Annotated in this window: 113 protein-coding genes, 1 tRNA gene, 1 rRNA gene and 3 riboswitches (1 of these 118 cut by a window edge); of the genes, 59 read left to right on the top strand and 56 right to left on the bottom strand. The window is 63.4% G+C overall.

Features of this window, described 5'->3' with window-relative positions; translation table 11 throughout:
• The 3 genes from rrf to FDP28_RS17350 form a co-directional block, all read left to right on the top strand.
• Positions 1–76 (top strand): 5S ribosomal RNA (gene rrf, locus FDP28_RS21025); the annotation flags it as partial.
• 124 nt (positions 77–200) lie between these two features.
• Positions 201–692, top strand: a complete 492-nt coding sequence (locus FDP28_RS17355; protein ID WP_144662850.1) for an SRPBCC domain-containing protein — start codon at positions 201–203, stop codon at positions 690–692.
• The gene (locus FDP28_RS17350) at positions 685–1,206 is read left to right on the top strand and encodes a GNAT family N-acetyltransferase (RefSeq protein WP_260842517.1); all 522 of its coding nucleotides are present in this window, start codon (positions 685–687) and stop codon (positions 1,204–1,206) included. Before FDP28_RS17355 ends, FDP28_RS17350 begins: the two co-directional genes overlap by 8 nt.
• Positions 1,207–1,233: 27 nt before the next feature.
• On the opposite strand, the gene FDP28_RS17345 is transcribed toward FDP28_RS17350, so the two are convergent.
• Positions 1,234–2,256: a LacI family DNA-binding transcriptional regulator gene (locus FDP28_RS17345; RefSeq protein WP_144662849.1), complete on the bottom strand. Its 1,023-nt coding sequence runs from the start codon at positions 2,254–2,256 to the stop codon at positions 1,234–1,236.
• A 19-nt stretch (positions 2,257–2,275) separates the two neighbouring features.
• Positions 2,276–4,003 carry a glycoside hydrolase family 13 protein gene (locus FDP28_RS17340; RefSeq protein ID WP_186313676.1) on the bottom strand — a complete coding sequence of 576 codons (1,728 nt, stop codon included), beginning with the start codon at positions 4,001–4,003 and terminating at the stop codon, positions 2,276–2,278.
• A 234-nt stretch (positions 4,004–4,237) separates the two neighbouring features.
• Between FDP28_RS17340 and FDP28_RS17335 the strand changes: the two genes are divergently transcribed.
• From FDP28_RS17335 to FDP28_RS17315, 5 genes are all read left to right on the top strand, one after another.
• On the top strand, positions 4,238–5,698 hold the full coding sequence (locus tag FDP28_RS17335) for an FAD-binding oxidoreductase (RefSeq protein WP_260842516.1): 1,461 nt from the start codon (positions 4,238–4,240) through the stop codon (positions 5,696–5,698).
• An 86-nt stretch (positions 5,699–5,784) separates the two neighbouring features.
• A complete protein-coding gene (locus tag FDP28_RS17330; protein WP_144662848.1) occupies positions 5,785–6,366 on the top strand; it encodes an RNA polymerase sigma factor in 582 nt (193 codons plus the stop codon).
• Positions 6,363–7,187, top strand: coding sequence for a peptidase M56 family protein (locus FDP28_RS17325; RefSeq protein ID WP_144662847.1), 825 nt, complete (start codon positions 6,363–6,365; stop codon positions 7,185–7,187). The genes FDP28_RS17330 and FDP28_RS17325 overlap by 4 nt, the downstream gene beginning before the upstream one ends.
• A 163-nt stretch (positions 7,188–7,350) precedes the next feature.
• Positions 7,351–8,697, top strand: a complete 1,347-nt coding sequence (locus FDP28_RS17320) for an MFS transporter (protein ID WP_260842515.1) — start codon at positions 7,351–7,353, stop codon at positions 8,695–8,697.
• Positions 8,663–9,148: a pyridoxamine 5'-phosphate oxidase family protein gene (locus FDP28_RS17315; RefSeq protein WP_144662846.1), complete on the top strand. Its 486-nt coding sequence runs from the start codon at positions 8,663–8,665 to the stop codon at positions 9,146–9,148. The genes FDP28_RS17320 and FDP28_RS17315 overlap by 35 nt, the downstream gene beginning before the upstream one ends.
• Before the next feature lie 84 nt (positions 9,149–9,232).
• On the opposite strand, the gene FDP28_RS17310 is transcribed toward FDP28_RS17315, so the two are convergent.
• The 6 genes from FDP28_RS17310 to FDP28_RS17285 form a co-directional block, all read right to left on the bottom strand.
• Positions 9,233–10,477, bottom strand: a complete 1,245-nt coding sequence (locus FDP28_RS17310; protein WP_144662845.1) for an amidohydrolase family protein — start codon at positions 10,475–10,477, stop codon at positions 9,233–9,235.
• Between the two features lie 37 nt (positions 10,478–10,514).
• Positions 10,515–11,537 carry an ABC transporter ATP-binding protein gene (locus tag FDP28_RS17305; protein WP_144662844.1) on the bottom strand — a complete coding sequence of 341 codons (1,023 nt, stop codon included), beginning with the start codon at positions 11,535–11,537 and terminating at the stop codon, positions 10,515–10,517.
• Between the two features lie 7 nt (positions 11,538–11,544).
• Positions 11,545–12,591 carry an ABC transporter ATP-binding protein gene (locus FDP28_RS17300; protein ID WP_144662843.1) on the bottom strand — a complete coding sequence of 349 codons (1,047 nt, stop codon included), beginning with the start codon at positions 12,589–12,591 and terminating at the stop codon, positions 11,545–11,547.
• Positions 12,588–13,589 (bottom strand): ABC transporter permease, encoded by a 1,002-nt coding sequence (locus FDP28_RS17295; protein WP_144662842.1) that lies wholly within the window; start codon positions 13,587–13,589, stop codon positions 12,588–12,590. The genes FDP28_RS17300 and FDP28_RS17295 overlap by 4 nt, the downstream gene beginning before the upstream one ends.
• Before the next feature lie 73 nt (positions 13,590–13,662).
• Positions 13,663–15,387 (bottom strand): ABC transporter substrate-binding protein, encoded by a 1,725-nt coding sequence (locus FDP28_RS17290; RefSeq protein WP_186313673.1) that lies wholly within the window; start codon positions 15,385–15,387, stop codon positions 13,663–13,665.
• 35 nt (positions 15,388–15,422) lie between these two features.
• Complete coding sequence (locus FDP28_RS17285; protein ID WP_260842514.1) at positions 15,423–16,487, bottom strand: ABC transporter permease; 1,065 nt, start codon at positions 16,485–16,487, stop codon at positions 15,423–15,425.
• A 143-nt stretch (positions 16,488–16,630) separates the two neighbouring features.
• Between FDP28_RS17285 and FDP28_RS17280 the strand changes: the two genes are divergently transcribed.
• Positions 16,631–18,097, top strand: coding sequence for a chlorohydrolase family protein (locus FDP28_RS17280; protein ID WP_144662841.1), 1,467 nt, complete (start codon positions 16,631–16,633; stop codon positions 18,095–18,097).
• 52 nt (positions 18,098–18,149) lie between these two features.
• A complete protein-coding gene (locus tag FDP28_RS17275) occupies positions 18,150–18,833 on the top strand; it encodes a GntR family transcriptional regulator (protein ID WP_260842513.1) in 684 nt (227 codons plus the stop codon).
• On the opposite strand, the gene FDP28_RS17270 is transcribed toward FDP28_RS17275, so the two are convergent.
• The 5 genes from FDP28_RS17270 to FDP28_RS17250 all read right to left on the bottom strand — a co-directional run bounded on the left by FDP28_RS17270 (position 18,834) and on the right by FDP28_RS17250 (position 25,502).
• Positions 18,834–20,252, bottom strand: a complete 1,419-nt coding sequence (locus FDP28_RS17270) for a DUF4032 domain-containing protein (protein WP_144662839.1) — start codon at positions 20,250–20,252, stop codon at positions 18,834–18,836.
• Positions 20,249–21,838: a beta-N-acetylhexosaminidase gene (locus FDP28_RS17265; RefSeq protein WP_144662838.1), complete on the bottom strand. Its 1,590-nt coding sequence runs from the start codon at positions 21,836–21,838 to the stop codon at positions 20,249–20,251. The genes FDP28_RS17270 and FDP28_RS17265 overlap by 4 nt, the downstream gene beginning before the upstream one ends.
• Positions 21,839–21,926: 88 nt before the next feature.
• Positions 21,927–23,009, bottom strand: a complete 1,083-nt coding sequence (locus FDP28_RS17260; protein ID WP_144662837.1) for an ABC transporter ATP-binding protein — start codon at positions 23,007–23,009, stop codon at positions 21,927–21,929.
• Positions 23,010–23,215: 206 nt separating this feature from the next.
• The gene (gene otsB, locus FDP28_RS17255) at positions 23,216–24,013 is read right to left on the bottom strand and encodes a trehalose-phosphatase (protein WP_144662836.1); all 798 of its coding nucleotides are present in this window, start codon (positions 24,011–24,013) and stop codon (positions 23,216–23,218) included.
• A complete protein-coding gene (locus FDP28_RS17250) occupies positions 24,003–25,502 on the bottom strand; it encodes an alpha,alpha-trehalose-phosphate synthase (UDP-forming) (protein WP_144662835.1) in 1,500 nt (499 codons plus the stop codon). Before FDP28_RS17250 ends, otsB begins: the two co-directional genes overlap by 11 nt.
• Positions 25,503–25,678: 176 nt before the next feature.
• Here FDP28_RS17250 and FDP28_RS17245 point away from each other — a divergent pair, with 176 nt between their 5' ends.
• Both FDP28_RS17245 and FDP28_RS17240 read left to right on the top strand, forming a co-directional pair.
• Positions 25,679–26,557, top strand: coding sequence for a DsbA family protein (locus FDP28_RS17245; RefSeq protein WP_144662834.1), 879 nt, complete (start codon positions 25,679–25,681; stop codon positions 26,555–26,557).
• Between the two features lie 162 nt (positions 26,558–26,719).
• A tRNA-Thr gene (locus FDP28_RS17240) sits at positions 26,720–26,796 on the top strand.
• Positions 26,797–26,892: 96 nt separating this feature from the next.
• Here FDP28_RS17240 and FDP28_RS17235 read toward each other — a convergent pair.
• From FDP28_RS17235 to FDP28_RS17220, 4 genes are all read right to left on the bottom strand, one after another.
• Positions 26,893–27,315 (bottom strand): PIN domain-containing protein, encoded by a 423-nt coding sequence (locus FDP28_RS17235; RefSeq protein ID WP_144662833.1) that lies wholly within the window; start codon positions 27,313–27,315, stop codon positions 26,893–26,895.
• A 7-nt stretch (positions 27,316–27,322) separates the two neighbouring features.
• Complete coding sequence (locus FDP28_RS17230) at positions 27,323–27,784, bottom strand: helix-turn-helix domain-containing protein (RefSeq protein WP_144662832.1); 462 nt, start codon at positions 27,782–27,784, stop codon at positions 27,323–27,325.
• Positions 27,785–27,864: 80 nt separating this feature from the next.
• Complete coding sequence (locus tag FDP28_RS17225; protein WP_144662831.1) at positions 27,865–28,359, bottom strand: DUF2306 domain-containing protein; 495 nt, start codon at positions 28,357–28,359, stop codon at positions 27,865–27,867.
• A 4-nt stretch (positions 28,360–28,363) separates the two neighbouring features.
• Positions 28,364–29,080 (bottom strand): hypothetical protein, encoded by a 717-nt coding sequence (locus FDP28_RS17220; RefSeq protein ID WP_260842512.1) that lies wholly within the window; start codon positions 29,078–29,080, stop codon positions 28,364–28,366.
• A 106-nt stretch (positions 29,081–29,186) separates the two neighbouring features.
• Between FDP28_RS17220 and FDP28_RS17215 the strand changes: the two genes are divergently transcribed.
• Both FDP28_RS17215 and FDP28_RS17210 read left to right on the top strand, forming a co-directional pair.
• A complete protein-coding gene (locus FDP28_RS17215; protein ID WP_144662830.1) occupies positions 29,187–29,390 on the top strand; it encodes a helix-turn-helix domain-containing protein in 204 nt (67 codons plus the stop codon).
• Between the two features lie 25 nt (positions 29,391–29,415).
• Positions 29,416–29,874: a Clp protease N-terminal domain-containing protein gene (locus FDP28_RS17210; RefSeq protein WP_144662829.1), complete on the top strand. Its 459-nt coding sequence runs from the start codon at positions 29,416–29,418 to the stop codon at positions 29,872–29,874.
• A 5-nt stretch (positions 29,875–29,879) separates the two neighbouring features.
• On the opposite strand, the gene FDP28_RS17205 is transcribed toward FDP28_RS17210, so the two are convergent.
• The 7 genes from FDP28_RS17205 to FDP28_RS17175 all read right to left on the bottom strand — a co-directional run bounded on the left by FDP28_RS17205 (position 29,880) and on the right by FDP28_RS17175 (position 37,352).
• Positions 29,880–30,284 carry a response regulator transcription factor gene (locus tag FDP28_RS17205; RefSeq protein WP_144662828.1) on the bottom strand — a complete coding sequence of 135 codons (405 nt, stop codon included), beginning with the start codon at positions 30,282–30,284 and terminating at the stop codon, positions 29,880–29,882.
• A gap of 303 nt (positions 30,285–30,587) precedes the next feature.
• Positions 30,588–31,481: a glucose 1-dehydrogenase gene (locus tag FDP28_RS17200; protein ID WP_144662827.1), complete on the bottom strand. Its 894-nt coding sequence runs from the start codon at positions 31,479–31,481 to the stop codon at positions 30,588–30,590.
• Between the two features lie 104 nt (positions 31,482–31,585).
• Positions 31,586–32,659 (bottom strand): LacI family DNA-binding transcriptional regulator, encoded by a 1,074-nt coding sequence (locus tag FDP28_RS17195; RefSeq protein ID WP_144662825.1) that lies wholly within the window; start codon positions 32,657–32,659, stop codon positions 31,586–31,588.
• Positions 32,660–32,697: 38 nt separating this feature from the next.
• Complete coding sequence (locus FDP28_RS17190; RefSeq protein ID WP_144662823.1) at positions 32,698–33,606, bottom strand: carbohydrate ABC transporter permease; 909 nt, start codon at positions 33,604–33,606, stop codon at positions 32,698–32,700.
• Positions 33,603–34,484 carry a carbohydrate ABC transporter permease gene (locus FDP28_RS17185; protein WP_144662821.1) on the bottom strand — a complete coding sequence of 294 codons (882 nt, stop codon included), beginning with the start codon at positions 34,482–34,484 and terminating at the stop codon, positions 33,603–33,605. The genes FDP28_RS17190 and FDP28_RS17185 overlap by 4 nt, the downstream gene beginning before the upstream one ends.
• Positions 34,485–34,532: 48 nt before the next feature.
• Complete coding sequence (locus tag FDP28_RS17180; protein ID WP_144662819.1) at positions 34,533–35,870, bottom strand: ABC transporter substrate-binding protein; 1,338 nt, start codon at positions 35,868–35,870, stop codon at positions 34,533–34,535.
• Between the two features lie 45 nt (positions 35,871–35,915).
• Positions 35,916–37,352 carry a glycoside hydrolase family protein gene (locus FDP28_RS17175; RefSeq protein ID WP_144662817.1) on the bottom strand — a complete coding sequence of 479 codons (1,437 nt, stop codon included), beginning with the start codon at positions 37,350–37,352 and terminating at the stop codon, positions 35,916–35,918.
• 327 nt (positions 37,353–37,679) lie between these two features.
• On the opposite strand from FDP28_RS17175, the gene FDP28_RS17170 reads away from it, so the two are divergent.
• Positions 37,680–39,239, top strand: coding sequence for a glycoside hydrolase family 32 protein (locus tag FDP28_RS17170; RefSeq protein ID WP_144662815.1), 1,560 nt, complete (start codon positions 37,680–37,682; stop codon positions 39,237–39,239).
• Positions 39,240–39,256: 17 nt separating this feature from the next.
• Here FDP28_RS17170 and FDP28_RS17165 read toward each other — a convergent pair whose 3' ends face one another.
• Positions 39,257–39,724, bottom strand: a complete 468-nt coding sequence (locus FDP28_RS17165; protein ID WP_144662813.1) for a hypothetical protein — start codon at positions 39,722–39,724, stop codon at positions 39,257–39,259.
• A gap of 202 nt (positions 39,725–39,926) precedes the next feature.
• Positions 39,927–40,535 (bottom strand): TasA family protein, encoded by a 609-nt coding sequence (locus FDP28_RS17160; protein ID WP_144662811.1) that lies wholly within the window; start codon positions 40,533–40,535, stop codon positions 39,927–39,929.
• 270 nt (positions 40,536–40,805) lie between these two features.
• On the opposite strand from FDP28_RS17160, the gene FDP28_RS17155 reads away from it, so the two are divergent.
• Positions 40,806–42,500, top strand: a complete 1,695-nt coding sequence (locus tag FDP28_RS17155; RefSeq protein ID WP_144662809.1) for a RecQ family ATP-dependent DNA helicase — start codon at positions 40,806–40,808, stop codon at positions 42,498–42,500.
• Here the strand turns inward: FDP28_RS17155 and FDP28_RS17150 are convergent.
• Genes FDP28_RS17150 through FDP28_RS17140 form a run of 3 tightly spaced genes read right to left on the bottom strand, consistent with a single transcriptional unit; the run spans position 42,497 to position 44,684 of the window.
• On the bottom strand, positions 42,497–42,997 hold the full coding sequence (locus tag FDP28_RS17150; RefSeq protein WP_144662807.1) for a hypothetical protein: 501 nt from the start codon (positions 42,995–42,997) through the stop codon (positions 42,497–42,499). The two genes, FDP28_RS17155 and FDP28_RS17150, sit on opposite strands and share 4 nt — an antisense overlap.
• Before the next feature lie 21 nt (positions 42,998–43,018).
• The gene (locus FDP28_RS17145; RefSeq protein WP_144662805.1) at positions 43,019–43,930 is read right to left on the bottom strand and encodes an NAD(P)H-hydrate dehydratase; all 912 of its coding nucleotides are present in this window, start codon (positions 43,928–43,930) and stop codon (positions 43,019–43,021) included.
• Positions 43,908–44,684 (bottom strand): histidine phosphatase family protein, encoded by a 777-nt coding sequence (locus tag FDP28_RS17140; protein WP_186313671.1) that lies wholly within the window; start codon positions 44,682–44,684, stop codon positions 43,908–43,910. The genes FDP28_RS17145 and FDP28_RS17140 overlap by 23 nt, the downstream gene beginning before the upstream one ends.
• 135 nt (positions 44,685–44,819) lie before the next feature.
• Here FDP28_RS17140 and FDP28_RS17135 point away from each other — a divergent pair, with 135 nt between their 5' ends.
• Positions 44,820–46,115 carry an NAD(P)/FAD-dependent oxidoreductase gene (locus tag FDP28_RS17135; protein WP_144662803.1) on the top strand — a complete coding sequence of 432 codons (1,296 nt, stop codon included), beginning with the start codon at positions 44,820–44,822 and terminating at the stop codon, positions 46,113–46,115.
• Here FDP28_RS17135 and FDP28_RS17130 read toward each other — a convergent pair.
• Positions 46,101–46,385, bottom strand: a complete 285-nt coding sequence (locus FDP28_RS17130; protein WP_144662801.1) for a DUF3040 domain-containing protein — start codon at positions 46,383–46,385, stop codon at positions 46,101–46,103. The two genes, FDP28_RS17135 and FDP28_RS17130, sit on opposite strands and share 15 nt — an antisense overlap.
• Positions 46,386–46,526: 141 nt before the next feature.
• On the opposite strand from FDP28_RS17130, the gene FDP28_RS17125 reads away from it, so the two are divergent.
• Positions 46,527–46,988, top strand: a complete 462-nt coding sequence (locus FDP28_RS17125) for a GatB/YqeY domain-containing protein (RefSeq protein WP_144662799.1) — start codon at positions 46,527–46,529, stop codon at positions 46,986–46,988.
• A gap of 148 nt (positions 46,989–47,136) precedes the next feature.
• Here FDP28_RS17125 and FDP28_RS17120 read toward each other — a convergent pair whose 3' ends face one another.
• The 7 genes from FDP28_RS17120 to FDP28_RS17090 form a co-directional block, all read right to left on the bottom strand.
• A complete protein-coding gene (locus FDP28_RS17120; protein ID WP_144662797.1) occupies positions 47,137–47,598 on the bottom strand; it encodes a peptidoglycan-binding domain-containing protein in 462 nt (153 codons plus the stop codon).
• A gap of 92 nt (positions 47,599–47,690) precedes the next feature.
• Complete coding sequence (locus tag FDP28_RS17115; RefSeq protein WP_144662795.1) at positions 47,691–48,422, bottom strand: DUF72 domain-containing protein; 732 nt, start codon at positions 48,420–48,422, stop codon at positions 47,691–47,693.
• Between the two features lie 30 nt (positions 48,423–48,452).
• Complete coding sequence (locus tag FDP28_RS17110) at positions 48,453–48,683, bottom strand: hypothetical protein (protein ID WP_144662793.1); 231 nt, start codon at positions 48,681–48,683, stop codon at positions 48,453–48,455.
• A gap of 102 nt (positions 48,684–48,785) precedes the next feature.
• Entirely contained in the window at positions 48,786–49,292 is a 507-nt protein-coding gene (locus FDP28_RS17105; RefSeq protein WP_260842511.1) for a type II toxin-antitoxin system HipA family toxin, read from the bottom strand.
• Positions 49,180–49,716 (bottom strand): HipA N-terminal domain-containing protein, encoded by a 537-nt coding sequence (locus FDP28_RS20995; protein WP_397321063.1) that lies wholly within the window; start codon positions 49,714–49,716, stop codon positions 49,180–49,182. The genes FDP28_RS17105 and FDP28_RS20995 overlap by 113 nt, the downstream gene beginning before the upstream one ends.
• A gap of 41 nt (positions 49,717–49,757) precedes the next feature.
• The gene (locus FDP28_RS17095; protein ID WP_144662787.1) at positions 49,758–50,060 is read right to left on the bottom strand and encodes a helix-turn-helix domain-containing protein; all 303 of its coding nucleotides are present in this window, start codon (positions 50,058–50,060) and stop codon (positions 49,758–49,760) included.
• Between the two features lie 94 nt (positions 50,061–50,154).
• Entirely contained in the window at positions 50,155–50,613 is a 459-nt protein-coding gene (locus FDP28_RS17090; protein ID WP_144662785.1) for a MarR family winged helix-turn-helix transcriptional regulator, read from the bottom strand.
• A 139-nt stretch (positions 50,614–50,752) separates the two neighbouring features.
• Here FDP28_RS17090 and FDP28_RS17085 point away from each other — a divergent pair, with 139 nt between their 5' ends.
• The 11 genes from FDP28_RS17085 (at position 50,753) to FDP28_RS17035 (ending at position 60,816) form a co-directional block, all read left to right on the top strand.
• Positions 50,753–51,691, top strand: a complete 939-nt coding sequence (locus FDP28_RS17085) for an SDR family NAD(P)-dependent oxidoreductase (RefSeq protein ID WP_144662783.1) — start codon at positions 50,753–50,755, stop codon at positions 51,689–51,691.
• A gap of 2 nt (positions 51,692–51,693) precedes the next feature.
• On the top strand, positions 51,694–52,584 hold the full coding sequence (locus FDP28_RS17080; protein ID WP_144662781.1) for an amidohydrolase family protein: 891 nt from the start codon (positions 51,694–51,696) through the stop codon (positions 52,582–52,584).
• Between the two features lies 1 nt (position 52,585).
• On the top strand, positions 52,586–53,815 hold the full coding sequence (locus FDP28_RS17075) for an acyl-CoA dehydrogenase family protein (protein WP_144662779.1): 1,230 nt from the start codon (positions 52,586–52,588) through the stop codon (positions 53,813–53,815).
• A gap of 36 nt (positions 53,816–53,851) precedes the next feature.
• Positions 53,852–54,307 (top strand): MaoC family dehydratase, encoded by a 456-nt coding sequence (locus FDP28_RS17070; RefSeq protein ID WP_039239911.1) that lies wholly within the window; start codon positions 53,852–53,854, stop codon positions 54,305–54,307.
• A gap of 90 nt (positions 54,308–54,397) precedes the next feature.
• Positions 54,398–55,723 (top strand): MFS transporter, encoded by a 1,326-nt coding sequence (locus FDP28_RS17065; protein ID WP_144662777.1) that lies wholly within the window; start codon positions 54,398–54,400, stop codon positions 55,721–55,723.
• Between the two features lie 9 nt (positions 55,724–55,732).
• Positions 55,733–57,283, top strand: a complete 1,551-nt coding sequence (gene menE / locus FDP28_RS17060) for an o-succinylbenzoate--CoA ligase (protein WP_144662775.1) — start codon at positions 55,733–55,735, stop codon at positions 57,281–57,283.
• Positions 57,284–57,532: 249 nt separating this feature from the next.
• Positions 57,533–58,024: a DUF805 domain-containing protein gene (locus FDP28_RS17055; protein ID WP_144662773.1), complete on the top strand. Its 492-nt coding sequence runs from the start codon at positions 57,533–57,535 to the stop codon at positions 58,022–58,024.
• Positions 58,025–58,148: 124 nt separating this feature from the next.
• Positions 58,149–59,348, top strand: coding sequence for an L-2-hydroxyglutarate oxidase (gene lhgO / locus FDP28_RS17050; RefSeq protein ID WP_144662771.1), 1,200 nt, complete (start codon positions 58,149–58,151; stop codon positions 59,346–59,348).
• Between the two features lie 70 nt (positions 59,349–59,418).
• Entirely contained in the window at positions 59,419–59,625 is a 207-nt protein-coding gene (locus FDP28_RS17045; protein ID WP_144662769.1) for a hypothetical protein, read from the top strand.
• Between the two features lie 126 nt (positions 59,626–59,751).
• Positions 59,752–60,054 carry a DUF4193 domain-containing protein gene (locus FDP28_RS17040; protein WP_144662767.1) on the top strand — a complete coding sequence of 101 codons (303 nt, stop codon included), beginning with the start codon at positions 59,752–59,754 and terminating at the stop codon, positions 60,052–60,054.
• Positions 60,055–60,270: 216 nt separating this feature from the next.
• Positions 60,271–60,816 carry an AMIN-like domain-containing (lipo)protein gene (locus FDP28_RS17035; protein WP_144662765.1) on the top strand — a complete coding sequence of 182 codons (546 nt, stop codon included), beginning with the start codon at positions 60,271–60,273 and terminating at the stop codon, positions 60,814–60,816.
• A gap of 107 nt (positions 60,817–60,923) precedes the next feature.
• On the opposite strand, the gene FDP28_RS17030 is transcribed toward FDP28_RS17035, so the two are convergent.
• The 4 genes from FDP28_RS17030 to map all read right to left on the bottom strand — a co-directional run bounded on the left by FDP28_RS17030 (position 60,924) and on the right by map (position 65,510).
• Complete coding sequence (locus FDP28_RS17030; protein WP_144662763.1) at positions 60,924–62,474, bottom strand: APC family permease; 1,551 nt, start codon at positions 62,472–62,474, stop codon at positions 60,924–60,926.
• A 12-nt stretch (positions 62,475–62,486) separates the two neighbouring features.
• Positions 62,487–63,512, bottom strand: a complete 1,026-nt coding sequence (locus FDP28_RS17025; protein WP_144662761.1) for an agmatine deiminase family protein — start codon at positions 63,510–63,512, stop codon at positions 62,487–62,489.
• Positions 63,509–64,537: a nitrilase-related carbon-nitrogen hydrolase gene (locus FDP28_RS17020; RefSeq protein ID WP_144662759.1), complete on the bottom strand. Its 1,029-nt coding sequence runs from the start codon at positions 64,535–64,537 to the stop codon at positions 63,509–63,511. The genes FDP28_RS17025 and FDP28_RS17020 overlap by 4 nt, the downstream gene beginning before the upstream one ends.
• Positions 64,538–64,730: 193 nt before the next feature.
• Positions 64,731–65,510: a type I methionyl aminopeptidase gene (gene map / locus FDP28_RS17015; RefSeq protein ID WP_144662757.1), complete on the bottom strand. Its 780-nt coding sequence runs from the start codon at positions 65,508–65,510 to the stop codon at positions 64,731–64,733.
• Positions 65,511–65,578: 68 nt separating this feature from the next.
• On the opposite strand from map, the gene FDP28_RS17010 reads away from it, so the two are divergent.
• Complete coding sequence (locus tag FDP28_RS17010; protein ID WP_144662755.1) at positions 65,579–65,881, top strand: helix-turn-helix domain-containing protein; 303 nt, start codon at positions 65,579–65,581, stop codon at positions 65,879–65,881.
• Here the strand turns inward: FDP28_RS17010 and FDP28_RS17005 are convergent.
• A complete protein-coding gene (locus FDP28_RS17005; RefSeq protein ID WP_144662752.1) occupies positions 65,878–66,471 on the bottom strand; it encodes a helix-turn-helix domain-containing protein in 594 nt (197 codons plus the stop codon). The two genes, FDP28_RS17010 and FDP28_RS17005, sit on opposite strands and share 4 nt — an antisense overlap.
• 101 nt (positions 66,472–66,572) lie before the next feature.
• Here FDP28_RS17005 and FDP28_RS17000 point away from each other — a divergent pair, with 101 nt between their 5' ends.
• Together FDP28_RS17000 and FDP28_RS16995 are read left to right on the top strand one after the other, a co-directional pair.
• On the top strand, positions 66,573–67,574 hold the full coding sequence (locus FDP28_RS17000; RefSeq protein WP_144662750.1) for an NAD(P)/FAD-dependent oxidoreductase: 1,002 nt from the start codon (positions 66,573–66,575) through the stop codon (positions 67,572–67,574).
• A 41-nt stretch (positions 67,575–67,615) separates the two neighbouring features.
• On the top strand, positions 67,616–67,828 hold the full coding sequence (locus tag FDP28_RS16995) for a hypothetical protein (protein WP_144662748.1): 213 nt from the start codon (positions 67,616–67,618) through the stop codon (positions 67,826–67,828).
• 81 nt (positions 67,829–67,909) lie between these two features.
• Here the strand turns inward: FDP28_RS16995 and FDP28_RS16990 are convergent, their stop codons facing one another.
• Positions 67,910–69,154, bottom strand: coding sequence for an amidohydrolase (locus tag FDP28_RS16990; protein ID WP_144662746.1), 1,245 nt, complete (start codon positions 69,152–69,154; stop codon positions 67,910–67,912).
• A 119-nt stretch (positions 69,155–69,273) separates the two neighbouring features.
• Here FDP28_RS16990 and FDP28_RS16985 point away from each other — a divergent pair, with 119 nt between their 5' ends.
• Positions 69,274–69,933, top strand: a complete 660-nt coding sequence (locus tag FDP28_RS16985; RefSeq protein ID WP_144662744.1) for a cyclodeaminase/cyclohydrolase family protein — start codon at positions 69,274–69,276, stop codon at positions 69,931–69,933.
• A gap of 3 nt (positions 69,934–69,936) precedes the next feature.
• On the opposite strand, the gene FDP28_RS16980 is transcribed toward FDP28_RS16985, so the two are convergent.
• Positions 69,937–71,487 carry an MFS transporter gene (locus FDP28_RS16980; RefSeq protein ID WP_144662742.1) on the bottom strand — a complete coding sequence of 517 codons (1,551 nt, stop codon included), beginning with the start codon at positions 71,485–71,487 and terminating at the stop codon, positions 69,937–69,939.
• Between the two features lie 72 nt (positions 71,488–71,559).
• Here FDP28_RS16980 and FDP28_RS16975 point away from each other — a divergent pair, with 72 nt between their 5' ends.
• The 10 genes from FDP28_RS16975 (at position 71,560) to FDP28_RS16930 (ending at position 84,135) form a co-directional block, all read left to right on the top strand.
• Positions 71,560–72,099: a TetR/AcrR family transcriptional regulator gene (locus FDP28_RS16975; RefSeq protein WP_144662740.1), complete on the top strand. Its 540-nt coding sequence runs from the start codon at positions 71,560–71,562 to the stop codon at positions 72,097–72,099.
• A gap of 94 nt (positions 72,100–72,193) precedes the next feature.
• Positions 72,194–72,291, top strand: a riboswitch (glycine riboswitch).
• Between the two features lie 169 nt (positions 72,292–72,460).
• Positions 72,461–75,307 (top strand): aminomethyl-transferring glycine dehydrogenase, encoded by a 2,847-nt coding sequence (gene gcvP, locus FDP28_RS16970; protein ID WP_144662738.1) that lies wholly within the window; start codon positions 72,461–72,463, stop codon positions 75,305–75,307.
• Positions 75,308–75,316: 9 nt separating this feature from the next.
• Complete coding sequence (gene gcvT, locus FDP28_RS16965) at positions 75,317–76,450, top strand: glycine cleavage system aminomethyltransferase GcvT (protein ID WP_144662736.1); 1,134 nt, start codon at positions 75,317–75,319, stop codon at positions 76,448–76,450.
• Between the two features lie 33 nt (positions 76,451–76,483).
• On the top strand, positions 76,484–76,870 hold the full coding sequence (gcvH, locus tag FDP28_RS16960; RefSeq protein WP_144662734.1) for a glycine cleavage system protein GcvH: 387 nt from the start codon (positions 76,484–76,486) through the stop codon (positions 76,868–76,870).
• Between the two features lie 198 nt (positions 76,871–77,068).
• Positions 77,069–78,481 (top strand): L-serine ammonia-lyase, encoded by a 1,413-nt coding sequence (locus FDP28_RS16955; RefSeq protein ID WP_144662732.1) that lies wholly within the window; start codon positions 77,069–77,071, stop codon positions 78,479–78,481.
• Positions 78,482–78,519: 38 nt separating this feature from the next.
• Positions 78,520–79,341, top strand: coding sequence for a DNA/RNA non-specific endonuclease (locus FDP28_RS16950; RefSeq protein WP_144662730.1), 822 nt, complete (start codon positions 78,520–78,522; stop codon positions 79,339–79,341).
• A 48-nt stretch (positions 79,342–79,389) separates the two neighbouring features.
• Complete coding sequence (locus FDP28_RS16945; protein ID WP_186313668.1) at positions 79,390–79,941, top strand: NUDIX hydrolase; 552 nt, start codon at positions 79,390–79,392, stop codon at positions 79,939–79,941.
• Positions 79,942–80,102: 161 nt separating this feature from the next.
• Positions 80,103–81,191 carry a lipid II:glycine glycyltransferase FemX gene (locus FDP28_RS16940; RefSeq protein ID WP_144662854.1) on the top strand — a complete coding sequence of 363 codons (1,089 nt, stop codon included), beginning with the start codon at positions 80,103–80,105 and terminating at the stop codon, positions 81,189–81,191.
• Between the two features lie 111 nt (positions 81,192–81,302).
• Entirely contained in the window at positions 81,303–82,619 is a 1,317-nt protein-coding gene (locus FDP28_RS16935; RefSeq protein ID WP_144662853.1) for a peptidoglycan bridge formation glycyltransferase FemA/FemB family protein, read from the top strand.
• A 28-nt stretch (positions 82,620–82,647) separates the two neighbouring features.
• Entirely contained in the window at positions 82,648–84,135 is a 1,488-nt protein-coding gene (locus FDP28_RS16930; protein ID WP_144662726.1) for a threonine/serine exporter family protein, read from the top strand.
• Positions 84,136–84,151: 16 nt separating this feature from the next.
• On the opposite strand, the gene FDP28_RS16925 is transcribed toward FDP28_RS16930, so the two are convergent.
• Positions 84,152–84,991 (bottom strand): siderophore-interacting protein, encoded by an 840-nt coding sequence (locus tag FDP28_RS16925; RefSeq protein ID WP_144662724.1) that lies wholly within the window; start codon positions 84,989–84,991, stop codon positions 84,152–84,154.
• 165 nt (positions 84,992–85,156) lie between these two features.
• Positions 85,157–85,924 carry a uracil-DNA glycosylase gene (locus FDP28_RS16920; RefSeq protein ID WP_144662722.1) on the bottom strand — a complete coding sequence of 256 codons (768 nt, stop codon included), beginning with the start codon at positions 85,922–85,924 and terminating at the stop codon, positions 85,157–85,159.
• A 109-nt stretch (positions 85,925–86,033) separates the two neighbouring features.
• Here FDP28_RS16920 and FDP28_RS16915 point away from each other — a divergent pair, with 109 nt between their 5' ends.
• The 5 genes from FDP28_RS16915 to FDP28_RS16895 all read left to right on the top strand — a co-directional run bounded on the left by FDP28_RS16915 (position 86,034) and on the right by FDP28_RS16895 (position 90,605).
• Positions 86,034–86,369, top strand: coding sequence for a DUF3263 domain-containing protein (locus tag FDP28_RS16915; RefSeq protein ID WP_144662710.1), 336 nt, complete (start codon positions 86,034–86,036; stop codon positions 86,367–86,369).
• Between the two features lie 49 nt (positions 86,370–86,418).
• Positions 86,419–87,033: a LytR C-terminal domain-containing protein gene (locus FDP28_RS16910; protein WP_144662709.1), complete on the top strand. Its 615-nt coding sequence runs from the start codon at positions 86,419–86,421 to the stop codon at positions 87,031–87,033.
• A gap of 168 nt (positions 87,034–87,201) precedes the next feature.
• Complete coding sequence (locus FDP28_RS16905) at positions 87,202–87,405, top strand: cold-shock protein (protein ID WP_144662708.1); 204 nt, start codon at positions 87,202–87,204, stop codon at positions 87,403–87,405.
• Between the two features lie 322 nt (positions 87,406–87,727).
• Positions 87,728–89,353: a chaperonin GroEL gene (gene groL, locus FDP28_RS16900; protein WP_144662707.1), complete on the top strand. Its 1,626-nt coding sequence runs from the start codon at positions 87,728–87,730 to the stop codon at positions 89,351–89,353.
• Positions 89,354–89,570: 217 nt separating this feature from the next.
• Positions 89,571–90,605 (top strand): ribonuclease HI family protein, encoded by a 1,035-nt coding sequence (locus tag FDP28_RS16895; protein ID WP_144662706.1) that lies wholly within the window; start codon positions 89,571–89,573, stop codon positions 90,603–90,605.
• A gap of 95 nt (positions 90,606–90,700) precedes the next feature.
• On the opposite strand, the gene FDP28_RS16890 is transcribed toward FDP28_RS16895, so the two are convergent.
• The 4 genes from FDP28_RS16890 to FDP28_RS16875 all read right to left on the bottom strand — a co-directional run bounded on the left by FDP28_RS16890 (position 90,701) and on the right by FDP28_RS16875 (position 94,041).
• Positions 90,701–90,991, bottom strand: a complete 291-nt coding sequence (locus FDP28_RS16890) for a WXG100 family type VII secretion target (protein ID WP_144662705.1) — start codon at positions 90,989–90,991, stop codon at positions 90,701–90,703.
• Between the two features lie 156 nt (positions 90,992–91,147).
• Positions 91,148–92,611 (bottom strand): sensor histidine kinase, encoded by a 1,464-nt coding sequence (locus FDP28_RS16885; RefSeq protein ID WP_144662704.1) that lies wholly within the window; start codon positions 92,609–92,611, stop codon positions 91,148–91,150.
• Positions 92,612–92,613: 2 nt separating this feature from the next.
• Positions 92,614–93,324, bottom strand: coding sequence for a response regulator transcription factor (locus FDP28_RS16880; protein ID WP_144662703.1), 711 nt, complete (start codon positions 93,322–93,324; stop codon positions 92,614–92,616).
• Positions 93,325–93,408: 84 nt separating this feature from the next.
• Positions 93,409–94,041 (bottom strand): LysE/ArgO family amino acid transporter, encoded by a 633-nt coding sequence (locus FDP28_RS16875; RefSeq protein ID WP_144662702.1) that lies wholly within the window; start codon positions 94,039–94,041, stop codon positions 93,409–93,411.
• Between the two features lie 68 nt (positions 94,042–94,109).
• Between FDP28_RS16875 and FDP28_RS16870 the strand changes: the two genes are divergently transcribed.
• Both FDP28_RS16870 and FDP28_RS16865 read left to right on the top strand, forming a co-directional pair.
• Complete coding sequence (locus FDP28_RS16870) at positions 94,110–95,033, top strand: LysR family transcriptional regulator ArgP (RefSeq protein ID WP_144662701.1); 924 nt, start codon at positions 94,110–94,112, stop codon at positions 95,031–95,033.
• 68 nt (positions 95,034–95,101) lie between these two features.
• Positions 95,102–95,323, top strand: coding sequence for a hypothetical protein (locus FDP28_RS16865; protein WP_144662700.1), 222 nt, complete (start codon positions 95,102–95,104; stop codon positions 95,321–95,323).
• Positions 95,324–95,331: 8 nt separating this feature from the next.
• Here the strand turns inward: FDP28_RS16865 and FDP28_RS16860 are convergent, their stop codons facing one another.
• The 5 genes from FDP28_RS16860 to FDP28_RS16840 all read right to left on the bottom strand — a co-directional run bounded on the left by FDP28_RS16860 (position 95,332) and on the right by FDP28_RS16840 (position 102,539).
• On the bottom strand, positions 95,332–97,386 hold the full coding sequence (locus tag FDP28_RS16860) for a multicopper oxidase family protein (protein ID WP_144662699.1): 2,055 nt from the start codon (positions 97,384–97,386) through the stop codon (positions 95,332–95,334).
• Positions 97,387–97,398: 12 nt separating this feature from the next.
• Positions 97,399–97,866, bottom strand: a complete 468-nt coding sequence (locus FDP28_RS16855) for a hypothetical protein (RefSeq protein WP_144662698.1) — start codon at positions 97,864–97,866, stop codon at positions 97,399–97,401.
• Positions 97,867–98,070: 204 nt separating this feature from the next.
• A complete protein-coding gene (locus FDP28_RS16850; protein ID WP_144662697.1) occupies positions 98,071–99,729 on the bottom strand; it encodes a DNA repair helicase XPB in 1,659 nt (552 codons plus the stop codon).
• A gap of 75 nt (positions 99,730–99,804) precedes the next feature.
• Complete coding sequence (locus FDP28_RS16845) at positions 99,805–102,270, bottom strand: helicase-associated domain-containing protein (RefSeq protein ID WP_144662696.1); 2,466 nt, start codon at positions 102,268–102,270, stop codon at positions 99,805–99,807.
• A 53-nt stretch (positions 102,271–102,323) separates the two neighbouring features.
• Complete coding sequence (locus tag FDP28_RS16840) at positions 102,324–102,539, bottom strand: hypothetical protein (RefSeq protein WP_144662695.1); 216 nt, start codon at positions 102,537–102,539, stop codon at positions 102,324–102,326.
• 224 nt (positions 102,540–102,763) lie between these two features.
• On the opposite strand from FDP28_RS16840, the gene FDP28_RS16835 reads away from it, so the two are divergent.
• On the top strand, positions 102,764–103,147 hold the full coding sequence (locus FDP28_RS16835) for a cold-shock protein (RefSeq protein ID WP_090820714.1): 384 nt from the start codon (positions 102,764–102,766) through the stop codon (positions 103,145–103,147).
• Between the two features lie 7 nt (positions 103,148–103,154).
• Positions 103,155–103,778 carry a DUF3027 domain-containing protein gene (locus FDP28_RS16830; RefSeq protein WP_144662694.1) on the top strand — a complete coding sequence of 208 codons (624 nt, stop codon included), beginning with the start codon at positions 103,155–103,157 and terminating at the stop codon, positions 103,776–103,778.
• A gap of 140 nt (positions 103,779–103,918) precedes the next feature.
• Here FDP28_RS16830 and serC read toward each other — a convergent pair whose 3' ends face one another.
• Positions 103,919–105,049 (bottom strand): phosphoserine transaminase, encoded by a 1,131-nt coding sequence (gene serC, locus FDP28_RS16825; RefSeq protein ID WP_144662693.1) that lies wholly within the window; start codon positions 105,047–105,049, stop codon positions 103,919–103,921.
• A gap of 314 nt (positions 105,050–105,363) precedes the next feature.
• On the opposite strand from serC, the gene FDP28_RS16820 reads away from it, so the two are divergent.
• From FDP28_RS16820 to FDP28_RS16790, 7 genes are all read left to right on the top strand, one after another.
• Positions 105,364–106,059, top strand: coding sequence for a metal-dependent transcriptional regulator (locus tag FDP28_RS16820; RefSeq protein ID WP_144662692.1), 696 nt, complete (start codon positions 105,364–105,366; stop codon positions 106,057–106,059).
• A gap of 221 nt (positions 106,060–106,280) precedes the next feature.
• A riboswitch (cyclic di-AMP (ydaO/yuaA leader) is annotated at positions 106,281–106,494 on the top strand.
• A 4-nt stretch (positions 106,495–106,498) separates the two neighbouring features.
• Positions 106,499–107,335: a M23 family metallopeptidase gene (locus FDP28_RS16815; protein WP_144662691.1), complete on the top strand. Its 837-nt coding sequence runs from the start codon at positions 106,499–106,501 to the stop codon at positions 107,333–107,335.
• Between the two features lie 145 nt (positions 107,336–107,480).
• Positions 107,481–107,642: riboswitch (cyclic di-AMP (ydaO/yuaA leader) on the top strand.
• 4 nt (positions 107,643–107,646) lie between these two features.
• Entirely contained in the window at positions 107,647–108,378 is a 732-nt protein-coding gene (locus tag FDP28_RS16810; RefSeq protein ID WP_260842510.1) for a C40 family peptidase, read from the top strand.
• A 93-nt stretch (positions 108,379–108,471) separates the two neighbouring features.
• Entirely contained in the window at positions 108,472–109,236 is a 765-nt protein-coding gene (locus tag FDP28_RS16805; protein WP_144662689.1) for an NlpC/P60 family protein, read from the top strand.
• Between the two features lie 217 nt (positions 109,237–109,453).
• Positions 109,454–109,954, top strand: a complete 501-nt coding sequence (locus FDP28_RS16800) for an HNH endonuclease (protein WP_144662688.1) — start codon at positions 109,454–109,456, stop codon at positions 109,952–109,954.
• A 42-nt stretch (positions 109,955–109,996) separates the two neighbouring features.
• Positions 109,997–110,890 (top strand): NTP transferase domain-containing protein, encoded by an 894-nt coding sequence (locus FDP28_RS16795; RefSeq protein ID WP_144662687.1) that lies wholly within the window; start codon positions 109,997–109,999, stop codon positions 110,888–110,890.
• Positions 110,887–111,693, top strand: partial view of a molybdopterin molybdotransferase MoeA gene (locus tag FDP28_RS16790; protein WP_144662686.1) — the 5' portion only. It continues 537 nt past the right edge of the window; only the first 807 of its 1,344 coding nucleotides appear in the window; the start codon lies at positions 110,887–110,889; its stop codon lies beyond the right edge, outside the window. Before FDP28_RS16795 ends, FDP28_RS16790 begins: the two co-directional genes overlap by 4 nt.

Raw genomic sequence — 111,693 nt, 5'->3', positions numbered from 1 at the left:
GAACCCGGAAGCTAAGACCCACAGCGCCGATGGTACTGCACCCGGGAGGGTGTGGGAGAGTAGGACACCGCCGGACACACATTCAGAAAGGCCCCAACCACGACGGTTGGGGCCTTTCGACTTTAACAACCACACACACCATGCAATAAGGGCAGCCTCCGCCACCCCCGGCGCCTCCAGCCCCGGTAGAGTGGGTGGTCATGGAAAATCTCTTCAGCCACCCTGAACAAGAGCCCCAGGCCTCCCGCACAGGCGAGGACCTTGAGCCGCTCATCGTCAGTGTCGTAGTCCCCACGACAGTCCCCCATGCCTTCCAGGGATTTACGGATCATCCCCATCTGTGGTGGCCGCTGGAAGAGGAGAGTGTTTACGGCGCTGGCTCCCACGTGGAGTTTGAGGAGAACCTCATCCTGGAGACGGCCGAGGACGGCCGTACATCAGTGTGGGGCACCATTGATGACTGGCAGCCGCCGTTGTCCTTCCATGCCAGCTGGTACCCCGCCGGCACGCCCTTGTGGTCCACCGAGATCCGGGTGGTCTTCAGTGCAGTGGAGGGCGGCACGGAAGTCCGCCTGATCCATGACGGCTGGGAGGGTGCAGAAGATCCTGCAGCTTCGAGGGCATCCTACGTCGAAGGCTGGCCCCGGGTTCTGGAGCGCTACGCAAGGTTCATGGGCGGAGCAGTTGCCTAGGGTTCGCAGGCTCAACGCAGGGGACTGGCAACTCCTGAAGAAGGTTCGTTTGGAGATGCTCGCGGATACGCCCATGGCCTACATCGAGAGCATTGACGCTGCACGGCGCCAGACGGACAGCCAGTGGCAGGAACGCGCCGTCGCCATGTCCGGTGACGCGAGCATCACCCTGGTGGCCGACGACGGTGAGGATGGCTCCAGGTTCTGTGCCCTCATGCGGGTAGCCGTGAAGCATCCCCAGGATCCGAGCCGGCCGCTGCAGGCAGTGCTTATCAGTGTGTACGTAGCGCCCGAATATCGTGGACTTGGATTGGCCGATGAACTCCTGCAGCAGGCGAGCGAGGCAGCGGCGAACGAGCTCGGCGCACATTTCCTTGAACTGGGTGTCCACGAGGACAACCCGCGTGCCCAGGCTTTCTACCGCCGCCACGGTTTCGTGATGAACGGCGCCAGCCGCCCCTACCCGCAGGACACCACCAAACTGGAACTCTTCATGGAGCGCCCGCTGCCATAGAGGCCCCGTGGGCGCGTTACCTGCGCCCTAAGTGACAACAGCTTTCGGCACGGCTGTGCTGTTCCGAATCACCAACGTGGTGGGGTGTTCAGCATCGGCAGGCTCGAGGACCAGGCCGTTGTTGATCGCTCCCAGAAGCGTCCGGACGGCCAGCGCCCCCTGGCCTTTGGCGTCCTGGTCGATCGTGGTCAGGCCCAGGACGGCTCCAAGGTCGTGTCCGTCGATGCCCATGACGGAGAGGTCCTCAGGAATGCGTAGTCCGAAATCGCGGGCTGCCAGGATGGTGCCGATAGCCATTTCATCGGAGGCCGCGAAGACGGCGGTGGGCCGGTCACGTGCACTCCCGAGCAGTTGCCGCGCCGCGGCGTACGCACCTTCGATGGTGAAGTCAGCCGTAACGATCCATTCGGGCCTGACCTTGCAGCCGGCGTCGTTCATTGCCTTTTCGAAACCGCTGCGGCGGGTTCCGGGCAGCTGGAAGTCTTGGTCGTAGGCTTCGTTTCCCGTGATGTGCGCGATCTTGCTGTGCCCAAGCCCCAACAGATGGTTGGTGGCCTGCATTGCTATGCCGGCGTCATTGATCCGGATGGTCGAAGCTCCCGGAAGTGGACCGCCAATGCCCACGATGGGCCGGTGCATGGCGTGGAGTTGCCGGGTCTCGCTTTCGCTGAGTTCCAGGGACACGGCGATCACAGCGTCGACGCGTTTGCGCAGCAGGAAATCGCTGAAGACGCTGTGGCGGCGTGCAGGGTTTTCGCCGATGTTGTACAGGGTGAGGTCGTAGCCGGCTTCGAGGAGCGCTGCCGAAGCACCCTCGACCACCGCTGAATAGAACCAGCGGTGGACCGAGGGAACCACCAGGCCCACGTTGTGCGTACGGCCGGAGGCCAGGCTGGAGGCATGGTAGGACAACACAAAACCGAGCTCGGCAGCCGCGGCGCGTGCGCGCTCCCGGCTGGCGGGGGAGACGTGCCCTTTGCCGCTCAAGGCCCGCGACACCGTGGCGACGGAAAGCCCTGCGTGCTCGGCTACGTCCTTGATGCCGGTCATGCTGCTCCTTGGAGGGAAATTAGCTGGCTGAAAGCCAGATTGTCTCCCCCGAGCCTAGTGGATGCGTGGCTTCGGCCGCGGAGCTGCGCAGGATGACCTCGCCCGCTGGCAACGGAAGGGATTCCGCCCCGACGTTCATGACAACCAGGGTGTTTCCATTCAGGTACGCGAGGGTGGATTCCGTGCAGTAGTCCTCCACCCAGGCGAGCGACCCTGCGCCCAGCCGCAGCCGCGCCCGTTCGGCAAGCAGCGCGCGGTACAGGTTAAGGTGCGACGCCGGATCGGACTCCTGCTGGTCTCTCGCCAACGTGGGCCAAGACTCGGGTTGTGGCAGCCAGGGATCCAGGCCGTGCCCAAATCCCGCGTGGGGTTCAGCAGAACGCCAAGGCAGCGGAACGCGGCAGCCGTCGCGCCCGATCCTGGCCCCACCGGTGCGGGCGAACGTGGGGTCCTGGCGCATGCTTGCCGGGATGCTCGTGGAGTCGGGAAGGCCAAGCTCCTCGCCTTGGTAGAGGTAGGCACCGCCCGGCAGGCCGAGCATGAACGCGGTCGCCGCGGCAGCCCGCCGTCGTCCGAGTTCTTCGTTGGGTTGGACGTCGTCCGGGCCGATGCCGTCGCCGTCACGGGGGCCCGGGCCGTCGTAGCCGAAGCGCGAGACGTGGCGGACGACGTCGTGGTTGGACAGGACCCAGGTGCTCGGGGCGCCCACTGCGTCCAGGGAGATCAACGAGTCGGTGATGATGTGGCGCAGGCGGTTGAGGTCCAGGCCGGCGTGCAGGTAGGGGAAGTTGAAAGCCTGGTGCATTTCGTCAGGGCGGACCCATTGGGCCAGGCGGGGGAGCGGATCCACGTTGGCCTCGGCGCACAGGATGCGGTCCGGGCCGTACTCCTCCAGGATGGAACGCCAGCGACGGTAGATGTCGTGCAGGGCTGGCTGGCCAAACATGGGAGCGTCCTGCCCCGGGAAGCCTTCTGAACTGTTGCCGTCGGCCCGTCCGCCCCAGTTCGGCAGGCCGGGAGCCTTGACCAGTGCATGGGCTACGTCCACCCGGAAGCCGGAAATTCCACGGTCCAACCAGAAGCGGAGCACGCGTTCGAACTCGGCGTGGACCGCAGGGTTGTCCCAGTTGAAGTCCGGCTGCGAGGAATCGAAGAGGTGGAGGTACCACTGTCCTGCCTGGCCGTCCGGCTCGATGACCCGGGTCCAGGCCGGTCCACCGAAGTGCGACTGCCAGTTGTTGGGTGGTTCGTTGCCGTCCGGTCCAAGTCCGTCCCGGAAAATGAAGACCTCCCGCTCGGGGCTGTGAGGTCCCGCTGCCAAAGCGGCCTGGAAAGCGACGTGCTGGTCCGAGCAGTGGTTGGGGACGATGTCGGCAATCACCCGGAGATTGAGCCTGTTGGCTTCGGCAATCAGGGCATCGAAGTCTGTCAGCGTTCCGAACAGGGGATCGACGTCGCAATAGTCGCTGACGTCGTACCCGGCGTCACGCTGGGGCGAGCGGTAGAACGGAGACAACCAGACGGCGTCGACTCCCAGGCCTGCCAGCTGCGCGAGCTCGGCGGTGATGCCCGCGAGGTCGCCGATGCCATCGCCATTGAGATCCCGGAAGGACCGCGGATAGATCTGGTAAATCACTGCGGAACGCCACCAACCGTGGGCCGTGGAGGCATCGTGGATGGGGGTGATTTGCGTAAACGCTGCAGGGGGCTCGACGGCGGAATCCTGGAGCAAGGAATCAACGGACATGGAGTCATCGTAGAAGAGGATCACCAAAATTGTAAACGCTTCCAGTGCTAAGGCTGCTGTTATTACAAGCTTTTGACTATGCACGCCGCATTGCGTGCAGCGTGACAGTCGGACTGGTGGAAACGTTTGCAGATGCGGCCCTGAAAGCATCCGCGATGCTCTGGCTAGACTGGCCTGACGACTGCGAAGACTGCCGGTTTGGCGTGTCCGCGTTGCTCATGTGGAGGGAATGTCTTGTCGGACGAAACGGCCATCGCCGGAACATCAGCAGAAAGCATCAGAAGCCGCACCATGGGTGAGGCAAACGCCGGGGCGCGCACTGAACGTGGGGCCTTCCTGGACGGGCTCGCCAGCGGCCTCGAGGCCAGGCAGGTAGCCCGGGACGAAGAAACCCTGACGGTCTACTCGGTCGATCAAGGGCCAATGGTGGAGCGGCACCTGCCGCTCGCCGTTGTGTGGGCCGAATCGGTGACGGACGTGCAGCACGTGGTTCGAAGCTGTGCCGCGCACCAGGTGCCGATCGTCGCCCGCGGGGCCGGAACCGGTGTGTCCGGAGGGGCCCACGCCACCGAAGGCTGCATCGTCCTGAGCCTGGAGCGGATGAACCGCATTCTGGACCTTAACCCCGATGACGAGACCGCCGTCGTCGAACCCGGCGTCATCAACGCCGACCTGAACGCCGCCGCCGCCGAATACGGCCTGATGTATGCCCCCGACCCGGCAAGTTACAAAATGTCCACCATTGGCGGCAACGTCGCCACCAACGCCGGAGGGCTCCGCTGCGCCAAATACGGGGTGACACGCGACTCGGTGTTGGCCTTGGACGTTGTCATGGCCGATGGGTCACTGATGCACACCGGCCACCAGACCTTCAAAGGCGTGGCCGGCTACGACCTCACGGCGCTGCTGGTGGGCTCGGAAGGAACCCTCGGCATCGTGGTGGGGGTGACCGTCCGGCTGAAGTACCTGCCGCGGGAGGTCCACACCATCGCGGCGTTCTACCAGGACTTCTGGAGTGCCGCCGCGGGCGTCCTGGCCGTGGGGAAGGCGCGCGTGCAGCCAGCCATCATGGAATTGCTCGACAACGGAACACTGGTCCAGCTTGATGAACTCCACGGAGGGGATCTGCAAAAGCGTGGCAAGTCGTTGCTCCTGATCCAAACCGACGGTTTCGGTGCGGCTGCAGAGGCCGACGTCGTCCGGCAGGTTCTCGCCGCAGGCGGCGCCACAGTGACCACGGAAGCCAGCGCCGAGGCCGAAATGCTGGTGGAACTGCGCCGCAACAGCCGCGGCGTGGAGGTGGACGATGAGTTCAGGGTGGGCGAGGACATCGCCGTGCCGCGGTCACGCCTTGTGGACTTCGTAGCCTCGCTCGAGGCAATGGCCAAGCGCTTCGAGGTCAACCTCAAAGTGGTGGCCCACGCCGGCGACGGTAACCTGCACCCAACGTTCTGGATGGACCGGGTCGATCCCGCAACAGACGCCGATGCCTTGGTGCGACTCAATGCTGCCCTGGACGAATCGATCCGTGTGGGCCTGGAGATGGGTGGCACCATCACCGGTGAGCATGGGGTAGGTCAGTACAAGCTGCGGTGGCTCGGGCTGGAGCAGCCTGAACCGGTGCGCGAGCTGCAGCGCAGGATCAAAGAGCTGTTTGATCCGCAGGGAATCCTGAATCCGGGGAAGGCCATCTAGCGTCAGACGCTGCGCGGGAGCCGGGACAGGTTTCAGAACTTTCCGAAGGTGTGAAACCTTTTGCCGGCTCCCGGACAATACAGGGCATGGGGAACAATGAGGCCGGGGATTTTCGGCTGTGGCAGGAAAGCCTGAGGGGCGACGGTGCCTCCTTCGGACTGCTGTTCGATCGGCACCGGGACCGGATCTTCCGCCACGCTTATCGGCTGGCTGCAGACCGGACCGAAGCCGAAGACATCATGTCCACGGCATTTCTTGAACTGTGGCGGTGCAGGGCCAAAGTTCGGCTGGTCGAGGGATCGGTGCTTCCGTGGCTGCTGGTAACAACCACGAATATCGCCCGGAACAGCAAGAGGGCCATGTTCCGTTACAGGAAATTGCTCGACTCCCTGCCGAGATCCGAAGCGGCGAGTACGGCCTCGGATGAGTTCGTGCTCCAAAAGGAGATGGACCAGGACGCTGCGCGGGCACTGGGCACGCTCAACAATCTTGACCTGCACCTCGTGAGCCTGGTCATCTTCGAGGATTACACCATCGCCGAGGCCGCGAAAGTGTTGGACCTGACGCCCGCGGCCGCCAAAACCCGGATGCACCGTGCGCGTCAAAGGATGAAAGCGGCATGGGGCACGTTTCAGTCAGCACCTGCATTGGAAGGCGACCGATCATGAGCCAGTTACAGCCGGATGAATTGTTGAGTAGGGCCCTGCGCTCAGAGCTGGTCGCACGGGTTCACAAGGCCTCCCCGTCCCGAAAACGCAAGCACATGCGGTTTTGGTTGGGAGCAGGCTGCGTGGTGGGCGTCGGGCTCTTGGGCGGTGTAGGCGCAGCGGCGGCAGGATATTTCGTGATGCCGGGGAGCCAGCAAGTGACGTCCCTCTCCGCGCCCGTCTCGGGGAGCTATGAAGGAACAGCCACCGTCGACCTCGGCGAACCGCCTGCCGGCACCACAGGTATTCAAATGGAGCTCACGTGCCTTTCACCTGGATTCCTCAAAATCGGCGACGGGGGAGCTGGCCTTGGCTGCACCAGCGAGGACCTTGTCCGGGGCCCCTACACCTCCCGGGGAATCAGCCCGCTCATACCTGGCCGGACGACCCTGACGATTTCCACTGGCTCCAACACGCGCTGGAAGATCACTGCAAAGTACGTCAATCAGGAAACAACTGAATGGGCCGTTAACGATGACGGAAAGACCTACGGCATGGAGAACGAAAAAGGGGCGCCGGACCTGATCGCTGTGATTGCGACCAATGAAACGCGGGGCTACGTGTACAGAACGGATCTGGAAGAGGCGGACGGGACGGCTGCGATGAAGACCTTCAGGAGCCCTGCCGATGCTTTGGCTTGGCAGGAGGCACGGGCGGGGAAGTCCGTGGCGATTCCCGTGTATGACGTCAACGGCAAGAAAGTGGTGGGGGAGTTCGTCATCGGCGGTGGGATCGCCGTTGAACAGCTCACGGTTCCTGTTCCTTCTGCTGGCATGCAGTGACCCGCGGGCGAGGGGCACTCCAGCACTGATTCTCAGTGGTATCCCAAGTTTACTCGCGGTCGAGTGAACGTCAGGTTAACCTCGCGCAATAACGCGGATTTACATCCAAGCGATCAACCCATACTCTTGTTTGGTATACCAAAGAAGCCATGAGGAGATCGACGTGTCAGAACAGCGCCGGGCGGTGCCCCAATCTTCGGGACGTCGCTCCCACGTCCCTACGGCTCTGGTGTTGCTCGCCTTGGTGCTGGTGTCTGTCAATCTCCGTCCCGCCATCACCACAGTCGCGGGCGTCATGGCGCAGGTGCCCGGGGTGTTCGGCCTGGATCCGGCTCTGCTGCCCCTGCTGGGCACCCTGCCTGTGTTGGCTTTCGGCGTGTCCGGGCCGATCGGACCGTGGTTGGCCCGACGCCTCGGGACCGGCCGGCCCGTCGCCGTCGCGCTGATGGTATTGGCGGCAGCATTGATTGTCCGCTCGACCGTACCTGCACTCCTGTTGCCCGGGACCTTCCTGGCTGGTATGTCCATCATGACCGCCAGCGTGCTGGTGCCCCAGATCGTCAAGGCCAACAGGGGGACCGGCTGGTGGACGGGGCTGTGCACCATGGGATTCGGTCTGGGCGCTGCGCTCGGTGCCGGCCTGGTCCAACCCCTGGAACTGGCCTTCGGCGGCAATCTTGCTTCAGCCCTGGCGGTGTGGGCGGTACCGGCCCTCATCGGTGCGTTCCTGATCCACCGCTCTGGAGGGCGTCCGACGGCGGCACTCGCCTCGTCCGCCTCCGTCACCACGGCGGTCGGCGCCAAGGGGGACGGCGCGCCAGGAGCGCCGTCGGACGTCCCGCCGTCGGACGTTAGCGCTCCGCTCAGAAGGCAACCCACCGCGTGGGCCGTGACGGCCTTCTTTGGCCTCCAGGCCATGCTGTACTTCGCCATCACATCCTGGCTGGCGGTCTACCTGGTGTCCCGTGGCCTTGGCCCTGCCGATGCCGCTGCACTCCTTGCTTGGTTCAGCCTCGCCGGACTCCCGGCCAGCCTGCTGGCTCCCGTCCTGGCCAGCCGGCCTGCGATCCTTCGGATCCTGGCGCCGGGGCTGGGACTCTCGGTGGCTGCGGCACTGCTGGGTGTTCTGGCGGCGCCTGCGGAGCTCCAGTTCCTGGCAGTGGGGATCCTGGGGGTTGTGCAAAGCGCCGGGTTCGGACTCGGCATGGCCTTGATGGTGATTCGATCAGCCGGACCGGAGTCGGCCGGGAAACTGTCCGCCATGAGCCAAGGGTTTGGCTTCGCGCTGGCCTCGTTGGGTCCGTTGCTGGCAGGCCTGCTGCACGAGATGAGCGGAGGCTGGGAGGTAACCTTCTGCGTGCTGGCCGCGGAAGCGGTGGTGCTCGCCGTCGCCGGCTTCTTCGCCATCCGCGGGCCTTTGGTGAGCGTCGGTACCGGGACTGTCAGAGGGCAATCCAGCGGCGTATCCTCGCGGTATGAGCAACTCATCATCGACGAACCAGCCAAGTAGCCCGGCTACGGAGATCCTTGAAACCAACGAATGCTGGGAGCTGCTCCGCAGCGTTTCGGTGGGCCGGCTGGCTGTGGTGGTGGACCACCACCCGGACATTTTTCCCGTGAACTACAAAGTGGACCACGGCACCATGGTGTTCCGGACAGGAGAAGGCACCAAGCTGCACGCGGCACTCAGCGATACCCCTGTCGCCATCGAGGCCGACGGCGTGAATCCTGAAACCGGAGTGGCCTGGAGCGTAGTCGTCAAGGGACAAGCCACCGCTGTGAGCCTGACGCAGGAAGTGCTGGATACCATCGGCCTCCTGCTTTTCCCTTGGGAGGCGGGCCAGAAGGACCAGTTCATCAGGATCATTCCCTCTTCCGTGACCGGACGCCGGTTCACGGTTACGCCGCCGGATACGTGGTGGACCCCGATGGATGGAGCACCCACGGCGCGGAGCGAGTAGGCCGGACAGCAAAGAACCCGCCCTTACGCGGAGTCCTCACCGTACGACGGCCAGAGCTCCGTGCAAGAGCGGGTTCGGCAACAGCTAAACGAGGTCCAGCTGGTCCGCCACAACGCGACCGGCATGAATGACCGTGCGGTCCTTGCCCCGGTCCATCACCGTGGAGGCCACGGTTTCCCCGTCCACCAGGAGCAGCTCCGCGGGATCGCCGACCTCGACGCCGGGACGGTGGGCGCTGTCCTTCAGCCTGGTCGCGCCGGGGTCCAGAATGCTGGCACCACCGACGGTGGCGATCGCCAGGCAGTGCTCAATCAGCTCGTCCTTCCGGAAACCGTGCGTGAAGGCCAGCTGCCAGGTTCGGTCCAGCATGTCGGTATTGCCGTAGGGGGACCAATAGTCGCGCTGACCGTCCTCGCCCAGGCCAAGGCGGACCCCGGCCTCGGTCAGCAGAGGTATGGGCAGCTGACCGGCGGCAGCGGGAGCAACCGAAGCCAGGGAGACGTCAAGCTCCGCGAAGGCATCAATCAACCTCCGGGTGGTGGCCTCATTAACGCTGCCCAGCTGGTAGGCATGGGACATGGTCACCTTGCCCTGCATGCCCAATGCGCGGGTGCGCTCCAGTACCAGATCGGTGCTGAAGACCCCCAGCTCGCCCGGTTCGTGGAGGTGGATATCGATGGGAACCTGGTATTTCTCAGCCAGCCCGAACACGATGTCCAGGTGCCTGGCCGGATCCCGGTCCAAACTGCAAGGATCAATTCCGCCCATCACGTTGGCCCCGGCTTTGAGGGCTTCTTCCATGAGTTCCACGGTGCCCTCCTCCAGCAACAGGCCGGCCTGCGGGAAGGCAATGATGTCCACGGACGCCTGCGCCGCGAACTTCTCCTTGGCGGCAGCAACGGCGTCGAAACGCTCAAGACGGCAGTCCACGTCGACCTGGGCGTAGGAACGCACCCGGGTGGTGCCCCGCGCGATCATCCGGCCCAGGGTGTCGTTCACCCGGTCCTGCAAGGGCACCTCGGCGTTGCGCCAGTTCTGCCGGTCGTTCATCATCATGGTCCACACACCCGGGCCGCCGGTGTGCTCACGGAACGGCAAGCCGATCCGGGTGGAATCCAAGTGGACGTGCACGTCGGAGAAGGACGGCAGCAGCAAGCGCCCACGGCCTTCCACTACGGTCACGTCACCTGGAATGACGCGTGACGGGTCATGCGGTTCGACGGCGGTGATCTTGCCGCCCGCTTCGACGCCGCCCGCTTCGCCTGAGGCCAGGGTGACGTCGCTGAGGGCCTGCCCCCAGGGGCGGACGGCGCGGATCAGGGTATTCAATGGTTGCTCCTTCGGTTGTGAATCCATTGACTGCCGGTTATTGCGCGGCGGTCAAGACTTTCGTGGCATTGTCCACGTGGTGGCAGGCCAGCGCAGCGAGGGTGGCCGGTGCAGGAATCGAGTCGATGCAGCGCCGGCGTTGTTCCTCCGGCAGCGTGCCAATCAGCGGGCAACGGGTCCGGAAGACGCATCCGCTCGGCGGATTGGCGGGAGAGGGAAGATCACCCCGGAGCCGCACCTTCACCTGATCCCGGGCAGCACGCGGATCCGGCAGCGGGACCGCGGACAGCAGGGCCTTGGTATAGGGGTGCAAGGGGTTGCCGAACAAAGCATCACGGGGTCCTTGTTCCACGATCCTGCCCAAGTACATAACAGCGACTTCGTGGGAGATGTGCCGGACCACAGAGAGATCGTGGGCGATGAAGATGTAGGAAACCCCGGTGTCCCGCTGGATTTGCTGGAGCAGGTTCACTACCTGCGCCTGGACTGAAACGTCCAAGGCGGACACAGGTTCGTCGCACACGATCACCGACGGGTTCAGTGATATGGCCCGGGCGATGCCCACCCGCTGCCGCTGCCCGCCGGAAAATTCATGGGGGAAGCGGTTGTAGTGCTCCGGCTTCAGTCCCACCTGGTCCAGGAGTTCCTTGACCCTGTTCTTCAGTCCGCCGGGCGGGTTGATCTTCTGCGCCACCATGGGAGCCGCGATGGCGGTCCCCACGGATTGCCGCGGGTTCAGGGATGCGAAAGGGTCCTGGAAGATCATCTGGACCTTGCGCCGGAAGTTGTACAGGTCCCGGCCGCGCAGCTGGCTGATGTCCTCGCCGTCCACATGGATTCGTCCGCCGGTCGGATCCAGTAGCCGGGCCACCATGCGTCCGGTGGTCGACTTGCCGCATCCGGACTCACCGACCAGCCCCAAAGTCTGGCCTCGAGCGAGACTGAACGATACGCCGTCGACCGCTTTGACCGAACGTTTGGCGGCGCCCGGAAGGAGGCCGCCCTTCAGCGGAAAATGTTTCTGCAGGTTCTCTACCTGGAGAATTGCTTGCTGTTCCATGGCAGTCCTAACGGGAATTCCGGATGGTGATGATCTGCGGGCCGCTCAGGTGGCAGCGCTTGCCGTGCCCATCTTCGACGCGGAGTCCGGGCCGCTGGCTGGCGCAGACGCCGTCGCCGGCGAGATCGGCGTATTGGCACCGTGCGCTGAAAATGCAGCCCTTGGGCAGGTCAAGGAGCGACGGCGGCTGGCCGGGGATGGGTGTCAGCTGGCTTGCGTCGCCGGTGAGCGTCGGCATTGAGTTGAGCAGGCCCAAGGTGTACGGGTGCTGGGTGTCGTAGAAGACTTCGTCCACCGTCCCGGACTCGACGCACTGGCCGCCGTACATGACCAGAACGTTGTCGCAGACCTCGGCCACGACGCCGAGGTCGTGCGTGATGAGGATGAGCGCCGAGTTGGTCTCCTCCTGGAGCTCTGACATGAGATCCAGGATCTGGGCTTGGACCGTTACATCCAAGGCTGTGGTGGGCTCATCCGCGATCAGGAGTTCGGGCTCGCAAATCAACGCCATCGCGATCATGGCGCGCTGCCGCATGCCCCCCGAGAAATGGTGCGGGTACTCGTCGAAGCGCTGCTCCGGGCTGGGAATTCCCACCCGTCCCAGCATGTCGACGGCGGCAGCCCGGGCCTGCTTCTTGCTCGCCTTGTTATGGACCAGGTACGCCTCTGCGATCTGGTGCCCCACCGTGTAGAAGGGGTGGAGGGCCGAGAGCGGATCCTGGAAGATCATGCCGATGTTGCGGCCGCGGAGCTGGCGCATGGCGGATTCGGGCAGGGAAACAAGGTCCTTGCCCTGGAACATCGCCTGGCCGGTCACCTTTGCCGACGTGCCTTTCAACAGGCCCATGAGTGCCTGGCTGGTGACGGACTTTCCGGAGCCGGATTCACCCACGATGCCAAGGGTCTGGCCGCGATCCAGCGTGAAGTCCATGCCGTTCACTGCGGAGACAACGCCGTCATCCGTAGGGAATTTCACGGTCAGGTCGCGGACCTCGAGGAAAGGCGCCGTAGCTGTGGCGCTCGCCGTTGTTGTTGCTGTGTGGAGCTGGGTCATTGGAGCCTCACTCTGGGATCGATGGCGGCATAGGCGAGGTCCACGGCAACGTTGGCGACGATGACGAAGAACGCGGCCAGCATGGTGATGGCCATGGTGACAGGGAGGTCGCCGGAGATGGCGGCGTGCACTGCCGTGAAACCCAGGCCAGGGACGGAGAAGATCTGCTCCGTGAGGACAGCGCCGCCGAGCAAGAGGCCAATGTCCATGCCCAGCATCGTCACTACCGGGGTGATGCCGGCCCGGACGCCGTGCTTGAACGTGACGGTCCGGGGTGCGAGGCCTTTCGCGCGTGCTGTGCGGATGAAGTCCTCACCGAACGTCTCAATCATGTTGGTGCGCGTCACCCGGATGTAGGAGGCGCTGAAGAGCACTGCCAAGGCGATCCAGGGTAGCAGGTAGTTGGCCACCCAGGCTCCCGGACCCTGTGGACCGAACGGGCTGTTGATCTCGTTGGTGGTGAAGGGCAGCAGATGGAGTTGGTTGACGAACAAGAGCAGCAGGAAGAGGCCTGTGACGGGGATAGGCAGCGAGACGCCCACAGAGGCGGCCCCGACGATGAACTTGTCCACCGGGGTTCCCTTGCGCAACGCAGCGAGGAGGCCGAGCCCCACGCCCGTGATGGTCCAGAGCACCAACGCGCCGATGGCCATGGAGAAGGTGTAGGGCAGTGATCGGCCGATGATGTCAGCGACGTTCTCGTTGGTTTGGAAGGACTTGCCCAGGCAAGGCCATTCGCAGAGGGTCTGTGCCCCCGGGGCTCCGATCATCCTCGAGGAGAAGAGCCCCCGGATGTAGTCGAAGTACTGGATGAAAAACGGTTGGTCCATGCCCAAGGCAACACGGGCCTCGGAGACTCGCTCGGGCGTGCACTCCTGGCCGCAGGCAGCCGCTGCGGGGTCGGACGGTCCCAGCTGGAACAAGGTGAAGGTGATGAAACTTACCGCGAAAAGGAGCAGGACCAACGATCCGGCCCGGCGAAGAATGAACGTCATCATGGTGGTGGTTGCGGGCCGCCTGCCACTGCAGGCGGCCCGCTTCTCCTTCTGGACTAATGGTTCGAAAGCGCAGTTAGTGCTCGACGCCGACGATCGAGAGGTCGATGCCACCGAAGAAGTAGCCCACCTGGGCGTTGCGGACATTGGAGCCCACCACGCTGTTGGTGTGGGTGCGGATGAGCGGCACAATCGGGTAGGTCTTCAACGCTGTACCAAAGGCTTCCGACCACTTCTTGCCCAGTTCCTCGGAGGAGCCGTCCGTGTTGCGCAGCTCGAACATCGTCTTGGAAACTACGGGATCGAAGTAGCGGGACGTGTTGGAGAAGCCATAACTGGTGCCGTCATTGTTCGGTCCCAGCAACGGATCCGCGGAGGTACGGACGGAAGCGGGATCGGCCCCTCCACACCAACCGGAGCGGCCCATGTCCGGGAGCTGCTCGCTGGCAAGGACCGAGTAGTAGTTCGGGGCGGGAATCGGCACCAGCTCCACGTCGATGCCCAGGGCCTTCAGGTTCTGCTGGACCACGGTGCCGGTGTTCTTGAAGGCGTCGCGGTTGTTGGCGTAGCCGTACGTGAGGGTTTTGGGGTATTCCTTTCCTTCAAGCAGCTTCTTGGCCTCTTCGAGTTTGGGCTTGCCGGCCGGGTCAAGTTCCAGCGGCGTCTCCACGTAGCCGTGCATCTTGTCGTTCAGCGGGCTCTGGGTCAGTTCGCCAAAGCGTCGCCCGCCGTACTGCACCAGAATGGATTGGCGGTCCAGGGCCAGGGCGATTGCCTTGCGGACATCCGGGTCCTTGATCTTTTCCGTGTTCAGGCTCAGGACGTCGTTGCAGCCAAGCAGCCCGGATGCCACACGGTCCTTGACTTTGGCGTCAGCGAGTTTCGCGGAGTCCGAGGTCTGCAGGGCACCGTTGGAATCAAGCGTGATGGCGTTTGGATCCGAGTCCGCCAGCAGCTGCTGGCTGATGGTGGCCTGCGACGTGGAGAGGGAGAAGCTGAACGTGTCCGGAAGCGCCGAACGGTTGGGATCCGTGGACGGATCCCAGTGCGGGTTGCGGACAAGCTTCAACGACTTGCCCCGGTTGTAGGACTCCACCATGTACGGACCGGACGATACCGGGTGGTTGGTGTAGTCCAGCTTGGTGTCCTTGGCCTTGGGGACCGGCGCGGTGTTGGACCGGGAAGCCAGCGCCGGGAATTCGGCGAACGGCTTCTTCAGGTGGAAGACCACGGTGCGCTCGTCCGGTGTTTCAACCGCCTTGAGCACAGCGGAAGGATCCTTGTAAGGCCCCTTGTACCCGCCGGCGTCGAGCGCTGCATTCAACTCCTGCGGCGCCTGGGTGAAAACATCCTGCGCGAAGGTGCGCTCCACGCCGTACTTGATGTCGGCCGAAGTAATGGGCGTGCCGTCCTCGAACTTCACGCCTTCCTTGAGGGTGAAGGTCCAGCTCAGGCCGTCGTCGGACGCTTTGCCTGTATCCGTGGCGAGGTCCGGCACCACCGTCGGAGGCTGACCTGCTGTTTCCTTGGCCATGGTGAGCGTCCGGTAGTAGAGCTGTCCGACGTTGGCGGTCTGAACGTAGTTGCTGTTCCCGGGATCGAGCGTCTGGAAGTCCGAGGACATCAGGACGTTGATGTTGCCGCCCTTGCCGGTGAAGCCGGACTTGACCACAACGGGCGCCAGTTCGGTGACGGATTCGGCAGGCTTGGAACTACCAGGCTGGTTTTGGCCTGCCGCGCAGCCGGTAGCGGCCACGGCAATCAGCACGGAAAGCGCCAGTGCTCTCGTGGGGGTTTTCATAATGCTCCTAGGGATGTGAGTGAAACGGAGGTTTGTTAGTGGCGTGAGGCCTTGGGATCGAGTGCATCCCGGACGGCATCGCCGAGGAGGTTGAATGCCAGCACGGTGACGATGAGCATGACGCCGGGGACGGCAAGGAACCATGGGTCGCTGAGGTACCAGTTGCCGGATTGGGCGGCGTTGAGCATCTGGCCCCACGACGGTGTGGGGTCCTTGACGCCGACGCCCAGAAAGGACAGGGCTGCTTCAGCAGAGATGTTGGTGGGGATCAGCATGGTGGCGTAGACCAGGACGACACCCATGACGTTGGGGATGATCTGTTTGAACAGGACGCTCAGATGCGACGCACCGAAGGACCGCGCGGCTTCGACGAACTCGCGCTCGCGGAGGCTCAGCACCTGGCCGCGGACGATCCTGGCGAGGTAGGCCCAGCCAAAGAAGCCCAGAATGATCACGAGCGAGGCCATGGGGAGGAAGCTGCCTTCGCCCAGCGGGGTGTCCCGGAGGCGTGACTGCAGGATGGGCGTGAGGGAGAGCACCAACAGAAGGTGCGGGAAGGCCAGGAAGAGGTCCATGATCCGACTGATGATGGCGTCGGTCTTGCCGCCGAAGTAGCCGGCGGCGGCGCCGAGGACCGTTCCAAGGACCACGGAGACCGCAGTGGACAGCAAAGCGATGGTCAGGGAAACCTGGCCGCCGTATGCGAGCCTGGCGAAGAGGTCCCGGCCCAGGCCGGGCTCCACGCCCAACCAGTGATGGGCCGAGGGGTACATGTAACCGGGGAGGGGCAGCCCGGGAGTCTGGAAATCGTCGAGTACCTCCGGGCTGGTGTTTGAGGTGAAGGGATCGTTCCCGGACATTGCGCTGAGCACGGGGGCCAGGACCGCGAACAGCATGATCGCCACGACGACGCACAAGCTGGTGAGGGCGATCTTGCTGCGCCTGATCCTCATCCACGCGGTGGCGAGCAGGGATCGTGCTTCGGCGGTGGCGGCAGTGCCCTCCGGCGTCGTCGCCAGCGTCGTTGCTGGTGGAAGCGGCGGGCTGCCGGTGTTGGGTTCGACGGACTGTATTTGGGTCAACGGTTCTGCTCGTTTCATGATCTGGAGCGGGCTCCGGAGTTCTTGTATACCAAAATAGACTAGAGCAGGATTCATGCGATGTAAATCACAAATAATGTACTGTTTGGAATACCAGAGAGTAAGACGAGCCGTCCTTCCGGGGACGGGAACCAGGAGGCACCGTGTCCGTCAAAGTCACCGCCCGCTATGTATTGGGCCATCACAACGGGCGCCATGTCCTGTTGGAAAACGCCTGCGTGGTCTACAGCGGCCGCACCATCGACTACGTGGGCCATGACTATGCCGGGCCGGTGGATGAGGATCGTAACCTGGGCGATGCCCTGCTGATGCCGGGATTGATCGACCTCGATGCCCTCACGGACATCGACCACCTCATCCTGGATAGCTGGGCCGGTCCGGAACAGGCCAAAGGCCATCAGTGGTCGGAGGACTACTTCCGGAATCGCCGCGCCAACGTCTTTACCGCCGAAGAACGCCAGCAGATCCGCGAATACGCCTTGATCCAGCTGATCCTGCACGGCATCACCACTTACATGCCCATCGCCTCCGAGGTGCACTCCGAATGGGCCGAGCCCGTCGAGGAACTGGTCGGCATGGCGGAGACCAGCCGGCGCCTGGGGCTGCGGGGATACCTCGGCCCCGCCTATCGCTCCGGCGTGAACGTGGTGCTGTCCGACGGTGAGCGTTCAGTGATGTTCGACGACGACCGCGGCCGTGAGGGGCTGGCCGACGCCTTGCGCTTCATTGACTATGCCAACGAACTCAACGATCCCCTGGTCAACGGAGTCCTGCTTCCCTGCAGGATAGAGACCTTGGACGTTCAGCTGCTCAAGGAGACCGCAGCTGTCTCCACCGAACGGGACGTGCTGGTTCGCCTTCACTCGCTCCAAGGCTTGGTGGAACGTCAGCTCATCATGGACTGGCACGGCATGACGCCCCTGGAACTCCTGGATCAGGTTGGCCTGCTCAATGAGCGCCTGTTGATCCCGCACGCTACGTACACTGACAGAAATCCCTCGGTCCACGGCGAAGACCGTGGCGACCTCGCCCGGCTGGCCGACAGCGGCGCCAGCATCATCCACTGCCCCCTGACCTCCATGCGCTACGGCAGCGCACTGGATTCCTTCAACGCCTACAAGGAAGCGGGAATCAACATCTCCCTGGGTACGGACTCTTTCCCGCCCGATCTCATTCGCGGCATCGATGCCGGAGTTCAGCTGGCCAAAATCCTCGCCGGAACCAACGACGCCGGTGACGTTGCCGGGTACTTCGACGCCGCAACCCTGGGCGGTGCGCAGGCGCTAAGGCGCCCTGACCTCGGCCGGCTCGAACCGGGTGCCCAGGCAGACCTGGTGGCGTTCTCCCTAAGCGACATTCGCGACGGCGTCCACGAGGACCCGCTGCGAACCCTCCTTCTCAACGGAACAGCCCGCCAGGCCGTGCTGTCAGTAGTAGCCGGAAGGACCATCATGGCCGACGGTGCCATCGACGGTGTGGACCTGGAATTCTGGCGGGCCAGGGGGCAGGAACTTTTCGACACGATGCGCCGGGCCTACAGCGACCGTGACACCCGGAACCGGTCTGCCGACGAGCTGTTTCCTCCCGTGTATGCTCGGTTGGAACGCTGACCGGCGCCGACCGGTGAGGGGAGCGTACGCAGGATTGAAGGGAAGTTCCACAGTGGCTGAGGCGACGCCGGAAACCGGGAATGGCCGCGATGACGAGGCCCGCGCGGAGAACGTGTACCAACTGGTGCTCGAAGGCATCGTTACGGGCAAATACGCCCAAGGTGCCCGCTTGCGCGAACGTGAACTTTCCGAGATCTACAACGTCTCCCGCATCCCGGTCCGGGAGGCCATCCAACGGCTGGAGCAGGACGGCTTCGTGGCCACCTTCCCGCGGCGCGGTGCCGTGGTGCGCCAGCTGACGCTCACCGACGTCAACGAACTCTTCGACGTCCGGCTCTGCCTGGAGACGTTCGCTGCCCGCATGGCGGCAACCCGCGTGGCCGAAGGTGGCGACGGTGGTCGGCTCGAGGAACTCATGGAGGCCTCCCGTGCGGCCATCGACGACGACCGCACTGACGACGTCGCCTTGATCAGCGCCGAGCTGCACGCCGAAATCGTGCGCCTCTCCGGGAACAGCCTCCTGATCGAGTCGGTGAAGCCGTTGTTCGGGCGCATGCGTTGGATCTTCGGCCTCACGCACAACCGCAGCCACGAACTCCAGCGGGACGAACACACCGAGCTGTGCAACGCGATCCTCAAAGGCAAACCCGACCTGGCCTACTCCCTGGCGTACTCGCACATTGAACTGGGCCGCGAACCTGTCCTCGCCGGGCTCGCGGAAACCCTGGAACCCTGACTAGTCGTCGGCGTCGGGGTAGGCGTCTTCTTCGTCGTCGTACCGGCCGGATTCCTCTACCTCGACCTCAAGAATCTTGAGCAGCTCCGTGTCCGGGTTCAGCATGATGGCTGCCTCGTCGCGGCGGTGCTGCAGCACGGTGTCCAGGTACGACTGCACAGTTTCAGCCAGGGGCACGTAGCGGTCCTGCTTCTGGCTCATGTACCAGCGGTGCTCAAGGACTTCGTGCACCACTTCGGCAGGCTCCAGCTTTCCAGCGAGGTGCCGGGGAATGGAACGCACGATGGGTTCGAAGATCTGGCTGACCCAGATGTGGGCACTGATTTCCTCGTCCAGGTCGGGGTTGTTGTCAGCCCGGAACTGGTCCATGTCGTTCAGGAGCCTGCGTGCCTGGTTCTCCTGGGCATCCAAACCGGTAAGGCGCAGCAACCGCCGCTGGTGGTGGCCGGCGTCGACGACTTTTGGCTGAAGCTGGATGGTGGAGCCGTCCGCCGTGGTCTTGATGGCGTATTCCTCGACGTCGAAGCCGAGCTCGTTGAGGCGACGGATGCGGGCACCCACACGCCAGCGCTCGCCCAGTTCGAACGATTCCTTCTCAGTGAGCTCCGTCCAGAGCCGGCGGTAGCTGCCCATGATCAATTCGCTGGTGGCCACTGGATCCACCTTCTCCTCGATGAGCCCGCCATCGAGGAGGTCCATCAGCTCACCGGCGATGTTCACGCGGGCGATCTCGAGATCGTATTCCCGCTGGCCCATGGACAGGTCCGGGTAGAGCTCGCCCGTCTCCGCATCCACCAGATACGCCGCAAACGCGCCCGCATCACGGCGGAACAGCGTGTTGGACAGGGAAACGTCGCCCCAATAGAAGCCAATCAGGTGCAGCCGGACCAGCAGCAGCGCCTGCGCGTCGATCAGACGGGTCAAAGTGTCCTTGCGGAGCATCTGCGAAAACAGGGCGCGGTACGGCATGGAGAACTTCAAGTGCCGGGTCACGAGCACGGGGTTGAGCGGCTTGCCGTCGGCTGTGGTGCGGCCGGTGATGACGGCCACGGGCTCCACGCATGGGACGTCCAGACGGGCGAGTTTGCGCAGCATGTGGTACTCGTGGCGTGCCACGTGCTCGGACGTTTCCTTGATGGCGATCACCGAGCCGCCCAAGTGGGCGAAACGGACGATGTGACGGGAAATACCGCGGGGGAGCGCCGCCAGATACTCAGCTGGCCAATCTTCAAGGGCGATGTGCCACGGCAGGTCCAGGAGCTCAGGGTCGGCTGCCGCAGCCGTAATGTTCAGCGATCCTATGACACTGGCCGGAGGTGCAGAATCCTGTGCACTTGCGGCCTCGGTCCGGGGGAGCTTGCCGATCTGCCCGTAGTCGGTGGGTTCGTCGTGCCACTGGGCTTCGTTTTGCTCGCTCATGCCTCAATTGTTCCGTATTCGGGGGATGCCGGCGCACCTGGCGCCGGGAAGGGATCTGCCGGCTTCGCCGACCATTCGACATCGGGGGCCTCCTGGAAGACGACCCCCTGCTTGGCGAGGCGCTCACCGAAGGCGCCCAGCCGACGTCGGAAGTCGCCGGCGTTGCGGACCTCCTGTTCGGACCAGCCAACTTCCGCAAGGGAAATGGCCCGGGGGTACAGGAGCCACTGTGCCTGTTGGTTGTTCCGCACAGTTTCGGTCCAGAGCGGTCCTTCGATACCCAGGATTTGTTCGTCGTGCAGGCCGCCCTGGGCTGGATCCCAGTTGTAGTACTCGGCCCAGGTGAAGGGCCCGCCCTCGACCCATTCGAGGCCGATGGGGCTTTCCGGAGAGTACTTCTGGTCCAGGTACGTGTTGGCCGCGAGGGACATGATCACAGTGGGTGCGGCAGCGGAGGCTTTCCGGACGGTGGCGTCCAGATCGCCGAACCAGTACTGGATCACCGAACCCTCTGGAAGGTCGACGGCGGCGTACTCGTTCCAGCCGACCACCGCCTTGCCGGTTTCGGCGCCGATCCGAACGAACTCCTGGACCATGGTGATGTAGTCATCGTGCCCGGTGACGTGGGCCTCGTCGCCGCCTATGTGCACGTATGGGCCGGTCGTGATCGCGGCAAGCTGGCCAAGGACTTCACGGACGAATTCGTAGGTCACCGGCAGGTCCGCACTCAACGTTGACCAGCCCACCTCCGAAGTGGTGCTCATGGGCTTGGCCTGGCCGTCCGGGTTGAGCTGGGGGATGGCCGCGAGGGCCGCGTTGACGTGGCCTGGAAGGTCGATCTCGGGTATCACCACCACGTTCTTGGAGGCGGCATAGGCCTGGAGGTCCTTGAAATCTTCTTGTGTGTAGAAGCCGGAGTTGCCGCGGGGCGGTTGCGCCGTTGGCACCTCGACGGCACCCTGTCCGCCGATCGCGGTCAGCTGCCGGTAGTCCAAGCCGGAAGGGCTCTCCGCCGGCTGGTGGATCTCGATCCGCCAGCCCTGGTCATCGGTCAAGTGCAGGTGGAGGGCATTGAACTTGAACTGGGTCATGACATCGATCTGCTCCTTCACCTCCTCCACTGTGAGGAAGTTCCGGGCTACGTCCAGCATGAGCCCGCGGTACCCAAAGCGCGGGGCGTCCAAAATTTCGACGGCGGGAACCACCCAGGTTCCGGCGTCGCCGTCTCCGGCGCTTTCCTCGATGGCGGCAGGGAACAGCTGCCGCAGTGTCTGTACTCCATGGAAGAGGCCCGCAGGGGTGGAGGCTGTAAGCCGGACACCGTCATCGGTGACCGTCAGCGCATAGGCCTCCGGGCCGCCGTCGGGCGATTCATCCAACTCCAGGGTTATGTCCCCGGGGCGGGAAGCTTCGACGATGGGCAGTTCGTGGCCCGTGCCGGAGCGGAGCAAGGCGGCCAGCTGTTCGGCGGGCTGCGTGGCGGGGCCGCTGGCTACGATCCTTGCGCCGGCCGCGAGAGTGAAGGCCGGGCCGTCCTGGGGCGCAACGTGGGAGGGGCGGGGAATCAGGTTGTCTGTGGTGTTCATGCCGTTCTTTCCGGGAAGAAGGTTAACGTGATAACGGCCCGACCGGAAGGGTCGGGCCGCCATCACACTGCGGAACGTACAGACGCGATTAGTCGCCCAGGCGCAGGCCCGTCTTGGTGTCGAACAGGTGCACGTGGCCGGACTGCGGACGGACGAAGATGGACTCACCCTTCATCGGAGGGCGACGGCCGTCGACGCGTGCAACGATGTCGTGGCTCTTGCCATCAAGGATGGTGTGGCCGTAGACGTAAGCGTCGGCGCCGAGCTCTTCGACGACATCGACCTCAACCTGGAGGCCTTCGCCCTGCGGAGCGGTCTCGAGGTCCTCGGGGCGGGAACCGACGGTAACGGTCTGGCCGTGTGCCTCTTCGAGGACGTCGCGCGGCACGGGGTAAACCGTTCCACCGAACTGGACGCCGCCGTCGACAACCGGCAGTTCCAGCAGGTTCATGGCCGGGGAGCCGATGAAGCCTGCGACGAAAACGTTCTGCGGGCGGTCGTAGAGGTTGCGCGGGGTGTCAACCTGCTGGAGCAGGCCGTCCTTGAGGACTGCAACGCGGTCACCCATGGTCATGGCCTCGACCTGGTCGTGCGTCACGTAAACCGTGGTGACGCCGAGGCGGCGGGTCAGGGATGCGATCTGCGTACGGGTCTGGACACGGAGCTTGGCGTCAAGGTTGGACAGCGGCTCATCCATGAGGAAGACCTGCGGGTTACGGACGATTGCGCGGCCCATGGCAACACGCTGGCGCTGACCACCGGAGAGTGCCTTCGGCTTGCGGTCCAGGTACTGCTCAAGGTCAAGGAGCTTGGCGGCTTCGCGGACACGCTCTGCGCGCTCTTCCTTGGAGACGCCGGCGATCTTCAGTGCGAAGCCCATGTTGTCCGCAACGGTCATGTGCGGGTACAGCGCGTAGTTCTGGAAGACCATTGCAATGTCGCGGTCCTTCGGGGGAACGTCCGTGACGTCGCGGTCACCGATCAGGATGCGGCCGGCGTTCACGTCCTCAAGACCTGCGAGCATGCGCAGGGAGGTGGACTTACCGCAACCGGAGGGTCCAACGAGGACCAGGAATTCGCCATCGGCGATGTCGATGTTGAGCTTATCGACGGCGGGCTTATCTGTGCCCGGGTACAGACGCGTAGCGTTATCAAAAGTAACTGTAGCCACAGTTATCAATCCCTTCACCGGCAGGTACGTGCCGGACGATCCGTTGTGAATGGTTCATTTTCTTCAGTTGAACTCCCCGGCCGGGGGCCGGGGAGGATCCATAACGCCGCACGGTTACTGTGCGTCACGTCACAAGCAAGAGTATGTCAGACTTTTTGAGTAACCGCCCAAATGTTACGAACATCACATGTTGACTTGATCACGTTCTAGGATTCAGCCGTCACGCGGCGACGCTCCCGCAGCAACGCTTCCAGCAGCTCCGCAATATGGACCGGAGCTTCCACCCGGTACTGCGCCTGGGTGAAATCGAGGCCCACCTTGATGCCGACGTCGTCCCCCATGAGCCTGCCCAAGGCGTCTTCGTCCGTGACGTCGTCACCGGCGAACAGGATGGCCGTGGCGCCCGTCGCTTGGCGGAGGAACTCCACAGCCTCCCCTTTGGAAGCGTGGACCACGGAGGTTTCCAGCACGCGTTTGCCCGTTTTCAGGTAGACGCCCGGGTGCTCGCTGAGGACCCTGGTGGCAGCTTCGACGGCGTCCTCGGCAACGTCGTCGTCAGCCATCCGGGTGTGGAGGACCACCCCGGCGGGCTTGTCTTCGAGCACAGTGCCGGGGGCGATGTTCACGATCTCGGCAAGGACTTCACGGACGGCGGCCAGCTTCTGCCGCTGGTCATCATCGAGTTCCAGTCCGAGGGATCCTTCGCCCAGCCACACCTCGGCCCCGTGACTGCCGATCAGCAGCGTGCTTTTCGGGGGAGAGGCGACCAGCCGCAAACTGTCCAGGGCGCGTCCCGAGATGAGTGCCGTCGTCGTGCGTGGCAGTTCGGCGAGGCTCTCCAAGGCCGCCGCCGACCGTGGCAACGGCCGTGCGTCCTCCGCCCGGTCAACGATCGGTGACAGTGTTCCGTCGAAGTCCAATGCCACCAGCAGGTGCTCAGTGGAGGAAATGCGCCGCACCGCGTCCAGCAACTCCGGGGACAAGGTCAGATGCTCAGCTGTCATCCCGAACCACCTTCTCTTCGAGGGCAGCCAGGAAAGCAGCCGACCAGTAGTCGACGTCGTGGTCCAGGATTTGCTTGCGCATCAGCTTCATGCGCCGGCGTGCTTCCTTCGGCGGGAGGTTTACGGCCCGCAGGATCGCGGATTTGAGGCCGTCGATATCGTGCGGGTTGATCAGGAACGCCTGCTTGAGCTGGTCGGCGGCACCGGCGAACTCGCTGAGGACAAGCGCGCCGTCGTCATCCGAACGTGCCGTGACGTATTCCTTGGCCACCAGGTTCATGCCGTCGCGCAATGCCGTCACCAGCATCACGTCCGCGGCGAGGTAGAGCGCCACCATTTCTTCCACCGGGTAGCTGTGGTGCAGGTAGCGGACTGCCGTGTTTTGGATGGTGTCGTAGGTGCCGTTGATGTGACCCACGGTGCCTTCGATTTCCTCGCGGAGGAGCCGGTACTGCTCCACGCGCTCACGGCTGGGGCTTGCGACCTGGATGAGGGTGGCGTCTTCGACCTTGATCTGGCCGTCCGCCAGGAGTTCCTCGAAAGCCTTCAGCCGGTGGCCGATTCCCTTGGTGTAGTCCAGGCGGTCCACGCCCAAAAGGATGGTTTTGGGATCGCCGAGGTCCTTGCGGATCTGCTTGGCGCGCTCAATGATGTCCGGGCGGCCTGCCAGCTCCCGGATCTGGTCCACGTCGATGGAGATCGGGAAGGCCTGGGCCCTGGCGATATGCGTGACTTCGCCGTCGGGGCCCTTCACGTGGACCTGCTGCTGCTTGACGCTGGCGCCGAGGAAGCGGCGAGCCGAGCGCATGAAGTTGCCGGCATCGCTGGGCCGCTGGAATCCCAGGAGGTCGGCGCCGAGCAAGCCGTCGATGATGTCACGGCGCCACGGGAGCTGCGCGAAGATCTCCGGGGGAGGGAACGGGATGTGGTTGAAGAAGCCGATCTTGAGGTCCGGCCGGGCTTCACGGAGCAGGCGGGGAACCAACTGGAGCTGGTAGTCCTGGACCCAGACCGTGGCGCCGTCGGCAGCGTGGCGGATGACGGCGTCGGCGAACTTCTTGTTCACGGCACGGTAGGAATCCCACCACGTACGGTGGAACTCCGGCGGAGCGATCACGTCGTGGTACAGCGGCCAGATGGTGGCGTTGGAGAAGCCTTCGTAATACAGCTCAACTTCATGGCTGCTCAGTTGTACCGGGACCAGGTCCATGCCTTCATGGCTGAACGGGCGCACAGTCTCATCCGGGGCGCCATGCCAACCCACCCACGCGCCGTCGGACTTCGTCATCATTGGCGCCAAAGCCGTGACCAAACCGCCGGGCGAACGGCGCCAGCCGCCTCCGCCGTCGTCTCCGTCGTCATTGCAACGGTCCACCGGCAGTCTGTTTGAGACCACCATGAACTCGAACTTGCTCGCCGTGGGCTTCTTGGTCGGAGACGACCGGGTGCCCTGCTCGGTTGTGAGTTTTTCGCTTGCCGGTTCCTGCATTAATGCTCCCTGGGGTTGCTGTGACTCAACTCCCAGCCTACTAGCGGAATCTTCCCCGGCGGTTGATCGTTCAACAACCGGACGGGAGGGTATGCGGTGGAGCTCCAAGTTGGCTCCCGTAAACTGTCCCCGTTGCCCTAGCTATTCACTACGACGTCGAGTAACCCGAGGAACTGATGAGCCCCGCAAACGAATCCCGCCTGTCAAAGGCCGAACGCACCGCCCAGGCACGGGAGAAAGCGCGGGCAATCCGCGAAGAACAGTTGAAGAAGGACAAGCGCAACAAGCTTCTGGTCGGCTGGGGCATCGTGGTTGCCATCGTCGTCATTGTTGCGATCATCGCAGCCGTGGTTGTCGGCAATATCCAGAACAACGCCCCGATCGCCGATCAAGGCCCGACGCCGGCCAACGGCAACGTCCACGGCGGCGTCACGCTGCTGGCAGGCAGCGAGATCCAGAAGTCCGAGCCCAGCTCCGTCAACCTGGCTGACGTCCCCTCCGCTCCGGCCACCAAGCCCGCTACGGTAACCGTGCCCGGCGGCGAGGCCGAGGCCGGAAAGCCGGTCAAGGTGGTTGCCTACATCGACTTCATCTGCCCGATCTGCAAGCGCTTCGAGACCACCTACGGTGATGCGCTCACCCAGCTCCGCAACGACGGCAAAATCTCCCTCGAATACCGCGCCCTCGGGTTCCTGGACCAGCAGTCCACCACCAACTACTCGTCCCGCGCGGCCAATGCAGCAGCTTGCGTAGCGAACACCTCCCCTGAGAAGTACGCGGACTTCTTCAACCTGCTCTTCGAGCGCCAGCCGGCCGAAGGCAGTGCGGGCATCTCCGACAAGGACCTCAAGGCCATGGCCACGGAGGTTGGAGCTGCCAACATCGACTCATGCGTGGACAGCAAGCAGTACCGTCCGTGGGTGAAGTTTGCCACCCAGGAGGCCGCAGCAATCGGCATCACGGGCACCCCGACCGTCTTCGTCGACGGCAAGCAGTGGGACGGCAGCACCGACCTCAACGCCGAGATCCAGACGGCCATCACCGCAAAGGGCTAAGCCTTTTCCTTGAATCACGACGGCGGCCGGTCACCTCGCGTTATGGGGTGGCCGGCCGCTGCGGTTCAGGCGGGTGTTGGTTCAGGCAGATTTCGTTGAAGGGAATGGTCTGGGCTACCCTTATCTAGCGCTCTTTAGCGTGGCTCCGGGTGACCGGAGCGCGCCTCCTTAGCTCAGTTGGCCAGAGCACCGCTCTTGTAAAGCGGGGGTCGTCGGTTCGAATCCGACAGGGGGCTCCAACGAAGCCGGAACCACGACGCGCCTGCGGGCGTACCACTTGTCCGGGACCTCGAGCTGACCCTTGAGGTGGCCGACCGTGCCCCTCGCACCAGTGATCACCCACCCGGGACCGTTTCGTGCGCGGTGCCCGCAACCAACTCCAGATAAACGCCCGCTCCTTCTGATTCCTGAGCGGCAACAGCAAACTGTGGTGCCGTCTGGCTGAGACTGTTATAGAACTCTGACCGGGTGAAGCTCGGGTTCCTGTAGGCGGCTCGCTGCTGTTGCAGACATCGGGTTGTTTGTTGCGGGTAGAGGTCCAGCTCTGCGTGCGGGAAGACTTTTCGCATCTGCCCTACACGGCGGGCGGCCTGCTGCTCCGTCCGGCCCAAGGTTGTGACCAGGTTGCGTTCAACTTCTTCCAGGATCTGGTCGGACCATACCGGCTGGTAAATGTCCGTTTCGCCAAGGCGAAGGAGCAGATCGCAGAGCTGATAGGGCAGCAGGACGCACGCGTCAATAAGTACTCTGAAAGCCATGGACGCTTCAGCGGGTTTCGATGAAGGTGTTCAGCTTGGCGTAGGAATTATCTTCCGCGGCATCTCTGGTCATGGTATCCAGGGTTTCCCGTCGCGTTTCCCGAAGCCGCTGCTGATAAGCCAGCACGTCCGCGAGATAGACGCGGCGGTGGCGGCCGGGCTGCGTGAATGGGATCTCTCCCGCTTCGAGTAGCCGCACCAAGGTGGGGCGGGACATATTGAGCAGATCCGCCGCTTCCTGGGTCGTCAGCACGGTGTTGTGTGGTGCGATCGTGATGGCCTGACCGCCGGCCATTGCCGTCACGACGTCGCGCAATGCCTCGTACACCTCAGCCGGCAGTTCCAGCGTGGAACCATCGCCCGTGACCAGCGCAGCGTGGTCATTGCGGTGTAGTGCTTCTGCGACAGCAGGCAACACGTCTTCGTTCGCGGGAGGTAAGACAGTGTGGTCCGGCAAGAGTGCAGTCATACCTTTGAGGATAATCGAAAAATTCGAACACGCCATCGTTTTGTGTCGGAATCTGCTTTCAGCCTGCCGGGAGGGCGGCATTACCTCGTCAAACTTTCGGCCGGTAAGTCCTTCCCGCGCAGCTGCGCCAATCCTGCAACAGTCAGTCCAGCAGTGAGCGCCAGCGCGGAAACCCAGAGGGCGAGTCCAGCGACGTCGTGGACGGCCATCTGCGGCAAGCGCCTTTCGGGTACGGCGACGACGCCGATGAACGCAGCGACGAGCCCGAAATAGCTGCCCGTCATGAATCGCTGGTGGGACGCTATGTTGCCTTTGCGCACCGCCCACAAACCCAGGGTTAGGGTGCAGAACGTTAGCGCGGAGAGGGCATGCAGCCAGTTGAATCCGCCGTCGATGGTCCGGATCCCGAAGGAGCTGAGCGCCACTACGTACATGCTCACTGCCCAGATCCGACCCAGGATCTTGTGGGCTGATGTGCCCTTGTTGCGGCGAAGCAGGTTAACTGCGCCAAAGATCAGCGCATAGCCTGCGGCGATGGCATGCACGGCAATAAGCACGGTCCACGGTGATGCCATGGGTTCAGCCCTGGGATCCCGCGAAATCGTCAGCCCAGAACGCCTTGGCCCCCGCGGCCGCGGTCCGCAGTTGTCCGCCGTCGAGAATCAGGGAGCTTTCATCGATGCCAAGGGCGGGCCATTGGGTAACGAGCCGGAGGTCGCCGGCCTCGGGCAGCGGCCAAAGCCAGAGTGATCCCGAGCCCGCGAGCTCGTCGTCACCACCGCTGCCACCACCGCCGTTCATGGTGAGGACAGGAGCCGTGGGTTGCTGTGATGGATCCATGTACCGCCCACCTCCTTGAGCCCCGGTGAACGCGCGGGAACCGTCAGGGAGTTCGACGCCGAACAGAAACAGCACATCCAGCAGGCTCTGGCTGGCTTTCGGCCGGAATCCGTGCTGGAAGAACACCCCGTTGAGCGCTTCCCACTCTTCGTCGGTCTCGGCGGCCCGGCGGATGATCCAGGTCAAGTCGATGTTGCATCCGGTCGAGAAGACCTCGACGCCCTTGACGGCGATCACGCGACTCGGGCTGTAGTGCAGGAACTGGCCCACCTGGACCAGCGCGGGGAGCTCGTAGCGGGGTGCGCCGGACCAGGGCGGTGGAACGTACCGGACCTGGCGGCCACGTTGTGGCTGCGTTGGGAGGGGGAAATCCTGGAAGAAGGCCACAGTTGTCCTTTGCTCGCTGGTTTCGACCGACCAGCGGAACGACGATTTCGCGTCGTATGGATCCCCCAATCCGTCCTTCTGAGGATCAGTCTAGCTGCGACGGCAAGCCATGACAGCCAAAGCGGCCTGTCAGTCTGCATTGACAGCGGCATCCTGTCAGTCTAGCCTGACGAATATGGAAGCCGATGAACTGTCCCAGCAGATCCACTCCACCAGCCCCGCCATCGGATTGCGGGCCGTGGGTGCTCTTCATCGCCTGGCCGAACAGGTCGAGGCCGTCCACGTCCGGGCCGCCCGCGAGCAAGGCTGGACGTGGGAGCAGATCGGTGACGCCTTAGGGGTGTCCCGGCAATCGGTGCATGCCAAGTACAAGGAATGAGCAAGTACAGGGAATGAGTTGAGCCATGTTTGAGCAATTTACGCACGACACCCGCCGGATCGTCGGCTATGCCATGGAGGAAGCGCGCAGTCTGGGCGACAAGAGGATGGGAACGGAGCATCTGCTGCTGGGCGCCCTCCACGAACGTGGTCCGTCCGAGGCTCTGGGAGTCTCGCTCGAGGATGCCCGGAGGGCGGCGGCGCGATTGGACGCCGCTGCGTTGAAGGCCATCGGATTCGACAGCAAAGACGTGACGCGGGCAGCGATGCCAACCCGTGGAAGGAAGCCGCCCTTCAGTTCAGGCGCCAAGGAAGTCATGGCCGCGATGCTGAAATCCGCGGTGGACCAGAGATCCAGGAAGATCACGGCGTCGAGCCTTGTGGTTTCACTACTGGAAAGGGGGGAGCACGACCCCGTGACCGCCTTGCTTCAAGAACTCAGGGTGGATCGTGCGGCCGTTCGCGACCGCCTGATCGCTCAATAGCCGAACTATGTCAGCGGGGTGGGAGCCAGTGGGGTGGGCGCCAGCTCGTGGGGACTCAGGTCCAGTGCGGCTTCCCGGAGTTGCCGGGGCCGGAATGGCTTGATCAGGTAAGCCGAAGCGCCAGAGGCGATGCCGTGGAGTTCATCCTCCCGCTCAGCGAACGCCGTGATCATCAGGATGGGCGCCGGGGAAACGGCGGCGATCAGCTTTGCCGCTTCCCGTCCGTCCATGTCGGGAAGTCCCAAGTCCAGGGTCACCAGTGTGGGGTTCAGCCGCTCGGCAGCCATCACACCTTCGGTTCCCGTTTCGAACGAGTGGACCTCGAAGCCTTCGGCGCTCAGAATCAGGCCGATGAGGTCGCGGATGTCGTGGTCATCTTCGATGACCACGCAGATGCCCCGTGAAGCCATATGCACCCCCTTCCAGCCCTAGTGTAGGGCTTCCGGGGCAAGCAAGTAGCCCGAACGTCAATAGTGTCAAAAAGCGAGTACCAATTACTCGTGTCTTTGCCCGCCGGCGCGCCTTTACTGAATCCAGCGGATCCTTGCAACGGCCCATGACCCCCCTCGTCGGCCGGTGCTGCCCAAGGGATCCGCGGCGCAGGGCCGGACGCACTTCCCCCAAGTGCTGTCCGGCCCTGACGCGAGGGCGTTACGACGACGGCGACGCCCCCGCGCGTGGAGGCGTCGCCGTCGTACTTCTGCTGTGTCGCGCTACGGCGTGGGGCTGCCGCCGTTGACGTTCAGCGTCTCTCCCACGACGTAACTGGACTCCGGCGAGGCGAGGAAGACATAGGCCGGTGCCAGTTCTGCCGGTTGTCCGGCGCGGCCAAGGGGAGTGGACTGGCCGAACTCGGGCAGTTCCTCCTTGGGCTGGCCGCTGCTGACCTGCAGTGGGGTCCAGATGGGGCCCGGTGCCACGGCGTTGACGCGGATGCCCTTGGGGGCGAGCTGCTGCGCGAGTCCCTTGGTGAAGTTGTTGATGCTTGCCTTGGTGGTGGCGTAGTCCACCAGCGTGGGCGATGGGTTGTACGCCTGGATGGACGTCGTGTTGATGATCGTGGAGCCGGCGGGCATGTGGGGGAGCGCCGCTTTCGTCAACCAGAACATCGCGTACACGTTGGTCTTCTGCGTGTGGTCGAACTGCTCGTCGGTGATGTCGGCGAGGTTTTCCTGCGCCACCTGCTTGCCGGCGTTGTTGACCAGGATGTCGATGCCGCCCAGAACTGCGACGGCGGTGTCCACCACTTCCTGGCAGGTTGCAGAGTCCTTGAGGTCACCCGGGACCTTCACGGCCTTGCGGCCTGCGGCCTCGATAAGTCCCGCGATCCGCGCTGCGTCCTCTTCTTCTTCCGGAAGGTAGGAAAGCACGACGTCGGCCCCCTCGCGTGCGAAGGCGATGGCGGTGGCTGCGCCGATTCCTGAGTCCGCGCCCGTGACGATAGCCTTGCGGCCCTCGAGCCGCCCGGTGCCGCGGTAGCTTTCCTCTCCGAGGTCCGCTTTGGGCGTGAGTTCGGCGTCGAGGCCCGGTTCGGGCTGGTGTTGCTTGGGCGGGGAGATCTGCTCGTAGGCAGTGACCGGGTTGCGGAAGGTGTACTGGTCAGTCATGGTGGTCCTCCGGTTGCTTAGGCGTGGAACACAAAGCTAAGTAAGCTTATGATTTCCAGCCTAGACAGGTGAAGGCGTCTCTGCCAAACCCGGCGGGCCCGTTATCAAGCAGCCGAGTGCACCGCCACCGAGGCCCGCTCAACGGCTGGGCACTCGATTTTCACCGGACCATCACCGCTTGCCTGGTCCAGTCCCAGCAAAAGGCGGACCCCCGCCGCGCCGAGTTCGTAGTGGGGGAGGGACACCGTGGACAGCGGAGGCCGAAGGTGGGCGGCGATGACCTCCTGGTTATCGAAGCCCACCACGGCAATGTCGTCGGGGATGGCGAGCCCGTGCTCCCGGAGACCGTCGTACAGACCCATGGCCATGCGGTCGTTGTAGCAGTAAACGGCGGAAACATTGAGCTTGAGCAGCTCCTCCGTAGCGCCGTAGCCGCCTTCCTGGTCCGGGTAGGCCTCCAGCACCAGCCCGGGATCAAACGCAATTCCTTCAGCCGCCAGAGCATCCATGTAGCCCTGAAGCCGTCCATCCTTGGCCGGCGCAGGAGTGGTGGTGTTGATGAAGGCAATGCGACGATGCCCGCCGCGGAGCAGGATTTCAGTAGCCGACTTCCCGCCCTGCGCTTCATCCGGCACCACCGCGCGTGAAGTCAATGAATCGGGCGAAAAGCAATTGACCAGCACAAAGTCCGACTCCCGCAGCGTTTCCGGCACCTCCGTGGCGCGATGGAACCAAGTGGAGTACAGGATGCCCCGGACCTTGTATTCCAGCATCATGGCGATGGCGTCTTTTTCGAGGTCCACGTTGCCCTCGGTGTTGGCGATCAACAGGGCATAGCCGTGCTTCCACGCTTCATCCTGAGCGCCATGGATGATCTGGCCGGCGAATGGGGTGGTTGCAACCCCGTCCGCCACGAGCCCGATGAATTTGGAGGTTCCGCTGACCAGGTTCTTGGCCATGGCATTGGGCCGGTACCCCAAGCGCCGGATGGCCTCCTGGACGCGCCGCCGTGTCTCATCCGCGATGCGGGCATTCTTCTTTTTGTTGATCACCAAGGAGACTGTGGCCGTTGAAACGCCGGCTGCCTCAGCAACTTCGCGGAGGGTGACCGGATGGACGCGGTCGGTGGTGAGTGGAACATCGGCCGCGCTGCCTGAATTTTTCTCCTGCGAAATCATCTGTCCTCCATCAGGAGTATATCCACCTGCCGTGACGGTCATCCCTTCGTCGCCCCACTCTCAAGGCCCTGGATCATGGCCTTGTTCAGCACCAGGAAAACCAGCAGCAACGGCGTGATGGTGACGCAGACTGCAGCGAACGTGGCCGTCCAGTCCACCTTGCCCATGGCCCCGATGTAGTTCTGCAGGCCCAGGGGGATGGTCTTGAGCTCTTCGGAGAGGACAAAGGTGTTGGCGAAAATGAAGTCGTTCCAGATGAAGATGCTGTTGACCAGGACCACGGTGACCACGGTGTTCAGGGACAGCGGCAGGGTAATCAGTCCGAAGATCCGGTAAGGCCCGGCACCGTCCAGCGAAGCGGCCTCGTAGGTTTCGCGGGGGATGTACTCAAAGAAGGACGAGAACAGGTAGATGGACATGGGCAGGGCAAACCCGGCCAACGGAATGATCATGGACTGGTAGGTGTCCAGGAGGTTCACGGTGGAGTAGTCGATGAACAGGGGGACCAAGGCGATCTGGACGGGAACGATGATGCCCACCATGAACAAACCGCGCACAAACCTGCTCAAACGGAAGCCAAGGACCTGAAGGGCATAAGCGGCCATCATGCCGAACAGGACGATCAGCAGGTTGGCGCCCATGGTCACAATGAAGCTGTTCAGGATGTTCCGGCCAAGGTCGCCGGTTTCAAAGGCCCGGGCGTAGTTCTCCCACGTCAGCGAACTTGGCAGGGCAAAGGGGTCTCCGGTGGCGAAGTCGTGTTCGGTACGAAGACTGGTGAGGAAGAGCCAGGCCAACGGGTACACCTGGACAATCACGATGAGCAAGATCAGGACCCGGGACAGCGTCCGGTACAGGCTCGGCTTGCGGCGTCGCCGCTTTGCCACGGGCCGCGACGACGGCGGGACCGCCGGAGTGTGGGTGGCCGGGGCTGTCTGGGCGATCATGAGTCTGCCTTCCGCTTGAGCATGAAAAGAATGAGGCCGACGGCGACGAGGCACTCGATCACGATGAACACGGAGATGGTGCTTGCGTACCCGAAGTCCGTGCTGGTGAATGCCGTCTTGTACATGTAGGTGGTGAGCAGCTCGGAGGATTGTCCGGGGCCGCCGTTGGTCATGAGGTAGGGGATGTCGAATCCGCGCAGGCCGTAGGTGGTGGCCATGATGGTGGTGGTGATCCAGACGGGACGGATGTAGGGGAATCGGATCTTGGTGAAGAGGGTCCACTTCGACGCGCCATCCAGGACGGCGGCTTCTTCCAGTTCCTTGGGGACTGCGATGAGTGCGGCGTAGATGATGAGCATGTAGAGCCCCGTGAACCGCCATCCCTCCGGGGCGGAAACAGCGGCCAGCACTGTGTTGACATCTGAAAGCCAGGCGCGTTCAAGGGACCCAAGCCCAATCCAGTTCAGCAGCTGGTTGAGCAGGCCCACGGGGTCGATCGAGTAGATCCGGACGAAGAGGAAAGCAATCGCCACGGTAGAGATCACCGCGGGCAGCAGATAGAGGGTTTTGATGAGCTCCCGGCCGCGGCGCAACGAGGTCAAGAGGCTGGCGACTACAAGGGCGCCGCCCAGCTGCAGGACCAGGCAGATGGCCAGGTAGAGCAGGGCGTTGAAGAAGGAGCGCCAGAAGATGTCGTCCGCCGTGAGCATGCGGATGTAGTTCTGGAGTCCCACGAATTCCATGTCGCTGATGCCGTTCCAGGAGAAGAAGCTGAGGAACAACGACTGCAGGATGGGGAAGAGCACGGCTGCGCAGTAGAGCAGCAGTGGCGGGAGCAGGAAGACCAGGACGGACGTCCTTGACCGGTTGGGAAGCATGGCAGGGCCTTTCGGGGCGGGGGGCCTTGCGGCCCCCCGCTGCTACGTTTACTTGAAGAACTTGGGCGCGTTCTGCTTGATGGCGTCGTTCATCGTGGTGGTGAACTGTTCGGGCGTGATGTTGCCCTGGACCAGCAGCACCAGCTCTTGTTGGAGCCTGCCGTTGGTGGTGGGGTCCAACTGCGTATCCCAGGGCATGGCCTGCTTGTCCCCGAGGTCGTTGGCAGTCTCCAGGGCCTTCTTGTAGAGCGGCGTGGCGTTGGCAGGGATGGTGGTCTGCACGTTGGTGGTGGGTGACAGCGCGCCGGTGGCCGCATACTCGGTGGGGTACTTCTCCAGCGCGAACTTCAGGAAGTCGCTCACCAGCGGATCGTACGTCTTGGAGTTCACGGCCATGCCGATGCCCGACGGCGAGACGAACTCATTGGCCGACGTCACCGATCCCGCCGTGGTGGGGAGGGTGAAGAAGTCGATGTTGTCCCGGACAGCCGGGTTCAGCTTGTCGGTGGCAAGGCTTGGCAGTTCCCACGTTCCGATGTTGTACATGGCTGCCTGGCCGGACGTGAACTGGTTCTGCGCGTCCGAGTATCCCTGCGAGGAGAAGCCATCCTGGAAGCAGTTGGCCTTGCCGAGGGCAGCCATCCACTGAACCGTCTTCTGGCCGGGAGCGTCCGAGAATGATGCTTCACCCTTCTTCAATTTCTGGACGAAGTCGGGGCCGGCCTCACGGAAGGGTTGGTAGGCAACGTAGCGTTCCAGCGGCCACTGGTCCTGTCCGTCGATGGCGATGGGCGTAATCCCCGCATTCCTCAGCGACGTGCACATGGCCGGGATATCGTCGAGCGACTTTGGAACGGAAACTCCGGCCTTCTCCAGGAGGGCTTTGTTGTACCAGATGAATTCCAGCTCGAACTGGAACGGGATCATGTAGAGGGAGCCGTCGTCGAAGCGTTGGTAGTCCAGGGCACCCGGACGGTAGTTGTCGTAGAGGTTCAGGGACTTCAGCAGCTTGTCGGCGTCCACCATCTTGCCTTGCTTGGCCAACTGCTGGGCGAACGGTGTGGCGTCGGTGTCGAAGAGCTCAGGAAGCTTGTTGGCCGCGGCCAGCGTTTCCAGCTTTTGGATGTAGGAGGGACGGTCCGGTGTGGTGATGAGGTTCAGCGAGAAGCCCGGGTGGTCCTTGGCGTAGTCATCGGCGAGCTTCTTCATGATGTTGATGACTGCCCCGTCGGCCGGCCTGGAGAGCAGCCACGAAATTTCGCGTGGTTTGATCTCGCCAGTCGGCGCCACGTTGGCAGGGTTGGCGGTGCTTCCTCCTCCGCCGCAGGCAGTCAATGCCAGGGCAGCGGCGGCTGCGACGGCGGCAGCGCGGAGTAGTTTTTTCATTGCGGCAATCTCCCTTGATTGGAACAGAGGTTGGGGTTGGGGTGCTTAGTTTTCGGTGCGTTGGCGGATTTCAAGTTCGGTGACGGTGACTGAACCTTCGCCGGCGAAGACGCCGATCCGTCCCGTCGTCAGGTCGTAGATTCTTGCGCTGAGCGCAACCTGGCGGTCGACGACGGCGACGCACGTGTCGCCGTCGACAATCACCTCGAGGCTGTGCTCGCCGGGGGCGAGATTGCAGGGGCGCTCCAGTTCGATGTCGAACGGGACGTCTCCGGAGACGTGCCACTGTGCGTCGCCGGTGATGGTGCGCGGCCACCGGTCGAAGACGAGGCGGTTGCGCTTGGGCTCCAGGCGCAGGATGTAGGACTGGTCGCCGTCGTGGCTTGACCGCAGGAGCAGCCCGCATTCGGTGGTGTCGGCTGCGATGTCCAGCACCGCTTTCGCGTAGAACTGCGAAGGCAGCTCTTCCTGCGAGACCAGCGCGGCGTAGCTGTCCGGCACGTCCAAGCGCGCCGGCAATTCCGAGGTCAGGGACACCGGCACGTCTTCCCAGAAGCTCTCCACCAGCTCGTCGCTGAAGGAGAAGCCGAGGGTGCCGTCCGGATTCTGCCGGGCTTCCAGGATTGACATAGTGCCGGCCCATTCCCAGGGCCCTTGGTCCCTGTTTCCTTCCTTGCTGGCGATCCAGCCGAAGAAGAAACGCCGACCGTCGCGTTCAGCGGTTTTCGATGCATAGAAGGCCCTGCCATCAATGCTGTCCAAGGTCGGCACCGTCCACGGGCCGTCGGGGCTCTTCGCCATCCTGTACCTGGTGGTGAAGGACTCGGAGAACTCGGAGTACACCATGTACCACCAGTCGCCCCACTGGAAGACGTCCGGGCATTCGTGGGTGATGTAGCGGCGCGGATCCCAGAAGGGCTCGGCGTGCTCCCAGGTCATCAGGTCCGTGGAAAGGCACTGGGCGATCACGCCGCGGCGCCGTTCCGGGCCGGTTGAGTGCCGGGCTGCGAGCAGCATCCGCCACTGGCCTTTGGTCTCGTCGCGGAAGACGAACGGATCCCGCCAGTCTCCGGACTCATAGCCTTCCGGAGCGCCGAATGTCAGTTCCGGGTGCTTGGTCCAGCTCTGCATGCCGTCGGTGCTGGTGGCGTGCATGACCAGTTGGAGGGGGAGGCCATCGGCGCCGAGGTTGCGGGGGTTCTGGCCGGTGTAGAACAGGTGGTGGACACCGGATTCATCGACGACGACGCTGCCCGTGTAGGCGTTGAAGTCCAGTTCGGCGGTGGTTCCATGGGGGAGGGCGACTCCGTGATCCTCGAACTGAGTGAGGTCCTTGGTGGTGATGAGGTTCCAGGAGGTGCCGGGTTTGGGGTCCGAGCGTACTTCGTGGAGGTAGAAGAGCCAGAACTCCCCGTCTTTCTCGAAGGGGATAAGGTCTCCGACCCAGCCGTTGGCGGGTTGGAAGAAGACTGGGCGTTTCATCTGCGCTGATGTCCATTCTGCTAAAGCGTTTGATCACCATGAAGGTAGCGCAGGTCACACTACCTGATCAAGCGTTTTAGCAAAGTTAATTCTCGACAGGAACTTTCTTCGCTAAAACGCTTGACCAGCGAAACCCCAAGCCGCTAACGTCCTTGCTACCGACGGCACACCCGTGTCCCCTCGACGCCGAGCGGACACACCGGGAAAGCCTTCCAAACGAAGTAATCCAGCCCCTTTGATGGCGCACTTTGGCGTGCCCGGATGCGCAGCTGTGTCCGCTCCGCCATCGCGTTCTCAACCAATGAATGCTTGAGAGGAAACCACTTCATGACGCCCGAATTTTCACGACGAACCATCCTGCAAGGAACTGGAGCCGGTGCCCTGGCGCTCCTCATGGGTGGAGCGGCCGCCGCTCCAGCCAGGGCCTCCGGGTCCCAGCGGGCGGTCTATCACATGACCCCGCCATCGGGATGGCTTTGTGACCCGCAGCGACCGGTGTACACGAACGGGGCCTACCAGCTCTACTACCTGCACTCCAGCATCAACAACGGCCAAGGCGGTTGGGACCACGCGACCACAACCGACGGGGTGTCGTTCGCCCACCACGGTGCCGTCCTTCCGCTCCAACCGAACTTCCCCGTATGGTCCGGATCAGGGGTGGTGGACAGCGCCAACACCGCCGGCTTTGGTGCCGGGGCCGTCGTCGTACTGGCTACCAAGCCGACGGACGGCATCCGCAAGTACCAGGAGCAGTACCTGTACTGGTCCACGGACGGCGGCTACACCTTCACCGCGCTCGCGGACCCGGTGATCGTCAACACAGACGGCCGGACCGCAACTACCCAGGCCGAGATTGATAACGCCGAATGGTTCCGTGACCCGAAGATTCATTGGGATGCGGTACGCGGTGAATGGGTGTGCGTGATCGGACGCGCAAGGTACGCCGCGTTCTATACCTCGCCGAACCTCAAGAACTGGCAGTGGAAATCCAACTTTGACTACCCCAACCACGCGCTTGGAGGTATCGAGTGTCCCGACCTGTTCGAAATGACGGCGGGAGACGGCACCCGCCACTGGGTTTTCGCCGCGAGCATGGACGCGTACAGCATTGGTCTGCCCATGACCTACGCGTACTGGATGGGAACGTGGAACGGCACGTCGTTCGTGGCGGACAACCTCACCCCGCAGTGGCTCGACTGGGGCTGGGACTGGTACGCCGCGGTGACCTGGCCGTCGGTGGATGCCCCGGACACCAAGCGGCTGGCGACGGCATGGATGAACAACTGGAAGTATGCCGCCCGCGACGTCCCCACTGATGTCTCTGATGGCTACAACGGCCAGAACTCCATCACGCGCGAGCTTCGCCTGGAGAAACAGGGCGGCGGCTGGTACTCCCTGCTGAGCACGCCGGTCAGCGCTCTCAGTGGATACGTCACCGCAACAACCACCCTTCCCAATAGGGCCGTCAACGGCAGCTACGTCCTGCCATGGACCGGCCGCGCCTACGAGCTTGAACTGGACATTGCCTGGGATACCGCAGCGAACGTGGGCGTATCCGTAGGGCGCTCCGCAGATGGATCGCGGCATACCAACATCGGTAAGTACGGCAACGAGGTGTACGTCGATCGGAGCCCCTCGGACCTGAACGGGTACTCCTTGGTTCCTTTCACGCGGGCTGCCGCGCCGATCGACGCCGGTGCCCGTTCAGTGCACCTGCGGATCTTCGTGGACAAGCAGAGCGTGGAAGTGTTCGTCAATGCGGGGCACACAGTACTTTCGCAGCAGGTCCACTTTACGGACGGCGATACGGGTATCTCCCTCTATTCCGACGGCGGTCCGGCGAACTTTACGGGGATAACCATCCGGGAGTTCGGCAACCCGATCTAAGGCGTTGGCAGCGGCACTCAGGGGCAGTTCAGCGTACCGGTAAGGGGCAGGCCAGCCCAGCTGTTGGTGGAGTTGGGAACCTTGTAGTAGCCACGGATCTGGTAGGTCCATGTTCCACTGAGGTTCGCAGCATTCTGGACTCCGGAACTGTAGGACCTGCCGGCTGTCTTGCTCAGGTCGCCGGTGAACTGCACGACGCCATCAGGATCAATGACCTTGAGCTCGTAGTAGTTGGCGTACGTAATGGCCGTGTAGCTGCCGACGCTGATCTTGGCCTGGCCGAACCACAAGAAAGAGTCACAGCTCTTGGTCACCGAAACAGTGTTGGCGGCCGGTGCCTGGATCTTGGCAGCGGCCACTGGCATGCCGGCGCTTTCGGTGTCGTTGAACTGCGCATGGGCCGGTGACAGGGAAAAGCCCATCAGCACGAGCAGGAGGGCCACAAAAGTGGCCGGTACCCGCCAGAGGATGGGCTTGACGTGCATGATGTGTCGTCACTTCCGTTTTCGATGGTGTGGATTGCGTTGTTCCAAGTCTCCCAAGCGGACCTCAGGAAAGAACCCTTCGTAGCCTCAAGGTCCGCTCAAGAGTCCAGGAAGCGTGTGGCGCCCGGCACAGGAACGGCTCAGGAATGGCCGGGAACCGGCCCGAAGGGCAAGCGGGCCGGTTTCCGGGGTCTGGGAGGGGTTATTTGGTGGTTTCGGTGCGTTGGGTGCCGGTGAAGGCGAACGCGATGGTGGAGGTGGCGCCTTGGAAGGTGTTGTCCGCGGTGGTGGGGAACGCGGTGGTGACTTTGAGGTTGTCGGTCTTGGCCGAGGTCAGGGAGGTGAGGTTGTTGAGGACCTTGTTCGCTGTGATGACCGGCGCCGAGGCCAGGACGGTGGTTTTGGTTCCGCCGCAGGTGTAGGGGGCGGCCGCACCGGTCCAGGCCACGGAGCAGTTTTCGATGGTCAGTTGCAGGCCGTTGGTGGTGTCGGTGGTGAGCAGGGACCCGGTGGTGCCGGCGGTGGTGGTGAGGGTGACGTTGTTCAGGTCGGAGTTGCCGGTGTTGGCCAGGGTGACGAGTTTTTCGACTTTGTCCCCGGGCAGGAGCCCTGCGATGGGGACGTTGAGGGTGTTGGCGGGGCCGGGGGCGCCCAGGGCGATGGTGACGGTGCCTGCGGTGACGGCTTGGGAGGCGGAGGTCGAGGAGGTGAACGCGCCGTAGGTTCCCATGCCGGCGACGGCGGCTGCGGTGCCGACCAGTGCGACGGAGGCGAGGATTTTGCCGGTGGTGGTTTTGAGGCTGATGGCCATGGGGATCAGTGTTCCTTTCCTGTGGCCACCGTGGGACCGGCCGGCCTGTTGTTCCAGCCTGTGTGGCTGACAGGAATTACTGTGCCGGGCCTGGATCAAGAACAAATCCTGCAAACCCGCAACACTTCCTCAGGAAACCCTCAAGAAACCCGCAGCGGTTATCCACAGGTCCCATCCGGCGAAAAGACGCTTCCCTCCGGCTCGCGCTAGGCTGGAGATCTCGGCTGATGCAGGTGGCCGCAGGAACCACCAAGCGGAGCCATATCTTCCATGTCAGCTGACTTTGACCTGACTGCCCTCGCGGCGTCCTCCTTTTCCCTTCCGGAGTTGCGCGATGGCCAACTCGCCGGCATGAGCGCCCTGGCCGAGGGCCGGGACGTTCTGGCAGTCATGCCTACGGGGTACGGAAAATCCGCTACCTACCAGGTCGCGGCCCTGTACCTGCACCAACAAACGAAACGTCCCGCCGTCGTGGTTTCGCCCCTCATCGCCCTGCAGGAGGACCAACTGGAGGGGCTCGCCGAGGACCTTGGCGAGGGGGTCGCCGTCGCCGTTAACTCTTCGCGGACCGACACGGAAGTTGAGGCTGCGTGGCAGGCAGCGGAGTCGGGTCAAGTGGTGTTCCTCTTCCTCGCCCCGGAGCAACTGGCCAAGCAGGAAACCGTCGAGCGTATCGCCAAGCTGGATATCACGATGTTCGTGGTGGATGAGGCCCACTGTGTTTCAGCCTGGGGTCATGACTTCCGCCCGGACTACCTTGAACTGGGCAACGTTCGGGAACGCTTGGGAAATCCGCCGGTGATCGCCCTGACTGCGACGGCGTCGCCACCGGTTCGTGACGAGATTGTGGAGCGGCTCGGCATGCGGGATCCCTTGAGCCTGGTCCGGGGTTTCGACCGTCCCAACATCAGCCTTGAGGTGGTGCGCCACCAGGAGGACAAAGCCAAGCGTAAAGCCGTGGTGGAACACGTGGTGGAGCTTGCCGGCTCGGAAGGGCTGGGCCTGCTCTACGCCGCCACGCGGAAAGACACTGAGAGCTACGCGGCCAAGCTGACGGAGCAGGGTCTGCGGGCGGAGGCTTATCACGCGGGCCGCGCGGATGCCGACCGCGAGGACATCCACGAGAGGTTCCTGGAGGATCAACTGGATGTCGTGGTGGCCACGACGGCTTTCGGCATGGGCATCGACAAGGCCAACGTGAGGTTCGTGGTGCACGCGGACATCCCGGAGTCCCTGGACTCGTACTATCAGGAAATCGGTCGGGCCGGCCGTGATGGTGAAGCCGCCGCGGCGATCCTTCATTACCGGGCCGAGGACCTGGGTTTGCGCAAGTTCTTCGGCACCCACTCACCGGATCCCGAGGCCCTGCGAGCTGTGCTGAAGGTTGTTAGGAACGCTGGAGGGCCGGCTCCCAAGTCGGCGATAGCGGAGCTGACAGGTTTCCCGGCGCGGCGCGTTACCGGGTTGGTGAACCAGCTGGAAGAAGCCGGTGCAGTAAAGAGCGGCAAGCGCGGAACCCGGCTCGCTTCCAAAGCGAAGCCCGCCACCTTGGTCAAGCGCGCGGTGGAACTGGCCGAAGCGCGGCAACGTGTTGACCAGTCCCGGCTCACCATGATGCGGGCCTACGCCGAGACGGACGGTTGCCGCCGCCAGTTCCTGCTGGGCTATTTCGGTGAAGACCTGCCGGAGCCGTGCGGCAACTGCGATGCCTGCGCTGACGCCCGGAACCATGATGCCCGGAACCATGACGCCCGGAAGCACGACGAGCCGGCTGCGGGCAGCCCGGCAGATTCCGGTGCGGAGCAACTGTTCCCCCTGCAGTCCACCGTGATCCACAAGGAGTGGGGTCCCGGCTTGGTGATGCGGCACGAGGACGACGTGATAACTGTCCTGTTCGAGCAGGAGGGCTACAAAACCCTGTCCAGTACCGCCGTCGTCGAGCATGAACTGCTGAAACCCGCCTAGGTGCGGGGGCCTCGTGGCCGTCTCGTCATAACAGCCACGGTCAGTGCGGCCGCCAGAGCCGCCGCGCTGACCAGATACAGCAGCCCGCCCCACGGTGCATGGTCGCCGCCGGAGATCAAGAAGGCATCTGCCAGGGCCATTCCTGCGGGGAAGGCTGCGCAAAAGTACGACGGCGCGCCGAACCCCAGGATGAGGAGGTCGAGAAGGACCACCGTTCGCATTCTTGGGATGCGCCGTGTCGCAGTCCCCGCCACCACCGCAGCACCGAGCCCTGTTCCGATGAGTGCCCACAACACCACTCCCGGTGCGGAGAGAGACTCATTGGCCTTGGCAAGCCCCTCGTGGATTTCTTCCAGACTGGCGCCGGGAACGGCCGCGAGCGGGTTCCACACGAGGATCTGCAGGGCTCCCGTCAGGGCGAACGCCGCTATTGCAGCGAGCCCCGCAAGACTAGCGATGACACGCGATCTTTGAGTGCTGCTTTTAGTTGTCCCCATGCTGGGAGCCTAGCCGAGGGCTCAGGTGTTCAGTTCCAACATCAGCGCCGGCAGTTCGTCGGCCAGCTCGCGGGCCAGGAATCCGAGCGGACCCAGCTTGCTTGCCAGGCGATCCGCGGCGGCCGCATGCAGATGGGTGCCCCAACAGGCGGCCTGGGCATTGCTCGTTCCGCGGGCCCTCAGTCCGGCAACCGCGCCGGCCAGGACATCGCCGCTGCCGGAAGTCCCCAGGCCGCCGTAACCGGTGGTGATCTTCCAAAGTTCAGGCTCCGTGCCTTCCGGACCGGCGATGAACCCCTGGCAGCTGACCATGGCGTCAAAGCGCCGGGCAATGTCCATCAGGGCAGCCTCCAGATCCTTGACATCCTTGCCAAGCAGGACCCCGGCCTCGGTAGGGTTCGGGGTGAGGATCAGGCGGCCGCGCCACGGTTCGAGTCGGTCCTCCACCTTCGCGAGCGCTCCGAGGGCATAGGCGTCAAGAACGACGGCGGGACCCCGGTCGGCGTTCGCGCCGCCGTCGGCTTCCTCCCGTTCCAACAGGGTCCGAAGCAGGGTCTCGGCGAGATCAGGGTCGTCCAAGCCAGGGCCGACCAGCAGGGTGTCGGCGCGTTCCAGATAGGTGGAGATCACGTCCAGCCCCTCGCCCGTCAGCGAACCGCCAGCCGTTTCCGGCAGCCCGATCGAACCGCACTCCGGCAGCGCAACGCCCACCTGGACCGCGGCGGATTCGGCAACGGCCAACGTGATTTTGCCGGCCCCCGCACGCAGCGCCGCAGTCCCGGCAAGAATGGCCGCTCCCGGGGTTGCCCGTGCTCCGCCGATGACTAGGACCGCTCCCCGCGAGTACTTATCGTCGCCGGGGGCCGGGAGCGGCCAGTCCCGCAGAAGCGATGGAGTGACCAGGGTGGGTTCACTGCGGGTGGACACTGGCATCCCCGGCGTGTTCGGTGACAGTAACACCTTGCTCTGTCAGGTGGTCGGCAACGTTGAAACTCTCCAGTTCCCAAGGCCCGGACCCGGTGGGGCGCACGTATCGCGTGATGGAGGCATTGAGCACTGATGTGGTGGCGGCGAGGTCCAGGATTTCGTCTTCCGACATGCCCTCCAGCACGTAGCGGACCAGGAGGATCACAGCATCGTGACAGACCAGCATCACCCGTTGGCCTGTTCCCAGGGTGTTGAGTTCGTCCAGGACCGAGCGAAGACGCAGGGCCACATCCGCCCAGGACTCACCTCCGGGCGGCCGGTAGTACAGCTTGCCCAGCCACGCACGGCGCTCGAATTCATCGGGGTAGCGGTTCTTCACGCCGAGGCTCGTCAGCCTGTCCAGAATGCCCAATTCCCTGTCACGGAGGCGCTCGTCGGTGAGTACCTTCACGGGCCACCCTGCAGTTTCGACGGCGATTTCCGCCGTCTGCCTGGCGCGTGCGTACGGGGAGGACACCACAGCGTCCGGTCGCAGGTCCTCGGCGATGCGGGCCAGCGCGGTCCCCAAAGCCTTGGCTTGGTCCTGGCCCGTGCCCGAGAGATTTACGTCCGGGTCCCTCGCGGGCACGTCGATGATCTCCGCTCCCGCCAACCGGGCCTCGGTGGCGGCCACGTTTCCTTCGCTCTCACCATGCCGGACCAGCAACAATTCCACGGCACCGGCCTCCTGCACGGCGTCCGTCAGACCGTCCTCGTTCACAAAGCCACCCCTTTCGCGTGCGTTGCCGAATTGCAGAACACTACCCACTGCGTACCCACCGGTCCAGAGAATAAACGCACGACGGCGGTTCGGGAGCCTCTGTTGCCTGGACCGACAGTGAAGTATGTTGCTCGCATGAAGGACACATACCAGGTCATTGTGGTCGGTGGCGGTTTCGCGGGCGTTGCGGCAGCCAAGGAACTCGGCCGCAAGGGTGTACAGGTCTTGCTCATCGACTCGAACAACTACCACCAGTTCCAGCCCCTCCTCTATCAGGTTGCTACCTCCCAGATAGGGGTGGCGGCCATTGCACGGCCACTGCGCTCGGTGTTCCGTCGCCTTAAAACGGTCAAGGTCCTCACCGCCACAGTGGAATCCGTGGACGCAGCACAACGGACCGTCACGACGGCCGATGGCCAGACCCTGAAGGCCGAAGTATTGGTCCTGGCCGTGGGGGCTGTCCCTAACTTCTTCAATACCCCGGGTGCGGAAGAGCTGGCGTTCCCCCTGTATTCCGTCACGGACGCCACCAGGCTTGGGGCCGGGCTCACCCGGCTGTTGGATGAGGCCGATGGAAATCCGGACATGTCCGTGGACGTGGTGGTGGTTGGCGGCGGTCCGACCGGTGTTGAAACCGCCGGAGCCATGGCTGAAAACGTCAAGTACGTCGTGCAGAAGTACTTTTCATCTGAGCTTGCGGCCCGTTGCCGGGTACATCTGGTGGACATGGTTCCCAGCGTGCTGACCATGTTCTCGTCCAAGTCCCAGAAGTACGCCACTGAGCATTTGAAGAAGGTGGGCGTTCAACTTCACATGGGTGTGGGGGTCACCGAGGTCCGGCGCGACGGCGTGACGTTGGCTAACGGAAGCTCCGTTCCGGGGCAGATTGTGGTGTGGGCCGGGGGCCTGAAGGCCGGTGACATCATTGCTGGCTCAGGGCTTGCCCAGGGTAGGGGCGGACGGATCGACGTCAACCCGGACCTGACTGCGCCAGATGCAGAGGGTGTATATGTCATCGGGGATGCCGCCAACATCACGGACTCGACCGGGGCCAAACTTCCGCAGCTGGGTTCAGTCGCGCAGCAGGCCGGAAAGTGGGCGGCAAAGAACATCCTCGCGGACCTCAGCGGGGGCAGCCGGACGCCATTCCGCTACCTGGACAAGGGGTACATGGCAATGGTGGGTCGCGGCGCTGCCGTGGCTGAACTTGGCCGGAAGCGCATCCAGTTGCAAGGTGTCTTCGCGTTCTTGTCGTGGCTCTTGGTCCACCTGGCACTGTTGTCCGGGCTGCAGCAAAAGATCCGGGCACTGTTTTCGTGGCTTAACGGCTATCTCCTGCACAGCCCTGCCCAGGTGGTTGTGAGCAGCCCGTTGGAGGTTGAACCTCCCTCGGAGGCTCCACCCGGGGCGCTGCCATCAAAGGAATCTTGAGGGGGACTGGCTCTTGTATTTCTTGTGGGACACCACGGCGTAGACCACAAGGAAGCCGCCGACGAGGGCAAGCGGGACCACGTGCAACGGGATTGCCAGCAGGACCAAGAGGACTCCTAAAGCGGCTGCCATGACGTCACGGACGCGGGGCTGGACCGGACCGTGCACTGGGACGCCTGATTCCAGTTGCCGGGCCAAATCGGGATCCTGGATGAAAAGCTCCCGCTCGAGCTGTTGCAGAACCCGGCGCTCACGTTCCGAAAGGGGCATAGTGGGTTCCTCCTCCAAGCTCAGTGTTCCAATAAGCTAAGCATGCTTATTATTCAGACCGCAAGCATCAAATCCGGGATATTGAACCCCCGAGGGCATCTGCTGGAAAGATGGCAGGAGGAAACCCGATCGAGGAGAGTCATGACACTCAAAGAACGCTTGAAGGCCGACGTAGTTGACCACATGAAGGCAGGCAACAAAGTCGCCCTGACTACGGTTCGCAACGTCCTGGGTGAAATCACCACCCGCGAAAAGTCAGGCAAGACGCCGGTAGAGCTCGACGACGCCCAGGTCACCTCGCTGCTGCAGAAGGAGGCCGCGAAGCGGCGGGATACGGCAAGGATCTACACCGAGGCGGGGGAGGCTGACCGTGCGGCGGCCGAAGTCGCAGAGGCCGAGATCATCGAGGCGTACCTTCCCAAAGCGCTGACGCGTGAAGAGGTAGAGGCGATCGTGGACGAGGCCATTAGTGCCTTGAAAGCTGAAGGCCAGGAACTCTCCATGCGGTCCATCGGTGCTGTCATGAAGCCTGTCACCGCAAAGGTTGCGGGACGCTTTGATGGCAAGACCGTCAGCGAGATCGTGCGCGCCCGCTTGGCATAGCTGCCACGGGGGTCAACTGCCGCCGGGCAATATTGTGCTCCAATAATGCCGGAGGCTTGGGTGCCCGGATTGGGTTGCTCCAAAGCCTCCGGCGCAAGCAATGGATGCCAGGGGTGTTCCTGGTGGCGAAGCTCCGGGCGGGAGAGGGTTAGTAGCGGGAGATGTTGTAGTAACCCCCTCCGGTGCCTACAGGTACCTCTACGATGCACCCGGCGCCGTAAGCCGCATACCAGGCATCGCGCCCGTACATGGAGTAGGAGCCCGCATAGCGGCATAGCTGGTACCACGTATTGTTGCCGACGATGCCATCGGCGGTGATGCCTGTATACCTTTGAAAGCGGGTGACGTTGGTGTCAGTGTTGTAGCCGAAGGAATTGTCCACGGCGAGCTGGTAACCGCCGTAGGCGCCGCCTCGGACTGACGCGATTCCGTTGAGGGATCTCTGGATCAGGCCCACACAACTGGAATATCCTCCGTATCGGTAGACGTATGCGGTGCATCCTTGATGCGTGACCCCGGAGGCTTGGGCCGGCCCGGCGCTCAATAACCCCGCCGCGAGCACTGCGGAAATCCCTGCCACAGTGGCTATGGCCTTCTTCAACCTTCTCATGACTTACTCCTCGACGAATAAAACAAATGAGTGGAATAATTGCAGGGCCATTGTCAGGCCTGAATGCCCCTTGGTGCAAACTAGTGGTTGCGTCAGTTGACCCCAAGCAGCCACCGCAGAGTGTCAGCGTTTCGCACGGCGTTACCACCGCCGTCGTTGTTGAAGTAGACGTAAACATCCTTGCCGGAGCCGCTCCACTCGCGGATCCTGTCCGCCCACCACCTCAAATCGTCCTCTGAGTAGGAGCCCCCGTAGAGGTGCTGGTGGTCCGGGCCGTGCATGCGGATGTAGACGAACGGGGCGGTGGCGCGGAGGATGCATGGCAGGTTGGCGCCGCTCATGATGCAGTAGGCGGCCTGGTGGCGTTCCAGGAGCGCGTACACATCGGGGTGGTCCCAGCTGTCGTGGCGGAACTCGACGGCGACGCGGATCCAATGGGGAAGGGCGGCCAGGAAGTAGTCGAGCCGGGCATCATCGCGGGCAAAATCAGGCGGCAACTGCGCCAGCAGGACGGCCCTTTTGTCACCGAGTTCGTGCCAGCATCGCTCGATGCGTTCCACCCATACCTCGGGGCTGTACAGCTTCTTGGCGTGCGTCAGTCCGCGCGGCGCTTTGACGGACATGGCGAATCCCGCCGGCAGCCTTTCCCGCCAACCTGCGAAGGTGGTGTCGCGGGGCCAGCGGTAGAAACTGGCATTCAGCTCGACTGTGTTAAATCGTGCTGTGTAGTGGGACAGGCGCTTGGCAGCGGGAAGGCCCGGCGGATAGAGCACGTTCTCCCAGTGGTCGTAACTCCAGCCCGATGTGCCGATGTGGATGCCCATGGTGAGGATGTACCCCTTCTGGGCAGCTTCTTAACGCGGCGTTCCGTTGAGGGTAGTCCTCGCCATCAGCGCGCGGAGGTCATCGGCAACCTTTGCTACTTCCCGCTGACGTGCGCTGCGGGGCGTCCTTGTCCCGTGGGTTGACGACCGTGGCGCCTGCGTGGCGGCGCGGGAGGGGCGGTGGATCTGGGGATCACGCACGGGCTGGACGTCAACAGTGACGGTGCCTTGCAAGGGATCGTGGAAGAGAGGGAAGCTCATGATCCCTGATCCTGACACAACCCGACGAGCGCCGAAATGGACAATCGCATCCCGACTTCGGGAGTGGCTGTGCAACTGTCCATGAACGGCGCGGGAGTTCGGTCAGGTCCTTGGAAGCCTGCCGAACAGTGGCGTGAACAAGTCGATCTCGACCGTAGGGATGCGGCAGGCATCTGCGGCGTCCTGCCATTTGGCCACGGAACGGTGGATGGCGTCCAAGATCTCATCCCGCTTATCCACGTCGACAAAGTATTCAGAGACGCCTAGCGGTGCCCGCATGGCTTCGTCACGCTTGGTGGCGCCATCGATGGATGTGGCGCGTTCGCCATTGACGTCCGGATTTGGATTGACATCGAAGGCCGGGGCGAGGCGCCACCCGTTGCGGCCCCGGAGAAAACCGTGATTGCGCAGATGGTCATCAGTGTTGTTCACGACGACGTTGAACGCGATCCTTCGAAACAGCTGTTCGCGGTCAGCATCGGGATTCTCCGAATTCTCATCGATGACATCCAAAAGATCCAGATAATCGCCGTGGCCGCCGTCCTGCTCCGAAAGCATGGTCATGGCGGAGACATAACCGATCCGTTGCCCGCCGTTGCGATCGGCCAAGATTGTCGGGATCCACCTCGACGTCATCAGCGGCTTGCCGGAGTTCCGGCAGTTGAACGAGTTTGGGCACGTCCGTTCCCTCACTCAGATGTGGTTCGTCCCCAATCCGAAATTGCAGGGCGCCTTGCCGCGTCAGGTCCGACACACCCAGCAGAAAGTCCCTGTCAGTTAAGGTGCGCGGGCTCTTGCCAAGCTGACGCGATTCGGCCTGGAGTCTTTTGGTCACTATGTGTCGGCCCCAAAGGTCAGGGGATGCATCCGCGAATGCCCCCGGAAGTCCCCTGACTGAGTGGCTGCCCCGTTTAATTGGGAGGGCTGGATCAATGGCGTAGGAATCCGGTCGGCCGAGGAAGTCCGCGTCGTAATTGAAGCTGGTGGTTGTGACGCCCCGTCGCGCGGCTATAAAGGCATGGCCAACATGCACACTGCCTTGAGGTGTTTGGATGTCGACGTTGACGGGTTCTGTCACCGACGCACCCGCTCCGGGAGTTCCTGATCAGCCCGGGCTCGGCCAAAGTCTGTTTCATACGGATCGAATGCGGTATTCAACTGCTCGCTGAGGCCCAGCACGCGGGCGACATCCAGGAAAGCCTCAAGGCCCACGCCCAAGTCTCCGTGCTCGATTTTGCGGAGGGTGTTTCGGCTAATGCCTGCCCGGTCCGCCACCTGCTCAGCCGTGAGGCCGAGCAATTTGCGCCACGTCAACAGCTGCCCGCCGATCGTGCCTGCCGTGCGTCGCGTCCTGTTTGAGGTGCGCTTGGTGGTCATGGGCCAAGATATCTCCTAATGGTCAAGAAGGCGACCACTAAAGAACTTAATGCGCTTAATTATGAGCATTAAAATCGCACAGCACCATTCCAACCTACCCCCACAGCGCCTTCTTCAACAGCGCCCTCAGTTGAGCGTTCTCTTCCTCGTTCAGCGCAGCGAGCTGTGTTTGCTCGCACACCTCAAGCGCAGCCCGCGCCTTGTTATGGATCCGCCGGCCCTCGGAGGTGGAGACGATGATCTTCGCGCGCCGGTCCTGCTTGCCCTGCGCCCTTTTAACCAGGCCGCGGTGCTCAAGATCATCCACCAGGCTGACCACCTGGCTGGGGTCGAGGCTGAGGAAATCGGCAAGCTCCCGCTGGGTCGGCTCCAGTCCACTGCAGGCCAGCGTCAGGACCGAGAAGGACCTCTCGCGGAGCCCGTAGTCCGCCAGTGCCTTGTTATTCAGGAGGGACCCGGTGGCGTGCAGCTTGGCGAGCAGCAGCCCCACATCGCTGCCGATTTTGGCCTCGGCCAGGCGCGGGGTTTCCACTTCGGTGCTTTGCAGGCCCATGACAACTCCAATAGTAATGAAAAACAATCGTTGACTTTCTCAATGATCCGTATTCTCATTGATCATGACAAGGATCTCACGCCGCAGTGGGATCGGCCCCACCGGCTTCGGCCGGTTACTGCATGCGAAGGAGCACGCCATGAGCTTGAACGGCAAGGTTGCAATCGTCACTGGAAGTGGTCAGGGCCTTGGACTCGCCTACGCGAGGGAGCTCGCCCGCCAGGGTGCCGCCGTCGTTATCAACGACGTGAACGCAGAGACCGCGGCGGAAGCGGTCGCCCAGATCGAGGCCGAGGGCGGCAAAGCCACCGCGGTGGTGGTCCCCGTAGGTTCAACGGACGCTGCGAAGGCGCTGGTAGCAGGCGCTGTTGAGACGCTCGGCCGCTTGGACATCCTGGTGACAAACGCGGGCATCCTCCGCGACAAGAGCCTGCTGAAGATGACCGACGAGGACTTCGACCTGGTCATCAACGTCCATTTGAAGGGCACGTTCACCTGCGTCCGTGAGGCCTTCTCCTACTTCAAGGAAAACAACATCCCGGGTCGGATCATCACCATCGGCTCGCCGACCGGCCAACGCGGGAACTTCGGACAGAGCAATTACGCCGCGGCAAAAGCCGGAATCGTCGGCATGGTCCGCACCTGGGCACTGGAAATGAAGCGCGCCGGCGTCACGGTCAACTCCGTCATCCCCGTGGCCGCCACCGCCATGACCAAAACCGTCCCGTACTTCCAGAAGGCCGTTGAGGCCGACGAACGAGGCGATGCCATGCCGCGCTTCTTCCGTCACGACCTCGGTTTTGGAACGGCCGACGACGTCGCCGGGCTGATTGCGTTCCTCGCCTCTGACTCAGCGTCCGATATCACCGGCCAGGCGATCGGCGCCGGAGGTGACCGGCTTCAGGTGTGGACGCATCCGACGCCGGCAACCACCGAATACCGCGAGGGCGGCTGGAGCTACGAGGCCCTGCAGGAGAGCGCTGGTGAACTGTTCAGCAAGGAAACTCTGCAGAGCTACGGCGAGGAATTCCTGCCGCTGCCCGAGGAACTCCAGCCCGAACCGGCACAGGCCCGCTGACCATGACTACCCGCTATGAACCCGGTCTCGATGTCGCAAAGCTGGACGCGATCGACATGCACGTCCATCTTGAAGTGGACAGCTGCGGCCACGGCTCGCTTCCGGAAGCGCTGACGGAGGCCTCTGCCAAGTACTTCAAGTCCGAGGACAGGACACCGTCGCTGGACAGGATCGCCGAGGTCTACCGCGAACTGAACATGGCCGCCGTCGTCTTCACCGTTGACGCGCGCACCCAGCTGAAGCACGAACCGAACAGCATCCCGGAACTGATCCAGGGTGCGGCGAGGAACAACGATGTCCTGATTCCCTTCGGCAGCGTCGACCCGCGAACAGGGGAGGACGCGATCGCCGGCGCGAAGCAGCAGGCGGTTGAACTCGGCGCCCGGGGGTTCAAGTTCCACCCCTCACTGCAAGGGTTTGATCCTTCCAACGAGCAGTTCTACCCGCTGTGGGAGACGCTCCAGGAGCTCGGTTTGCCGTGCGTTTTCCACACCGGCCAAAACGGTATGGGTGCAGGGCTCCCGGGCGGCTACGGCATCAAGCTCGCCTACTCCAATCCGCTGTTGCTGGATGCTGTCGCCGCTGACTTTCCCGGCCTGCAGATCATCATGGCCCACCCCTCGGTGCCGTGGCAGGACGAGGCGAACTCGATCGCAACCCACAAATCCAACGTCTTCATCGACCTCTCCGGTTGGTCGCCCAAGTACTTCCCGGAGTCGCTGGTCCGCCTGTCCAACAACGTGCTGCAGGACAAGGTTCTGTTCGGCACGGACTTTCCCCTGATCACGCCGCAGAAATGGTTGGGGGCGTTCGCGGACCTGCAGTTGAATGACGAGGTCCGGCCGAAGATCCTCAAGGACAACGCCGTCCGCCTGCTGGGTTTGGGTGGCTGAGATGACCACAAGCACGACGACGGAAGCCGGCGTGGGTGCCCGGCTTTACCCGGTGCCGGATTGGTACGACGCCGAAGCGCTCCTGGGCCCTGACGAGCGCGCTGTGCTGGCCAGGCTGCGGGATTTCCTGGACACCGAAGCCAAGCCGCTCCTGGCCGATTACTGGGAACGCGGGGAATTCCCGGAGCAACTGGCGGGGCCGTTGATCGACCTAAACCTGATGGAACCGTTTGACGCTCCCGCCCGCGGGATTTATCACGGTTTCCGGATCTTCGAGCTCGCCCGCACCGATGCTTCCCTTGCCACGTGGTACACCGCACAGGCAGGCCTGTTCCGGACGGCAATCCGGGTGGGCGCCTCGGAGGAACAGCAGCGCGAATGGATGCCCGGCGTAATCGACTTTTCGCTCAAGGGCGTGTTCTCGCTGACCGAACCTGAGCACGGCTCCGACATCGCCGGCGGATTGGCCACGACCGCAAGGTTTGAGGGGAATCCCGACGGCGGCACTGGCCCCGGCAGCGGAACGTGGATCCTGGAGGGAGCGAAACGGTGGATTGGCGGCGCCTCCACGGCGGATGTGCTGTGTGTTTTCGCCCGGGACGTCGCCGATGGCCAAGTCAAAGGCTTCCTTGTGGACCGCAACGCGCCTGGAGTCATTGTGGAGAAGATCCACGGCAAGGCCTCGCTGCGGATGATGCAGAACGCCCACATCACTTTGGCCGGTGTCCGGGTTCCCGAGTCGATGCGCCTGCACAACGTGGACTCATTCAAGGACGTTGCAGCCATGCTGCGCGCCATGCGCTCGGATGTCGCCTGGATCGCCACGGGCATCCAGGCCGGGGCTTTCGAAGCGGCTTTGGCCTACGTGAAGGAACGCCAACAATTTGGCCGAACGCTCGCTTCCTTTCAACTGGTGCAGGAGAAACTGGCCCGGATGCTCGGTAATCTCACCGCCTCCCTGTCCCTGGTGGTCAGGCTGAACGAGCAACAATCCCAGGGCAGCTACCGGGACCAGGATTCCGCGCTGGCAAAAATGCAGACAAGTCTCATGATGCGCGAAACCGTCGCCTTGGCCCGCGAAGTCGTGGGCGGCAACGGCATCACGCTCGCTGCCGACGTCGCGCGTTTCCATGCCGACGCCGAAGCCGTCTATTCGTACGAAGGCACCCACGAAATCAATGCGCTGATCGTCGGACGCGCCCTCACGGGCGAAAGTGCTTTCACCCACTGAACCACGCTCATACAACACAACAACCAGGAGGCAAAGATGCCCAATCTCGTCGTCGATTTCGACACCCTGCTCACCATGTCCGGCAAGGACCTGGGCACCACCGACTACCGGGAAATCACCCAACAGCAAATCAACCTGTTCGCCGACGCCACGGACGATCAGCAGTGGATCCACGTTGATCCCGAACGTGCCAAGGACGGCCCCTTCGGCGCCCCGATCGCGCACGGTTTTCTCACGCTGTCCTTGATCATCCCGTTCTGGGGTGAATTGTTCGACGTCGATGGCGTCACCACGAAGGTCAATTACGGGCTCGATAAAGTCCGCTTCACTTCCCCGGTCAAGGTGGGTTCAAAGGTCCGCATGCAGGGAAGCATCGCCGAGGTTACCGAGGTCAAGGGCGGTGCCCAGATCAAGGTCAACGCCACCATCGAAATCGAAGGGCAGGAGCGTCCCGCCGTCGTCGCCGAATTCCTGGCCCGCTTCTACAAGTAAGCCGGATCTGTAAGTAAGCGGCTTCTGTAAGTAACCAGCCTCTGTAAGTAACCCTCCACAACACAGTCCCTCCTCTTCCAAGGAACAGCCATGTCAGGACACACTGCACTCGCACCGTCGAGCACGGCCGCCAAGCGTAAAGAAGCGCGTACGGTCATCATGTCCAGCTATCTGGGCAGCACCATCGAGTTCTACGACTTCCTGTTGTACGCGACGGCGGCAGCAGTTGCCTTCCCCAAGGTGTTCTTCGCCGGAACGGACGAGTGGGTGGGGGTAGTAGCGGCTTATGCAACGTTCGCCGCGGGCTACGTCGCACGGCCACTGGGTGGCATTATCTTCGGCCATTTCGGTGACCGGATTGGCCGCAAGGGCATGTTGATCGTCTCCATGGCCATGATGGGCATCGCCTCCACCTTGATCGGCCTGATCCCGGGATCCAGCGTGATCGGTCCGTGGGGAGCGGTGCTTCTGGTGATCCTGCGGGTTTTCCAGGGCATCGCCGTCGGCGGTGAATGGGGCGGCGCTGCGCTGATGGCCCTGGAACACTCCGATCCGAAGCGGCGCGGCTTCGCGGCGTCCTTTGTGAACGCGGGTGCGCCGACGGGCGCTGTCCTGGGCACCGTGGTGATGGGTATCTTCTCGGCCCTTCCGCAGGACGCCTTCCTGGCCTGGGGGTGGCGGGTGCCGTTCCTGCTTTCCTTTGTCCTGCTGATCGTTGGCATGTTCGTGAGGCTGCGGGTTTCCGAAAGCCCGATCTTCGCCGAGGCTGTGGCCAAGGAAAGCGCGTTGGGAACCAAGCGCAAGGTCCCCCTTGTGGAAGTGCTGAAGCGTCCCAAAGCACTGGTCATGATCATGTTTGCCGGAGCCGCCGGATTTGGCCTCCAAGTGGTGCTTCCCACGTTCTCGGTCACCTATGCAGTGTCCAAAGGCGCTCCCCAGCAGGGCGTGCTCTATGCCTTCGCCGGTGCTTCGGCCATCTCCATCCTCTTTGTCCTGTTGGGCGGGCGCTTGTCCGATCGTTTCGGCCGCCGCCCGGTCATGGTCACTGGCCTGGCCCTGTTCATCCTGTACCTGTTCCCCATGTTTGGAATGCTCAGCTCAGGCAGTATCGCCTTGATCTTCCTGGCCTTCACCGTTGCACTCATCCTGCATTCCTCGCTCTACGGTCCACTTGCGGCGTTCGTCTCCGAGCAGTTCGGCACTACCAACCGTTACACCGGTGCGGCTGTGGGCTACCAGCTGGCGACGTTGATCGGCGCAGGCTTCACCCCGGGCATCGTTGCGGGCCTGTACAAGGATGCAGGCCAGAGCATCGTCCCCGTGGTGATCTTCCTGGCCGGTATGTCGCTGGTGTCAATTGTCTTCATCCTGCTGACGCGGGAGTCTAAGAACAACGACCTTTCCACGGTCAGTTAGGAGTACCACATGGACAACAACGGAGTTGGATCCTGGTTGCACCGCCGCCGCAACAAGTCCGGAAACCAGACAGCGCTCATCCATGGCGAGCGGAAACTGAGTTACCTCGAACTCGCCAACCGGACCGATCGCCTGGCCAACGCTCTCCGGGACAGGGGAGTGGCCAAGGGCGACCGCGTGGCCTACCTCGGCGAAAACCACCCGTCTTTCGTGGAAACCTTCTTTGCCTGCGGGCTGCTCGGGGCGATTTTCGTTCCGCTCAATACCCGCCTGGCTGCCCCGGAGCTGCAGTTTCAGCTCCAGGATTGCGGCGCACGTGTCCTGGTCAACGCTGAAGCCCTGGACGTGGTGGCTTCGGCATCAGTGGCGGACACAGTGGTAACCCACCGTCTTGTGGTGGCGTCCGACGACGGCCCTGAAAGTGGCGGTGCCACGCTGCCATCCGGCGTCGAACAGTACGGGGAGGTGATTGAAGGCGCCGACGCTGCACCGCTGGATGAAGCGGTGACCCTGGACGACGGCGCCATGATCCTCTACACCTCTGGGACCACAGGCAAGCCGAAGGGTGCGCTGCTGACCCACGGCAACATCACATGGAACTGCATCAACACCGTGGTGGACATGGACCTGGGCCGCAATGACGTAGCGCTCATGATTTCGCCGCTCTTCCACGTGGCATCCCTGGACATGGGGCTCCTGCCGATGCTGCTCAAAGGTGCCACGGTGATCCTTGAGTCCAAGTTCGACCCCGCACGCGTCCTGGAGCTCGTGGGCCGGCACAAAGTCACCACCCTCAGCGGCGTCCCCACCACCTTCCAGATGCTCTGCGATCATCCGGAGTGGTCGACGGCGGACCTCAGCTCCCTGGACAAGCTCACCTGCGGTGGGTCCGCCGTTCCGCAGCGAGTACTGGACGCCTATGAAGAACGCGGGATTGGATTTACGGCGTGTTACGGCATGACCGAAACGGCTCCGGGCGCCACCATGCTGCCAGTCTCCGCCTCCAAGGAGAAGGCCGGCTCGGCGGGATTGGCCCACTTCTTCACGGATGTGCGAATCGTCGACCCCTTCGGCGGGGTCGTGGGGGCCGGCCAGGTAGGCGAAATCCAGATCTCCGGCCCCAACGTCATCAAGGAATACTGGAACCGGCCCGAGGCCACAGCGGAAAGCTATGCCGACTCGACCTGGTTCCGGTCAGGTGACATGGGCTCGCTGGACGAGCAAGGCTTTCTGTTCGTCTCTGACCGGCTCAAGGACATGATCATCTCCGGCGGGGAGAACATTTATCCCGCAGAGGTCGAAGCTGCCATTGCAGAGCTGCAGGCCGTGGGGAGTGTAGCCGTCATCGGGGTGAGCGACGAGAAATGGGGAGAAGTGCCCCGTGCCGTCGTCACGCTGCGTGAAGGGACTTCCTTGACGGAGGAGCAGCTGCGCTCGCATCTGGAAGGGAAGCTTGCCCGGTACAAGATTCCCAAGTCCGTTGTGTTCGTCGAGGAGATGCCCCGGACCGCCAGCGGGAAGATCCGTAAGACCGACCTCCGCAAGCAGTACGCCCAGTAACCCTCCCGACGCTCTCTCACATCCCACCCGCTTGGGCCGAACGCCCGCTCACATCCCACCCGTTTGGCGCCAACCCTCGCTCAAATGTGGTCGGTTTGTGGGCGGCGTCACGTGCGAAACAATCCGTCAATGGGCTAAATCCGGGTTAACTTTGTCCATCGAACTGCCTAAATAGCTTCCGGGGCATTACGATTGGGCACGACTCGTCTCTGAGTACGTATTGTCACAACGAAACCGGGGGATATACCAATGAGCTACCCGCAACAACCGCAACAGACCCAGCCCTACGGCACCCAGGCGGGCGAACCGCCGCTGTGGGCTCCCTACTATGGCGCCCCGATCGGCGCAGCCATCCAGCGTTTCTTCAAGAAGTACGCCGCCTTCAGTGGCCGGGCCAGCCGCAGTGAATACTGGTGGGTTGCCCTGGCACTGGGTATCGTCGGCCTCGTCCTGCAGATCCTGACCGGCATTTTGGGCAGTGCAGGCGCGACCGTTTCCGCCAATGGAACTGCAGTTCCCGGCCCGGGTGCCACGGTGGGCTTCATCCTGCTGGGTGTTTTCTACCTGGCTGTCCTGATTCCGTCCATCGCGCTGCTGGTACGTCGTCTGCACGACGGCAACTTCAGCGGCTGGCTTGCCCTGCTGGGACTCATCCCGTTCGTGGGCGGCCTCGCCATCCTGGTCTTCGCACTCCTGCCGTCCAACACGGCCGGCCAGCGCTTTGACCAGCCGACGGCCTAGCGCGTCACGCAGTAAATAAAAGGGGCGGCACACACTGTGCCGCCCCTTTTGCATGCCCGGCCAGCCCTGGTCGTGAAATGCTGTCATTGACGCGGACCGACCCCAACGATGAGGAGCGCCAGTCATGGGAACGATCAAACGATGCGCCGTGGTGGGTGGCGGAATCATCGGTGTCGCGGTTGCGCGGGAACTTGCCAACAAGCTCGACGGCGCGCAGGTCACCATCTTCGAAAAAGAGGACCGTCTGGCCGCACACCAAACCGGCCACAATTCAGGGGTGGTCCACGCCGGCCTGTACTACGAACCCGGCGGGCTGAAGGCACGGTTGTGCCGCAGGGGAGTGGAGCTGCTGCAGGAATTCTGCGCCGAAAAGGCCCTGCCCTACGAGGCCTGCGGGAAGCTGGTCATCGCGCAGACAGCCGGGGAGCAGCAGCGCCTGAACGCCATCTTCGCGCGTGCCACGGCCAATGGGGTCCCGGGAGTGCGGATGTTGAACGGTGACCAAATACGCGAGGTGGAGCCGAACGCCGACGGGCTTTCTGCCTTGCACTCGCCGGAAACGGCGATCGTGGATTACCCGGCCATCACCAAAGCGCTCGCAGACGACGTGCGCGCCTCGGGCGGGACCATCCGGCTCGGGCAGGAAGTCACGGCGCTGGAACAGCAAGCGGAGGGGGTGGTGGTTCGAACGCAAGACGGCAGCGAACTTTTTGACCTCGTGGTGGCCTGCGCCGGCCTGCAATCGGACCGCCTGGCCGAAGCGACTGGTGAGCCGGCTACCCCGAAAATCGTGCCCTTCTTTGGGCAGTACTTTCTCCTGGGCCACGAAGCCCGCCAACAGGTGAAGGGCCTGATCTATCCGGTACCGGACCCCAGGCATCCCTTCCTCGGAGTCCACCTCACTAAACGGATCGACGGCGAAATGATGCTGGGCCCGAATGCGTTCATCTCCTTCGGCCGTGAATCCTACGGTTGGAAGGACGTCCGGTTCCGCGACGTGCTGGATTACGCGCTCTTCCCCGGCTTTTGGAATTTCGCCCGGCAAAACGTGCCCTCGGCTGTGCGGGAATTCCAGACCGTCGTGAACAAAAGGAAGTTCATCCGCGAGGCCATGCGCTTTGTGCCGTCGCTTGAGGGCGCCACCGTTCTCCCCGGAACCCGGGGCGTGCGCGCCCAGGCGATGAATGGTGACGGATCGTTGGTGGACGACTTTGTGATCGCACGACGCCGGGACACCGTCTTGGTGCGGAACGCACCGTCGCCCGGGGCTACTTCGTCCATGGCGATCGCGGAGTACATCGTGGAACAGGCGCTTGTCGGCTGAGGGACCCCAATTAACAAACCTGTGACCACCCGGAAACGGGGTCCACATCCCGCGTGGATAGCTTTGGCCCATGATCACTTCACTGGCAACCCGCATCGGCCAAGCCTTCGGGCGCTGGATTGAGGCAGCCTATGTCTTGGACTGTCGGGCGCCTGAAGAGGAAGAATCGCTTGGCACGGCCCCGGATTGGACCTGGTTGCCCGCCCTGAGTGGCGTCACCGTGGCAGGTGCCCAGGCCATCCAATCCCACGCAGGGAGGCCGCCAAAAGCCTTGTAGGAACCGCATCGGAAGCTGCGTTGTGTTGCGTTGAGCACACTATTCGTTATTGCCGGGTAGTATGCCCTAAACTCCTTCACTGAGGTGCCGGAATGGGCACTATGCAGCAACGAAAGCGAACCCTCAATGGCTACTGATTACGACGCTCCGCGCAAGACCGAAGAAGAGTCTCCCGCTGAATCGCTTGAGGCTTTGCAGGCGTCACGCGGCGGCGCTGCCCAGACCGCTGTTATCGATGTTGAGGATGTCGATACTGCCGAAGGAATCGACCTTCCCGGCGCCGATCTTTCGGGCGAGGAACTGACCGTCGTCGTGGTTCCGGAACAGTCCGATGAATTCACTTGTGGCTCCTGTTTCCTTGTCCGGCACCGCTCCCAGATTGCCCTGGAAAAGAACGGCCTTAAGTTCTGCAAGGACTGTGAAGGCTGAATAACGCGCTGATCACGTTATCTTCGATCACGAAAACGTGGCAGATGGCAAGTGATTGAGCCCGTATTGGGTGCCCGACGGAGCCTTTGATATTCCTCCTGTGACCAGCTGGCCGTCCCCTTAACGGTTATGCGCCGAAGCGGCCACAACCAGTCCAATGGACTGAATCCGCTCCTACAGTTGAAGTATCAACTTCGCCTGAAGGGGGCACAAAAAATGAGGAAAATTGGAGCGGGTTTGGCGGCTGTGCTGACAGCTGCCGGGCTCGGTCTGGCAGTGCCGGGGCCAGCCTCGGCCGCACCGTATTGCGGAATCACCTGGGGCTCGCTGGCCAAAGCTGATCCGGATATGAGTTCAGGCAATGTCACAGCTGTGCGTACTGGACAGCAGCCGTGTTTTGACCGTCTGGTGATCGATGTGAGTGGCAAAGTGGCCGGATACTCCGTGCAGTACGTTCCGGTGGTGACACAGGATCCCTCCGGCTTCCCTATCCCGGTCCTTGGCGATGCGGACCTCCAAGTGATGGTCACGGCACCTTCCCATGATCAGCAGGGCAACCCCACGTACCTGCCGGCAGCCAAGGCGGAGCTTTCCAACGTCTCCGGCTATCAGACGTTCCGCCAAGTGGTCTATGCGGGCAGTTTCGAGGGCACGACGAGCATCGGGCTGGGTGTCCGGGCCAGGCTTCCGTTCCGGGTCTTCGCCTTGGACGGACCCGACGGCGGTTCGCGGCTTGTGGTGGACGTCGCCCATCACTGGTAAGCCCGCAACCTCGTAAAACGCCGAGATAGCGGGAAAGCTGCCAGCTCGCACGGAAGTTTCCGGCGAACTGGCAGCTTTCCAGCGTTTTCGGCGTTACACAGGCGGGGCTACTCGGGAACCACCAGCGCCGGAGTGTCCTTCCGGATGGTTTCGCCGCGGAAGAAGCCGGGCCGCATGCGGGCCTGGATCAGCATGACCACGGCACCCAGGGCCAGGATCCCGATGCCCAGGATGAACACGAGCCCTACCCCGAAGATCTCCGATCCACTGCCGAACTCCGGATCCCAGCTGTCCATGGCGGTCTGGAGGAACACGACGAACAGTCCCACGCCACCCAGTACCGGGCAGAGCAGCCGCAGGAAGAAGTTGCGTGCACTGCTGAACACGCTGTTGCGGAAGTACCAGGCGCAAGCGATGGCCGTGAGCCCGTAGTAGAAGCAGATCATCAGGCCCAGGGCCAGGATGGTGTCGTTCAGGACGTTCTCGCTGATCACGTGCATCACCGCGTAGAAGCCCGCGGACAGGACGCCGGCCGCGATGGTGGCGAAGCCCGGCGTCGAGAACTTCTTGCTCATGTGGCTGAAGCGCTCCGGCAGGGCGCCGTAGTGCGCCATGGCAAGCAGGCTCCGCGAGGGCGAGGTGAACGTGGACTGCAGGGATGCTGCCGAGCTGGAGAGCACTGCCAATGACATGAGGATCGCGAACGGCCCCATGACCGGCGATGCGAGTGCCGTGAAGACGTTGGCGTGGTTCTCAGGGTTGTTCAGGCCGATTCCGGTATCGCCGACGCCGGCAAACATCATGGTGGCGATGGTCACCAGCAGGTAGATGCCGAGGACGATGACGGCGGTGAGGGTACCGGCAGCACCCGCGGTCTTCTTGCCGTTGGCGGTTTCCTCGTTCACGGTGAGGCAGACATCCCAGCCCCAGTAGACGAAGATCGACAACGAGATTCCGGCCGCGATCTGACCGAACGTCTCAACCTTGGTGACATCGAACCAGTCCCAACTGAACGGAACGGCAGTCTCGGATGTGGACCAGTTGGCGAACGCCATGGCAACAAAGAGTCCCAGGACCAGCAACTGGAAACCTACCAGCCCGTACTGGACGATCTTGGTGGTGTGCAGGCCGCGGTAGCTGATCCAGACGGCGAGGGCCACAAAGACGAAACAGGTGGCGACGTTCAGGAGCTTGTTCGAAGCGAGGTCGGCCAGCTCGGGGGAGCCGGTGGCCTGCGCCAGGAACAGGTAGAAGAAGTCCACGGCGACGCCGGCCAGGTTGGACAGGACGATGATGTTGGCGGCGAGCAGCCCCCAGCCGCCCATCCAGCCAACCCAGGGGCCGAAGGCTTTGGTGACCCAGGTGAACGTCGTGCCGCTGTCCGGGGAGTCTGCGTTGAGCTCCCTGTAGGCCAGTGATACCAGGATCATCGGAATGAACCCGATCAGGAAGATCACGGGCAACTGCAGCCCGACTTCATTCACGGTTGGGCCGAGTGCACCGGTGAGGGTGTACGCCGGGGCGATGGTTGAAATGCCAAGAACGACGACGGCGAGGAGCCCCAACTGCCCCGTCTTCAGTCCCTTGCCGCTGATGTCGTGCGAGTCTGCAGCGGCGTTGGTGCTTGTGGAAGCACCGTTGCGGATTGTCTGGCTCATGAAGGGCCCTTTCTAGATGGCCGAAGGCTGCTGCTGCGTGATGCAGTGGATGCCGCCGCCCCGGGCGAAGAGTTCGCGCGCGTCAACACTGACCACGCGGCGTCCGGGGTAGGCATCGGCGAGAATGCGGAGCGCTTTCTCGTCCATGGGGTCATTGAAACTGCAGGCGATGACCCCGCCATTGACGACGAGGTGGTTGATGTAGCTGTAGTCCACGAACCCTTCCTCGTCGGTGAGGGTTTCCGGTGCCGGAACTTCGATGATGTTCCATTCCCGGCCTGCTGCGTCATGGGTGGTGCGCAGGAAGTCGATGATTTCCCGGGAGACTTTGTAATCCGGGTGTTCGGGGTTCTGCTGGGAGTGGACCAGCAAGGTTCCGGGCGAAGGAATGGCAGCCACGATGTCCACATGGCCGCGGGTGCCGAACTTCTCCGAGTCACGCGTCAGGCCCCTCGGGAGCCACACCACATGGGTGGCGCCGATGGTGCGGGCCAGTTCCTCTTCGATGTCGGCCTTGGTGAGACCGGGATTGCGGCCCTCGTCCAGCTGGACGGTTTCGGTCACCAGGACAGTGCCTTCGCCATCCACTTGGATGCCACCGCCCTCGTTCACGATTCCCGAAGGAAGGTGTTGGGCGCCGGCGCGTCCCGTGACATTGGCGGCGATGAGGGAGTCCTTGTCCCAGGCAGCCCAGTCCTGGGCACCCCAGCCGTTGAAGATCCAATCCACGGCGCCGAGCTGCTTGTTGGCATCCAGCACGAACGAGGGCCCAATGTCCCGCATCCAGGCATCGTTGAGCTCTGCGGTAAGTACCTCAACGCGAGGGTCGAGGTAGCGCGCGGCGGTTTCGGCGTCGTCGGGCGCTACAACCATGGTGACCGGCTCGAACTCCAGGATGGCGTTCGCGACGGCGGCCCAGGTGGAGCGGGCGGCGTGGGCCTCTTCCTCGGTGTCGCCCAGCGTGTAGCCGCCTGTGGGGAAGGCCATCCAGACACGGTCCTGGGGTGCCGTCTCCGACGGCATGCGCCAGGCGCTCATGCGGAAACTGCCTGGGGCTGTTGGCTTGCGGAGCTCGCGCCGAGCGGAGCGTCCGGGTTGACCGGTTCCGTGAGGCGGCCGTAGGTTTCCGGACGGCGGGTCGCCAGGAACGGGAAGAGCGTCAGCCAGTCCTTTCGCTGGTCGAGGTCCAGGTCTGCCACCAGGACGGCGGACTCGTCACGGGGCGCCTGGACGAGGATGCGGCCGTACGGGTCGGAGATGAAGGAGGATCCGTAGAAGTTCAGGGTGCCCTCGTTGCCGTAGCGGTTGGGTGCGATCATGAATAGGCCGTTGGCGATGCCGTTGCCTACAATGACCTGCTGCCACAGCGGCTGGGTGTCGAAGTCGGGGTGGTCCGGCTCGGAGCCGATGGCCGTGGGGTAGACCAGGATTTCCGCGCCGCCCAGCGAGTACAGGCGGGCAAGCTCCGGGAACCACTCGTCCCAGCAGGTGGGCATGCCAAGGCGTGCGCCGCCCAGTTCGGCTGGGGCGTGCACTGCGTAGGCGTCCTCGGCGTCCGGTCCCTTACGGAAGAACTTGTCTTCGTAGTAGCCGGCTGTCACGGGGATGTGCAGCTTGTGGGTACGGGCAACCAGCTCTCCGGCGGGGGAAACCAGGATGGCCGTGTTCAGTCCGAGGCCGTCGTCGGTGCCATCCGGGTTCTCCGCACGCTGGTACAGGGAGGCGTGGACCGAGACGCCGAACTTGCGGGCTGCTTCTGCGGCGAAGGTGAACGTGGGGCCGGTCAGGAGGTCCTCGGTAATGTCCGAAGGGCGGATACCTGCCGCCGGGTTGTTCTCCGGCTTGGTGTCGGCGGGGTAGCGGGAGAGCGTCAGCTCAGGCAGGAAAACAACAGTGGCTCCCAGCTTGGCCGCGCGTTCGATGCCTTCGGAGAGTTCTGCGCGGAGTGCGGCTTCGTCGGCATGCCAGCGGTGCTGGACGACGCCGACGCGCAGCGGCGTCCGCGTGGAGGGCGCTGTGCGGGCCAGGGAAGTGGGGGCTTCGAGGCAGGTAATTTCAATCATGGGGGCATGTACTCCGGTGAGACGACAGTCACTAAATGAATAGCGTTCATTTAGTATGGCGCGTGTCACGCTGGAGCGCAAGAGGCAAATGAACGGTGCTCATTTATGACGGCCGGTGGGATGTCTCGCCGGACTGCGAGCTGGCCGCCTCGCCGGACCGCGAGCCGGACCCCCTGGTTACCCCGTCCGGGCGCTAAGCAGCCAGGGTCGGCCTGGTGAGGATCTCCGCCCCATCGTTGGTGATGGCGATGGTGTGCTCGCTGTGGGCCGTCCTGCACCCGGTGGCGCTGCGGAGCGTCCAGCCGTCGGCATCCGTGACGAGCTGCGCGGTATCCGCCATGACCCACGGTTCCAGTGCCAGGAGCAATCCGGGGCGCAGCTTGTAGCCGCGTCCGGGCCGCCCCATGTTGGGAACGTGCGGCTCCTGGTGCATGGTCGATCCGATGCCGTGGCCACCGAATTCCGTATTTACCGGGTAGCCGGCCTCGCTGAGGACTGACCCCATCGCGTAGGAGAGATCGCCGATGCGGGCCCCCGGCCGGGCTGCTGCGATGCCGGCACGCAAGGCGCGTTCGGTCGCTTCGATCATGGCCACGCTCTCGGCGGGCTTGGTGTCACCAACGATGAAACTGATGGCGGAGTCCGCGGCGATTCCCTCCAGGGAGACGGCCAAGTCGAGGGTCAGCAGGTCTCCGTCGGCAAGTGCGTAGTCCCGGGGCAGTCCGTGGAGGACGGCGTCGTTGACGCCGGTGCAGATGTAGTGGCCGAATGGTCCGCGCCCGAAGGACGGGGCGTAGTCGACGTAGCAGGACACGGCTCCGGCCTCCAGGATCATGTCCTTGGTCCATGCATCGATGTCCAGGAGATTGGTGCCCACGGTGCAGCGGCCCTTGAGGGTGTGCAGGATATTGGCCACGAGGGCGCCCGAAGCCTTTGCCCTGAGCAGTTCGTTGGCGCTGAGGATCTCGATCATGAGCAGCCTTTCTGTTGTGAGTCCAATAACTATCCCGGCCATATTATCCCGGTATTACAATTGGAGCCATGGTCAGGTTGCCTCTTACACCCGCAGAGGCCGAGCGTGGACAACGTCTCGGCTCATTGTTGCGCCGCGCACGGGGCACGCGCTCCATGTTGGAGATCGCCCTTGATGCCCGTGTTTCCCCGGAGACGCTCCGCAAGATCGAGTCCGGAAGGGTAGCCACCCCCGCCTTCCCCACCGTGGCTGCGATTGCCGATGTCCTGGGCCTGTCCCTGGATGAAGTCTGGGCGGAGATCAATCAGCCCGACGCCGGCACGGACCCAAGCGCGCCGCGCCGCAGCGCGCGCGAGTTCCTGGCTTCCTAAGCTTGGTCCGGGCGTTTTGGCCGTGCCCGTACGTGCATGCGCTCGCCTTGCTGGCCGAAAAGGGTCAGAAGCTCCACTGGCTCTGACGTGGCGCTGGCGAACCAGTGCGGGGTCCGGGTGTCGAACTCCGCTACTTCGCCGGGTTTGAGGATGAAGTCGTTATCGCCGAGGACCAGCCGCAGCTTCCCGTTGAGAATGTACATCCAGTCGTAGCCCTCGTGGGACTGCGGCTGGGGGATCTCTTTGCCAGTGCCGCTTTTCAGCACCATCTTGAACGCTTGGATCCCGCCGGGCCGGCGCGTGAGGGGGAGTGCGGTTCCCCAATCGTGGACATGAGGCTTGAGGTGGATGCGGGGATCGCCGGTTTCGGGGGAATCGATGAGTTCCTCGAGGGGCACCTGGTGAAGCCGCGCTATCGGGAGTAAAAGTTCAAGGGTGGGCTTTCGTTGCCCGGACTCAAGCCGCGACAACGTACTGACCGAAATGCCGGTCCCCTCCGAAGCTTCCGCAAGGGTCAGGTTGCGCTGGGTCCGCAGCGCACGAAGGCGAGGTCCGACGGCGTCGAGCATGGAACTGAAGTCTTGGCTCATGGACCAAGTTTGCCATAGCAGCAAAATTCTTTGCTGCTTTCCTTAATGCTGTCCAACCATGGAAGGAGCGGCACATCGCTGCGAGGGATTCAGGAGGCGAAGTGAGTAAAGAACACCACATCAAGGGGTACGACGTCGTGGTCATCGGAGGTGGCGCAGCTGGGTTAAGTGCCGCCGTCACGTTAGGCAGGGCTCTGAGGTCGGTGCTGGTAATCGACGCCGGTGAACCCCGGAATGCTCCTGCGGCCGGGGTCCATGGCTTCCTGTCCCGGGACGGCATCAACCCCAAGGAACTCCTGGGACTGGGACGGGAGGAGGCGCGCGGCTACGGGGTGGAAATCGTAGACGGCGTCGCAGTTGCGGCGCGTTCGACGGCGGCAGCAGGGGATGGCGCCCAACCCGCCTTTGAGGTGGAGCTGGGGAACGGGCGCACAGTCACAGCGCGGCGTCTCCTGGTGACTACCGGACTCACTGATGTGCTGCCTGACATTGAAGGCATCGGTGAACGCTGGGGTCGGGATGTCCTGCACTGCCCTTACTGCCACGGTTGGGAAGTAAGGAACAAGGCGATCGGGATATTGGGGACCGTTCCGATGGCCCTGCACCAGACCATGCTTTTCCGGCAGTGGAGCCCGGATATCACCTTGTTCCTCAACGACGTCGTGGAACCGACGGATGAAGAGTGGGAACAGCTTGCCGCACGCTCCATCAACGTTGTGGAGGGCAAAGTGCGCTCACTTGAAATCACGGATGACGCCGTGAGCGGGGTGGTCCTGGCCTCTGGCAAGGTCCTTCCGGTGGAGGCCGTGGTGACGGGCACCAGGATGGAGGCCCGGCCCGGGGTGCTGGAGTCCCTGGGTGTCCAGCTGGTGGAGCACCCCATGGGCGTAGGGCGGCATGTCGAAGTGAATCCCCTGGGAGGCGCCACCTCGGTGCCGGGCGTGTGGGCGGCAGGGAACGTCGCCGACCTCATGGGGCAGGTCATGGCATCCGCCGCTTCGGGCGTCATGGCTGGAGCGGCGATCAATGCCCACCTCGTGGCCGAGGAAACACGGCTCGCAGTGGAAGCGGCCCGGAAAAATAGTGGTCGACGTTCGGCTTAAGTGCGGGGATCATTAAAGGATCGCCACTAAAGGAGGTTGGCATGTGCTACGCGTACTATGACGACTTCGAGCGGCGCACGAAGAAGGACTCCGCGCGCAAGCCCGAGACCCGCACCACAGAGGCAAAAGAGCCTGCTGCCCCGGCGGAGACCCGCCCAGGGACGGAAGGCACGCTGTGGACTTTCCTGGCACGTCGTCGCAGGGAGCCTGAGGTTTACGAACCGAAGGTGGACCGCATCCACGAGAAAGTCTAGGGATCACTCCCGGACTGGAACGAGCACCGAATCCACGCAAAAGGCGCCGGGACCCCGGCGCCTTTTCCATGGGCTCCCAGGTCAGTTCTCCCCGGGCTGGTCCCGTTCGGTTGTGCCCAGGTACTCCAGGGCAGCTGTAACCAATGCTTCTGTTCCCTTGGCCAGCGTGGGCTGGATCAATGGAGCGAAGTAGGGGGAGTGGTTGGATGGAATGTCCTCTGGGAGCCGCCCTGTGGTGGCCCACTCCCTGAACAGTGCAGGGTCGGCGCCTCCAAGGAACCAGAACACCAAAGGTGCATCGGCGCCTTTTGCCAAGGCTCCGACATCTTCGCTGCCCGAGACCGGGCCGGGGTCGATCACCTGTGCCGTGCCGAATTTGGCCTTGAATGCTGCCGTGATTTTGGCTGCAGCCGATTCGTCATTGACGGTGAGGGGAAAGTGCTCCTCGAAGTGGATCTCCGGATCCTTCGGAGCGCCGGAGGCTGTTGATTCCCCCTGGACGATCCGCTCAATGGATCCGAGGATCTTGTCCCTGATGGAATCGCTGAAGGTGCGGACACTAAGGCCCAGGCTGGCGGTCTCGGGAATGATGTTGTTTTTTGTCCCTGAATGGATCTGCCCAACGGTTACCACCGCCGAGTCACTCGCCGCGAGCTCACGCGACACAATGCCCTGCAAGCGGACCGTGGCAGCTGCTGCCATGAGGACAGGGTCAACGGTGGTTTCGGGGCGGGAGCCGTGTCCGCCGCGTCCGTGCAGGGTGATGTTGAGGGAGTCGGCCGACGCCATGGTGACGCCGGAGCGGATGCCGAACCAGCCGGCAGGGAATGGGGCGACATGCTGGCCGAGTACGACGTCGGGCTTCGGGACGACGTCGTACAGGCCGTCCGCCACCATCGCGTTCGCTCCGCCGCCCCATTCCTCTGCGGGCTGGAAAACGGCGATCAACGTGCCTTGCCACTGGTTGCTTTGCCCGACAAGCGACTCCACAGCGCCCACCAGGCAACTGACGTGGACATCGTGGCCGCATGCATGCATGACGGGAACGTCGTTGCCCGTGTGGTCGACGCCGACGGCGGTGCTTGCGTAGTCCAGTCCGGTGGATTCTTTGACGGGCAGGGCGTCCATGTCGGCCCGGAGCATGACCACCGGCCCTGGTCCGTTGTGAAGCACACCCACCACACCGGTCTGGCCGATGTTGCGGTGGACCGTGAAGCCAAGGTTTTCCAGGTGTCCGGCGGCGATTCCCGCTGTCCTGGTCTCCTGGAAGGATAGCTCCGGGTTGGCGTGCAGGTCTTTGTAAAGCTCTTCGAGGTCAATGGTCATGGGTCTACCCTCTTCGTTCGACGCCTTTGGTCCGGCCAGTGTATCCACCGGCGGTGTGCGAAGCCTGTGTGTGCGAGGCCTGTGTGCGAAGACCGAACACTCACGGCACACTGGATGGCATGACGAATAGCGCAGCCGCCACAACGCAGAAGTCCACGGTCGAGGACTGGACCAAGGCCCTGGCGGAGTCGAAGGGTTCGCCCGGGGGTGGTGCCGGTACGGGTGTCATGCTCTCGATCGCGGCCGCTTTGACGTCCATGGTTGCCGGCTATACGGAGCCTGAAGACCACCAACGCGACGAACTTTCCGGCATTCATGCCCGCGCCCACGAGCTGCGGAGAACTGCCCTGCAGCTCGCGGACGACGACTCCTCTGCCTCCAATGCTTTTGGGGCTGCGTTCCGACTGGACCCCGGCCCGGAACGGGAAGAAGCGATTCATCAGGCGTCGGTTGAGGCGGCCAAGGCTTCGGCCGTCCTGGGGGAGCGGGCCATCGACGCCATCGAAGACCTTGGCTGGCTCGCTTCCCATGGAAACCCGGCCCTCATCGCCGATGTCGTGGTTGGCTTCGGTGCGCTGCGTGCGGCGATAACGGGTGCGCGGACCAACGTGAGCTTCGACCTCGCGTCCCTGACCTCCGCGGGGACTCCGCTTGAGGAGGTCAGGGAGCAGCATCCGGACCTGTGGACGACGGTCAGCCGGCTCAGCGACGCGCTGGAGCGGATCGACCAACTGGCTGCCGGCGTCGACAAGAAGGCCGCACCTACCGAAGCGGTGTAGTCCCTATTTCGCCTTGGGCACCTTGCGGAGTACGACGGCGGCCATCACTGCCGCTCCGGCCATCAGTACCAGCCCAATCGCCGCAGTGATGTGGACGCCGGAGTCGAATGCCGTCCGGGCGGCTGTGGTCAATGCCTCGGAGAGCTCGGCGGGAAGGCCGGAGGCTGCGTCGACGGCACCGGCCAGTGTTTCCCCCGACTTCCTTGCGGCTTCTACGGAGACACCGTCCGGAACGACGAGGTTGTGCTGGTAGGACGCTGTGAGGATGGAGCCGAGCACGGCAGTCCCCAACAGCGATCCCAATTCGTAGCCGGTCTCGGAGATGGCCGAGGCCGCTCCGGACTTGTCCGCCGGAACCGATGACAGGATCAGGTCATTGGAGATGGTCTCCGCCGCGCCGACCCCGATAGCGAGCACAGTCAGGGCGGACAATAGGAAGACCGGTCCGCTGCCGTGGTCGCCCATGACGGCTACCAGGTACCCGACGGCGCTGAGCGTCAGTCCGCCGGCCACGACGAATCCGGGCCGCACGCGCTTGACCAACGGCACCACCAGCAGCCCGGCGATCACGGTGGCCAGGAGGGCGGGGATCATCGCAATGCCGGCTTCCATGGGGGACTGCCCTTCCACCAGCTGCAGGTGCTGGGCAAAGAAGTAGATGAAGCCCGTCATGGAGAACAGGGACAATACGTTGGCCACGATGGCCGTGCTGAACACCTTGTTCTTGAACAGGGCCACATCCAGCATGGGGCTGTCGATGCTCTGTTGGCGACGAACGAACACAATGCCCATCACCAGTCCGAAGCCCATGAAAGCAGCGGCCGAGGCCCCGAAGCCGTGGACCGCGAATTCCTTGATGCCGTAAACAAACGGCGCCATGGTGACTACGGAAAGGACGATGCTGGGTACATCGACACGGCCTGGGTTGGCGTCCTTGGACTCAGGAATCAGTACCCGGCCAAATGCCAGCAAAGGCAGGAGCAGGAAAGCGGCCACCAGGAAGACAGCGCCCCACCAGAAGTGTTCCACCAGCCAACCGCCGAAGATGGGGCCCAGCGCCGCGCCACCGGAGAAGCCGGCAGCCCATACCGCGATCGCGAGCCTGCGCCGGTTGGGGTCGGTAAAGATGTTCCGGATCAAGGACAACGTTGAAGGCATCAGCATGGCGCCAAAGACACCAAGTGCGGCGCGTCCGGCAATCAGCCACTCCGCAGATGGCGCGAAAGCCGTAGCAGCCGAAACCGCAGCGAAGCCCGTGCTGCCGATCAGGAGCAGCCGGCGTCGTCCGATCCTGTCGCCCAAGTTGCCCATGGACACCAGGAGAGCCGCCAACACCAGCGGGTACGCGTCAACGATCCACAGGAGCTGGATGCCACCGACGTCCAGGGAGCGGTCGATTTCGGGCAGGGCAAAGGTGAGCGCGGTGTTGTCGACGGCCACCAGCAGCACAGGGAACATCAGCAGTGCCAGGGCCGTCCAATCGCGCCACGGTGCAGCCTGCCCCTTGACGGGGTTGACGGAACGGGGTGCTTGGGTTGAGGACGGCGAGAACATGCTTTAACTGTACCGTCCAGACGGTACAGTTACAAATACAAGGACTGCACAGCTTTAGGGAATGATGTACACATGCCACGAAAACCAGTTGCCCGGGACGCTGTCCTGGATGCCTTCGAAGCCCTCCTCATAGAGGTAGGGGAGCGGGCAGCCACTCTCGACGCCGTCGCCAAGCGGGCCGGCGTCTCCAAAGGTGGCCTGCTGTACCACTTCCCCAACAAGGAAGCCCTGATCAGCGCCTTGCTCGAACGCCTGGATGAACTGGCGGAAGAGGACATTGTGCGGATGAAGGCAGCGCCGGACGGAGCCGCCTCGTACTTCATCCGCACCTCGCTGTGGGGCGGTACGCCCATGGACAGGGCCTTCGTTGCGGCCACCAGGCTTGCCGAAGTGGCCCACGAGGAAACGCGGCGGCGGTTTGCCGGCATCCAGCAGCAATGGCTGGATGTCCTGGCCGAGGACGTGGGGCCGGAGGTCGCCAAAGCCGTCAGCTACATGGGTGACGGGCTGTATTTCAACGCCATGTTCGAAGGCGGACAGGAGGGCGGGAATGCGGGCCGGGAGGCCGACGTCGACATCCTCTTGGGCGTGCTGGACCGTCTGCGGAAGTGACGCTTCTTCCATTTGCCGCAGCGACCTGCCCATAGGACAATTAACTCTTGTGGCGTGTCCTGTGTGGGCGCCCATGCACAATTGAACAAGCCTTTGATCTGCGGCGGGAGAGTCCTGCAAGCACGTGATGCAGGCGCCGTAGGAGCAAACCCTCCCCAGGAATCTCTCAGGCCCACGCACCGCCGCGGCGAGGCAACTCTGGAAAGCAGCAGGCGACCGTCCCAGGTTGTTGTGCTCACCGACGGTGCAAGCGATTCGTTGTTCGGACAAGTCGCGGAAACTCTCAGGTCCAATACAGAGCGGGGAGGAACCCGAGCCGCTGTGGCGTACCCAAACGCCACCCAAGTATTGGAGTTCCTTCGTGACGGTTAGTTCTGCCTCCACCACCTTCGTCGATCGGCATATCGGCGCCCGCCGCCAGGCCGACATTGAGACCATGCTCAAGACCGTCGGTTACGACTCCGTGGATGCCCTCGTGGACACCGCGGTTCCCAACGACATCCGCCAGGACATTGCCCTGACCCTGCAGGACGCCCTGTCAGAGGTCGAGGTCCTGGCAGAACTGCGCAAGCTGGCCGCCAAGAACAAGACCGCCGTGCAGATGATCGGCCAGGGCTACTACGACACCATCACGCCCCCGGTGATCCGCCGCAACATCCTCGAATCCCCGGCCTGGTACACCGCCTACACGCCGTACCAGCCCGAGATTTCCCAGGGCCGCCTCGAAGCGCTCCTGAACTTCCAGACCATGGTCCAGGACCTCGTTGGCCTGCCCATCGCCAACGCCTCCCTGCTGGACGAAGCAACGGCAGTCGCTGAAGCCGTCCTCATGATGCGCAGGGCCAACAAGAACAAGGCTGCCCAGGATGGCAAGACCGTCCTCGACGCCGACTGCCTGCCGCAGACCATCGCCATCGTGAAGGGCCGCGCCGAGGCACTCGGCTTCGAAGTTGAGGTCGCAGACCTTTCCCTCGGCCTTCCGGAAGGTGCCATCAACGGCGTCGTCCTCCAGCAGCCCGGCGTTTCCGGTCGTGTTTTCGACCACTCAGCCGTCATTGCCGAGGCCAAGGAACGCGGCGCGCTGGTTACCGTCGCTGCCGACCTTCTCTCCCTCACCCTCATCACCCCTCCGGGCGAGCAGGGCGCCGACATCGCCGTTGGTTCTGCCCAGCGCCTGGGTGTTCCGCTGTTCTTCGGTGGCCCGCACGCCGCCTACATGGCAGTCCAGAAGGGCCTTGAGCGTTCCATGCCGGGCCGCCTGGTGGGCGTTTCGAAGGACGACGCCGGTGTCCCCGCCTACCGCTTGGCGCTGCAGACCCGTGAGCAGCACATCCGCCGCGAGAAGGCCACGTCCAACATTTGTACGGCTCAGGCCCTGCTGGCCATCGTTGCCTCGATGTACGCCGTCTATCACGGCCCGGAGGGCCTGAAGGCGATCGCTGAGACCGCCCACAACCACGCCCGCACCCTGGCCGCCTCCCTGAAGGCTGCCGGCGTCGAGGTCCTGCATGGTTCCTTCTTCGACACCGTCACGGTTCGCATTCCCGGCCGCGCCGCAGAGATCGTGGCAGCGGCCGAGGCCCGCGGGATCAACCTGCGCGGCATCGACGCGGACACCGTTGGTATTTCCGTGGACGAAACAACGACAGCTGACGTTGTCGGCCGTGTCCTTGGAGTGTTCGGTGCTTCCGTGGTTGAGGCCGTGGAGGGCTTCGCCCTTGACGGTTCGGTTGAGCGCACCAGTGAGTTCATGCAGCACCCGGTGTTCAACACCCACCGCTCCGAGACCCAGCTCCTGCGCTACATCCGCAAGCTCTCGGACCGCGACCTGGCGCTGGACCGCACCATGATTCCCCTGGGTTCGTGCACCATGAAGCTCAACGCGACGGCCGAGATGGAAGCCATCTCCTGGCCTGAGTTCGCCTCGATCCACCCGTTCGCTCCGGATTCCCAGACGGCCGGCTGGCGTGAACTCATCGCTGACCTGGAAGCTCAACTGACCGAGATCACGGGTTACGACCAGGTCTCCATCCAGCCGAACGCCGGTTCCCAGGGTGAGCTCGCGGGCCTGCTGGCCATCCGCGGCTACCACCTCTCCAACGGCGATGACCAGCGCAACGTCTGCCTCATCCCGGCCTCCGCCCATGGCACCAACGCTGCCTCGGCAGTGCTGGCAGGCATGAAGGTCGTGGTCGTGGCCACCGCTCCCGATGGCACGATCGACCACGTCGACCTGAAGGCCAAGATCGAAGCCAACCGCGACGCCCTCTCGGCGATCATGATCACCTACCCGTCCACGCACGGTGTCTACGACGCCGATGTCCGCGAAGTCTGCGACGCCATCCACGAAGCCGGTGGCCAGGTGTACATCGACGGTGCCAACCTCAACGCGCTCGTTGGCCTTGCCCAGCCCGGCAAGTTCGGCGGCGACGTGTCCCACCTGAACCTGCACAAGACCTTCTGCATCCCGCACGGCGGCGGCGGACCCGGTGTTGGTCCCGTTGCTGCCAAGGCACACCTGGCGCCGTTCATGCCCGGTGACGCAGCGTCCTGGACCGAGGGCAATGACGTTCCGATTTCGGCGTCCCGCTTCGGTTCGGCCGGTGTCCTCCCGATCTCCTGGGCCTACGTGAAGCTCATGGGTGGCCAGGGGCTCACGGAAGCGACCAAGTCCGCGTTGCTGGCTGCGAACTACATCGCATCCCGCCTCAACGACCACTTCCCGGTCCTCTACACGGGCGAAGGCGGACTCGTGGCCCACGAATGCATCCTGGACCTCCGTGAGCTGACCGCGAAGACCGGCGTTACCGCTGAGGATGTTGCCAAGCGCCTGATCGACTTCGGCTTCCACGCTCCGACCCTGGCGTTCCCGGTTGCCGGCACCCTCATGGTGGAGCCCACGGAGTCCGAGGACCTTGTGGAGATCGACCGCTTCATCGAGGCCATGATCACCATCCGCAAGGAGATCGACCAGGTTGCTGCCGGCGACTTCTCCGTGCAGGACTCCCCGCTTCGCCGCGCGCCCCACACGGCAGCCGCCGTCGTGAGCTCCGACTGGGACCGCGCGTACCCGCGTGAGCAGGCCGCCTTCCCGGTCCACCACCTCAAGCAGGACAAGTACTTCCCGCCCGTCGGCCGCATTGACGGCGCAGCCGGAGACCGCAACCTGGTCTGCTCCTGCCCGCCGATCGAAGACTTCGAGAACTAAGGACTGGTCATGACAGGGAAATACACCGCACTCTACGAAGAGCACAAGAAGCTTGGCGCGTCGTTCACCGATTTTGGTGGCTGGCAGATGCCGCTGAAGTACACCTCCGAGCTCGCCGAACACCACGCCGTCCGGAAGTCCGCCGGCCTCTTCGACCTCTCCCACATGGGCGAAGTCTGGGTCACCGGCCCGCAGGCCGCAGCGTTCCTGGAATACGCCTTGGTGGGGAAGATTTCGGCGATGGCCGACGGTAAGGCCAAGTACTCGCTGATCTGCCAGGAAGACGGCGGAATCATCGATGACCTGATCGTCTACCGTCGCGGCGCGGAGAAGTTCCTCGTGGTGCCGAATGCCGGAAACGCGGCAGTTGTTGCTGCGGAACTCCTGGTGCGTGCGGCCGGGTTCGACGTCGTGGTTGAGGATGCCTCCTCCGAGACCTCGCTCATCGCCGTCCAGGGCCCTCTTGCTGAAGCCATCCTGTTGCGCCTGGTTCCGGCTGACCAGCACTCACTTGTCACGGAACTGAAGTACTACGCCGCCGTCGAGGTCACCTTCCTCGTGGCCGGCAGCGGCCAGGACCTGCTCCTTGCACGCACAGGTTACACCGGCGAAGACGGCTTCGAGATCTTCGTTCCCAACGAGTCCGCAGCCGCGCTGTGGCAGGCGATCACCGCCGTCGCCGAAGAGGGCGAGCTGGTTCCGGCGGGCCTGGCCTCACGCGACTCCCTGCGCCTGGAAGCGGGCATGCCCCTGTACGGCAACGAGCTTTCCCGCGAAGGCAATCCCTTCGCTGCCGGACTTGGGCCCGTTGTGGCACTGTCCAAGGAAGGCGACTTTGTTGGCAAGGAAGCACTCGCTGCTTTGAAGGCCTCCGGTGCGGGGATCTCCACTGGCCGCAAGCTCGTTGGCCTCAAGGGCCTTGGACGCCGCGCCGGCCGCTCGCACTACCCGGTGACGAAGGACGGAGCCGTTGTTGGTGAAGTGACCTCCGGCCAGCCGAGCCCGACCTTGGGGTACCCCGTGGTGATGGCGTACGTCGACGTAGCTTATGCCGAGCCGGGAACTGCCCTGGACGTGGACCTCCGCGGCAAGTCCGAGCCCTTCGAAGTCGTCGCCCTGCCGTTCTACAAGCGGTCCCGCTAAGCAGTTTTGTCCATACAACGTAAAGGAAACAGAATGCCCAAAGTAGCGCCCGAACTTCAGTACTCCGACGAACACGAGTGGGTCTCCCGCGGCGAAGGGAACTCGGTGTCCGTTGGCATTTCCGAGGTTGCCACCGACGCACTGGGCGACATCGTGTACGTCGACCTGCCCGAGGTCGGCTCCACCGTGACCGCCGGCGAGACCTGCGGCGAGGTGGAGTCCACCAAGTCCGTCTCCGACCTGTACTCGCCCGTCACAGGTGAGGTCACCGAGATCAACGACGCCGTTGTTTCCGATCCCGCCCTCATCAACAACGACCCCTACGGCGCCGGCTGGCTCTTCAAAGTGGCTGCTGAGTCCGACGGCCCGCTGCTCTCGGCCCAGGAATACGCCTCCAAGAATGGTGGAGACCTGGCCTAGTTGCCAGCGGCCCGGGTCCGGCACTGGACATGCGGGCGTAGCGTGGTTTGTAGTAACTGAATAATTTGCGACGCCGGGTTGCCGCCTTTGGGGGCCATCCGGCGTCGCGCTTCGGTCGTCTTTCGCCACAAGCGGGGGTGGCCATCCGGCAGGACGATCTGCCGGACCGATTCAAGCTGTATAAAAGGGATCCCGGCTATGGCTGTTGGTGTTTTTGATCTGTTCTCTGTGGGCATTGGCCCGTCAAGCTCGCACACTGTAGGGCCGATGCGTGCCGCAGCGGTGTTCGCCGAAGAGTTGAAGGACAGTGGTGTCCTGGGCTCGGTGGCGTCATTGCGCGTGGATTTGTATGGTTCCTTGGCCGCGACTGGGCGGGGCCACGGGACGATGACTGCCACGCTGCTGGGTCTTGAGGGCTACCACCCCGAGCTGATCCTCCCCGAAGAAGTGGAGGAACGCCTGGCCGCCATCGCCGAAACGGGTGTGTTGAACCTTGCCGGTGCCTCGGGCGAGGGCGTGGAGCTGCCGTATGCGGTGGAGGATATGGTGTTGCATCCGTTGACGGTGTTGCCGCGGCATACGAATGGGATGAAGTTCGTGGTCTCTGATGCTGAGGGGAACGTGCTGCGGGAGGCGACGTTTTTCTCGGTTGGTGGCGGGTTCATTGTCCGTGAGGGTGAGGAGAACACGGCCCGGGTGGAGTTGGAGGAGTCCAAGGCGGAGTTGCCGTTGCCGTTCCGGACAGCTGCGGAGTTGCTGGGGCGGTGCGCATCCAAGGGCTTGGGCATCAGCGACATCATGTTGATCAATGAGCGGGCGTCGCGGTCGGAGGAGGAGATCCGGGAGGGTCTGCTGCATATTTGGTCGGTGATGGAGGCCTGTGTTGAAACGTCCCTGAAGCGTGAGGGTGTGCTGCCCGGGGGCTTGCGGGTGAAACGTCGTGCTCCTGATTGGTTGGAGCGGTTGTTGAAGGAAGACAAGGACCGGAACGATCCGAAGTATTGGCAGGAGTGGGTGAACCTGATCGCCTTGGCGGTCAATGAGGAGAACGCTTCCGGTGGGCGGGTGGTGACGGCGCCGACCAATGGTGCGGCGGGCATCATTCCGGCGGTTCTTTATTATGCGTTGAATTACGCTCCGGGCATGGATCAGGCTACCCAGGCTGATAGGGATGATGTGGTGGTGCGGTTCTTGCTCGCTGCGGGTGCGGTGGGGGTGTTGTATAAGGAGCAGGCTTCGATTTCGGGGGCTGAGGTGGGGTGTCAGGGTGAGGTTGGTTCGGCGTCGTCGATGGCTGCTGCGGGGTTGGCTGAGGTGATGGGTGGTTCTCCGGCGCAGGTGGAGAACGCGGCGGAGATCGCGATGGAACATAACCTGGGGTTGACGTGTGATCCGATCGGTGGGTTGGTGCAGATTCCGTGTATTGAGCGGAACGCGATTGCTGCGGCTAAGGCGATCAACGCCGCGAAGATGGCGTTGTGGGGTGATGGGACACACCGGGTGTCCCTTGACGAGGTGATCGTGACCATGCGGGAAACGGGCAAGGACATGTCCCATAAGTACAAGGAAACAGCGATGGGCGGCCTCGCCGTCAACGTCGTCGAATGCTGACTCTGTTCGCTGTCAGTCCCTAGTGCCATGCTGTATCCATGAGCGGGGGATATGACAGGGATTTCTTGCGGGCACGCGTCGAGCTGCCCAGTCCGTCGGCAACGACGATTCTGTTGGATTACACCCACTTCTCCGTACGTTTTCGGGCAGCCCGGAAGCTTGCAGCGATCGTGGGCGTCAACATCAGCGGCAGCGAACTGAACCCCCTGGCACGCGAGGGAACCTGGCACTTTGACGATCGGGTTCCCAAGGAGCAGCAGGCAGGCCCCGACGTTTACAAGAACAACGCCTTCGATCGTGGGCATCTGGTTCGGCGTCTGGACCCGGTCTGGGGGGATCAAGCGACGGCAAAGAAGGCCAACCAGGACACCTTTGTCTTCACGAACGCGGCCCCACAGGTTGATGACTTCAACCAAGGCAAGGAACTCTGGGTCGGGTTGGAGGACCACGTCCTGGAGCACGCCGACACCTTCGATGCCAAGCTCAGTGTCTTCACCGGGCCGGTCCTCCTGGATGACGACCCTCCCTACCGTGGCGTCCAGGTGCCGAGGAAGTTCTGGAAGATCGCCGTGTGGACCAACGACGCGAAACTGGGAGCTGCCGGCTTCATCCTTGACCAGTCGCCGTTGCTCGGCAAAGTAGAGCTCAAAAAAGCCATCACCGAGCGGTTGCTCGACGGCGAACCACCCCCGCTCGGTCCCTTCCGGACGTTCCAGGTTCCCATCGGAGAAATCGCAGACCTCACTGGGCTGAGCCTCAACCGCCTCACGAACGCCGACCGGCTTGCCAGCGGCCAGCGCGAGCTGGGTAAGGCCCCAAAGGCGATTCGGCTGGAGAGTATGGAGCAGATCCGGTTGTAGGATGCTCGAGGAATCAGCCGGGACTTTGGGTCAGGATGGGGAGGGGCCGTGGGGGACGAAACCGCGTGGAATGTCAGAGATAGTCGCGTCATCGTCAGGGACAAATGGATTTCTTTGCGGGCCGACGACTGTGTGACGCCATCCGGCGTCGTCGTGGCACCGTATTACGTTCAGGAAAACCCGGAATGGGTTTCCGTTTTTGCCCTGGATCGGGCCCGGAATGTGGTGCTGATCCGTGAGTATCACCACGGTGCAGGAATAGTCGCGCAGGGGTTGCCAGGAGGCGCCGTGGAGCCGAAAGACAGTTCTTTCGATGATGCTGTCAGGCGTGAACTCCGCGAGGAAACGGGATACGAAGCCGGAGAGCTGCACAGCCTCGGATACTCCTGGGCCAACTGGAACAGTCAAAGCAACCGGGTCCACTTCTACCTGGCCCTGGACTGTGAGCCCACTGCCGATCCCAGCCCGGATGAGGCAGAAGACATCGCCATTTCTCTTCTGCCGTTGGGCGAATTTCACCCGGGGATGTTGGGCCAGGGCTATCACCGGCTGAACGCGTACATGGCTGATGAACAGTTGGGTTCCCGGCCAACATCCTGAGGTGCGCAGCGGGACCGTGACCCGCCTGTGGAATGAAGATCACGGCGTTCCATGAGCCGGTCCACGCGGCGCCACTGAGCCGCGTCCTCCCATGACCGATAGACTTGGGGCTGCATGTCCGCATGCGCACCTGCTTTGAACACTGCACCAAAACCCTGAGATTGGACACGGCCACCTTGCGAGAATTTACCGCCCGCTTTGCCACTGCCGAGGAAATCGATAACTGGGACAAGCACGTCACTGCCAACCCGAACGGTGGCAACATGCTGCAGTCGGATGCCTACGCGGCAGTCAAGGACGGCAACGGCTGGCTGGTCCGCCGGCTCGTCGTCGAGACCGCCGACTACGCCAGCTACAACCTTTTGCTGGAAAAGAAGTTCCCTGTCCTCGGCCGGCTCTGGTACCTGATCAAGGGCCCCGACGCCGGGTCCGTCGACGACATCAAGCCGATGCTGGACGCCGTCGCCACTTTGGCGAGCGAGCAGAAGTTGAACGTCTTCACCATCAAGATAGAGCCCGACGTCGTGGAGTCACCTGAGGTGACTGGGCAACTGAGGGCGGCTGGCCTGGTGAAGGCCCCGAACATCCAGTCCAACGACTTCACAGCCATACTCGACATCTCGGCCCCCGCCAACGAGGTCCTGCGGAGCATCTCATCCCGCGCCCGCAACGCAGTCCGCCGGGCGGAGCGTGAGGGCTGCGAGGTCATCCAGGAAGAAGCAGGCGAGGACACTTACCGCAAGCTCTATGCCCTCATGCAGAACACGGTCAATGCCAAAGGCGCCATGCCTCTGCGGAGCTACGAGTACTACGCCACGTTCTGGGGCGAATTCAGCAGCAGGGGCCAAGGGCAGTTCTTTTTCGTTTACGAGGACGGCCAACCGAGCGTCGGTGCGTTCGTGATCAACTACGGGGCCAAGGCCACTTACAAAGACGGCGGCTCCACCCAGAACCGTAAGCAATATGGTGACTCGCATTTGGTCCAATGGGCAGCGATCCAGCGCATGCAGGAGCTGGGGTGTGTGGAGTACGACTTCTGCGGCACACCGCCTTCTGCAAGCATCAAGGACAAGTCCCATCCGTTGTACGGACTGGGATCGTTCAAGACCAGTTTCACCAAGACCGTCACGGATTTTGTGGGCTGCTATGACCTCGTGCTGGGCCCGGTGCGGTACAAGCTGTGGCTCAAGGGCGCGGAGAAAGTGTTCAGGAGGCTCGAAACCATGCGTACCGGGGGCCAGTTCTACTGACAGGCAGCCCGAGCCAGCAAGCCAACGAACAGGCCCGCCCCGGCCACCAACGGGCGCAAATCTAATCTAGGTGAGGTAATTTCTTTGACTCCGATCGAGGCTGGAACCGACATGGAATTCGTGATTCTCAGCGACGCTGATTTCGAGACGTTCGCCAAGGGACACCCGCAGGGCAGCTTCATCCAGTCCATGGACCTGACGCGTTTCCAGCGAGCCCGCGGGCAGGAGGTCGAGCTCTTTGGCGTGACCCGCGGGGGGAGCCTCATTGCAGCGGGCAAGCTGACTTACACGTCCAACCGCGTTGGCTACAAAACCGCCGACTGTGCCAAGGGACCACTGATGGACTACAGCGACCCCGCAGTGGTTCGCTTCGTCGTCGAGCAGTTGAAGAAGCACGTCGCAGCGAAAAAGGCGGCGGAGCTGCGCATCTCGCCCAACGTCAAATACATTGCTCGTGACGAGGACGGTGCTGAGCACCCGGAGATCGAAGACAACCGACCGCTGTTGAAGGAACTCGAAGGACTCGGCTTCCAGCACCAGGGTTTCGATATGAACTTCGCGAACATCAACTGGATGTTCATCAAGACCCTGGACGGGGTCGCGGATGCCGAAGAGCTCATCATGGGCATGAACTACCGCACCCGCAAGGCCATCCGAAAAGCGGAGAAGAACGGCGTCTACCTGGAGCAGGCCACGCTGGAAACGCTGGACGATTTCTACAACGCGCTCAAGACGGCCGGTGACGAAAAGGGCTTCACCTACCGCGAACGCGGGTACTACGAGCAACTGCTCCGCAACACCTCCGATGAGTTCACCAAACTCATGATGGCCAAGATCAACATCCCCGAGTACCGGGCATCGATCACCGAGCGCCTCGAAGCGGAGTCCAAGACACTGGCCGACCTCAAGCGTGAGGTCGAGGAAACCCGCAGCAAGAAGAAAGCCAACCGCGTCAAAGTGGTTCAGGACCTTGTGGACAGCTATGAGCGCAGCCTCAAGGATATTGAACGCTTCCCGGACTCCGTTGGCGTGGCAACAGTCGCTGCCATCCACTTTGCCTGCTCCGGCGACGAACTCACCTGCGTAATCGGCGGCACGGTCCAGGACTACATCTACTTCAACGGCGCAACGTCCCTCTACTGGGGCATGATGCTGCACGCGCTGAACAACGGCTACTCCCGCTACAACTTCTACGGAACCTTCGGAATCCAGGGCCAGGACGAGACCGGTCACGGCGGATACGAATTCAAGAAGGGCTTCGGCGGCGAAGTAGTTCAGTTGCTGGGTGACTTCGTTGCTCCTGTCAGCCCTGTGAAGTACACGGCGTACCGCGTGGCCAGGAAGCTCGCAGGGGCCGCCCAGACAGTACTGGGACGATTGCCACTTGAGAAATTGCCGGTAGTTGGAAAACTCCGGGGGAACCGCTGATCACAACAAGGCACAGGAGGAGCACCGCGTGACTGAACGCCCCGATGGGGCCGGCAACAGGCCCCACACCGACGGGTTGCCGAAGACTCAACCATTGCGTCCGTCGCAGGTACGGCAGAACGTCAACGCCAAACGCATGCTCATGCGCCTGGTGCAGGGTGACAGCCCGCCCACGGCCCCCATGAATATCGTGGACCGGCTTGCGGGAAGTCCCTACGCCAACCCCACCATCCAAGTGGTGGGCGTTGATGCCTCGGCCCGGAAAACCATCGACTTCGCGCTGCATTTGGCCGAGGTCATGTTCCGGTACGGTGCAGGTGCCTTGGAAGTCGAGACGAGCATGATCGCTGTCACCGCTGCGCTCGGCTTGAAGAACGTGGAAGTGGACATCACCAACCAGTCGGTGGCCATCAACTACGCTCCCAAGGACCAAACCCCCATCACCCTGCTTCGTGTGGTGCGTTCCTGGACCAACAACTACGCAGGTTTGGCACAGGTCCATCAACTGGTCACGGACATTGTGGCCGGGGGAGTGGGGCGCGACGAAGCCGTCCGCAGGCTTAACGACATCATCCGCAGTGCAAAACCCTTCCCACGGTGGATGGTCACGATTGCATTCGGTATTTTTGCCGCGGTCTTCGTTGGCGTGCTGGGTGGGGGAATTGGCGCCTCGGCGGTGGCCTTTGCGTCCAACATCGTCATCAGCCTGCTCTCGCGTCAGCTCGCAAGATGGCGCACTGCCGACTTCTTCAACACCATGGCCTGCGCCTTCTTCGTCACCTTTGTTGCCCTGATGCTTCGCTGGGCGGGGGTGGAAATAGCGCCATCCATTGTGGTGGCGGGCGGGATCCTGCTGCTGCTTCCGACTGGCCGCCTGGTGTCATCGGTCCAGGATGCGATCAACGGCTTCCCTGTGACCGCCGCAGGCCGGTTCCTTTCCACGCTGCTGACCTTCGGCGCGATAGTCGCGGGCATCGGCGTCGCCGTCGTGGTCGGAACACTTATGGGCAGCACGGTCCTGGACGTCACGCAGACTTTCCCCGACGCCTACCCGTTGTGGGGCCAAGCCATCCTGATAGCCATCGCGGTGGTCGCGATTGGCGTCACCGAACAGACCCAAATGCGGTTGCTGCTTCCGACGGCGGCAGTGGGGTTAGTGGGCTTCTTCGTTTTGTGGGGGGTCGGCCAAGCTGGCCTTGGCGACCGTCTGTCGCCCGCCGTCGCCGCCGTCGTCATTGGCCTGTTGGCCCGGGTAGTTGCGCTGAAGCTGGGTGCTCCCCAGCTGGTGGTAGCCGTGCCGGCGGCGTTGATCCTGCTTCCTGGGCTGACGATTTTCCGCTCGATGTATGCCTTGACCGTCGAAGGCGGAGACATTCTGCTCGGCGCGGGCGGCATGCTCAACGCAGGAGCGATCGTGCTCGGTGTTGCGGCTGGAATCGTGCTCGGCGACAACCTTGCGCGGCCACTGACGAAGGGCCTGTCCAGCAACGAACGCCGAAGGGTTCGCCGACGCTAAGACCCCTCCCACTCGTCTAGATCTGGCCGACAGGGAGTTTCTTTTCTGCCTGGAAGACTTCCTCCACACGGCCCTGGGCCCAATACCCGGATAACGAAACCTGCGAACGTTCGAGTCCGCGCTGGACAAAGAAGATCTCCCGGAGACCCTTCATGTATCCGCGCTCACCATGGGCGAAGACATCCACCCGCCCGGGCAGCCACTCGGTGCCACGCAGGGCTTCAAGGAGAAGGTCGCTTGACCCGGCCGGTGTGCCTTTGCGCAACAGCCAATGGATCTCGACTCCCTCCGGGGCTGAGATCGCGAGGGCATCGGCCTCGTTATCCACTTCGAGATAGACATGTCCCCGGGCCTCGGGGGAGAGGGCTTCAACGCAGGCGGCGATGGCGGGAATTGCAGCGTCATCTCCCGCGAAAAGGTACCAGTCCGCGTCGGGGGAGGGGCTGTAGCCGCCGCCAGGGCCGGTGAAGATCAGGGAATCTCCGGGCTTTGCTGCGGCGGCCCAGGGTCCCGCGAGGCCTTCATCGCCATGGACCACGAAGTCGATGGCCAACTCCTGTGCCTCCAGGTCCACCCACCGGATGGTGTAGGTCCGGGTGTGCGGCCATTGTTCGCGCGGCATGGTTTCGCGGATGGTCCAGAGATCAAGCGGCTGCTCGTATTCCACGCCGTCCTGCGGAAAAACGATCTTGACGTACCGGTCCACGTAGTCGTTGTTTGCGTAGTCGCTGAACCCCGGTCCGCCGGCCACGATCCGCACCATGTGCGGCGAAAGCCGTTCACTCCGCAGGACGGTCAGGTTGACCTGCGGGCGGGTATTGCGTGTGGCGGACGATGTGACAGGAAGAGCGGTCATATAGGCAAGCCTAAGCTAATTGGCTGGGTGCTTGATGGGTATGCGTCGAAGGTTACACACCCTCTCTCACGTTCCCTGCGTTTGAGCGCGACGCTCGGTCAGGTTCCGGTGGGATGTGAGCGAGGGTTGGCGGCAAGCCGGTGGGATGTGAGCGAGGGTTGGGCTCTACAGGACCGGGAGTTCCCAGTCCACGGGCTCCGCGCCCTGCCCGGCCAGCAGTTCGTTGGTCCGGCTGAACGGCTTGGACCCAAAGAAGCCCCTTGATGCCGACAACGGGCTGGGGTGCACTGAAACGATCGACGGCGCGTCCCCCAGCAGCGGCGCGACCCCCTCGGCATCCTTGCCCCACAGGATCGCGACCAGCGGCTTCCGGCGCCCCGCACCATCCGTACGGTTGACGACGGCGGTGACTGCCGCCGTCGTAATGGCCTCCCATCCTTTGCCGCGGTGGGCGCCGGCGTCGCGGGCCTCCACGGTGAGCACACGGTTCAGCAGCAGGACGCCTTGCTCTGTCCACGCGCTGAGGTCTCCGTGGACGCGGGGCGGGAGGCCGAGGTCGTCGTGGAGCTCGCGATAGATGTTGGCCAGGCTGCGGGGGATGGGGCGGGTTTGGCGGGAGACGGAGAAGGAGAGCCCCACTGCGTGCCCTGGCGTAGGGTAGGGGTCCTGGCCCAGGAGCAGTACCTTGACCTCGGCCAGCGGTTGGCGAAAAGCGCGGAGCACGTTTTCCGAGGCGGGGAGGACGTGTTTTCCGTCCCCGGCCCGACGCGCGACGTACGCCAACGCATCGCGGAGGTGTCCTTCCACAGGACGCATCGCCTCGGCCCAGTCGGGAGCCATCAGCTCCTCAAGGGGGCGGTCAATCAGCGTGGCAAAGCCAGGATCAGCCTCGCCGGCAGGTTCAAGATCAAAGAGAGCATCCTCGCCAGTCACCCGGCCATTGTCTCCCGCGTGGCGGGGGTGGAGCGAATGACAGCGATGTTATTCGCCCGTAACATAGGGGTAGGACATTTTCCCCCAACAAGCGTCGAAGGAGTGTGCCGTGGCAGAACCAGCACCGGAACCAATGGCGCCGCAGGCTGACGGATTGGCCTTGGAAGACCTCGCGGCCGATACCCGGAGCGACTCGCCGCTGAGTGAGCGGGACCAGCAGATGTTGGCGCTTGAACGGCAGTGGTGGAAGTACGCCGGCGCCAAGGAGCAGGCCATCAGGGAGCTCTTCGATCTCTCCGCCACCCACTACTACCAGATCCTGAACGCGCTGATCGACACCGAGGACGCGTTGGCCCACGATCCCATGCTCGTGAAGAGATTGCGTAGACTACGTACGTCCCGCCAGCGGGCGCGGACAGCGCGGCGCTTGGGGTCGGACGCGTAATTCGCAGGTGCGATCCGTCAGCAGCAACCAGCAAGGACAACGCTTCACCATGACCAAATATGCCAGGGACGAATTCGACCAGGTCCCACAGAACACCTCCCGGCAGGGCGTTCACCGCGACAGCCAGGACGCCGCGCGCCCCACGTTGTGGCCTGTCCTGACCGTCGGAGCCGTGGCTTTGGTACTCGGCCTGGTGGCGTTCCTTATCCTCCCGAACCTCGGGATTGTCGCCCCCAGTGCGTCATCAAGCGTCACGACGCCGGCACCCCAGCAAACCTCGACGTCGCCTTCGGCTGCACCTTCCGCTTCGAGCAGCGCACCGCCTGCCTCCAACGAAGCCAGCACCGAGCCGACGCCGTCGACCACGCCGTCGCCCTCCACCGCCCCGGTGGATAAGAGCGTTCCGGTCGCTGTGTACAACGGAACCGGCACCGCCGGCCTGGCCGGCCGGGTGGCCGGGCTGGTGCAGGGCGGAGGCTGGACTCTTAGCACGGTAGCCAACTGGGGAGGCCTTCCGCAGCAGACGTCCGTGATCTTCTACAACGCTCCCACGCAGAAAGCCAACGCCGAGGCTTTGGGCGCGCTCCTGGGCATCCAGTCGATCGTGGAGACCCCTGATGTGCAGCAACCACTGGTTGTAGTAGCGGGACCCGGCTACCAGTAACCGCGCGGCTCCAGGGCCCAAAAACCCCAACTCGGTTAAGCCTCAATAACAAAACCAGCGCCCTGGCCATTGGGGGAAGCGCAGGGATAGTGACTGTGGTTACAGTGGATTAATTCCGGTCCGGAGATCCCGGCAACCGGTCTTGGCTACTGCGAAAGTGTGGGCATCATGGCATTGGGAACCGTCAAATGGTTCAACGCCGAAAAGGGCTACGGATTCATCACTGTGGATGACTCCGGTGACGACGTCTTCGTGCATTGGTCGGCTATCCAAATGGATGGCTTTCGCGCCCTCGAAGAGGGCCAGCGTGTTGAGTTCGAACTGGGTGAGGGCCAGAAGGGTCCGCAGGCCGAAGGCGTGCGCGTAGCCTGAGGCTTTCACTGCTCGCCGGAACGGCGGTCAGCTCTCGGCTGAAACCCTTTTCGCGGGTGCCAAAAGTGGCGCCTCTGCTTGCACTCTCACCAGTCGAGTGCTAATTATTGATTTAGCACTCCTACGGTTCGACTGCTAATCCGATCCGGCTCTCGCCGGTAACGGAATGATGGTGGAACCGCTGGGGGACCAAGAAACACCTTGGTGGGGTGAGGTCCGGAGCGCGGGGCATACAGAGGCTGCACGCAAAGGACCGTCCGTCGCGGGCATCCCACCTGACAGGTACCTTCTTAACGACTGTCCCGAAAGGACTACCGCCGTTATGGCCAAGATCATTGCATTTGATGAAGAGGCACGCCGCGGCCTCGAGCGGGGCCTGAACACCCTCGCTGACGCCGTCAAGGTCACCCTCGGCCCGCGTGGACGCAACGTCGTCCTCGAAAAGAAGTGGGGCGCTCCCACGATCACCAACGATGGCGTTTCCATCGCCAAGGAGATCGAGCTGGACGACCCTTACGAGAAGATCGGTGCTGAGCTGGTCAAGGAAGTTGCCAAGAAGACGGATGACGTCGCTGGCGACGGTACCACCACGGCAACCGTTCTTGCCCAGGCACTGGTAAAGGAAGGCCTGCGCAACGTTGCCGCCGGCGCCGACCCGCTGTCCCTCAAACGCGGTATCGAGAAGGCTGTTGAGGCAGTCATCAGCGAACTGCTGACCTCCGCCAAGGAAATCGAAACCAAGGAAGAGATCGCAGCCACGGCTTCGATCTCCGCCGGCGACCCGGAAATCGGCAGCCTGATCGCCGAAGCCCTGGACAAGGTGGGCAAGGAAGGCGTCATCACGGTTGAAGAGTCCAACACCTTTGGTCTGGAACTCGAGCTCACCGAAGGCATGCGCTTCGACAAGGGCTACATCTCCGCTTACTTCGTCACCGACGCAGAGCGCCAGGAAACGGTCCTCGAAGACCCGTACATCCTGATCGTCAACTCCAAGATCTCCAACGTGAAGGAACTCGTCACGGTTCTGGAGAAGGTCATGCAGTCCAACAAGCCGCTGCTGATCATCGCCGAAGACATCGAGGGTGAGGCCCTGGCCACCCTGATCGTCAACAAGATCCGTGGCACCTTCAAGTCCGTTGCCGTCAAGGCTCCGGGCTTCGGTGACCGCCGCAAGGCACAGCTGGCCGACATCGCCATCCTCACCGGTGGCCAGGTCATCTCCGAAGAAGTTGGCCTCAAGCTCGAGAACGCCGGCCTGGACCTCCTCGGCACCGCCCGCAAGGTTGTTGTCACCAAGGACGAGACCACCATTGTTGAAGGTGCCGGCGACGCCGACGCCATCGCAGGCCGCGTTGCCCAGATCCGCGCCGAGATCGAGAACTCCGACTCCGACTACGACCGCGAGAAGCTGCAGGAGCGCCTGGCCAAGCTGGCCGGCGGCGTTGCAGTCATCAAGGCCGGTGCCGCAACCGAAGTTGAGCTCAAGGAGCGCAAGCACCGCATTGAGGACGCTGTCCGCAACGCAAAGGCTGCTGTTGAAGAAGGCATCGTTGCCGGTGGTGGCGTTGCCCTCATCCAGGCCGGTGCCAAGGCATTCGCCAACCTGTCCCTTGAGAACGACGAAGCAACCGGCGCCAACATCGTCAAGGTTGCCATCGACGCTCCGCTGAAGCAGATCGCCTTCAACGCCGGCCTCGAGCCCGGCGTAGTGGTCGACAAGGTCCGCGGCCTGCCTTCGGGCCACGGCCTGAACGCTGCCACGGGTGTCTACGAAGACCTTCTGGCTGCCGGCGTGAACGACCCCGTAAAGGTCACCCGCTCGGCTCTCCAGAACGCTGCTTCCATCGCTGGTCTCTTCCTGACCACCGAGGCTGTAGTTGCCGACAAGCCCGAGAAGAACGCTCCGGCTCCCGGTGGCGACGACATGGGCGGCATGGGCGGCTTCTAAGCCACCTGTTCTGCTGCGTCACGCATAGCAAGTACGACGGCGGTCCCCACCTTCTGGTGGGGGCCGCCGTCGGCGTTTCGGCGAAGTGCCTGGGTCCCCGAACGAGTACGAATGCGTCGAATTCGTGGGGAAAATTACGGCGATTTCGCATCGTTCCCACGTTCTCGGTGGGCGCGGAGACAGCTTCAGTGTCGGTGCGGTCTGGCAGGATTAACGTATGACGATTATTGCTGCCGCCGATGGGTCCGCCCTCGGTAATCCTGGACCGGCCGGATGGGCCTGGTACGTTGATGACTCCTGCTGGCGAGCGGGAGGATGGCCGCACGGGACCAACAACCAGGGTGAATTGATGGCTGTCCTGGACCTCTTCCGGTCCACAGCCCACGTGCCGCACGAAGAACTGCTGATCCTCTGCGACAGCCAATACGTCATCAACTGCGTTACCAAGTGGATGTCGGGCTGGAAGCGCAAGGGCTGGCGCAAGGCCGACGGGAAGCCAGTCCTGAACGTTGACATCCTCAAAGACATCGACCAGGCGATCGTGGGGCGTAAGTACACCTTCGAGTGGGTCAAGGGTCACGCGGGCCACGACCTCAACGAAGCTGCGGACGAGCGTGCACGCGCGGTGGCCTTGGCCTACCAGCAGGGCGTAGCCCCACGGACCGGCCCAGGCTTCCCGGGTGCCTTGGAGGGCACTGCCTCCTTGAAGGGCACTGCCTCCACCGAAAGCGAGGCCTTGCTGGGTACGCCGGCCGCCCAGGCGGCGGTCCGGATCCCCGAGACAGTACCGGCGCCTGTGCGCCCGGACCGGAGCATCCGGCCGCACTTTGAACCCACGCTTTTTGGTGAATCGGGCATCTTCGGCCAAGCCGATCTGTTCAGCGAGCTCGGCGATGACACGGCCCCGGAACTCTCGGCGGAGGACACTGTGGTGGCCTTGGAACGCGAACTGTTGCGTCCGGACGTCAGGGCCGACATCGGCAGGATCGGAGTGCTGCTCCACCCGGACTTCGCGGAGATCGGCAGCTCGGGCCGTTACTGGACCCGTGACGCCATGATGATGGCACTCGAGGAAGACCCGGGAGAAGCCACCGAACTCGAACTGCTGAGTGCCGACCGGCTCAGCGAAAACACCATCTTGCTGACGTACCGCAGCCTCAGCCACACGGGTTCAGCACTCAGGAGTTCCGTGTGGTCGCTGGACCGAGGCCAATGGCGGCTCCGGTTCCACCAAGGGACGCTGGAGAAGTAGGGAACGTAGCGCTGAGGCTTTGGAGCGCCAGGTATTAACCTGTAGGGCCGGACACACAGGGGGAAGGCAGCCGGCCCTACAGGAGTTCACAGGAGCTAATACATGAAGCGCTGTGTGTTGCCCTGCTCAACCTCGGAGTAGCTTGTAGCTGCCGAGGACAGAGCCGTGGTGATGGAAGCCAGCGATGCTTCGACCTTGCTTTGCGTGAGCGCCCATTCCACTACCAGGGCTTGAAAGTTCGTGGCCGCAGAACCCTTCCACGTAGCCTGCAGTTCCTCCAAGCCCCGGGTCATGGCGTGAACGTCCGAACTGATGCGGTCCACAGTTCCTTTGACGCTTGCCGACTTGAGCTGGAGCAGCTCGGTATCAACGGAAATGACGCTCATGGGTGTTGCCTTTCGACGAAGATGTGCCGCTGAATGCGGTGATGCGTAACCAGTGCATTCAGCCTAGGCAGCGTGTGTGGCGCCAGAAATGGCTCTTCGTCGGTATGTGGACAAACGGCGCTATGTGGACAAGCAGCACCTCGCGGGGAAGCCCCACTAAGGGGAGGGCGCCTCAGCCGGCTCATCGTGGAACGGCAGCCTTACCACCAACGTGGCCCCTCCGCCGTCGGTCTCCCTGACCTGAACGGAACCACCGTGGGAACCCACAATCGCTGAAACGATCGCAAGGCCCAGACCGCTGCCACCGGTTTCACGGGTCCGTGACGTGTCGGCCCGGTAGAAGCGTTCAAAGATCTTGTTGGTTTCCGCCTCCGGAATCCCGGCCCCGTGATCGCGGATCTCGATCACGGAATCCTTGCCGGCCGGGGTATCGCGGACACCCACGGCGAGCTCGATCGGTGATCCTTCAGGCGTGTAGCGCAAGGCATTTCCCACCAGGTTTCCAATGACCTGGCGAAGTTTCGCCTCGTCTCCCTGTACGGGCGCAGCGGAGGGGGAACCGCCGTCGAGACCCGTGAGCGTGATGGTGCGGTCCCCGGATGATGCCCGGGTATCCACCACGGCGTCGTGCGCCAGGAGCTGAAGGTCTACCGGCTTGAGCTGCAGCGGCCGCTGTTCGTCAAGCCGGGCCAGCAGGAGCAGGTCTTCCACCATGGAACCCATCCGCTTGGCTTCGCTCTCGATCCTCCCCATGGCCATGGCGACGTCTTCTTCGGTGGAAAGGGCGCCATGCCGGTAGAGCTCGGAGAAGCCGCGGATCGTCACCAGGGGAGTGCGGAGTTCGTGGGAGGCGTCAGCGGCGAAGCGGCGCATCCTGCCTTCGGACGCAGCGCGCGCAGCAAAGGAGGCTTCAATGTGGGCGAGCATGGCGTTGAGGGAGCCGCCGAGGCGTCCGACTTCAGTGTGGGGGTTGTCCACTTCCACGCGACGGGACAGATCACCGGCCGCGATGGCCGCTGCGGTCTTTTCCACTTTCGCCAGGGGCCGGAAGGATCGCGCCACCGTCCAGGTGGCGATGAAGAAGGCCAGGACCAGGGTCAGGAGGCCAACGCCCACCACCACCAGAACAGCATGCTCCATGACTTTGTCCACGGGTGTCAGGGGCAGCCCGATGATGACCACGCCGTTTTGCCCGTTGGCAACAACGCCCACGGCGACAACACGCCAGTTTGTCCCGGCAGTGCCCTTGACCTGGAACGGCGCATTGGCCCGCTGCTTTGCCTCCAGCGGGGTGATGTTGGCGATAGCGGGCCGGTCGCTCTCGCTGCCGCCAAACGGATACGGCGCGAGGTCCGGGACGTACAGCGTCAGTGAATAGTCCGTGGGAACTGCGGTGTCCGCAGGCGCAGCGCTGTTGGGTTCGGTCAGCCTGTCAAAGGACTGGCGGTCCTGGGCCAGGGCGACGGCGGCCTTGAGCTTGTCATCGACTTGGCCCTGCAGATAGCTCTTGACGAGCGTCAGGGTGCCCGCACCCGTTGCCGCCAGGGCAAGCAGGAGCAGGCACATGATGATGGCAACCAGCTGCGACCGCAGTGATGCCGACTTCCAGCGTTGCAGCAAGGTCAGCGCTTCTCTGCCGTCCGCAGCACGTAGCCCACGCCGCGCTTGGTCTGGATGAGGGCTGCGGCATCGGGGTCGATGTCCACCTTGCGTCGGAGATAGGAAATGTAGGACTCCACGATCGAGGCATCGCCGTTGAAGTCGTACTCCCACACGTGGTCCAGGATCTGGGCTTTGGACAACACACGGTTGGGGTTGAGCATGAGGTAACGGAGGAGCTTGAACTCCGTGGGGGAGAGCTCGATGACCGTGCCGGCTCGGCGTACTTCGTGTGCGTCGTCGTCGAGTTCTAGGTCGTCAACGCGGATCACCGCGTCGTCGTCCTCAAGTGGCTGGGTGCGTCGAAGAACGGCCCGGATGCGTGCCACTACTTCGTCCAGGCTGAAAGGCTTGGTGACGTAGTCATCGCCGCCCACGGTGAGGCCCGTGACCTTGTCCTCGGTATCGTCCTTGGCGGTCAGGAAGAGGACGGGGAAATGCTTGCCGGCCGCACGGAGGCGTCGTGTGACGGTGAAACCGTCCATGTCCGGAAGCATAACGTCCAGGACGGCCAGGTCCGGAGCATGAAGGTCGGCTGCTGCGAGGGCTTCGCGACCGTTGGCTGCGGCCACCACCTCGAAACCGGCGAAACGCAGCGACGTGGACAGAAGCTCGCGGATGTTGGGTTCGTCGTCAACCACGAGGAGCTTGGCTTCGGGACCGTTCTTTTTCATGACACCCATAGTGCTCCCAGAAACTGTGAGTTATCTGGATGCTGCATGTGAGGCTACTGCGTGCCGCCGCTACGCCGGATCTGCTCAAGCCCCAAGGATCAGACCCAGGCCCAAAGCCACCATGGTGACGGCAATGCCACCGTCCAAAAACCGCCAGGACAAGGGGCGGGCGAAGAATCCGCGGAGGAAGCGGGCGCCGAACCCCAATGAACAGAACCACAGGATGCTGCCCACCATGGCTCCGGCTCCGAACCACCACTGCAGGGGACTGCCTTGGGCGCTGGCCAGGGAACCGAGGAGCGCGATGTCCAGGTAGACGTGCGGGTTGAGCCAAGTGAGGGCCAGCACGGTTGTGACAGCTGCGGCGGCGCCACCTTTGCCGCGGCGACCCCCTTCACCTTCTCCGGCCATCAGGGACTGCGGGCGCATGGCGCGCCGGGCTGCCATGAGGCCATAGGCCACCAAAAACGCCGCGCCCACATAGCGGAGGACGACGACGGCGGCGGGGGCTGCCGTAATGAGGGCACCGGTGCCAAGGACTCCGGCAGCGATGAGGACGGCGTCGGAGAGTGCGCACACCGCGACGATGGGCACAATGTGTTCGCCGCGGATGCCCTGACGGAGGACGAAAGCGTTCTGCGCGCCGATGGCCACGATGAGGGCCAAGCCTGTAGCCAGGCCGAGGCCTGCTGAATGAAGGAAATCAAGGGAAGTCACTCTTCGAAATTACGGAGCCCTGCAGCTTTAGGCCAGCTAAAGATTTTCAGGCCGCGTAAGCTAGGCTAATGACCCAGTTCTCCTCCGAGCAGTTGCAGACGTTCGCCACCGTCCTCTCCGAGGGCACGCTTGAGGCCGCCGCGCGCTTGCTGCACATCACGCCGTCGGCTGTGTCCCAACGGCTCAAGGCGCTGGAACAATCCACGGGCCGTGTACTTCTGCAACGGAGCAACCCGGCCTTGGCGACGGAAGCCGGGGAAGTGGTGCTCCGACTGGCCCGGCAGGTGGCCCAACTGGAAGCCGATGCCGGAAAGGAATTGGGCTTGGACGGGGACAGGCCCACGCTGGCCGTGCCGATCGTGGTCAACGCCGACTCCTTGGCTGTGTGGTTCCTCAAGGCCCTGGCGAGGGTTCCCGGCAACCTCAACGTGACGTTCGATCTCCACCGCGACGACGAACAACACTCCACGTCCCTGCTGCGGTCCGGAACCGTCATGGCGGCCGTCACGGCAACCCCGGACCCTGTCCAGGGTTGCCGGGTGGAAAGCCTTGGCACCATGCGGTACCTCCCTGTGGCAGCACCACACTTTGTGGACCGTTGGTTCCCCGACTTCCCCGAAAGGCTCGATGGCGCGGCGCTCAATACTGCTCCTACCGTGGACTTCGACCGCAAAGACACCTATCAGTGGGCGTTCGTGCGCTCCCGCCTCCAAGCCGAGGGGAAACCCCTCCCGGAGAGGAAAGGCCCGCGCCACTATGTGCCGGCGTCGCAGGACTTTGGCGACGCCATCCGGCTGGGACTTGGCTGGGGCCTCATTCCGGAAGTTCAGTGTGGTCCGGACATCGCAGACGGACGACTTATCGAGTTGGCTCCGGAGCAGCCTTTCGACGTGCCGCTCTATTGGCAGCGCTGGCGTACGGCATCGTCGGTGCTGGACACGCTCAGTGAGACCGTCCGCGAGGTGTCCGCGCAGTATCTGAGGACACCGTGACGGGCTGAAATCCGAACACGCCCACCGATGCTTCCAAAAATGTCAGTGCCCGGTTCCACACTTAAACCATGGCAAACACAGCAGCTCCCGTCAGCATGTACCAGCACCAGAACTCCGAGGTCGAGTTCCATGTCACCTATCTGGACACGGACACAGGCCGGGTTCGCCGCGAAGACTTCCACGACCTCGCATCGGCCGAACGTTTCGCCAGCGCCCAGCTCCGCGACGCCGACGCCTGGGCGGTGGTGGACCAGGTGAGCTCCACGTCCACGGACCGGATGGTTGCCTGATTCCAGGCCTATTCCGGTCGATTCCCCGCGTGGCCGCCGTGAACGAACGGGGATGACACGCCTTCGTATTTGAGCATCATCATCATGCCCTCGGCTGCATGATCGAGGTTGTGGCAATGATCCATCCAGATGCCCGGATTGTCGGCGTGGAGCAGCACTTCCCAGACTTCGCCGGGCAGCACCTCCACGGTGTCAAGGACCAACGGTGACCCGTGCGGGGCCACAACGTTCCTGCTGAGAACTTGAACGTGGTGGCCATGTGGATGCATGGGATGGGGCTCGGCGGTCCGGTTCACCACTGTCACTTTCACCGTATCGCCCTCCGCCACCTCGATGGACGGAACAAGCGGGTAGGCGGCCCCGTTCACGGTGAATGCGTAGCGGGGCACTCCATCCACAAAACGGAACTGCCGGTCCAGCACCACTACCTCCTCCCTCGTGACAGGCATCGTGGCCGGCAGGGTTTCGCCTGAGGGCGTCTTGCCCATGGACCCAGCGGACGTTGGTTTGCCGTAGTCCAGCACGTCCAGCACAGGCATGGAGGCAAAAACGCCGGAGCTTGCCTTGCCGCCGACCCCCGGGGCAGATCCTGGCGGCGCGATGACCACCACGGCATCGGCGGCGGCGTCCGAGCGCAGGGTCACGGGGGAGTCCGGCATGGTGAACGCGAGGTCCATCCGCCCGCCGGCTCCCAGCCGCACGAGCTTTCCCCGGACGTCCTGAGGTTCGTTGACGTCCGTGCCGTCCACTGCCACAGCTTTGAACGAGGTACCTTCCAGCAAGTAACGCTGCGGCAAGGAGTCGGTGTTGACCAGCCGCACCCGCACGCTGCTGCCTGGGGCGGCCTGGTACCCACTGCTGCGGTCTGAGGAGCCCAGCAACCCCAGACCGCCGAGGTCGTGCCCCGCCACCACAAGGTCCGTGCCCGCACGGACTTCAGCTGGATGGTGCACGACGAATGCGCCGTAGAGGCCCTTGCGGACCCCCTCGGCCGAATCCTGATGCGTGTGGTACCAGTAGGTACCAGTTTGCGCCGCCGTGAAGCGATACGTCACGGACTGCCCCGGCATCACAGCGTCCTGCGTGGCCCCGGCGACTCCGTCCATGGCGTTGGGAACGTCGTATCCATGCCAATGCAGCGTCACGCCGGCGGCCACGTCCCGGTTCTTGAGGACCACCTCCACTACTTCGCCCAGCGTTGCTTCGATCGTTGGCCCGGGAAGGCTCCCGAAGGTCCACGCTTCCGTGGTCCGGCCGGACGGCAACGTTACTTGTTCAACGCGGGCGGTCAGTTCATAGTGCCGGACCACAGCGTCGGCGGGGGTGCTTCCCACCAGGCTGGTCACCGGCGTCGTGTCCGTCACCGTGCCGTTGCCGTTGGCGTGGTGACGTCCGACGGCGGCCGCGATCACCGCGCCGTTTCCGGAGCGGCTCCCAAGCCAGGCGAAAACTCCGGAGCCCACTACCGTGCACACCATCAGCGCGGCCACGGCAGCAGCCGGGCGCCTGGCGCGGGGGCGGCCGGAAGCTCCAGGCTGTGCCAGGACGACCCCCGCAATCACAACCGTTCCGGCCACCATGAACAGAAGCACCGCGACGCTCCACGGCGCAGGGAACGGACCCAGGATCAGCGCCAATGCCAGTGAGGCCGCGGCTGCCGCAGCTGCGGCCACCAGAGACATCACCGCCGCCCGTCGGGTTCGGCCAAGAGGCCATGGGGAGGCCCAGGAAAGTTTGGCGCCGGTGTTCCGCCTCCTCAGCAAGAACGGAACACCGGCCATCGCGGCCCAAGCCGCGGGGATGGCGGTCAGAGGCAGGTTGATGGTGATGCGTTCGCTGGCAAACCACCAACTGCCGGCCACCAAAGCGGGAAGCAGGGCATAGCGTGCCGCCGTCATGGCGACGGCGGCACCGACCAACAACAACGCCAGATCGGTTCCGCGGCGCGGTCCTGGCTTGCGGTCAGTGCTCGAATTTACGGTCATCCATGCGGCAGCGATCCACGCTGCTGCCGCCAGGACGGACAACACCAAATCCAGCGCAAGCAGCTGCGAGGTATTCACAGCTGCCCGGGTTCAGGCTGTCCTGGGCGTGGCAGAAGCATCCGAAGCCTTGGGCGGTAGCGGCTGGGGATTGAGGGCCGCGGCGCGGGCACGGGTAAAGAGCCAATAGGACATGAAGATGATCAACAGCCCGGTCAGGGGGTGGATGGAAGCTACCCATGAACCAGAAGGCGTGATGAAGTCTTCCGAAGAGCCGGTGAGCATGCCGCCAATGATGAAGATGAACAACTGGACCCAGGAGAGCAGGAAAATTCCGGCGGCCAGCCAGATCGTCCGGGCGCCCATCCTGGCAATGGCGGCCACAATGGCGGCGAGCAGTGCCGAGTAGCGCAGGACATACTGGCCGTTCATCACGTGGAAGACGCCCGCTTCACGCTGGGCTTCAATGGTGTTCTGGAAGTGGAAATATCCTGCGAAAAACAGCTGTGCGAGTGCTGACAACAGGACGATTGCGGAAATAACCAAGAGGGCTTTGCGCATGGGGAATCCTCTGGGAAATAATCTCGGATTCTTCTAGGCCTGTGAACCGTCGGCGCCCTGGCTGCGGGCTTCCCCCACTGCCGGCGGCTGGCCGCCGGACTGCCTGGACCAGGGGCAGCCGCATCGGGCGGAGAGCTTCACTAGGAATCGTAAATTCGTTGGAGGGTAATAGCAAGGGTCCGCAGGTGCATTCCCCCGGCCAATCTACTGCTCCTGTCCAACGTCCTTGCCGATGTCCTTGGCATCCATGATGCGGTAGGCGTAACCCTGTTCGGCCAGGAACCGTTGGCGCTTGGCGGCAAAGTCCTGGTCCAGGGTGTCCCTGGCGACCAAGGAGTAGAACCTGGCCGCGCGGCCGTCCTGCTTTGGCCGGAGCAGACGCCCCAGCCGCTGGGCCTCTTCCTGGCGTGAGCCGAAGGAACCTGACACCTGGATGGCTACGGATGCTTCGGGAAGGTCGATGGAAAAGTTGGCCACTTTGGACACCACCAGCGTCTGGATCTCGCCCTTGCGGAACGCGTCAAAGAGCTTCTGCCGGGCCTTGACGCTGGTTTCGCCCTTGATGAGGGGTGCGTCCAAGCGCTCTGCAATTTCGTCCAGCTGGTCAATGTACTGTCCGATCACCAGCAATTGCTCTCCCTTGTGGACGGCAACCAGATCCTCCACCAGCTGGGTCTTGGTCTCGGACGTTGCGCAGAGGCGGTACTTGTCTGCGTCATCGGCCATCGCGTACGCCACGCGTTCGTCCCGGGGCAGGTCCACGCGGACTTCGACGCAGTCCGCGGGCGCGATGTAGCCCTGGGCCTCGATGTCCTTCCAAGGAGCGTCGTAGCGCTTGGGTCCAATAAGGCTGAAGACCTCGCCCTCCCGGCCGTCCTCACGGACAAGCGTTGCGGTGAGGCCAAGCCTGCGCCGGGCCTGCAGATCCGCTGTCATGCGGAAGATCGGGGCAGGCAGCAGATGGACTTCGTCATAGATGATAAGTCCCCAGTCGTGCCCGTCCACGAGTTCCAAGTGCGGATACAGGCCGCCACGCTTGGTTGTCAGGACCTGGTAGGTGGCGATGGTGACCGGGCGGACTTCCTTGACGGAACCGGAGTACTCGCCGATTTCATCCTCCGTCAGGGAGGTCCTCTTGAGGAGCTCGTCCTTCCACTGTCGCGCGGAAACAGTGTTGGTCACCAGGATCAGGGTGGTGGTGGAGGACGTCGCCATTGCCGCCGCCCCCACCAAGGTCTTTCCGGCACCGCAAGGAAGTACGACGACGCCGCTGCCGCCGGCCCAGAAGTTCTCCGTGGCCAGCTTCTGGTACGGCCGCAACTGCCAGCCGCTTTCGTCGAGCATGATCAGGTGCGGTTGCCCGTCGACGTACCCGGCCAGGTCTTCTGCGGGCCACCCGAGCTTGAGGAGCAGCTGCTTCAGTTGCCCCCGCTGCGAGGAGTGCACCACTACGGTTTCGCCGTCAATCCGCGGCCCGAGCAGGGGAGCAATCTTCTTGGCGCGGATGACCTCCTCCAGTACGGGGTAGTCATCGGTGCGCATCACCAAGCCGTGCTGCGGGTCCTTCTCCAACCGCAGGCGGCCATAGCGGGACATGGTCTCTTCGATGTCGATCAGCAGCGCGTGCGGCACCGGGAACCGTGAGTACTTCAGCAGGGTGTCCAGCACTTGCTCGGCGTCCAGCCCCGCGGCGCGGGCATTCCACAAGCCCAACGGCGTGAGCCGGTAGCTGTGCATGTGTTCCGGGGCGCGTTCCAGTTCGGCGAAAGCGGCAATGGCGTGCCGGGCTTCGGTGGCGAGCTCGTGGTCGACTTCCAGCAATATGGTCTTGTCACTTTGTACGATCAGCGGACCGTCGTTCACAGCCTGATCCTCACGTTCACAGTTGAATCCTCACTTGGGCACCATCAGGGTGCGGTTTAGCGGACAACGCTGTTGTCATGAACGCAGTTCCCCTGCGGGTTCCACATCGATGATCCGGTGGATGGACAACACGCGTTCAGTGTCCTTTGCGGGATCGAACACCCGCACGCGTCCACCGGAGACGGATACTGGAACAACCGTTTCGGTGTTGGCATTCCCCAAGCTGTCCACCACGTTCATCGTGACTGCCTGCTTGAGCCGGATGGCCGTTTGCAGGGTCTCCAGGCCCAGTTGCGTGGATGCTTCGCCCGTCGCCTCGGCCGGGACGGCACGATGCTGCCGAAGAACCACAAGCTGCGCCTCGACGTCGTCGTCCGGCGGTGCCGTCCGGGGTGCCGTGTAAACGGGGCGCGCGCTCCCCGGCAACGCTGTGGTCCGCTTGAAACGCACGACGGCGGGCTCGGCGTCCTGCACGGCGGGTGAGAGTCCCAGCTCGCGCAGGACACGGGCCGTTTCCCGTGGGCTGGCCGAGGACGTGAGCACGGTAGGGGCAATCCGCACCAGGCTCAGGGCGGAGGTCCGGGCTTCCTCCAGGAGCTCGGAAATGGCAGATTCGTCGTCGCTTTGGATGAAGCTGGCGCTCGTCCCCACACGTATCCGGCCGTGCCGGGACGCAGTGTCCTGGATGAGGTACGCCAAGGGTTGGGGCACGTCCGTCGCCGAGTGCTCACGGAGGAAGGCCAGCAGCGATTCCGCATCCTGTCCGGCGTCGAGGGCCCTGCGGATGGTGGTGGCGGAGAACCGGTAGATCGACGCCGGACCCTGCCCTTCGGCGTCGGCCATCAGCTGCAGCGTCCCGCCCAGCTCCGGCGCGAGGTAGCCCGGGGCGACGGCTGTCAGGTCAGCCTGCAGCAGGATATGGTTCACAGCGGCCGGGAGGTGCTCGCCAAGGATGGTCATGGCCGTTTCCGGCTGGGAAGCGGCGATGGCAGAGCCCAGCTGAGTCAGCGCACCGGAACCCATCAGACCCAGCAATGCGGCCTCTTCGAGAATGCCGCGCACCAGGGAACTGAAGCGCCGCGACATCCTAGGCTGGGCCCATTCGGCCCGCTGCAGGACTGCCCTCGCATCCAGTACCGGGGCCTTGCCGTCCGGAGCTGCCGCCTCGACTGTCAGCTCGTTAAGAATCTCAAGGACCCTCCGCCGGACCACCGGGGCATCGGGCCGCTGGGCCTCGGCGGACAAGGCGTTGATGGTGGTGCCGGCCGCGCCATGATGGGCAGCAGAAGACGACGGACCAGTCAGCGGCTGCCCCACCAACGACGGGGCGCGCTCGCTGGCCAACCAGGCATTGACCAGCCACAGCCACTGCTCCTGGCGGGGCAAAGTGAGCCATTCCAGGGATGGCGGCTGGATCCAGGTGGAACTGTCCACATCGAGCCGCACGAGACCGGACAAAGCACAAAGCTCCAGCAGGACCGCGGTCTCGTGCACTCCCAGGCGGATCGACTCAGCAAGGCGCCTCAGCTCCCTCACACCGACCCCGCCGCTCCTCAGCGTGGACAGGGGCTGCTCGCGAACCGCGAACAGCAGCTCATTGGTCAGGCGCAACGTTTCGGCGATGGCGCCCATGGCGGCATTGCGGCGCAGCGCCGCGCTGGTGTGGCCCAGTTCCGGTACGGGCGGCGCCAAAGTGAAATCGTCAATGATCGCACCGCCTCGCAATGCGAGGCCGACGCTGTGGGGCAGCTCCACGTGGCCGGCATCCAGCGGAACCAACAGCCCGCGCGCCAACAGCCAGTCGATAGGCCCGACGTCGTGGCTTTCGTGGCTCACGGACGCCCGCCGTTGGGCCTGGGGTACTGCGCCCATGGCCCAGCTGCCGAACTTGTCCAGCAGGCCAACCGTCCGCTCCGGAGCGGTGGAAAGGATGGCGCGGAGGTTCTCCGGAGTGGAGGTCCAGCGTTGGAGTGCCAGTGCGGCATCCATGGGCGTGCTGGCCGGGTGGATTCCGGCGCCGCTTTGGTGCAGCTCGGCCACCAGGTGGACTACCCGCTGGGCGAATGCCGGCTGCGTGCGGACAAGTTCCGTGTAGCTCCTGCCCAGCCCCGCCGGGTAGATACCGATCACGTCCTTGAGGCTGCCCACCGGGAGATAGAAGCGTTGTCGCGATGTGGCTGGCGGCGAGCCCTGGGGCGGGTCTGCCCGGTGGATCAGGGCCAGCTCCTGCAGCTTGGCGAGGATCGGGTCCAGGGCCGAAAGAGTGGATCCGGCAATGACCTTCTTCAAACCGGCCGCCGAGATGCTGTGCCCGGTGTCTGCATTCGTGCACAGGTGCAGGGTTTCGAGAACCTGCATTTCCGGCTTGTTCAGTCGTTCCAGCGCCCGCTGGACGCTGACCCGGGCGCTTGCCCGTGCAGCCAACGCGGCGAAGTCCGGCGCCATGGGGGAGATGAGGTCCGGTCGCGCGGCAAACAAAGCCCGCAGCGAGTTGTCGCTGCGCGCTTCCAGTTCCTTGCTGAGCGCGCGAATAAGGGACATCAATCCAACGTTACCGCCCCCGGGCCGCTCCTGCCCGTCCCGGCGGGATGGTGCTATTGCCGGCGGCGTTGACGGACGGCGTCGAGCACCAGGACCACCGCGAGCATGAAAGCCACGGGCAAGCCGTAGAGGGCAGTGGACGTAACCCAGACGGGCGCGGCGCCGCCGTTGTAGGCCACCGCGATGACTGCGGCCACAGCGGCCAGGGAAAGGACGGTGATGGCAGCAGCGACCATCATGAGGGGGCGGCGGTAACCCGGGGAAGTCATGGCATCAACGCTAGCAGCAGCCTGACGGGAGTGGACGGGTCCCGCACATGACGCAGTACGTTGCCGGTGCAGGGCGGGAGAAAGCGGGAATAGGGGGTCCGGCAGGATAACCTTGAAGGAACAGACCAACACGGACCGGGTTGTCACCCTCGATCCCGCAGCTATCTGCGGATGCGGTAGCGGCCCGGCGTGTCTCCCAAGCAAGAACGAAGAAGGTTGATTACGTGCCTACCGGCAAGGTCAAGTGGTATGACAAGGAAAAGGGCTTCGGCTTCCTCGCGGCTGAAGACGGCCAGGAAGTCTTCCTGCCCAAGACGTCCCTGCCCGCGGGTGTAACCGAGCTGAAGGCCGGTACCCGGGTGGAGTTCGGCGTGGCGGATGGTCGCCGCGGTGCACAGGCACTGGGCCTTCGCGTGCTGGAAAAGACCCCGTCCATCGCCAAGGCCAAGCGCATGAACGCCAAGGACCTTGCCCCAATGGTGCAGGACCTCGTCACTGTCCTGGACAACCTGTCCGGTTCCTTGTCTTCGGGCAAGTACCCCGATGGCAACAAGGCCAAGGCCATCAGCATGGCGCTGCGCAAGGTTGCCGACGAGCTGGAAGCCTAGGACTGCCATGACCTCGGAATCCGCACAGGAAACTACGCCGGCCACGGATGCCCTGGGTAACACCGGGGCTGGTCCTCGTGGTGCCCGCACTCCTGCCACCGGCGAAGCTTCCTCGCGGAAGCCTGCGGCCGCCAAGCCACGTGCCGGAGTGCCCGTGTGGCGCACGGGCAAGCCGGATGCTTTCCTGGCTGCCGCCGTCGATACTGCCCGCAAGGCAGTGGAGGGCATCGCCAAGCCGGGGGAGGTCGGGGAGCATCTGGGCGCCAAATCGGAAGGCGACCGGGTAGTCACCCACCTGTTCGAATCCAAGCTTGCAGGCTACGGCGGCTGGCAGTGGTACGCCGTGGTGACCCGTAACTCGCGCTCCAAGATCGTCACGGTCAGTGAGCTCGGCCTGCTGCCGTCCGAGGATTCCATCCTGGCACCGGAATGGGTGCCGTGGGCCAAACGCGTCCGCCCCGAGGACGAGACTCCGTTGGTGGAGGAAACCGAGGGCGACGTTTCGGAGGAGTCTGTGCAGGCTGCCGAAGATGAGGCCATCGGCCCCTCCGAAAACGAGGACGACGACGAAGCGGAAGTCGCGGGGGCAGAGGACACCACCGCGGATCAGGACGAAGCCGGGGCTGAATAAGCACGGCGGAAACACTTCGCTGCCGCCGGAAGTTTCGGCGTCGAAAGCGGTTTGGCCGTGCCGGCATTAAACGAACGCGCCGGCATTAAACGAGGGAGCCGCCCGGGAGTAACCCGGGCGGCTCCGTCCAATTCCGCGGGTTACTTCTTCAGTTCACCCACGACATAGTCGATGCTCGCCAGGAGGGCGGACACATCGTCCGGCTCGATGGCCACAAACGTAGCGATGCGCAGCTGGTTGCGGCCGAGCTTGCGGTAGGGCTCGGTGTCCACCACGCCGTTGGCCCGCAGGACCTTGGCGATGGTGGCGGCGTCGATCGAGTCGTCGAAGTCGATGGTCGCAATGACGTTGGAACGGTCCTCAGCCTTGGCCACGAACGGCGTGGCGTACTCGGATGCTTCGGCCCAGGAGTAGATGCGGCTGGCTGAATCGGCCGTGCGCTTGCTGGCGAAGTCCAAACCACCGTTGCTGTTCAGCCACTGCACCTGCGCGTCCAGGGTCACCAGCGTGGACAGGGACGGGGTGTTGTACGTCTGGTTCAGCTTGGAGTTGTCGATGGCGGTCTGCAGGTTCAGGAAGTCCGGGATCCAGCGGTCGCTCGCGTTGATGCGGGCGGCGCGCTCCAGCGCGGCGGGGGAAAACAGGCCAAGCCACAGCCCGCCGTCGGACGCGAAGTTCTTCTGCGGAGCGAAGTAGTAAACGTCCGCCTCCGCTACATCCACATCCAGGCCGCCGGCGGCGGAGGTCGCGTCCACCAGGACGAGCGAACCGTCATCGGCGCCCGCGACGCGCTTTACGGGAGCGGCGACGCCGGTGGAGGTTTCGTTTTGCGGCCAGGCGTAGGTGTCCACGCCTGCCTCGGCTTGTGCCACAGGGCGCGTGCCCGGTTCTGCCTTGATGACGGACGATGCGTCCAGGAAAGGGGCCTTGTTGGTGGCGGCAGCAAACTTGGAACCGAACTCGCCGAAGGAGAGGTGCTGGGCCTTCTTCTCCACCAGGCCGAATGCTGCGACATCCCAGAATGCGGTGGAACCGCCAACGCCGAGCACCACTTCGTAGCCCTCGGGAGCGCGGAAGAACTGGCTCAGGCCCTCGCGCACGGAACCCACCAGGTTCTTGACCGGGGCTTGGCGGTGGGAGGTGCCAAGGATGGTCTTGGAAGCAGCAGACAAGGCCTCGATTTGCTCCGGGCGGACCTTGGACGGCCCGGCGCCGAAGCGGCCGTCCTTGGGCAGCAGGTCGGCGGGAATGGTGATGCTGTTGTCGCTCACGGTGGCTCCAATGTGTATCGGTCAAAGATGGGAGGTGGCAGGTGGCATCAACTGCCCCTTCGACTCCCCAATTCTGCCTGACGAGGCGTGCGCGCAGGAACCTGCGGTTGTCATAGTCCGCCACGTGGAACGCGGACCGACCGGATGCGACTGGAATGCGACAGGGACGCCACGGAAAATTATCCGGAGTAATTCCAAATAAGCTAAGCTGGGAGCTGGCGTTCATGGGCGGCGGTGGCACCGCTTGCCCTGGCATGGGACGCGGTACGGTGGAGATTACGCAAGAAAACTGCGTTCGAGGAGAGCTGAGCTGGATGACGGATCTGATCGATACCACTGAGATGTATCTTCGGACCATTTTGGAGCTTGAAGAAGAAAACATTGTGGCGCTCAGGGCCCGTATTGCCGAACGGCTGCGGCACTCCGGCCCCACGGTCTCGCAGACCATCGGCCGCATGGAGCGCGATGGCCTGGTGATCGTCTCGAACGACCGCCACCTGGAACTGACCGAGGTTGGCCGTAAACGCGCCACCGAAGTCATGCGCAAGCACCGCTTGGCCGAGCGTCTCCTGGCCGATGTCATCGGTCTCGACTGGGCCTACGTGCACGATGAAGCGTGCCGCTGGGAGCACGTGATGAGCGAACGCGTCGAACGCCGCCTCTACGAACTCCTTGAACACCCCACCGAGTCTCCTTACGGCAATCCGATTCCCGGACTGGAAGCGCTGGGTGGCCTGACCGGCCAGCAGTTCCCCAGGATCGACGTCAACCTCCTCCAGGCCATGGACGGGTACGCTGCGGATTCACGCGTGGTCATCACGAGGCTGGCCGAGCCCATCCAGGTTGAGCCCGAACTCCTGACCCAGTTGGACGAGGGCGGGATCCGTCCCGGAGCGCCGGTGTCCCTTGAGCGGGTTGGCGAATACATCTCGGTCCGTGTGCCCGGCATCGAAGGCGCCTTGGAGCTTCCGCCGGAAGTTGCCGCGCACGTCTTCGTCTCCCTCAACTGACCAGCCGCCTCCCGGCGTCGAAAATTCACGTGTCAAACCTCACTTTTGCGCTGCCTGCGCGCGTGTGACCTGCACTTTTTTGGAAAGAGTGATAAGGGGCCACCGCCGCAGGCGCGTTTTCTGTTGATAACGAATTTATTACCGAGGGTCTTAATCCCCTATAGTTATCTACTAGCGCTGATACCAAAGCGTTACCTGATCCGGAGCCGAGCTCTGCCAGCGGATTGGGTGAACCACCACCACTGGCAGAGGCGGGGGAACCACAAGCGGCTGTCTAAAGAAGCAGCCTTGGGGTGAAGTCCGCAGCAGAAGTGCCCACTTACGCAAGTCTCCCTTGGGATACCTGTGTGCCGTGAGTGCTTTGTGCGGACCGGGTCTTTGAACTCTCTGACCCGAATCCGACAGCTAACTTCGCAGGCTTTTGAGAGAGGAACAGAGTTTGACATCGCAGAACGTCAGGGGCCGCCGCCGCGCGTCCGGCCCCGCTACTGAGCTGCGGCCAGCCCGCGTTGTATCGGAGATCCGGCCGCGCGACACCGAACGTCAGGTGCGCCGCCGTAAGAGCCCGATGCGCCAGGTTGCCGACTTCGCCGCAGCAAGTGGCGTCGGGCAGAAGGCCGGAGTTGCGCTTGCCGCCACCGGCCTTGTCCTGACTGTCGGGCTGCCGGCTACCAGCCCCGTCATGGCCACCTCGGAATCGGGCCAGACCGAATCCGCCCTCGCCGTTGGCGGCCCCGTAGGAAGCCAGCCCGAGGTTTCCGCGGCAGCATCGGCCAAAATCGACTTCAGCCGTGCAGCTGTTGCCACCGCCGCCGACCCCGATGGAAAGCTGAAGCAACTGCTCAGCGCCCAGTCCGCCGGCAGCATCCAGCGGGCTTCTTCCCTTGGAACCCTGGGCAGCCCACTTGACTCCCTGGTCACGGCATCTCCCTTCGGTTACCGCGTCAGCCCCCTGACCGGTGGGACCGGAGACTTCCACCGCGGGCAGGACTTCGTGGCCCAGTGCGGCACGGCCGTCCATGCTGCCGCCGCAGGCAAAGTGACCTTCGCCGGATGGCACGAGTACGGCGGAGGCAACCGCGTTGTGGTGGACCACGGCAATGGCCTGGAGACCACGTACAACCACCTGTCCTCGTTCAACGTCCAGGTGGGCCAGACGGTCAACCGTGGCGACACCGTCGCCCTGAGCGGCACCACTGGCGCCTCCACCGGCTGCCACCTCCACTTCGAGGTCCAGGTCAACGGCGAAGTCGTCGACCCCATGGGCTGGCTCTAAGCCATTTGATGGTCTTCTCTCGCATTGATGACACGTCTCGTGACCTGAATGTGACATTCGCTTTCAATTGTTATAACCTTCAGAGCGCATCGGCTTTTTAGGGGGCCGATGCACTTGAGTGGATTGCCTAGCTCTGCCACCACTCGAGGTCCGTTCGCAAAAATCGTCTGGCAGGGGCGGGGGAACCACTTTTGGTCTTCGAATGAAGGCCTTGGGGTTAAGTCGCAAAGCTTCCCAGGAAGCAAAGCGGCCGGATGACTCCCATCCGAATCCGACAGCTCACCTCGCAGGCATTGGGAGAGGCTACCTACGTGTCATCACGCACTACCCCTGCGCGCCATCGCGCTGAAACGGTTCGTTCGAACCCGTTGAACACTCTTTCGAAGGCTGTTTCATCCAACGCCGGTACCGTGGGTCGCCAGGCCGCAGTGCTGGCAGCAGCCTCAGGCCTCGTCCTTACTGTCGGACTGCCGGCCAATGCCGCTGACACCGACGTCACCACTTCGGAAGTCTCCAGCACCCAGCAGCTGGCTGCCACCGCAGTGGTCACTGCAGAGCCCACCGCCACCGTTTCCTTCGAGAGCCCGGTCGTGGCCACCCAGGAGGCCCCCAAGGTCGTCCAGCGGGCAGCCCAGGTAACCGAGCGCACTGCCGACGACGCCGCGGCAGTCACCGCCAAGTCCTCCGAAACCAAGGATTCCGCTGCAAGCGCGGCAGCATCCGGGCTCGCCGCAATCGCCTACACCGGAATCGGCTCCCCCTACGTATGGGGCGGCACCACCCCCGCCGGCTGGGACTGCTCCGGTTTCACCCAGTGGGTCTACGCGCAGGCCGGCATCAGCATCCCCCGCGTGAACGCCTGGACGGCGATGAAGCCCACCAGCACCCCCCAGCCTGGTGACCTCGTCATGCAGAACGGCGGAGCCCACGTGGGCATCTACGTCGGCAACGGCATGATGATCAGCGCTTTGAACCCGAGCCAGGGCACCCTGCTGCATTCCGTGGCTTCCACGGGCACGTCTTCGTTCTTCACCCTCCGCTAAACACACCGATTCGGGGCTGGCTGACGTACCCCTGCCAGCCGGCCCACTACCCGCAGGTACCCCAACTGCCTGCGGATACGAAAGAGAAAAGCAATGACCAGTGCACACAAAGTTGCACGGCACCGCGCTGAGGCCCCCAAGACCAGCTCGCTTGCCGTGATCGCCAAGGCCGTCAGCGTCAACGCCGGTGGCGTCGGCCGCCAGGCAGCTGTCATCGCCGCAGCGTCAGGTTTGGTCCTGACCAGCGGTATTGCTGCCAACGCTGCTGAGACCAACGTTGACCGCGAGTCGACTGCGACCACCGCGCTGGATGTCCAGTCGGTTGCCCAGGCCACGATTGCCGCAGACTCCACGGTCGCCATCTCCTATGAGCGCCCTGTTGTCACCACTGTCGAAGCTCCTGCTCCCGTAGTGGAAGAAGCTCCGGCAAAGGTTGAGGCCAAGGCTTCCACGGCCACGGCAGCCAACGCCACGGTGGCAGTCAACGCCGCAACCCCGGCACCGGCCGCTCCCGCAGCCTCCAGCGGACTTGGCGCAGCCATTGCCGCCGCCGCCTACGCCCAGCTCGGCGTGACGCAGGACTGCACCATGCTGGTCACCAACTCCCTCGCTGCTGTTGGCATCCACTTCCACGACTGGCCGGCCGGCTACCTCTCCCTGGGCCGCACCGTCAGCGCAGCGGAAGCACAGCCAGGCGACCTCGCCTACTACGCCAACGGCGGTCTGGCCGGACAGGCCCACATCGCTGTTTACGTCGGCAACGGCATGGCAGTCCACGGTGGATGGAACGGATCCACCACGGCACTGTTCAGCGTCAACGTCGGCTCCGGACCGGTTTTCATCCGCGTCAACGGCTAGTCATCGACTTCCAGGAACACCCCGCAGGCAGTTGCCGGCGGGGTGTTCTGCTTTAACCGCGCATGAATTTTTGCAGACACTGTGAGCGAATCGACAAATAAATTCGTTGATACGGCATATAAGTGCTTACCCTTGTGTTGTCGATCCACAGCCCGTACATGCAGAGGGCAGCCGGCCCTCGTGCCCCTGACGGGTGCGGCCGTGAAGAGGTACGTGCATGCGCACACTCGTTCTGAACGCTGGATATGAACCGCTGGCGGTTATTACCTTCCGCCGGGCGCTGGTCCTTGTGCTCACTGGGAAAGCTAGCGTAGTGGCCGAAGGCGACGAGCCTGTCGTCGGGCCACAGGAGATTCTCGGACGCCCCTCCGTGATCCTCCTTAACCGCTACATCCGTCCCAAGTACAACAGGATCACTGCCGTGAGCCGCCGCGGGGTTCTTCGCCGCGACGGCCACCGTTGCGCCTATTGCGGGAAAACAGCCCACACCATAGACCACGTCCACCCCAAATCCCGGGGCGGCGCGGATTCCTGGGAAAACCTGGTTGCGGCGTGCTTGAAATGCAACAACGCCAAGAGCGACCACACATTGGCCGAAATGGGATGGAAACTCCGTTTCAAACCCGGTGTGCCCCAGGGGACCATGTGGCAGATCAAAGAACTCGAGAAACCTGCGCCGGACTGGGACCCGTTCCTGTTGCCGGAATCCGCTGCCTGATCGATTTCTGCTGAGCTCCACCCGTCCGGGTACGCTGGGCGGATGGAGTTCAACGCCGTGATTTTGGCGGGTGGCAGGGCCACCCGCCTCGGTGGCGTGCCCAAGCCGTCATTGAAGTACGACGGCGGCACCCTCCTCTCGCATGCCCTCCAGGTTGCACGGGGTGCGGCAGCGGTGGTTGTGGTGGGCCCCGACGTTGACGGTGAACCCCTGCCGGAACCGGTCTTGGTCGCGCGCGAGGAGCCCGCCTTTGCCGGGCCGGCGGCGGCGATTGCTGCAGGACTGGCCGCCTTGAAAACGGGGCCGCCCTCTGAATGGACACTGGTTCTGGCCTGCGACATGCCCAAAGCCGCGGAGGGCCTCGGCCGGCTGTGGGAGGCACTCAAGACGAATCCCTCGGTTGAAGGGGTGATGGCGGTATCCGTTGATGGCCGAAAGCAGCCCCTGTTGGGGGTCTACAGTACCGCTGCCCTGGAACGGGAAGTGGACGCGGCGTCCCACGGTCCGGGGTTAACGGACTCACCAGTGTTCAAGCTGCTTGCTAGGCTGAACCTGCTGGACGTTGGCGTCCCGGCAGGGTCTACGGATGATGTGGATACGTGGGAAGACGCGGCGGCCCTGGGTATTGACTATGAGTTGGAGGCGAACGTGAAGAGCCAGGAAGAAACCCTCGAGGATTGGTGCCGCACGTTGCTGCAGGCTTTTGAGCTCGAGGGCGTGGAAGTGGACATCAACGAGGTACTGGCTGTGGCCGGAGTGGCCGCGCATTCCGTGGTCCGCCCGGCAGCCCCGCTCACTACCTTCATCGCCGGTTATGCCGCCGGCATGGCCCGTGGCATCGGCCAGGCCAGCGACGACGCCTCCATGAACGCAGCCTTGGACTTGGCCCGGAAAATAGCCAAGGAGTACTCGGAGACCGGGACTGACGCAGAATGACGGAGGCCCCGCGCGAGGGCCATCATGCGGCACACACATGGCAGGAAGCCCGGCAGCGCGCGTTCGACGTTGCCACGCCCATACCGGCGGGCCCCGTCCCGCTGAAGGCCGCGCTGGGCCGGACCTTGGCTGCAGACGCCTTGGCGGTTCAGGATATGCCGCATTACGCTTCTTCTGCCATGGACGGCTGGGCGGTCAACGGGAGCGGACCATGGATCCTCAGCGGGCCCGGCCAGCGACTGGCGCCCCATCAGGCGAGCCCGATCGTCACCGGTGGCCTGATACCTCCCGGCGCCAAGGCGGTGCTTCGCAGCGAAAGCGGCGTCATCACCACGGACGACGACGGCCTGCCGCTTCTCGCGCTCGGCGGCACCGCCAAGCCGGGGGAGCCGCGCAACGGCCAACACATCCGTAAGGCGGCGGAAGAGGCCGCAGTTGGGGATGTCCTGCTTAAGGCCGGAACCGTGGTGAACCCGGCACACATTGCCCTGGCTGCCCTCGCAGGCCTGGACCACCTGGACGTCGTGGGCAAACCCCTGGTCCGGTTCCTCTTGACCGGATCCGAGGTAGTGGAGCGCGGGGTTCCACAGCCCGGGCAAGTACGTGACACCTTCGGACCGCAATTGGGCCCAGTGGTTGAACTCCTCGGCGGCATAGCGGGGGAGCAGCTCCGGGTAGGCGACAGCTACGAGGAGTGGCTGGGCGCGCTCCAGGACACGGAACCGGCGCCCGGCGAACCGGACGCAGAAGCGGAGCCGCCTGCCGACGTCGTTATTACCACCGGCGGGACCGGCCGCTCCGGT

This window comes from Paenarthrobacter nicotinovorans (assembly GCF_007670255.1).
Lineage (GTDB): Bacteria > Actinomycetota > Actinomycetes > Actinomycetales > Micrococcaceae > Arthrobacter > Arthrobacter nicotinovorans_B.
Note: the sequence above shows the minus strand (reverse complement) of the source record. Positions and strands in the feature narration are given on the sequence as shown.

Coding starts and splice junctions, on each gene's coding strand:
- FDP28_RS17355 (WP_144662850.1), top strand. CDS start 201: ATGGAAAATCTCTTCAGCCACCCTGAACAAGAGCCCCAGGCCTCCCGC.
- FDP28_RS17345 (WP_144662849.1), bottom strand. CDS start 2,256: ATGACCGGCATCAAGGACGTAGCCGAGCACGCAGGGCTTTCCGTCGCC.
- FDP28_RS17340 (WP_186313676.1), bottom strand. CDS start 4,003: ATGTCCGTTGATTCCTTGCTCCAGGATTCCGCCGTCGAGCCCCCTGCA.
- FDP28_RS17330 (WP_144662848.1), top strand. CDS start 5,785: ATGGGGAACAATGAGGCCGGGGATTTTCGGCTGTGGCAGGAAAGCCTG.
- FDP28_RS17325 (WP_144662847.1), top strand. CDS start 6,363: ATGAGCCAGTTACAGCCGGATGAATTGTTGAGTAGGGCCCTGCGCTCA.
- FDP28_RS17315 (WP_144662846.1), top strand. CDS start 8,663: ATGAGCAACTCATCATCGACGAACCAGCCAAGTAGCCCGGCTACGGAG.
- FDP28_RS17305 (WP_144662844.1), bottom strand. CDS start 11,537: ATGGAACAGCAAGCAATTCTCCAGGTAGAGAACCTGCAGAAACATTTT.
- FDP28_RS17300 (WP_144662843.1), bottom strand. CDS start 12,591: ATGACCCAGCTCCACACAGCAACAACAACGGCGAGCGCCACAGCTACG.
- FDP28_RS17295 (WP_144662842.1), bottom strand. CDS start 13,589: ATGATGACGTTCATTCTTCGCCGGGCCGGATCGTTGGTCCTGCTCCTT.
- FDP28_RS17290 (WP_186313673.1), bottom strand. CDS start 15,387: ATGAAAACCCCCACGAGAGCACTGGCGCTTTCCGTGCTGATTGCCGTG.
- FDP28_RS17285 (WP_260842514.1), bottom strand. CDS start 16,487: ATGAAACGAGCAGAACCGTTGACCCAAATACAGTCCGTCGAACCCAAC.
- FDP28_RS17270 (WP_144662839.1), bottom strand. CDS start 20,252: ATGAGCGAGCAAAACGAAGCCCAGTGGCACGACGAACCCACCGACTAC.
- FDP28_RS17265 (WP_144662838.1), bottom strand. CDS start 21,838: ATGAACACCACAGACAACCTGATTCCCCGCCCCTCCCACGTTGCGCCC.
- otsB (WP_144662836.1), bottom strand. CDS start 24,013: ATGACAGCTGAGCATCTGACCTTGTCCCCGGAGTTGCTGGACGCGGTG.
- FDP28_RS17250 (WP_144662835.1), bottom strand. CDS start 25,502: ATGCAGGAACCGGCAAGCGAAAAACTCACAACCGAGCAGGGCACCCGG.
- FDP28_RS17245 (WP_144662834.1), top strand. CDS start 25,679: ATGAGCCCCGCAAACGAATCCCGCCTGTCAAAGGCCGAACGCACCGCC.
- FDP28_RS17235 (WP_144662833.1), bottom strand. CDS start 27,315: ATGGCTTTCAGAGTACTTATTGACGCGTGCGTCCTGCTGCCCTATCAG.
- FDP28_RS17230 (WP_144662832.1), bottom strand. CDS start 27,784: ATGACTGCACTCTTGCCGGACCACACTGTCTTACCTCCCGCGAACGAA.
- FDP28_RS17225 (WP_144662831.1), bottom strand. CDS start 28,359: ATGGCATCACCGTGGACCGTGCTTATTGCCGTGCATGCCATCGCCGCA.
- FDP28_RS17215 (WP_144662830.1), top strand. CDS start 29,187: ATGGAAGCCGATGAACTGTCCCAGCAGATCCACTCCACCAGCCCCGCC.
- FDP28_RS17210 (WP_144662829.1), top strand. CDS start 29,416: ATGTTTGAGCAATTTACGCACGACACCCGCCGGATCGTCGGCTATGCC.
- FDP28_RS17205 (WP_144662828.1), bottom strand. CDS start 30,284: ATGGCTTCACGGGGCATCTGCGTGGTCATCGAAGATGACCACGACATC.
- FDP28_RS17200 (WP_144662827.1), bottom strand. CDS start 31,481: ATGACTGACCAGTACACCTTCCGCAACCCGGTCACTGCCTACGAGCAG.
- FDP28_RS17195 (WP_144662825.1), bottom strand. CDS start 32,659: ATGATTTCGCAGGAGAAAAATTCAGGCAGCGCGGCCGATGTTCCACTC.
- FDP28_RS17190 (WP_144662823.1), bottom strand. CDS start 33,606: ATGATCGCCCAGACAGCCCCGGCCACCCACACTCCGGCGGTCCCGCCG.
- FDP28_RS17185 (WP_144662821.1), bottom strand. CDS start 34,484: ATGCTTCCCAACCGGTCAAGGACGTCCGTCCTGGTCTTCCTGCTCCCG.
- FDP28_RS17180 (WP_144662819.1), bottom strand. CDS start 35,870: ATGAAAAAACTACTCCGCGCTGCCGCCGTCGCAGCCGCCGCTGCCCTG.
- FDP28_RS17175 (WP_144662817.1), bottom strand. CDS start 37,352: ATGAAACGCCCAGTCTTCTTCCAACCCGCCAACGGCTGGGTCGGAGAC.
- FDP28_RS17170 (WP_144662815.1), top strand. CDS start 37,680: ATGACGCCCGAATTTTCACGACGAACCATCCTGCAAGGAACTGGAGCC.
- FDP28_RS17165 (WP_144662813.1), bottom strand. CDS start 39,724: ATGCACGTCAAGCCCATCCTCTGGCGGGTACCGGCCACTTTTGTGGCC.
- FDP28_RS17160 (WP_144662811.1), bottom strand. CDS start 40,535: ATGGCCATCAGCCTCAAAACCACCACCGGCAAAATCCTCGCCTCCGTC.
- FDP28_RS17155 (WP_144662809.1), top strand. CDS start 40,806: ATGTCAGCTGACTTTGACCTGACTGCCCTCGCGGCGTCCTCCTTTTCC.
- FDP28_RS17150 (WP_144662807.1), bottom strand. CDS start 42,997: ATGGGGACAACTAAAAGCAGCACTCAAAGATCGCGTGTCATCGCTAGT.
- FDP28_RS17145 (WP_144662805.1), bottom strand. CDS start 43,930: ATGCCAGTGTCCACCCGCAGTGAACCCACCCTGGTCACTCCATCGCTT.
- FDP28_RS17135 (WP_144662803.1), top strand. CDS start 44,820: ATGAAGGACACATACCAGGTCATTGTGGTCGGTGGCGGTTTCGCGGGC.
- FDP28_RS17130 (WP_144662801.1), bottom strand. CDS start 46,385: ATGCCCCTTTCGGAACGTGAGCGCCGGGTTCTGCAACAGCTCGAGCGG.
- FDP28_RS17125 (WP_144662799.1), top strand. CDS start 46,527: ATGACACTCAAAGAACGCTTGAAGGCCGACGTAGTTGACCACATGAAG.
- FDP28_RS17120 (WP_144662797.1), bottom strand. CDS start 47,598: ATGAGAAGGTTGAAGAAGGCCATAGCCACTGTGGCAGGGATTTCCGCA.
- FDP28_RS17115 (WP_144662795.1), bottom strand. CDS start 48,422: ATGGGCATCCACATCGGCACATCGGGCTGGAGTTACGACCACTGGGAG.
- FDP28_RS17110 (WP_144662793.1), bottom strand. CDS start 48,683: ATGAGCTTCCCTCTCTTCCACGATCCCTTGCAAGGCACCGTCACTGTT.
- FDP28_RS17095 (WP_144662787.1), bottom strand. CDS start 50,060: ATGACCACCAAGCGCACCTCAAACAGGACGCGACGCACGGCAGGCACG.
- FDP28_RS17090 (WP_144662785.1), bottom strand. CDS start 50,613: ATGGGCCTGCAAAGCACCGAAGTGGAAACCCCGCGCCTGGCCGAGGCC.
- FDP28_RS17085 (WP_144662783.1), top strand. CDS start 50,753: ATGAGCTTGAACGGCAAGGTTGCAATCGTCACTGGAAGTGGTCAGGGC.
- FDP28_RS17080 (WP_144662781.1), top strand. CDS start 51,694: ATGACTACCCGCTATGAACCCGGTCTCGATGTCGCAAAGCTGGACGCG.
- FDP28_RS17075 (WP_144662779.1), top strand. CDS start 52,586: ATGACCACAAGCACGACGACGGAAGCCGGCGTGGGTGCCCGGCTTTAC.
- FDP28_RS17070 (WP_039239911.1), top strand. CDS start 53,852: ATGCCCAATCTCGTCGTCGATTTCGACACCCTGCTCACCATGTCCGGC.
- FDP28_RS17065 (WP_144662777.1), top strand. CDS start 54,398: ATGTCAGGACACACTGCACTCGCACCGTCGAGCACGGCCGCCAAGCGT.
- menE (WP_144662775.1), top strand. CDS start 55,733: ATGGACAACAACGGAGTTGGATCCTGGTTGCACCGCCGCCGCAACAAG.
- FDP28_RS17055 (WP_144662773.1), top strand. CDS start 57,533: ATGAGCTACCCGCAACAACCGCAACAGACCCAGCCCTACGGCACCCAG.
- lhgO (WP_144662771.1), top strand. CDS start 58,149: ATGGGAACGATCAAACGATGCGCCGTGGTGGGTGGCGGAATCATCGGT.
- FDP28_RS17045 (WP_144662769.1), top strand. CDS start 59,419: ATGATCACTTCACTGGCAACCCGCATCGGCCAAGCCTTCGGGCGCTGG.
- FDP28_RS17040 (WP_144662767.1), top strand. CDS start 59,752: ATGGCTACTGATTACGACGCTCCGCGCAAGACCGAAGAAGAGTCTCCC.
- FDP28_RS17035 (WP_144662765.1), top strand. CDS start 60,271: ATGAGGAAAATTGGAGCGGGTTTGGCGGCTGTGCTGACAGCTGCCGGG.
- FDP28_RS17030 (WP_144662763.1), bottom strand. CDS start 62,474: ATGAGCCAGACAATCCGCAACGGTGCTTCCACAAGCACCAACGCCGCT.
- FDP28_RS17025 (WP_144662761.1), bottom strand. CDS start 63,512: ATGAGCGCCTGGCGCATGCCGTCGGAGACGGCACCCCAGGACCGTGTC.
- FDP28_RS17020 (WP_144662759.1), bottom strand. CDS start 64,537: ATGATTGAAATTACCTGCCTCGAAGCCCCCACTTCCCTGGCCCGCACA.
- map (WP_144662757.1), bottom strand. CDS start 65,510: ATGATCGAGATCCTCAGCGCCAACGAACTGCTCAGGGCAAAGGCTTCG.
- FDP28_RS17010 (WP_144662755.1), top strand. CDS start 65,579: ATGGTCAGGTTGCCTCTTACACCCGCAGAGGCCGAGCGTGGACAACGT.
- FDP28_RS17005 (WP_144662752.1), bottom strand. CDS start 66,471: ATGAGCCAAGACTTCAGTTCCATGCTCGACGCCGTCGGACCTCGCCTT.
- FDP28_RS16995 (WP_144662748.1), top strand. CDS start 67,616: ATGTGCTACGCGTACTATGACGACTTCGAGCGGCGCACGAAGAAGGAC.
- FDP28_RS16990 (WP_144662746.1), bottom strand. CDS start 69,154: ATGACCATTGACCTCGAAGAGCTTTACAAAGACCTGCACGCCAACCCG.
- FDP28_RS16985 (WP_144662744.1), top strand. CDS start 69,274: ATGACGAATAGCGCAGCCGCCACAACGCAGAAGTCCACGGTCGAGGAC.
- FDP28_RS16980 (WP_144662742.1), bottom strand. CDS start 71,487: ATGTTCTCGCCGTCCTCAACCCAAGCACCCCGTTCCGTCAACCCCGTC.
- FDP28_RS16975 (WP_144662740.1), top strand. CDS start 71,560: ATGCCACGAAAACCAGTTGCCCGGGACGCTGTCCTGGATGCCTTCGAA.
- gcvT (WP_144662736.1), top strand. CDS start 75,317: ATGACAGGGAAATACACCGCACTCTACGAAGAGCACAAGAAGCTTGGC.
- gcvH (WP_144662734.1), top strand. CDS start 76,484: ATGCCCAAAGTAGCGCCCGAACTTCAGTACTCCGACGAACACGAGTGG.
- FDP28_RS16955 (WP_144662732.1), top strand. CDS start 77,069: ATGGCTGTTGGTGTTTTTGATCTGTTCTCTGTGGGCATTGGCCCGTCA.
- FDP28_RS16950 (WP_144662730.1), top strand. CDS start 78,520: ATGAGCGGGGGATATGACAGGGATTTCTTGCGGGCACGCGTCGAGCTG.
- FDP28_RS16935 (WP_144662853.1), top strand. CDS start 81,303: ATGGAATTCGTGATTCTCAGCGACGCTGATTTCGAGACGTTCGCCAAG.
- FDP28_RS16925 (WP_144662724.1), bottom strand. CDS start 84,991: ATGACCGCTCTTCCTGTCACATCGTCCGCCACACGCAATACCCGCCCG.
- FDP28_RS16910 (WP_144662709.1), top strand. CDS start 86,419: ATGACCAAATATGCCAGGGACGAATTCGACCAGGTCCCACAGAACACC.
- FDP28_RS16905 (WP_144662708.1), top strand. CDS start 87,202: ATGGCATTGGGAACCGTCAAATGGTTCAACGCCGAAAAGGGCTACGGA.
- groL (WP_144662707.1), top strand. CDS start 87,728: ATGGCCAAGATCATTGCATTTGATGAAGAGGCACGCCGCGGCCTCGAG.
- FDP28_RS16895 (WP_144662706.1), top strand. CDS start 89,571: ATGACGATTATTGCTGCCGCCGATGGGTCCGCCCTCGGTAATCCTGGA.
- FDP28_RS16890 (WP_144662705.1), bottom strand. CDS start 90,991: ATGAGCGTCATTTCCGTTGATACCGAGCTGCTCCAGCTCAAGTCGGCA.
- FDP28_RS16880 (WP_144662703.1), bottom strand. CDS start 93,324: ATGAAAAAGAACGGTCCCGAAGCCAAGCTCCTCGTGGTTGACGACGAA.
- FDP28_RS16870 (WP_144662701.1), top strand. CDS start 94,110: ATGACCCAGTTCTCCTCCGAGCAGTTGCAGACGTTCGCCACCGTCCTC.
- FDP28_RS16865 (WP_144662700.1), top strand. CDS start 95,102: ATGGCAAACACAGCAGCTCCCGTCAGCATGTACCAGCACCAGAACTCC.
- FDP28_RS16855 (WP_144662698.1), bottom strand. CDS start 97,866: ATGCGCAAAGCCCTCTTGGTTATTTCCGCAATCGTCCTGTTGTCAGCA.
- FDP28_RS16845 (WP_144662696.1), bottom strand. CDS start 102,270: ATGTCCCTTATTCGCGCGCTCAGCAAGGAACTGGAAGCGCGCAGCGAC.
- FDP28_RS16840 (WP_144662695.1), bottom strand. CDS start 102,539: ATGACTTCCCCGGGTTACCGCCGCCCCCTCATGATGGTCGCTGCTGCC.
- FDP28_RS16830 (WP_144662694.1), top strand. CDS start 103,155: ATGACCTCGGAATCCGCACAGGAAACTACGCCGGCCACGGATGCCCTG.
- FDP28_RS16820 (WP_144662692.1), top strand. CDS start 105,364: ATGACGGATCTGATCGATACCACTGAGATGTATCTTCGGACCATTTTG.
- FDP28_RS16805 (WP_144662689.1), top strand. CDS start 108,472: ATGACCAGTGCACACAAAGTTGCACGGCACCGCGCTGAGGCCCCCAAG.
- FDP28_RS16800 (WP_144662688.1), top strand. CDS start 109,454: ATGCGCACACTCGTTCTGAACGCTGGATATGAACCGCTGGCGGTTATT.
- FDP28_RS16795 (WP_144662687.1), top strand. CDS start 109,997: ATGGAGTTCAACGCCGTGATTTTGGCGGGTGGCAGGGCCACCCGCCTC.